This is a genomic window from Actinomadura gamaensis (assembly GCF_042652125.1).
GTDB lineage: Bacteria > Actinomycetota > Actinomycetes > Streptosporangiales > Streptosporangiaceae > Spirillospora > Spirillospora gamaensis.
On sequence record NZ_JBHSIT010000002.1, the window covers coordinates 171,902 to 282,963 of the forward strand.

Annotated in this window: 103 protein-coding genes (2 of these 103 running past the window's edge); 62 read left to right on the top strand and 41 right to left on the bottom strand. The window is 74.9% G+C overall.

Annotation, left to right across the window (positions count from 1 at the left end; all coding sequences use genetic code 11):
- The 6 genes in view from ACFPCY_RS06675 to hemA are tightly spaced (at most 24 nt apart) and all read right to left on the bottom strand, a layout consistent with a single transcriptional unit that may run on beyond the window.
- Positions 1-57 carry the 5' end (the start) of an energy-coupling factor ABC transporter permease gene (locus ACFPCY_RS06675; protein WP_378252735.1) on the bottom strand. Its footprint begins 633 nt before the window's first position, so the window shows 57 of its 690 coding nt (coding positions 1-57); it begins with the start codon at positions 55-57; its stop codon lies beyond the left edge, outside the window.
- A gap of 24 nt (positions 58-81) precedes the next feature.
- Complete coding sequence (locus tag ACFPCY_RS06680) at positions 82-1,773, bottom strand: DHA2 family efflux MFS transporter permease subunit (RefSeq protein ID WP_378252736.1); 1,692 nt, start codon at positions 1,771-1,773, stop codon at positions 82-84.
- The gene (hemG, locus tag ACFPCY_RS06685; RefSeq protein ID WP_378252737.1) at positions 1,766-3,328 is read right to left on the bottom strand and encodes a protoporphyrinogen oxidase; all 1,563 of its coding nucleotides are present in this window, start codon (positions 3,326-3,328) and stop codon (positions 1,766-1,768) included. Before hemG ends, ACFPCY_RS06680 begins: the two co-directional genes overlap by 8 nt.
- The gene (gene hemB / locus ACFPCY_RS06690; protein WP_378252738.1) at positions 3,325-4,338 is read right to left on the bottom strand and encodes a porphobilinogen synthase; all 1,014 of its coding nucleotides are present in this window, start codon (positions 4,336-4,338) and stop codon (positions 3,325-3,327) included. The genes hemG and hemB overlap by 4 nt, the downstream gene beginning before the upstream one ends.
- 20 nt (positions 4,339-4,358) lie before the next feature.
- Positions 4,359-5,417, bottom strand: a complete 1,059-nt coding sequence (hemC, locus tag ACFPCY_RS06695; RefSeq protein ID WP_378252739.1) for a hydroxymethylbilane synthase — start codon at positions 5,415-5,417, stop codon at positions 4,359-4,361.
- Positions 5,414-6,688, bottom strand: a complete 1,275-nt coding sequence (gene hemA, locus ACFPCY_RS06700; RefSeq protein WP_378252740.1) for a glutamyl-tRNA reductase — start codon at positions 6,686-6,688, stop codon at positions 5,414-5,416. The genes hemC and hemA overlap by 4 nt, the downstream gene beginning before the upstream one ends.
- Before the next feature lie 243 nt (positions 6,689-6,931).
- On the opposite strand from hemA, the gene hemE reads away from it, so the two are divergent.
- The 4 genes from hemE (at position 6,932) to ACFPCY_RS06720 (ending at position 13,253) form a co-directional block, all read left to right on the top strand.
- Entirely contained in the window at positions 6,932-7,999 is a 1,068-nt protein-coding gene (gene hemE / locus ACFPCY_RS06705; protein WP_378252741.1) for a uroporphyrinogen decarboxylase, read from the top strand.
- Positions 7,996-8,922, top strand: coding sequence for an oxygen-dependent coproporphyrinogen oxidase (hemF, locus tag ACFPCY_RS06710; RefSeq protein WP_378252742.1), 927 nt, complete (start codon positions 7,996-7,998; stop codon positions 8,920-8,922). Before hemE ends, hemF begins: the two co-directional genes overlap by 4 nt.
- A 119-nt stretch (positions 8,923-9,041) precedes the next feature.
- On the top strand, positions 9,042-11,324 hold the full coding sequence (locus ACFPCY_RS06715) for an MMPL family transporter (protein WP_378252743.1): 2,283 nt from the start codon (positions 9,042-9,044) through the stop codon (positions 11,322-11,324).
- A 72-nt stretch (positions 11,325-11,396) separates the two neighbouring features.
- Positions 11,397-13,253 (top strand): bifunctional metallophosphatase/5'-nucleotidase, encoded by a 1,857-nt coding sequence (locus tag ACFPCY_RS06720; RefSeq protein ID WP_378252744.1) that lies wholly within the window; start codon positions 11,397-11,399, stop codon positions 13,251-13,253.
- A 106-nt stretch (positions 13,254-13,359) separates the two neighbouring features.
- On the opposite strand, the gene ACFPCY_RS06725 is transcribed toward ACFPCY_RS06720, so the two are convergent.
- A complete protein-coding gene (locus tag ACFPCY_RS06725) occupies positions 13,360-13,677 on the bottom strand; it encodes a hypothetical protein (protein ID WP_378252745.1) in 318 nt (105 codons plus the stop codon).
- Positions 13,678-13,747: 70 nt separating this feature from the next.
- On the opposite strand from ACFPCY_RS06725, the gene ACFPCY_RS06730 reads away from it, so the two are divergent.
- On the top strand, positions 13,748-14,680 hold the full coding sequence (locus ACFPCY_RS06730) for a LysR family transcriptional regulator (RefSeq protein ID WP_378252746.1): 933 nt from the start codon (positions 13,748-13,750) through the stop codon (positions 14,678-14,680).
- A 65-nt stretch (positions 14,681-14,745) separates the two neighbouring features.
- Here the strand turns inward: ACFPCY_RS06730 and ACFPCY_RS06735 are convergent, their stop codons facing one another.
- Complete coding sequence (locus tag ACFPCY_RS06735) at positions 14,746-15,930, bottom strand: phosphorylase family protein (protein ID WP_378252747.1); 1,185 nt, start codon at positions 15,928-15,930, stop codon at positions 14,746-14,748.
- A gap of 123 nt (positions 15,931-16,053) precedes the next feature.
- On the opposite strand from ACFPCY_RS06735, the gene ACFPCY_RS06740 reads away from it, so the two are divergent.
- On the top strand, positions 16,054-16,464 hold the full coding sequence (locus ACFPCY_RS06740; protein ID WP_378252748.1) for a hypothetical protein: 411 nt from the start codon (positions 16,054-16,056) through the stop codon (positions 16,462-16,464).
- Between the two features lie 181 nt (positions 16,465-16,645).
- Complete coding sequence (locus tag ACFPCY_RS06745) at positions 16,646-17,008, top strand: hypothetical protein (RefSeq protein ID WP_378252749.1); 363 nt, start codon at positions 16,646-16,648, stop codon at positions 17,006-17,008.
- A gap of 91 nt (positions 17,009-17,099) precedes the next feature.
- Here the strand turns inward: ACFPCY_RS06745 and tsaA are convergent, their stop codons facing one another.
- Positions 17,100-17,504: a tRNA (N6-threonylcarbamoyladenosine(37)-N6)-methyltransferase TrmO gene (tsaA, locus tag ACFPCY_RS06750; RefSeq protein WP_378252750.1), complete on the bottom strand. Its 405-nt coding sequence runs from the start codon at positions 17,502-17,504 to the stop codon at positions 17,100-17,102.
- A 182-nt stretch (positions 17,505-17,686) separates the two neighbouring features.
- On the opposite strand from tsaA, the gene ACFPCY_RS06755 reads away from it, so the two are divergent.
- Entirely contained in the window at positions 17,687-19,153 is a 1,467-nt protein-coding gene (locus tag ACFPCY_RS06755) for an aminotransferase class I/II-fold pyridoxal phosphate-dependent enzyme (RefSeq protein ID WP_378252751.1), read from the top strand.
- Here the strand turns inward: ACFPCY_RS06755 and ACFPCY_RS06760 are convergent.
- Positions 19,122-19,772 (bottom strand): TetR/AcrR family transcriptional regulator, encoded by a 651-nt coding sequence (locus tag ACFPCY_RS06760; RefSeq protein WP_378252752.1) that lies wholly within the window; start codon positions 19,770-19,772, stop codon positions 19,122-19,124. The two genes, ACFPCY_RS06755 and ACFPCY_RS06760, sit on opposite strands and share 32 nt — an antisense overlap.
- An 89-nt stretch (positions 19,773-19,861) precedes the next feature.
- Here ACFPCY_RS06760 and ACFPCY_RS06765 point away from each other — a divergent pair, with 89 nt between their 5' ends.
- Positions 19,862-20,977, top strand: a complete 1,116-nt coding sequence (locus ACFPCY_RS06765) for an ABC transporter permease (RefSeq protein ID WP_378252753.1) — start codon at positions 19,862-19,864, stop codon at positions 20,975-20,977.
- Positions 20,974-21,648 (top strand): ABC transporter ATP-binding protein, encoded by a 675-nt coding sequence (locus ACFPCY_RS06770; protein ID WP_378252754.1) that lies wholly within the window; start codon positions 20,974-20,976, stop codon positions 21,646-21,648. The genes ACFPCY_RS06765 and ACFPCY_RS06770 overlap by 4 nt, the downstream gene beginning before the upstream one ends.
- 46 nt (positions 21,649-21,694) lie before the next feature.
- On the opposite strand, the gene ppk2 is transcribed toward ACFPCY_RS06770, so the two are convergent.
- Together ppk2 and ACFPCY_RS06780 are read right to left on the bottom strand one after the other, a co-directional pair.
- Positions 21,695-22,510 carry a polyphosphate kinase 2 gene (gene ppk2, locus ACFPCY_RS06775; RefSeq protein WP_378252755.1) on the bottom strand — a complete coding sequence of 272 codons (816 nt, stop codon included), beginning with the start codon at positions 22,508-22,510 and terminating at the stop codon, positions 21,695-21,697.
- A gap of 59 nt (positions 22,511-22,569) precedes the next feature.
- The gene (locus ACFPCY_RS06780; protein ID WP_378252756.1) at positions 22,570-23,304 is read right to left on the bottom strand and encodes a 3-keto-5-aminohexanoate cleavage protein; all 735 of its coding nucleotides are present in this window, start codon (positions 23,302-23,304) and stop codon (positions 22,570-22,572) included.
- Between the two features lie 124 nt (positions 23,305-23,428).
- Between ACFPCY_RS06780 and ACFPCY_RS06785 the strand changes: the two genes are divergently transcribed.
- Together ACFPCY_RS06785 and ACFPCY_RS06790 are read left to right on the top strand one after the other, a co-directional pair.
- Positions 23,429-24,319 (top strand): universal stress protein, encoded by an 891-nt coding sequence (locus ACFPCY_RS06785; RefSeq protein ID WP_378252757.1) that lies wholly within the window; start codon positions 23,429-23,431, stop codon positions 24,317-24,319.
- 5 nt (positions 24,320-24,324) lie between these two features.
- Entirely contained in the window at positions 24,325-25,182 is an 858-nt protein-coding gene (locus ACFPCY_RS06790; RefSeq protein ID WP_378252758.1) for a universal stress protein, read from the top strand.
- Between the two features lie 125 nt (positions 25,183-25,307).
- Here the strand turns inward: ACFPCY_RS06790 and ACFPCY_RS06795 are convergent, their stop codons facing one another.
- Positions 25,308-25,979, bottom strand: a complete 672-nt coding sequence (locus tag ACFPCY_RS06795) for a CBS domain-containing protein (protein WP_378252759.1) — start codon at positions 25,977-25,979, stop codon at positions 25,308-25,310.
- A 308-nt stretch (positions 25,980-26,287) separates the two neighbouring features.
- On the opposite strand from ACFPCY_RS06795, the gene ACFPCY_RS06800 reads away from it, so the two are divergent.
- Positions 26,288-26,788 (top strand): flavodoxin domain-containing protein, encoded by a 501-nt coding sequence (locus tag ACFPCY_RS06800; protein ID WP_378252760.1) that lies wholly within the window; start codon positions 26,288-26,290, stop codon positions 26,786-26,788.
- 48 nt (positions 26,789-26,836) lie between these two features.
- Here ACFPCY_RS06800 and ACFPCY_RS06805 read toward each other — a convergent pair whose 3' ends face one another.
- A complete protein-coding gene (locus ACFPCY_RS06805) occupies positions 26,837-27,262 on the bottom strand; it encodes a hypothetical protein (protein WP_378252761.1) in 426 nt (141 codons plus the stop codon).
- A gap of 30 nt (positions 27,263-27,292) precedes the next feature.
- The gene (locus ACFPCY_RS06810) at positions 27,293-27,838 is read right to left on the bottom strand and encodes a DUF2231 domain-containing protein (protein ID WP_378252762.1); all 546 of its coding nucleotides are present in this window, start codon (positions 27,836-27,838) and stop codon (positions 27,293-27,295) included.
- Between the two features lie 118 nt (positions 27,839-27,956).
- On the opposite strand from ACFPCY_RS06810, the gene ACFPCY_RS06815 reads away from it, so the two are divergent.
- From ACFPCY_RS06815 to ACFPCY_RS06825, 3 genes are all read left to right on the top strand, one after another.
- Entirely contained in the window at positions 27,957-28,685 is a 729-nt protein-coding gene (locus ACFPCY_RS06815; RefSeq protein WP_378252763.1) for a helix-turn-helix transcriptional regulator, read from the top strand.
- A gap of 293 nt (positions 28,686-28,978) precedes the next feature.
- Entirely contained in the window at positions 28,979-29,353 is a 375-nt protein-coding gene (locus ACFPCY_RS06820; protein ID WP_378252764.1) for a hypothetical protein, read from the top strand.
- A gap of 66 nt (positions 29,354-29,419) precedes the next feature.
- Positions 29,420-30,487, top strand: a complete 1,068-nt coding sequence (locus ACFPCY_RS06825; RefSeq protein WP_378252765.1) for a C45 family autoproteolytic acyltransferase/hydolase — start codon at positions 29,420-29,422, stop codon at positions 30,485-30,487.
- A 122-nt stretch (positions 30,488-30,609) separates the two neighbouring features.
- Here the strand turns inward: ACFPCY_RS06825 and ACFPCY_RS06830 are convergent, their stop codons facing one another.
- From ACFPCY_RS06830 to ACFPCY_RS06840, 3 genes are all read right to left on the bottom strand, one after another.
- Entirely contained in the window at positions 30,610-31,071 is a 462-nt protein-coding gene (locus ACFPCY_RS06830) for a pyridoxamine 5'-phosphate oxidase family protein (protein ID WP_378252767.1), read from the bottom strand.
- Positions 31,072-31,156: 85 nt separating this feature from the next.
- Positions 31,157-31,573: an Hsp20/alpha crystallin family protein gene (locus tag ACFPCY_RS06835; RefSeq protein WP_378252768.1), complete on the bottom strand. Its 417-nt coding sequence runs from the start codon at positions 31,571-31,573 to the stop codon at positions 31,157-31,159.
- A gap of 103 nt (positions 31,574-31,676) precedes the next feature.
- Positions 31,677-32,297 carry a CBS domain-containing protein gene (locus ACFPCY_RS06840; RefSeq protein ID WP_378252769.1) on the bottom strand — a complete coding sequence of 207 codons (621 nt, stop codon included), beginning with the start codon at positions 32,295-32,297 and terminating at the stop codon, positions 31,677-31,679.
- A 251-nt stretch (positions 32,298-32,548) separates the two neighbouring features.
- Here ACFPCY_RS06840 and ACFPCY_RS06845 point away from each other — a divergent pair, with 251 nt between their 5' ends.
- The 3 genes from ACFPCY_RS06845 to ACFPCY_RS06855 all read left to right on the top strand — a co-directional run bounded on the left by ACFPCY_RS06845 (position 32,549) and on the right by ACFPCY_RS06855 (position 38,098).
- Entirely contained in the window at positions 32,549-35,242 is a 2,694-nt protein-coding gene (locus tag ACFPCY_RS06845; protein ID WP_378252770.1) for a bifunctional acetate--CoA ligase family protein/GNAT family N-acetyltransferase, read from the top strand.
- A 210-nt stretch (positions 35,243-35,452) separates the two neighbouring features.
- Complete coding sequence (locus ACFPCY_RS06850; protein ID WP_378252771.1) at positions 35,453-36,592, top strand: nitroreductase family protein; 1,140 nt, start codon at positions 35,453-35,455, stop codon at positions 36,590-36,592.
- Positions 36,593-36,685: 93 nt separating this feature from the next.
- Positions 36,686-38,098: an amidase gene (locus ACFPCY_RS06855; protein WP_378252772.1), complete on the top strand. Its 1,413-nt coding sequence runs from the start codon at positions 36,686-36,688 to the stop codon at positions 38,096-38,098.
- A 393-nt stretch (positions 38,099-38,491) separates the two neighbouring features.
- Here ACFPCY_RS06855 and ACFPCY_RS06860 read toward each other — a convergent pair whose 3' ends face one another.
- Positions 38,492-38,797, bottom strand: a complete 306-nt coding sequence (locus tag ACFPCY_RS06860; RefSeq protein WP_378252773.1) for a winged helix-turn-helix transcriptional regulator — start codon at positions 38,795-38,797, stop codon at positions 38,492-38,494.
- 148 nt (positions 38,798-38,945) lie between these two features.
- Between ACFPCY_RS06860 and ACFPCY_RS06865 the strand changes: the two genes are divergently transcribed.
- Positions 38,946-39,560, top strand: coding sequence for a carboxymuconolactone decarboxylase family protein (locus tag ACFPCY_RS06865; RefSeq protein WP_378252774.1), 615 nt, complete (start codon positions 38,946-38,948; stop codon positions 39,558-39,560).
- A gap of 660 nt (positions 39,561-40,220) precedes the next feature.
- Here the strand turns inward: ACFPCY_RS06865 and ACFPCY_RS06870 are convergent.
- The gene (locus ACFPCY_RS06870) at positions 40,221-41,057 is read right to left on the bottom strand and encodes a helix-turn-helix domain-containing protein (protein ID WP_378252775.1); all 837 of its coding nucleotides are present in this window, start codon (positions 41,055-41,057) and stop codon (positions 40,221-40,223) included.
- A gap of 77 nt (positions 41,058-41,134) precedes the next feature.
- Positions 41,135-41,539 (bottom strand): hypothetical protein, encoded by a 405-nt coding sequence (locus tag ACFPCY_RS06875; RefSeq protein WP_378252776.1) that lies wholly within the window; start codon positions 41,537-41,539, stop codon positions 41,135-41,137.
- A gap of 377 nt (positions 41,540-41,916) precedes the next feature.
- On the opposite strand from ACFPCY_RS06875, the gene ACFPCY_RS06880 reads away from it, so the two are divergent.
- Entirely contained in the window at positions 41,917-42,441 is a 525-nt protein-coding gene (locus tag ACFPCY_RS06880; protein WP_378252777.1) for a SigE family RNA polymerase sigma factor, read from the top strand.
- The gene (locus tag ACFPCY_RS06885; RefSeq protein WP_378252778.1) at positions 42,438-43,652 is read left to right on the top strand and encodes a WD40 repeat domain-containing protein; all 1,215 of its coding nucleotides are present in this window, start codon (positions 42,438-42,440) and stop codon (positions 43,650-43,652) included. Before ACFPCY_RS06880 ends, ACFPCY_RS06885 begins: the two co-directional genes overlap by 4 nt.
- Positions 43,653-43,717: 65 nt before the next feature.
- On the opposite strand, the gene ACFPCY_RS06890 is transcribed toward ACFPCY_RS06885, so the two are convergent.
- Entirely contained in the window at positions 43,718-44,659 is a 942-nt protein-coding gene (locus tag ACFPCY_RS06890) for an ArsR/SmtB family transcription factor (RefSeq protein ID WP_378252779.1), read from the bottom strand.
- A 102-nt stretch (positions 44,660-44,761) separates the two neighbouring features.
- Between ACFPCY_RS06890 and ACFPCY_RS06895 the strand changes: the two genes are divergently transcribed.
- Complete coding sequence (locus ACFPCY_RS06895) at positions 44,762-46,006, top strand: MFS transporter (RefSeq protein ID WP_378252780.1); 1,245 nt, start codon at positions 44,762-44,764, stop codon at positions 46,004-46,006.
- 43 nt (positions 46,007-46,049) lie between these two features.
- On the opposite strand, the gene ACFPCY_RS06900 is transcribed toward ACFPCY_RS06895, so the two are convergent.
- Positions 46,050-46,997: an amidohydrolase family protein gene (locus tag ACFPCY_RS06900; protein ID WP_378252781.1), complete on the bottom strand. Its 948-nt coding sequence runs from the start codon at positions 46,995-46,997 to the stop codon at positions 46,050-46,052.
- Positions 46,998-47,125: 128 nt separating this feature from the next.
- Here ACFPCY_RS06900 and ACFPCY_RS06905 point away from each other — a divergent pair, with 128 nt between their 5' ends.
- Genes ACFPCY_RS06905 through ACFPCY_RS06915 form a run of 3 tightly spaced genes read left to right on the top strand, consistent with a single transcriptional unit; the run spans position 47,126 to position 51,068 of the window.
- Positions 47,126-48,853 (top strand): MFS transporter, encoded by a 1,728-nt coding sequence (locus ACFPCY_RS06905; RefSeq protein ID WP_378252782.1) that lies wholly within the window; start codon positions 47,126-47,128, stop codon positions 48,851-48,853.
- Between the two features lie 8 nt (positions 48,854-48,861).
- Positions 48,862-50,331, top strand: a complete 1,470-nt coding sequence (locus tag ACFPCY_RS06910; RefSeq protein ID WP_378252783.1) for an MFS transporter — start codon at positions 48,862-48,864, stop codon at positions 50,329-50,331.
- Positions 50,332-50,390: 59 nt separating this feature from the next.
- On the top strand, positions 50,391-51,068 hold the full coding sequence (locus ACFPCY_RS06915; protein ID WP_378252784.1) for a TetR/AcrR family transcriptional regulator: 678 nt from the start codon (positions 50,391-50,393) through the stop codon (positions 51,066-51,068).
- A 29-nt stretch (positions 51,069-51,097) separates the two neighbouring features.
- Here the strand turns inward: ACFPCY_RS06915 and ACFPCY_RS06920 are convergent, their stop codons facing one another.
- Positions 51,098-51,382, bottom strand: coding sequence for a hypothetical protein (locus tag ACFPCY_RS06920; protein ID WP_378252785.1), 285 nt, complete (start codon positions 51,380-51,382; stop codon positions 51,098-51,100).
- A gap of 251 nt (positions 51,383-51,633) precedes the next feature.
- Between ACFPCY_RS06920 and ACFPCY_RS06925 the strand changes: the two genes are divergently transcribed.
- Positions 51,634-52,851 carry an NAD(P)/FAD-dependent oxidoreductase gene (locus ACFPCY_RS06925; protein WP_378252786.1) on the top strand — a complete coding sequence of 406 codons (1,218 nt, stop codon included), beginning with the start codon at positions 51,634-51,636 and terminating at the stop codon, positions 52,849-52,851.
- A 10-nt stretch (positions 52,852-52,861) separates the two neighbouring features.
- Positions 52,862-53,812, top strand: a complete 951-nt coding sequence (locus tag ACFPCY_RS06930; protein WP_378252787.1) for a sigma-70 family RNA polymerase sigma factor — start codon at positions 52,862-52,864, stop codon at positions 53,810-53,812.
- A 334-nt stretch (positions 53,813-54,146) separates the two neighbouring features.
- Here the strand turns inward: ACFPCY_RS06930 and ACFPCY_RS06935 are convergent, their stop codons facing one another.
- Positions 54,147-54,725 carry a TetR/AcrR family transcriptional regulator gene (locus ACFPCY_RS06935; RefSeq protein ID WP_378252788.1) on the bottom strand — a complete coding sequence of 193 codons (579 nt, stop codon included), beginning with the start codon at positions 54,723-54,725 and terminating at the stop codon, positions 54,147-54,149.
- 104 nt (positions 54,726-54,829) lie between these two features.
- Here ACFPCY_RS06935 and ACFPCY_RS06940 point away from each other — a divergent pair, with 104 nt between their 5' ends.
- Positions 54,830-55,378 carry a cupin domain-containing protein gene (locus tag ACFPCY_RS06940; RefSeq protein WP_378252789.1) on the top strand — a complete coding sequence of 183 codons (549 nt, stop codon included), beginning with the start codon at positions 54,830-54,832 and terminating at the stop codon, positions 55,376-55,378.
- Positions 55,379-55,524: 146 nt separating this feature from the next.
- Positions 55,525-56,151 carry an FMN-dependent NADH-azoreductase gene (locus ACFPCY_RS06945; protein ID WP_378252790.1) on the top strand — a complete coding sequence of 209 codons (627 nt, stop codon included), beginning with the start codon at positions 55,525-55,527 and terminating at the stop codon, positions 56,149-56,151.
- Between the two features lie 272 nt (positions 56,152-56,423).
- Here ACFPCY_RS06945 and ACFPCY_RS06950 read toward each other — a convergent pair whose 3' ends face one another.
- On the bottom strand, positions 56,424-57,905 hold the full coding sequence (locus tag ACFPCY_RS06950) for an MFS transporter (RefSeq protein WP_378252791.1): 1,482 nt from the start codon (positions 57,903-57,905) through the stop codon (positions 56,424-56,426).
- Positions 57,906-57,961: 56 nt separating this feature from the next.
- On the opposite strand from ACFPCY_RS06950, the gene ACFPCY_RS06955 reads away from it, so the two are divergent.
- The 4 genes from ACFPCY_RS06955 to ACFPCY_RS06970 all read left to right on the top strand — a co-directional run bounded on the left by ACFPCY_RS06955 (position 57,962) and on the right by ACFPCY_RS06970 (position 61,527).
- Positions 57,962-58,648: a TetR/AcrR family transcriptional regulator gene (locus ACFPCY_RS06955; protein ID WP_378252792.1), complete on the top strand. Its 687-nt coding sequence runs from the start codon at positions 57,962-57,964 to the stop codon at positions 58,646-58,648.
- Positions 58,649-58,782: 134 nt separating this feature from the next.
- Positions 58,783-59,298, top strand: a complete 516-nt coding sequence (locus tag ACFPCY_RS06960; RefSeq protein ID WP_378252793.1) for a MarR family winged helix-turn-helix transcriptional regulator — start codon at positions 58,783-58,785, stop codon at positions 59,296-59,298.
- A gap of 307 nt (positions 59,299-59,605) precedes the next feature.
- Positions 59,606-60,586 carry a zinc-binding dehydrogenase gene (locus ACFPCY_RS06965; RefSeq protein ID WP_378252794.1) on the top strand — a complete coding sequence of 327 codons (981 nt, stop codon included), beginning with the start codon at positions 59,606-59,608 and terminating at the stop codon, positions 60,584-60,586.
- 47 nt (positions 60,587-60,633) lie between these two features.
- Entirely contained in the window at positions 60,634-61,527 is an 894-nt protein-coding gene (locus tag ACFPCY_RS06970) for an NmrA family NAD(P)-binding protein (protein WP_378252795.1), read from the top strand.
- A gap of 72 nt (positions 61,528-61,599) precedes the next feature.
- Here the strand turns inward: ACFPCY_RS06970 and ACFPCY_RS06975 are convergent, their stop codons facing one another.
- Positions 61,600-63,057 carry an MFS transporter gene (locus ACFPCY_RS06975; RefSeq protein WP_378252796.1) on the bottom strand — a complete coding sequence of 486 codons (1,458 nt, stop codon included), beginning with the start codon at positions 63,055-63,057 and terminating at the stop codon, positions 61,600-61,602.
- Positions 63,058-63,174: 117 nt separating this feature from the next.
- Here ACFPCY_RS06975 and ACFPCY_RS06980 point away from each other — a divergent pair, with 117 nt between their 5' ends.
- The gene (locus ACFPCY_RS06980; RefSeq protein ID WP_378252797.1) at positions 63,175-63,501 is read left to right on the top strand and encodes an ArsR/SmtB family transcription factor; all 327 of its coding nucleotides are present in this window, start codon (positions 63,175-63,177) and stop codon (positions 63,499-63,501) included.
- 18 nt (positions 63,502-63,519) lie between these two features.
- Here the strand turns inward: ACFPCY_RS06980 and ACFPCY_RS06985 are convergent, their stop codons facing one another.
- A complete protein-coding gene (locus ACFPCY_RS06985; RefSeq protein ID WP_378252798.1) occupies positions 63,520-64,719 on the bottom strand; it encodes an ROK family transcriptional regulator in 1,200 nt (399 codons plus the stop codon).
- Positions 64,720-64,798: 79 nt separating this feature from the next.
- Between ACFPCY_RS06985 and ACFPCY_RS06990 the strand changes: the two genes are divergently transcribed.
- Positions 64,799-65,968: an epoxide hydrolase family protein gene (locus ACFPCY_RS06990; protein WP_378252799.1), complete on the top strand. Its 1,170-nt coding sequence runs from the start codon at positions 64,799-64,801 to the stop codon at positions 65,966-65,968.
- A gap of 27 nt (positions 65,969-65,995) precedes the next feature.
- Here ACFPCY_RS06990 and ACFPCY_RS06995 read toward each other — a convergent pair whose 3' ends face one another.
- From ACFPCY_RS06995 to ACFPCY_RS07010, 4 genes are all read right to left on the bottom strand, one after another.
- Positions 65,996-67,078, bottom strand: coding sequence for an amidohydrolase family protein (locus ACFPCY_RS06995; protein WP_378252800.1), 1,083 nt, complete (start codon positions 67,076-67,078; stop codon positions 65,996-65,998).
- 326 nt (positions 67,079-67,404) lie between these two features.
- Positions 67,405-68,139 (bottom strand): response regulator transcription factor, encoded by a 735-nt coding sequence (locus ACFPCY_RS07000; protein ID WP_378252801.1) that lies wholly within the window; start codon positions 68,137-68,139, stop codon positions 67,405-67,407.
- Between the two features lie 174 nt (positions 68,140-68,313).
- Positions 68,314-69,240 carry a Gfo/Idh/MocA family protein gene (locus ACFPCY_RS07005; protein ID WP_378252802.1) on the bottom strand — a complete coding sequence of 309 codons (927 nt, stop codon included), beginning with the start codon at positions 69,238-69,240 and terminating at the stop codon, positions 68,314-68,316.
- Between the two features lie 88 nt (positions 69,241-69,328).
- Positions 69,329-69,910 (bottom strand): Rv1733c family protein, encoded by a 582-nt coding sequence (locus ACFPCY_RS07010; RefSeq protein WP_378252803.1) that lies wholly within the window; start codon positions 69,908-69,910, stop codon positions 69,329-69,331.
- 216 nt (positions 69,911-70,126) lie between these two features.
- Here ACFPCY_RS07010 and ACFPCY_RS07015 point away from each other — a divergent pair, with 216 nt between their 5' ends.
- Positions 70,127-70,702: a DoxX family membrane protein gene (locus ACFPCY_RS07015; protein WP_378252804.1), complete on the top strand. Its 576-nt coding sequence runs from the start codon at positions 70,127-70,129 to the stop codon at positions 70,700-70,702.
- A gap of 83 nt (positions 70,703-70,785) precedes the next feature.
- A complete protein-coding gene (locus ACFPCY_RS07020) occupies positions 70,786-72,504 on the top strand; it encodes a sensor histidine kinase (RefSeq protein WP_378252805.1) in 1,719 nt (572 codons plus the stop codon).
- 136 nt (positions 72,505-72,640) lie between these two features.
- Here the strand turns inward: ACFPCY_RS07020 and ACFPCY_RS07025 are convergent, their stop codons facing one another.
- The 5 genes from ACFPCY_RS07025 to ACFPCY_RS07045 form a co-directional block, all read right to left on the bottom strand.
- The gene (locus ACFPCY_RS07025; protein ID WP_378252806.1) at positions 72,641-73,465 is read right to left on the bottom strand and encodes a universal stress protein; all 825 of its coding nucleotides are present in this window, start codon (positions 73,463-73,465) and stop codon (positions 72,641-72,643) included.
- A gap of 22 nt (positions 73,466-73,487) precedes the next feature.
- Complete coding sequence (locus tag ACFPCY_RS07030; protein ID WP_378252807.1) at positions 73,488-74,171, bottom strand: response regulator; 684 nt, start codon at positions 74,169-74,171, stop codon at positions 73,488-73,490.
- A 144-nt stretch (positions 74,172-74,315) separates the two neighbouring features.
- Positions 74,316-74,915 (bottom strand): pyridoxamine 5'-phosphate oxidase family protein, encoded by a 600-nt coding sequence (locus tag ACFPCY_RS07035; RefSeq protein ID WP_378252808.1) that lies wholly within the window; start codon positions 74,913-74,915, stop codon positions 74,316-74,318.
- Positions 74,916-74,990: 75 nt separating this feature from the next.
- The gene (locus ACFPCY_RS07040) at positions 74,991-75,335 is read right to left on the bottom strand and encodes an SHOCT domain-containing protein (RefSeq protein ID WP_378252809.1); all 345 of its coding nucleotides are present in this window, start codon (positions 75,333-75,335) and stop codon (positions 74,991-74,993) included.
- Positions 75,336-75,349: 14 nt separating this feature from the next.
- Complete coding sequence (locus tag ACFPCY_RS07045) at positions 75,350-76,027, bottom strand: CBS domain-containing protein (protein WP_378252810.1); 678 nt, start codon at positions 76,025-76,027, stop codon at positions 75,350-75,352.
- Between the two features lie 597 nt (positions 76,028-76,624).
- Here ACFPCY_RS07045 and ACFPCY_RS07050 point away from each other — a divergent pair.
- The 16 genes from ACFPCY_RS07050 to ACFPCY_RS07125 all read left to right on the top strand — a co-directional run bounded on the left by ACFPCY_RS07050 (position 76,625) and on the right by ACFPCY_RS07125 (position 92,022).
- Entirely contained in the window at positions 76,625-77,512 is an 888-nt protein-coding gene (locus tag ACFPCY_RS07050) for a universal stress protein (protein ID WP_378252811.1), read from the top strand.
- Between the two features lie 158 nt (positions 77,513-77,670).
- Positions 77,671-79,443, top strand: a complete 1,773-nt coding sequence (acsA, locus tag ACFPCY_RS07055; protein WP_378252812.1) for an acetate--CoA ligase — start codon at positions 77,671-77,673, stop codon at positions 79,441-79,443.
- Positions 79,440-80,429 (top strand): pyruvate dehydrogenase (acetyl-transferring) E1 component subunit alpha, encoded by a 990-nt coding sequence (pdhA, locus tag ACFPCY_RS07060; protein ID WP_378252813.1) that lies wholly within the window; start codon positions 79,440-79,442, stop codon positions 80,427-80,429. The genes acsA and pdhA overlap by 4 nt, the downstream gene beginning before the upstream one ends.
- Positions 80,426-81,562: an alpha-ketoacid dehydrogenase subunit beta gene (locus ACFPCY_RS07065; RefSeq protein WP_378252814.1), complete on the top strand. Its 1,137-nt coding sequence runs from the start codon at positions 80,426-80,428 to the stop codon at positions 81,560-81,562. Before pdhA ends, ACFPCY_RS07065 begins: the two co-directional genes overlap by 4 nt.
- On the top strand, positions 81,555-83,132 hold the full coding sequence (locus ACFPCY_RS07070) for a 2-oxo acid dehydrogenase subunit E2 (protein ID WP_378252815.1): 1,578 nt from the start codon (positions 81,555-81,557) through the stop codon (positions 83,130-83,132). The genes ACFPCY_RS07065 and ACFPCY_RS07070 overlap by 8 nt, the downstream gene beginning before the upstream one ends.
- Positions 83,129-83,401 (top strand): acyl carrier protein, encoded by a 273-nt coding sequence (locus ACFPCY_RS07075; RefSeq protein ID WP_378252816.1) that lies wholly within the window; start codon positions 83,129-83,131, stop codon positions 83,399-83,401. Before ACFPCY_RS07070 ends, ACFPCY_RS07075 begins: the two co-directional genes overlap by 4 nt.
- A complete protein-coding gene (locus ACFPCY_RS07080) occupies positions 83,385-83,819 on the top strand; it encodes a hypothetical protein (protein ID WP_378252817.1) in 435 nt (144 codons plus the stop codon). The genes ACFPCY_RS07075 and ACFPCY_RS07080 overlap by 17 nt, the downstream gene beginning before the upstream one ends.
- Before the next feature lie 423 nt (positions 83,820-84,242).
- Complete coding sequence (locus ACFPCY_RS07085) at positions 84,243-85,088, top strand: hypothetical protein (RefSeq protein ID WP_378252818.1); 846 nt, start codon at positions 84,243-84,245, stop codon at positions 85,086-85,088.
- On the top strand, positions 85,075-86,526 hold the full coding sequence (locus ACFPCY_RS07090) for a V-type ATPase 116kDa subunit family protein (protein WP_378252819.1): 1,452 nt from the start codon (positions 85,075-85,077) through the stop codon (positions 86,524-86,526). The genes ACFPCY_RS07085 and ACFPCY_RS07090 overlap by 14 nt, the downstream gene beginning before the upstream one ends.
- Positions 86,516-86,779, top strand: coding sequence for an ATP synthase subunit C (locus tag ACFPCY_RS07095; RefSeq protein ID WP_378252820.1), 264 nt, complete (start codon positions 86,516-86,518; stop codon positions 86,777-86,779). The genes ACFPCY_RS07090 and ACFPCY_RS07095 overlap by 11 nt, the downstream gene beginning before the upstream one ends.
- 4 nt (positions 86,780-86,783) lie before the next feature.
- On the top strand, positions 86,784-87,002 hold the full coding sequence (locus ACFPCY_RS07100; RefSeq protein ID WP_378252821.1) for a hypothetical protein: 219 nt from the start codon (positions 86,784-86,786) through the stop codon (positions 87,000-87,002).
- Complete coding sequence (locus ACFPCY_RS07105) at positions 86,999-87,556, top strand: hypothetical protein (RefSeq protein WP_378252822.1); 558 nt, start codon at positions 86,999-87,001, stop codon at positions 87,554-87,556. The genes ACFPCY_RS07100 and ACFPCY_RS07105 overlap by 4 nt, the downstream gene beginning before the upstream one ends.
- On the top strand, positions 87,553-89,070 hold the full coding sequence (locus ACFPCY_RS07110) for a V-type ATP synthase subunit A (RefSeq protein WP_378252823.1): 1,518 nt from the start codon (positions 87,553-87,555) through the stop codon (positions 89,068-89,070). The genes ACFPCY_RS07105 and ACFPCY_RS07110 overlap by 4 nt, the downstream gene beginning before the upstream one ends.
- Positions 89,070-90,536 carry a V-type ATP synthase subunit B gene (locus ACFPCY_RS07115; protein WP_378252824.1) on the top strand — a complete coding sequence of 489 codons (1,467 nt, stop codon included), beginning with the start codon at positions 89,070-89,072 and terminating at the stop codon, positions 90,534-90,536. The genes ACFPCY_RS07110 and ACFPCY_RS07115 overlap by 1 nt, the downstream gene beginning before the upstream one ends.
- The gene (locus tag ACFPCY_RS07120; RefSeq protein ID WP_378252825.1) at positions 90,533-91,162 is read left to right on the top strand and encodes a V-type ATP synthase subunit D; all 630 of its coding nucleotides are present in this window, start codon (positions 90,533-90,535) and stop codon (positions 91,160-91,162) included. Before ACFPCY_RS07115 ends, ACFPCY_RS07120 begins: the two co-directional genes overlap by 4 nt.
- Positions 91,163-91,164: 2 nt before the next feature.
- Positions 91,165-92,022, top strand: a complete 858-nt coding sequence (locus ACFPCY_RS07125; protein WP_378252826.1) for a universal stress protein — start codon at positions 91,165-91,167, stop codon at positions 92,020-92,022.
- Here ACFPCY_RS07125 and ACFPCY_RS07130 read toward each other — a convergent pair.
- Complete coding sequence (locus ACFPCY_RS07130; RefSeq protein WP_378252827.1) at positions 91,961-94,795, bottom strand: cation-translocating P-type ATPase; 2,835 nt, start codon at positions 94,793-94,795, stop codon at positions 91,961-91,963. The two genes, ACFPCY_RS07125 and ACFPCY_RS07130, sit on opposite strands and share 62 nt — an antisense overlap.
- Positions 94,796-95,068: 273 nt before the next feature.
- Between ACFPCY_RS07130 and ACFPCY_RS07135 the strand changes: the two genes are divergently transcribed.
- Entirely contained in the window at positions 95,069-95,926 is an 858-nt protein-coding gene (locus ACFPCY_RS07135) for a universal stress protein (RefSeq protein WP_378252828.1), read from the top strand.
- A gap of 344 nt (positions 95,927-96,270) precedes the next feature.
- Here ACFPCY_RS07135 and ACFPCY_RS07140 read toward each other — a convergent pair whose 3' ends face one another.
- Positions 96,271-98,931 carry a heavy metal translocating P-type ATPase gene (locus ACFPCY_RS07140; RefSeq protein WP_378252829.1) on the bottom strand — a complete coding sequence of 887 codons (2,661 nt, stop codon included), beginning with the start codon at positions 98,929-98,931 and terminating at the stop codon, positions 96,271-96,273.
- A 249-nt stretch (positions 98,932-99,180) separates the two neighbouring features.
- On the opposite strand from ACFPCY_RS07140, the gene ACFPCY_RS07145 reads away from it, so the two are divergent.
- From ACFPCY_RS07145 to ACFPCY_RS07155, 3 genes are all read left to right on the top strand, one after another.
- The gene (locus ACFPCY_RS07145) at positions 99,181-100,032 is read left to right on the top strand and encodes a universal stress protein (RefSeq protein ID WP_378252830.1); all 852 of its coding nucleotides are present in this window, start codon (positions 99,181-99,183) and stop codon (positions 100,030-100,032) included.
- 243 nt (positions 100,033-100,275) lie between these two features.
- Positions 100,276-103,599, top strand: a complete 3,324-nt coding sequence (locus ACFPCY_RS07150; RefSeq protein ID WP_378252831.1) for a CHAT domain-containing protein — start codon at positions 100,276-100,278, stop codon at positions 103,597-103,599.
- Entirely contained in the window at positions 103,596-104,624 is a 1,029-nt protein-coding gene (locus ACFPCY_RS07155; protein WP_378252832.1) for a hypothetical protein, read from the top strand. Before ACFPCY_RS07150 ends, ACFPCY_RS07155 begins: the two co-directional genes overlap by 4 nt.
- Here ACFPCY_RS07155 and ACFPCY_RS07160 read toward each other — a convergent pair.
- Positions 104,575-105,336 carry an HAD family hydrolase gene (locus ACFPCY_RS07160; protein ID WP_378252833.1) on the bottom strand — a complete coding sequence of 254 codons (762 nt, stop codon included), beginning with the start codon at positions 105,334-105,336 and terminating at the stop codon, positions 104,575-104,577. The two genes, ACFPCY_RS07155 and ACFPCY_RS07160, sit on opposite strands and share 50 nt — an antisense overlap.
- A complete protein-coding gene (locus ACFPCY_RS07165; protein WP_378252834.1) occupies positions 105,321-106,376 on the bottom strand; it encodes a phosphotransferase family protein in 1,056 nt (351 codons plus the stop codon). The genes ACFPCY_RS07160 and ACFPCY_RS07165 overlap by 16 nt, the downstream gene beginning before the upstream one ends.
- 260 nt (positions 106,377-106,636) lie before the next feature.
- Here ACFPCY_RS07165 and ACFPCY_RS07170 point away from each other — a divergent pair, with 260 nt between their 5' ends.
- The 4 genes in view from ACFPCY_RS07170 to ACFPCY_RS07185 are tightly spaced (at most 51 nt apart) and all read left to right on the top strand, a layout consistent with a single transcriptional unit that may run on beyond the window.
- On the top strand, positions 106,637-109,006 hold the full coding sequence (locus ACFPCY_RS07170; RefSeq protein ID WP_378252835.1) for a phosphoketolase family protein: 2,370 nt from the start codon (positions 106,637-106,639) through the stop codon (positions 109,004-109,006).
- Entirely contained in the window at positions 109,006-110,094 is a 1,089-nt protein-coding gene (locus tag ACFPCY_RS07175) for an acetate/propionate family kinase (RefSeq protein ID WP_378252836.1), read from the top strand. The genes ACFPCY_RS07170 and ACFPCY_RS07175 overlap by 1 nt, the downstream gene beginning before the upstream one ends.
- Before the next feature lie 51 nt (positions 110,095-110,145).
- On the top strand, positions 110,146-110,598 hold the full coding sequence (locus tag ACFPCY_RS07180; protein ID WP_378252837.1) for a DUF2267 domain-containing protein: 453 nt from the start codon (positions 110,146-110,148) through the stop codon (positions 110,596-110,598).
- An 18-nt stretch (positions 110,599-110,616) separates the two neighbouring features.
- Positions 110,617-111,062 carry the 5' portion of a universal stress protein gene (locus ACFPCY_RS07185; protein WP_378252838.1) on the top strand. It continues 412 nt past the right edge of the window, so only the first 446 of its 858 coding nucleotides appear in the window; its start codon is at positions 110,617-110,619; the stop codon falls past the right edge of the window.

Below are 111,062 nucleotides of genomic sequence, written 5' to 3' on the forward strand. Positions count from 1 at the left end.
GAACGCACCCGCGGCCAGGCAGGTCGGGGCGTTGATGAAGCCGTCTGGGATGTGCACCGGTGTTCTCCCTCCAAGGGTCGGTCAACCGTCGTCGTGCGGGGCTCGGCGGCGGGGCGCGTCGCGGGGGAGGCGGAGGCTCGCGACGAGGCCGCCGAACATCAGCGCGGCGGTGATCCAGGTGACGTCGCGGGTGGCCTCGGCCAGCGCCGAGCGCGCCGCCGTCCGGGCGGGCGCCGTGGCGGGGGACGCGGCGAGCCGGGGTATGTCCGCGCCGAGGCTGCCCCGCACGGACGCCGCCGCCTGCCGCCTGCCGTCGTGCGAAAGGCCGCTGGCGGCGTCCAGCCGCCGGTCCAGGTGGACGCCGAGCGTGCCCGCGAGGGCCGCGCCGAGCACGGCGATGCCGAGCGCGGAGCCGAGCAGGCGGGTGGTGTTCTGCGCTCCGGCGGCCTGCCCGGAACGCTCGACCGGGACGTCCGCCAGCACGACGTTCGACAGCTGGGCGCTGGCGAGCCCGACGCCCACCCCGTAGCCGAACAGCGGCGGGACGAGCGTCCACGGCGAGATCGCCGGCCCGAGCAGCACGGCGACGGCGGCGATGCCCGCGGTCTCCAGCGCGAGCCCGGCGATGACGACCGCGCGGGCGCCGTACCGGCGGGTGGCCGGACCCGCGACCGGGCCGGCCGCCAGCGAGCCGACGGCGAGCGCGAGGATCACCAGCCCGGCGTGCAGCGCGTCCAGGGACAGCACGGCCTGGAGGTACAGCGGCAGCACGAACACCAGCCCGAACTCGGCCAGCCCCACCACCGCGATCGCGACGTTCCCCACCCGGAAACCGGGGATGGCGAACAGCGTCATGTCCAGCAGCACCGGCCGGCCGCTCCGGCGCCGCCGCTCGGCGGTCACCGCGAACACCGCCAGGCAGCACGCGCCGAGGACGGCGGCCACCGGGATCGGCGAGACGCCCGGCGCGGGCCAGCTCGCGCCGCCGATCCGGAACGTCCGCGACGGCGTCCACCACCCGTACCGCTGGCCCTCGATGAGCGCGAACACCAGCGCCGCGAAACCCGCGGACGCGGCGAGCACGCTGACGGCCCCGGCCCGGAGCGTCGCGCGCGGGTCCCGGCTCTCCGGCAGCCACCGCAGCGCGCCGGCGACGACCAGCGCGCCGAGCGGCACGTTCACCGCGAAGATCCAGCGCCAGGAGTGGGCGGCGGTCAGCCAGCCGCCGAACACCGGGCCGACCGCCACCGTCGCGCCGATGGCCGACCCCCAGACCGCGAACGCGGCGGCCCGGTCGCGTCCCCGGAACGCGGTGTTCAGCACGGACATCGCCGAGGGCAGGATCAGCGCGGCGCCGAGGCCCTGGAGCACGCGCCCCGCCAGCAGCGACGGGCCGCCGCGCGCGAGCCCCGCGAGGACGCTCGCGGCGACGAAGACCGTCACCCCGGCGGCGAGGAACCGGCGGTGCCCCACCACGTCCCCGACGCGTCCGGCGGGGAGCAGGAGCGCGGCGAAGACCAGCATGTACCCGGCGTTCACCCATTCGGCGTCGGTCGAGGTCAGCCCGAGGTCGCCGATCACGGTGGGCAGCGCGACGTTCACGACGGTGCCGTCCACCATGATCAGCGAGACCGCGACGCTGAGCGTGACCAGGCGCAGCCACCGGAGCCGCCGGCGGCGCCCGTCCGGGACGGCCCGCTCGGCCGCCGCCGGACGGGCGCCGCCGGAGCGGGCGCCGGCCGTCCTCGGTTCTCCGGGCACCGGCTCAGCCACCCGCCGGAACGGGCCGCGGGGCGGCGTCACCCGCGGGGACGAGCACGGAGGCGATGTCGCCCGCGACCCGCCGCGCGTCCCGGACGCAGTCGTTGATCCCGACTCCGTGGTAGGTGTTCCCGGCCAGGTGCAGCCCGCCGGACGCCGCCGCCTGCGCGAGCACCGCGTCCATCCGCGCGCGGTGCCCGACCGGGTACTCGGGGATCGCCCGCCGCCACAGGTGGTCGAAGGAGAACACCGGCTCGCCGCGGATGCCGAAGATGTGGACCAGGTCGTGGTGGACCTCCCGGACGGCGTCCTCGCTCGGCAGCGACGAGAACGCCGGGTCCTGCATCCCGCCCGCGAGGGTGCGGATGAGCACCATGTCCTCGGGCGCCTGCTCGGGGAAGATCGTCGAGGTGTGGATGCTGGCCAGGATCCGCGTGCGCTCGGTCGGGATCGTCAGGAACCCGATGCCGGACGGCTCGCGCCGCACGTCCGCCCGCCGGTAGGCGAGGGCGACGACCCGCACGTCCGGGTGCGGGATGGCCGCGAGGGCCTCGGCCGCGTCGGGCAGGTGCGGCGCGATCAGCTCGGCCGCCCGGTACGCCGGGAGCGCGACGACCACGTGGTCGGCGGTGAGCGTCGCGCCGTCCTGCTGGACGACCGTCCAGCGCCGCTTCGCGTCCGGCGTCCGCTCGATCCGGACGGCCCTGCGGCCGAGCCGGACGCGGTCGGCGAGCGACTTCTCCAGCGCGTCCACGAGGCGCTGCATCCCGTGGCCGCGGAAGGTGTGCAGCCGCATCCCGAACTCGCGGAACTTCGGCAGGCGCGGGATGTAGAACCGGCCGGTCTGCGTGCCGCGCAGCTGGGCGCGCAGCGCGCCGAGCAGGACGCTCCGGTGCCGCGCCTCCAGGTACCGGACGTAGGGGAACTTCGCGTCGATGCTCAGCCGCCGCGAGTCCCCGCCGGTGACTCCGAGCACCGCCGGGACGGCCAGCGTGCGCGCCAGCTCCCACCCGAACCGCCGCGCGGTGAACTCGAACACCGACTCCTCGGTGAGGTCCCTGGCGACGAACGGCTCCAGCGCGATGCGCAGCTTGCCCCGCGCCGACAGCAGCGGCGAGCGCAGGAACTCGCGCGGCGTGGTCGGCATCGGGATCAGCTCCTGGTCGTCGCGCAGGAGCAGCAGGTCCTGCGCCTCGTCGGTGGCGAGCATCAGCTCGTCGCCGAGGCCCAGCTCGCGCGCCAGGTCGCCGACCCCGCCGGGGCCGTAGACGACGAAGCCGTGCGGGCCGGTGTCCACGGTGAAGCCCTGCCGGTGGTGCGAGCCGACGATGCCGCCGACCCGCTCGGACGCCTCCAGCACCACGACGGAGCGTCCCGGCGCGCGGGCGACGATCTGGTGGGCGGTGGTGAGCCCGGTGATGCCGCCGCCGATCACGACGACGTCGTGGTCGCCGTTGACGGCCCTGCGTCCGCCCCGGGCGTGGTCTCCCGCGTGGTCTCCCGCGTGGTTCTCGGCGTGGTTCTCCGCGTGGTTCTCGGCGGGCTTGGGTTCCGGTGGCTTGGTCACGACAGCTCCCGTGCGGCCTCGACGGCCCAGTAGGTGAGGATGATCGAGGCGCCCGCGCGGCGGATGGAGGTGAGCGTCTCGGCGATGGCGCGGTCGCGCTCGATCCAGCCGCGCGCGGCGGCGGCCTCGACCATGGCGTACTCGCCCGACACCTGGTAGGCGGCGACGGGCACGTCCACCGCGTCGGCGGTGCGGCGGACGACGTCCAGGTAGGACAGGGCGGGCTTGACCATCACGGCGTCCGCGCCCTCGGCGACGTCGAGGGCGACCTCGCGCAGCGCCTCGGCGCCGTTGGCCGGGTCCATCTGGTAGGTGCGGCGGTCGCCCGTCAGCGACGAGTCGACCGCGTCGCGGAACGGCCCGAAGAAGGCCGAGGCGTACTTGGCGGCGTAGGCGAGGACGCCGACGCCGGTGTGCCCGGCCGCGTCCAGGGCGGTGCGGACCGCGCGGACCTGGCCGTCCATCATGCCGCTCGGCCCGACCAGGTGCGTGCCCGCCTCGGCGAGCGCGACGGCCATGGCGGCGTAGCGGTCGAGGGTCGCGTCGTTGTCCACCGAGCCGTCGGCGGCGAGGACGCCGCAGTGCCCGTGGTCGGTGAACTCGTCCAGGCAGAGGTCGGCCATGACGGTGGTCGCGTCGCCGACCTCCGCGACCAGGTCGGCCACGGCGGTGTTGAGCGCGCCGCCGGGGTCGGTCGCGCCGCTGCCCTCGGCGTCCTTCTGCGCGGGCACGGCGAAGAGCATCAGCCCGCCGACGCCCGCTTCCACGGCCTCGCGCGCGGCCTTGCGCAGCGAGTCGCGGGTGTGCTGCAGGACGCCCGGCATCGACGGCACCGGCGCGGGCTCGGTGAGGCCCTCCTTGACGAACATCGGCAGGACCAGGTCGGCGCCGGACACGCGGGTCTCGGCGACCAGGCGGCGCAGCGCGGGCGTCCTCCGCAACCGCCGCGGCCGGACGGCGGGACGCGGGACGTCGAAAGGCGTTGCGGCCGTTGGGGGATGGTCGGTCATCGCGGAACCTCCGGAACGGGTCAGCCCAGGGCGGGCGTCGTCGGCTGGTGGGGGGCCTGCGCGGGACGGCGGCGGGGGTCGTCCACCGGCGGCTGCGCGGCGAGGAGGTCCCCGCCGCCCGCGTCGAGCAGCATCCGGGCGAGGCGCTCGCCGAGCGCGCGGGCGTGCTCGGTCCGCGTCACCGGCGCGCTCAGGGAGCGGCGCAGCACGGTCGAGCCGTCGGGGGTGGCGACCATGCCGTCCAGGCGCAGCGTCCGGCCGTCCCCCTCCCGGACGGCCAGCGCCGCGACCGGCGAGGTGCAGCCCGCGTCGAGGCCGGCGAGGAACGCGCGCTCGGCGGTGACCGCGCGCCGCGTCTCCGGGTCGTTCACCGCCGCGAGCGCGGCGGCGGTCGCCGGGTCGGCGCCGCGGCACTCGAGGGCCAGCGCGCCTTGCGCGGGCGCGGGCAGCAGCGTCTCGGGCGGCAGCGGCGCGACGACGTCGGCGAGCCGGCCCAGCCGCGCGAGCCCGGCCATCGCCAGCACGACGGCGTCGAGGTCGCCGTCGCTGACGCGCGCGAGCCTGCTGTCGACGTTGCCGCGCAGCGGGACGACCGACACGTGCGGCGCGACGGCCAGGATCTGGGCCGCGCGGCGCGGCGAGCCGGTGCCGACGCGCGTGCCCGGCGGGAACCCGGCGAAGTCCGCCGGGAGGCCCGCCGGTCCGGCGAGCGCGTCGCGCGGGTCCTCCCGCACCGGGACGGCGGCGAGGCGCAGCTCCGGTTCGGGCGCGGTCGGCAGGTCCTTGAAGGAGTGGACGACGAAGTCGACCTTCCCCGCGAGCAGCGCCTCGCGCAGCGCGGTGACGAAGACGCCGGTGGAGCCGAACCGCTCGATCGGCGCGTCGCTCTCGTCCCCCTCGGTGGACAGCGTGACGAGCCGGACGGGCCGTCCGGTCGCCTCGGTGACGCGGTGCGCGGCCCAGGTGGCCTGCGCGACGGCGAGCTTGCTGCGGCGGGTGCCGAGCAGCAGCGGACGCTTCTCCTCGCGCGCGCCGTGCGCGTGCGTGGCGGGGTGGTCGTGATCGCTGTGGGGGCTCATGCGTGGGCCTCGCTCGTGTCCAGGTCGAACAGGTGGAAGAGGGCCTCCAGGTAGAGGCGCCCGTCGGGGGTGCCCGCGAGCTGCTTGGCCCGCGTGATCGGGGTGTGCAGCAGCTTGGCCACGATCCGGTCCACGGCGGCCACGGTCGCCTCCCGGTCGCCGTCCGCCAGGTGCGGCAGCCGCTTGCCGAGCCGGTCGAGCTCGGTGTCCACGACCTCGCGGCTGCGCGCGCGCAGCGCGACGATCAGCGGCCGGACCGAGGACTCCAGCCGGCGGGCGAGGAAGGCGCCGGTCTGCTCGGCGCAGATCTCCGCCGTCCGGGCGAGGTCGGCGGCCGGGCCGCGCCGCGACAGCAGCCGGCCGAGCGCGGCGAGGTCCACCAGGTGGACGCCGTCCACGTCCGCGCACAGCGGGTCCAGGTCGCGCGGCATCGCCAGGTCGAGCGCGACCATCGGCGGGTTGCCGGCGTTCTTGCGGGCCCTGCGCAGCGTGTCGGCGTCCAGCACGTGGCCGTGCGCCCCGGTGGACGAGACGACCAGGTCGCAGCGTTCGAGGACGTCCGCCCACGCGGCCTCGGGCGCCACGGTGCCGCCGACCTCTCCGGCGATCCGCTCGGCGTTGGCCGGGGTGCGGCTCGCGACGTGGAGGGCGCCGGCGTCCGCGTCCCGCAGGAGCCGGGCGGCGAGCGCGCCCATCGTGCCGGTGCCGATGACGAGGGCCGTCCGGCCGGCGAGGCCGCCGAGCGTCTCGGCGGCGGCGTCCAGCCCGGCGTGCACCAGCGAGACGCCCGCCTGGCCGACGCGGGTCTCGCTGCGGGCGGTCTTGCTGGTCCGCAGCGCGTGCTCGGTGACGGCGATCAGCAGCGGCCCGGCCGTGGCCGCCTCCCGCGCCGCGCGCAGCGCGGACCGGAGCTGCGCGACGATCTGCTCCTCGCCGACCGCCATCGACTCCAGGCCGCACGCGACCCGGAGCAGGTGGGCGACCGACTCGGTCTCGCGCCGGATCGCCACCGACTCCCAGACGTCGTGCTCCGGGACGCCCGCCATGGCGGCGAACGTCTCGACGACATGGCAGGTCGCGGCGCTGCGGTGGCCGGTGGACAGGACGGCCTCCAGCCGGTTGCAGGTGGCGAGGACCATCACCTCCCCGACGGCGGGATGGTCCCTGAGCCGCGCCAGCAGCGCGGGCATGCGGTCGGGAGGGACGGCCAGGCGTTCGAGCAGTCCGATCGGGGCGGTCGTGTGGTCGACGCCGACGGTGTGTAGCTGCATCACGGAAAAGGTCACCTTCGTGGCGCGTTCGGGCGGTCTTCGGGGATCGCTGCGGGGATCGCTGCGGGGCGGCACGAACGTAGGCAGCCGAATTCAGCGCGGTCCAGGCAAGTACGGAAGTCTCCGCCCGCTGCCGTACTAGCCGCCGGGAAGTGCGGTAAAGAAACGCGTCCCGTGACGGCCGGGACATGCCGGGCTAATGTCACGGCACGGCCGACCGGCGGCGTCATTCCTGGAGGAAATGTGACCACGACCGAAACGGACGCGGACGGCACCGAGGTCCGCGCACGCACCCTCTTTCTCGACACCGCGCGCGGGCTCGCCGGGGACCGCGCGCCCGTCTGGCTGATGCGCCAGGCGGGCCGCTACCTGCCCGAGTACCGGGCGCTGAAGGAGCGGCACGCGTTCTGGGAGATGTGCCGCACGCCCGAGATCGCGGCGGAGGTGACGCTGCAACCGCTGCGCCGCTTCCCGCTGGACGCGGCGATCATCTTCAGCGACATCATGACGCCGCTGCCGCCGATGGGAGTGCCGGTGGACTTCGCGCCCGGGCCGGTGATCCGCTCCCCGCTGCGCAGCGCCGCCGACGTCGCTCGGCTCGCCACCCCCGGCGGCGATGAGGTGGCGCCGTTCGTGGGCGAGGCGATCCGGCTGGTCCGCGCCGAGGCCGAGGTGCCGGTGATCGGGTTCGCGGGCGCCCCGCTGACCGTCGCCGGGTACGCCGTGCAGGGCGCCGGGTCGTCCGACTACGCCGAGTTCCGCGCCTGGCTGCATCGCGAGCCCCGCGCCGCGCACGACCTGCTGGACAAGCTCGCCGACGTCACCACCGGCTACCTGCGCATGCAGATCGAGGCCGGGGCCGAGGCGGTGCAGCTGTTCGACAGCTGGGCGGGCGTCCACGACCGGCGCGGCTACGCCACCTTCGGCATGCCCTACGCGCGGCGCGTCCTGGACGGCCTGGCCGACACCGGCGTCCCGCGCGTCTACCTCGCGGTCGGCGCCGCCCACCTGTACCCGCAGATCGCCCGGCTGCCCGCCGAGGTGGTCAGCGTGGACTGGCGGCAGCCGCTGGACGCCGTCCGGGCGGCGCTGCCCGGCAAGGTGCTCCAGGGCAACCTCGACCCGGCCGTGCTGCTCGCCGAGCCCGGCGACCTGCTCGCCGCCGCGCGCCGCGTGCTCCGCGAGGGCCAGGGCGGGCCGCACGTGTTCAACCTCGGCCACGGCGTGCTCCAGGGGACGCCGCCGGACAACGTCGCGCGCCTGGTCGATCTCGTCCACGACTTCGTCCGGGAGGAGGGCGAGGGCCGATGAGCCACGCCGAGAAGGTCACCGAACTGCTGCGCGCCCACCAGGACCGCCTCGTGGCGGCGTTCGAGAAGCAGGACGGCGGCACGACGCGGTTCCGGGACGCGCGCTGGCAGCGCCAGGGCCTGGGCGGAGGCCGTGCGCGCATCCTGGAACGCGGCAACGTCTTCGAACGGGCCGGGGTGAACGTGTCGCTGGTCGCGGGGGAGAAGGTCCCCTCGGCCGTCTCGCGGGACCGGCCGCACCTGGCGGACAAACCGTTCGTGGCGACCGGGATCTCGATGGTCCTGCACCCGCTCAACCCCTACACGCCGTCCTTCCACGCGAACTTCCGGTATTTCGAGATCGCCGACGAGGAATGGTGGTTCGGCGGCGGCATGGACCTCACTCCGATGTACGGGTTCGACGCGGACGCCGTCCATTTCCACCGCACGCTCAAGGCGTGGTGCGACCGTCACGAACTGGGCCGCTACGACGAATGGAAGAAGACCTGCGACGAGTATTTCCATATCCGCCACCGGAACGAGATGCGCGGCATCGGCGGGGTCTTCTTCGACCGCGTGGCCGACCCGTCGCCGCATCCGTCGCCGGAACACCTGGCGTTCGTGGACGACGGTCTCCGGGCGATCCTCGACGCCTACCTCCCGATCGTCGCGCGCCGCGCGGACACGCCGTACGGCGAGCGCGAGCGCGAGTGGCAGCTCGCCCGGCGCGGGCGCTACGCCGAGTTCAACCTCGTCTACGACCGGGGCACCCTGTTCGGGCTCCAGACCAACGCGAACATCGAGGCCGTCCTGATGTCGATGCCGCCGGTGGCGCGCTGGGGCTTCGAGATCGTCCCCGAGCCGGGCAGCCCGGAGGCGGACGTGGCCCGCTTCCTGCAGCCCCACGACTGGGCGGGCCGGGACACGCTGGCCCCGGCGGGCTGACCCTCCGCCCGTCCCTCCTCGGCCTCTCCGGGCCGGTTCGCCGGTTCGCTGTACGAACACCTCCGGCACGGTGTAGTACTACGGGTCGTAGTACCAAACTGTCGCTTAGGAGGTGGACGATGCAGGACCGCCTGGGACGCTGGTGCCACCGGCGCCGCCTGACCGTGATCGCCGGCTGGTTGCTCGTCGCGTTCACGCTGGTCAGCGTCGCCGGAATGGCCCGGCCGCACTTCGACTCGGAGTTCGCCCTGCACGGGGCCGACTCCCAGGACGCCTACGACGTGCTCGCCCGGCACTTCCCCGAGCAGTCCAAGGGCATGGGGGAGGTGGTGTTCTCCGCCCCGGCCGGGCTGCGCGACCCGGCGGCGCGCGCACGGGTCGAACGGATCGTCGGCGACGTGCGGCGGGCCGACCCGTCGGTGCGCGACGTGGTCAGCCCCTACGACGCCGCGAACGGCGGCCTGATCAGCGCGGACGGGCGGACCGGCGTCGCGCGGGTCTGGTTCGCCACGTCCCGCACCGACGTGCCGAAGGCCGCCCGCTCCGAGATCAGGTCGGTCGTCCGGCGGGACGGCGGCGACGGCGTCCGCGCCGAGCTGGCCGGGACCATGTTCGCGCCCGTCCCGGACACCGGGCTCAGCGAGACGGTGGGGCTCGCCGCCGCCGTGATCGTCCTGCTGGCCGCCTTCGGCTCGCTGCTGGTCGTCGGCATGCCGCTGCTGACCGCGCTCGTCGGGCTGCTCGGCTCGCTCGGCCTGGTGATGTTCCTCGCCAAGGCGATGGTCGTGCCGGACTTCACGATGTCCGTCGCGACCATGATCGTGCTCGGTGTCGGGGTGGACTACGCGCTGTTCGTCGTCACCCGGCACCGCGCCGCGCTGCGCGCCGGGCGGACGCCCGAAGCGGCGGCGGGCGAGGCCGTCGCCACCGCCGGACGCGCCGTGCTGTTCGCGGGCCTCGTGGTCGTCGTCTCGCTGACGGGCATGCTCTTCATGGGCGTGGGCTTCGTGCGCGGGCTCGCGATCGGCTGCGCGCTCGGTGTGCTGGTCACGCTCGCGGTGGCGGTCACGCTGGTGCCCGCGCTGCTCGCGCTCGTCCCCGAGCGCCGCCTGCGCCGGTGGGCCGAGCGCGGCCCCGGCGCCGGCCTCGGCACTGGCGCTGGAAATGGCACGGGCCTCGGCACTGGCGCGGGCCTCGGCCCTGGCGCCGGAAACGGCACGGAAAACGGCGCGGGAAACGGTACGGGAACCGGCACGGGAAAGGGCGCGGGCTGGACGCGCTGGCACGCCGGGATCACCCGCCGTCCCGCGCTCGTGATCGCCGCCGGGCTCGCCGTCCTGGCCGTCCTCGCGACGCCCGCCTTCGCGCTGCGCCTCGGCAGCAGCGACGCGGGCAACCGGCCCACGTCCGAGACCACCCGCCGCGCCTTCGACCTGGAGACGCGGGCGTTCGGCCCCGGCTCGACCGCCGCGCTCACCCTGGCCGTCGATCTGCGCGGAACGGCGCCGTCCGCGCTCGACGGCCTGGTGAAGCGCGTGGCGTCCACGCCCGGCGTCGCGGCGGCGACGCCCCCGGTGCTCAGCCGCGACCGCGCCGCCGCGATGATCGTCGTCACGCCGCGCACGGACGCCCAGGACCGGGCGACCGGCGACCTGGTGCGCCGCCTCCGCGACGACGTGCTGCCCGACGCGACGTCCGGCACCGCGATGCGCGTGCACGTCGGCGGCGTCACCGCCACCTTCCAGGACCTCGCCGACCGGATGGGCTCCCGGCTCCCGGCCTTCGTGCTGGCCGTGCTCGGCCTGTCGCTGCTCCTGCTGGTCCTGCTGTTCCGCAACCTCGCGGTGCCGGTCACGGCCGTCCTGCTCACCGTCCTGTCCCTGGTGGCCGCGTACGGGGTGCTGGTGGCGGTGTTCCAGTGGGGATGGGCCAAGGAGGCGTTCGGCATCGGACGGACCGGGCCCCTGGAGAGCTACACGCCGATGACGCTCATGGCGCTGCTCTTCGGGCTGAGCATGGACTACGAGATGTTCCTGCTGTCCCGCGTCAAGGAGGCCTTCAGCCGGACGGGCGACGCGTCCGGGGCGGTCGCCGAGGGACTGCGGGCGTCCGGACGGGTCATCCTGTCGGCGGCGCTCATCATGGCGGCCGTGTTCGCGAGCTTCACCCTGTCGTCCGACCGGATCATGAAGCAGTTCGGCCTGGGCCTGTCGGTCGCCGTCCTCGTGCAGGCGCTGCTGGTGCTGACCGTGGCCCCGGCGATCCTCGGTCTCCTCGGCGCCCGGGCCTGGCGTCCGTCCCGCCTCCTGCGCGGCCTTCCCGACCTGCGCGTCGAGGGCACTCCGGCGGAAGCCGGCCCGGTGCGGGAGCGGCCGTCGCCCGAGGGCGCCGCGCACCGCTGACGCCGCCGCCGACGTTCGTCCGGATGGCGCCGCTATTGTGTCGCCTTGCCCCACTAGAGAAGGACGTGAGACATGGCGGATGCGGGTAACGGCACGGGTCCGGCGCCGCGCTGGTGCTCCTGCCGGGTGCCGGACGGCGCGGAGGCGCCGTCGGGCGTGAGCCGCAGGCGGGTGCTCGGCGGGCTGACCGCCGCCGGAGCGCTGGCGGTGGCCGGCTGGCCGGGCTCGGCGCAGGCCGCGGCCCCCGGCCGGGACAAGTCGGTCACCATCACCGTGATGGGGACGTCCGACCTGCACAGCCACGCGGTGAACTGGGACTACTACACCGACGCGGCCTACAGGGACAGCGCCGGGAACGTCGTCGGCCTCGCGCGGGTGTCGAGCCTGGTCGAGCAGATCCGCGCCACGCGCGGGCGCGACCGCACCCTGCTGTTCGACGCGGGCGACACCATCCAGGGCACCCCGCTCGGCTACTACTACGCCACCGTGGAGCCGATCACCAAGACCGGCGACGTCCACCCGATGGCGCGGCTGATGAACGCCATCGGCTACGACGCCGTGGCGCTGGGGAACCACGAGTTCAACTACGGGCTGCCGCTGCTGGAGAAGTGGATCGGCCAGATGGACGCCCCGGTGCTCGCCGCCAACGCCGTCCACGCGGGCACCCGGCGCCCGGCCTTCCGGCCGTACATGATCAAGCGGATGCACGTCCCCGGGCATCCGCCGATCAAGGTCGGGCTGCTCGGCCTCACCAACCCCGGCGTCGCGATCTGGGACAAGGCCAACGTGTCGGGGAAGCTCGACTTCCTCGACCTGGTCGAGACGGCGAAGCGCTGGGTGCCGGTCATCCGCGCCGCGGGCGCCGACGTCGTGGTCGTCAGCGCGCACGCGGGGGACAGCGGGCTGTCGTCCTACGGCGGCGACATCCCGGTCGAGAACGCCTCGGCGATGGTCGCCGAGCAGGTCCCCGGCATCGACGCGATCCTGTTCGGGCACGCGCACCTCGACATCCCCGTCCGGTACGTGACGAACAAGGCCACCGGCCAGAGCGTCGTGATGAGCGAGCCCAAGTGCTGGGGCGAGCGGCTGTCGGTCTTCGACCTCACCCTCACCCGCGACCGGGGCCGCTGGAAGGTCACCGGCAAGTCCGCCACGACGGTGAACACGAACACCGTCGAGGAGGACCAGGCGATCGTCAGGCTGGTCAAGAAGCAGCACGACGCGGTCGTCGGCTACGTGAACCAGAAGGTGGCGACCTCGACGCAGGCGCTGTCGGCGGCGGAGTCCTGCTGGAAGGACACCGCGATCCTGGACTACGTCCAGCTCGTCCAGACGGCGAAGGTCACCGAGGCGGTCGCCGGGACGGAGCATGCGTCCCTGCCGGTGCTGTCGATCGCCGCGCCGTTCAGCCGGGCCGCGACCTTCCCCGCCGGGCAGGTCACCATCCGGGACATCGCCGGGCTCTACATCTACGACAACACGCTCATGGCGAGCGTCCTGACGGGCGCGCAGCTCAAGGACTACCTCGAGTACTCGGCGCAGTACTTCAAGAAGACCGCGCCGGACGCGCCGGTCGACCCGGCGTCCTGGACCAACGAGAACAACCGGCCAGACTACAACTACGACCAGCTCTCGGGCGTCGACTACGACATCGACATCTCCAAGGACGCCGGCTCGCGCATCGCGAACCTGACCTACAAGGGCGCGGCGGTGACCCCGGACCAGAAGTTCGTGGTCGCCGTGAACAACTACCGCCAGTCCGGCGGCGGCGGTTTCCCGCACATCACCACCGCGCCCGTGGTCTACAACGCGCAGCTCGCCATCCGGGAGGCGATCGTCGCCTACGCCTCGGCGTCCGGCACGATCGACCCGGCCGCCTTCCACACCGTGAACTGGCGTCTCACCCGGAACGGCACGCCGGTCTTCTGACCTCCGCGAGCCGCATCACCGAGACGGCGTGATCGCCTCCTGCCGGGCGCTCACGCCGTCGCGCTTATGCCGTCGCGCTTATGCCGTTTCGCTCACGCCGTTTCGCTCATGCCAGGGGCTCGTGGTTCGCCCAGGCGACCCGGTACGGGTGCCGCGCCTGCCACCGGTCGATGACCTCGTGGACGCCGGGCGCCGCGAACGCCGCGGCCAGCGCCTCCATGTCGGCCACCGCGACCTGGACGAGCGCGGTCGCGATCATCGCCGGGATGGCCTCCTCGCCGGGGACGGGCAGGTGCCGCCGGGCGGCGAACGACCGGACCAGACCGGTGTCGCGCATGGCGCGTTCGATATCCGCGAGATATTGATCGAGTTCGTTGTCGGGCAGAGGACGCTCGAACGAGACGAGCATTGTGTGCTGAACCATGTGTCGATTCTCGGCGACGGCCGGCGCCGGAGTCCAAGACACGTTCGTTCTTCAGCGATAACCTGGAGGCATGGCCGAGCTGGAGACCCGCGAGATCGAGTACTTCATGGCGGTCGCCGACGAGCTGCACTTCGGACGGGCGGCCGTCCGGCTGTCGATCGCCCAGCCCGCGCTGTCGAAGGCGATCCGGCGGGTCGAGGCGCGGCTCGGCGTCCCGCTGTTCGTCCGGTCCAGCCGCCACGTGGAGCTCACCCCGGCCGGACGGGCGCTCCAGGAGCACGGGCGGCACGCGCTCAACGCGGTCGGCGCCGCCGTCCGGAACGCCCGCCGCGCCGGTGACCCCCACGCCCAGCTTCGGCTCGTGCTCAAGCCGGGAGGCGACGCGGGCCTGCTGTCGGGGATCCTCGCCGAGTACTCGCACCGGCCCGACGCCCGGCGGGTGGACATCCTGTTCAGCGGGCCCGCCGACCGCACCGACTTCCTGCGCGACGGCCGCGCCGACGTCGGCCTCCTCTACGCGCCGTTCGACGACCTGGACGGCCTGGCCCACGAGACGCTGCACACCGAGGAGCGCGTCGTCATCGTCCCGTCCGGGCACCGGCTGGCCGGGCGCGCCTCGGTGCGGATGCCCGACCTGGACGGCGAGACGCTGCCGAGCTGGAAGGGCGTCCCCGGCGGCGACGGCACCGGCCCGGCGGTCGCCGACGCCGTCCAGCTGCTCCAGATGATCACGGTCGGGCGGATGGTCGGGGTGCTGCCCCGGTCGCTGGCCGAGCCCCTCCCGCCCGGCCTGACCTGCGTCCCGGTGGCCGACGCGCCGCTCAGCCGCCTCGTCCTCGCCTGGAACGAGCACGACCGCCGTCCGCTGGTGACGTCGTTCGTGGAGGCTGCCCTCAGAGCGTCCGGACGCGAACCCGGGCTACACGACGAACCCCGGCTACACGACGAACCCCGGCAAGACGAGGAACCCCGGCCGGACGACGAATCCCGGTCGCACGACTAGGACGAGCCGGGGTCGCCGCCGATCCCGTCCGCGGCCGTCGGCGGGGCTCGCTGGCGGCGCGCGGGCTACTTGCCGCTGAGGAGGGGCTCGTCGTGGGCGCGGATGTCCTGGTTCGGGAGGCCGCCGGGGTAGTTGCGGCGGACCCGGTCCAGGCAGCTCAGGGCGATGTCGAGGTGCTGGCGCTTGCTGGCCTCGTAGAACGTGGCGGCCTCGCCGGACAGTTTCGGCTCGGCGTGGAGCGGCTTGTCGGAGACGCACAAAAGCGTGGCGTTCGGGATGCGGTAGCGGAACCCGTTCGCCGCGATCGTGGCGGACTCCATGTCGACCGCGACGCAGCGCGCCGCGCGCATCGTGGCCAGCGGCTGCCGCTGGTTGAGCTCCCAGTTCCGGTTGTCGGTGGTGTAGACGGTGCCGAGCCGGTACTGGACGTCGCGGACGTCGAGCTCGTCCAGCAGGTACATGTTGAGGCGCTGTGTCGGGATCACCGGGACGGTCGTCGGGAGCACCTCGTCCAGGACGTGGTCGGCGCGCAGGTACGCGGTGGCGAGCACGAAGTCGCCGATCCGCTGGTGGTTCCGCAGGCCGCCGCAGTGGCCGATCATCAGCATCGTGTCCGGACGCAGCACCGCGAGGTGGTCGGTGGCCGTCTTGGCGTTGGCCGGCCCGACCCCGATGTTGACGATGCTCACGCCGCCGCCGTCCTCGGCCCGGTGGTGCCAGGCGGGCATCTGGACGCCCTCCCGGGCCGGCCCCTCCGCGTCGGGGAACCGCTCCCGGAACGCCTCGACGTGCATCGCGTAGTTGGTGAAGAGCACGTAGCGCTGGAACGACTCGGCCGGCGTGCCGCAGTAGTGGGACAGGCGGTCCAGGGACAGCGCCATCCGCTCCGGGCCGAAGAGGAACAGCTTCTTGGCCCGCACGTCGAACCGTTCCTCGTCGAGCGCCTTGAAGAACTCGGGGTCGTCGAACGCGAGCCGCCGGCGCGACGGCCGGACGGTGACGTCCGCGCCCCTGGACAGCAGGGTGCTCAGCTCCCGCCGCAGGTACCAGCGGATCGCGCCCGGACGGGCGAACTCGCCCACGAGCGTCGGATTGTGCTTCGACCAGGGCCGCGAGACCTCCAGCGCCGCGTACCACCCGCCGCGGTCGACCTCCTCCAGCGCGTCGAGGAGCACGCCCACCGCGTCCTCGACCCCGCCGGGTTCCAGGCCCGACCCCTCCACCGAAACCTCGGCCAGCTCTGCCACCATGAGCTCCACCGTAACCACCGCGACCATGTCCGTCGGCCCCGAGGTCGCCGCTGACAAATGTCATGGACGGTTCGTGGAGGGACTCACTGGGCCGGGCGGGGGCGCCGCGAGCACGATGAAGCCATGACGAACACCGCAGTGAACAGCCCGAACGTCCTCGACGCCTCCGCCGCCGTCCGCCGGGTCACGATGCTGGCCGGCTCCTACGCCGCCGTCAGCGTCACCACCGTCACCGCCCTGGCCGCCGCCGGCGCCTCGGCCGCCCAGCCCGTCTGGATCCGCCTGGGCATCGTCGCGGTCAGCTCGCTGGTCCTGGTCGCCCTCACCCTGCGCGCCGCCCGCGGCTCGTCCGGCGCCTACCGGCGAGTGCGGATCGTCTCCACCGTCATGCTCGCCGCCACGGTCGTCATCGTCGCCCTGCCCGGCATGTTCCCCGTCTGGATGCGCCTTGAGCAGGCCGCATGCGCGCTCCTGCTGGCCGGCGTCGCCCTGATCGCGCACGGCCGCACCCTGCGCACCCACTTCGCCAAGTGACCCCTCCGAACGAGAGGCGGGCCGCCACCAGGCGGCCCGCCTCTCACGCGCTTGACGCCCGCTTTCCCCCGCCATGGCGGCGAACTGGTCCGAAATTCGGATTTCGGACCAGTTCCCAGGCATAAGACCCTGGTCGCGGGCACGGGCCAGGAAGAGCGACGGACGACGAAAGGAGCCGATCATGTCCGCAGCCGGCCGCCCGGTCCAGGGCGAGCACCAGTACCAGCAGCACGTGACCTCGCCGGACGAGCACGAGGAACGCCCCGGCCGCAGCCTGGTCACGACCGACCACGACACGATCATGAACTGGGCCCGGGAGCGCGGCGCGGAACCCGCGACCGTCCCCGGCAGCGAGTACGACGGGCGCCCGGGCCGCCTGCTCATGGACTTCCCCGGCTACGGCGGCGAGAGCCTGGAGCACATCTCCTGGGACGACTGGTTCCGCACCTTCGACGAACGCAAGCTGAACTTCATCTACCAGGAGCACAAGAAGGACGGCGCCCAGAGCAACTTCTTCCGCCTGGAGAACCCCGACAGCACCTGACCGGACCCGTCCCGCGACCGCCGGCCACCGGTCGGGCGGGCGCGCCGCCGCGGCTGCGCCCGCCGTCCCGGTGATCGGCGGTCGGGAGTGGTCAGCGGTCGGGGGTGAGGAGGGGTTTGAGGTCGAGGATCGGGGTGGCGTTCAGGGCTTCGAGGTTGCGGACGTGGACGCGGGGTCCCGCGATGGCGAGGATGTGGATCTCGTGCAGGCCGATCGGGTTCGGGCGGTCGGGGCTGCGGGTGGCGAAGACGCCGGCGCGGGGGCGCGCGGTGTGGCCGCGGGGGTGGACGGTCAGGGTGTCGCGGTCGGCGCGGTCGAGCCAGGTGAGCAGGAGGGCGTCGGTGCCCGGCGAAAGGCCGTCCAGGGCGGGCGCGTAGTGGTCGTCGAAGACGAGCCAGGCGTCGGGGGCGCCCTCGTCCGGCTGGCGCGGGGCCGCCGCCCGGTCGGTCAGGGACGACTCGACGCGTCCGATCACGCGGAGCCTGTCGTCGGTCAAGGGCTCGGTCCTTCCTGGAGTGCCGGGCGCGATTCGTCCCGGGAGCGCCGGGCGCGATTCGTCCGCAAAGTACCGCAAGCGTGGTGGGTCGGACGGGTGTATGGCGGGACGTAGCTGTTTGGGCAGGTCGAAGGCGCCTTCGCGGGACGTTAAAAGGGGCTTTTGCGGGGAACTCACGCCTCATGGATCACTCGAAGGCTCCCGTGCTCGAAGCGCTGGCCGCCTACCACCGGCGCGGCGACGTCCCGTTCACCCCTCCCGGCCACAAGCAGGGCCGGGGCGCCGATCCACGCGCGCGGGAGGTGCTGGGCGACGCGGTCTACCGGTCGGACGTCCTGGCGATCTCCGGGTTGGACGACCGCCGCTCGACGCACGGGATCCTGGCGGAGGCCCAGAAGCTGATGGCCGACGCCGTGCACGCCGATCACACGTTCTTCTCCACGTGCGGGAGTTCCCTGTCGGTCAAGAGCGCGATGCTGTCGGTCGCCGGGCCGGGGGAGAAGCTGCTGGTCGGACGGGACGCGCACAAGTCGGTGGTGTCCGGGCTGATCCTCAGCGGCGTCCGCCCGATCTGGGTGGAGCCGCAGTGGGACCCGGAGCTGAGCCTGGCGCACCCGCCGTCCGCCGAGTCGTTCGCCCGGCGCTTCGAGGAGCACCCGGACGCGCGCGGCGCGCTTGTCACCAGCCCCACCCCGTACGGGACGTGCGCGAACCTGGCGGCGATCGCCGAGGTCTGCCACCGGCACGGCAAGCCGCTGATCGTGGACGAGGCGTGGGGCGCCCACCTGCCGTTCCATCCCGACCTGCCCGCCTGGGCGATGGACGCGGGCGCGGACGTGTGCGTGACGTCGGTGCACAAGATGGGCGCGGGGCTGGAGCAGGGCTCGGTCTTCCACCTCCAGGGCGACCTGGTGGATCCGCACGTGCTGAGCGCGCGCGAGGACCTGCTCGGCACCACCAGCCCGTCCGTGCTGATCTACGCGGGCCTGGACGGCTGGCGGCGGCAGATGGTCGAGCACGGCGAGCAGCTCCTCGGGGACGCGCTCAAGCTCGCCGGACGCGTCCGCGAGGCGGTCGAGGGCATCCCGGGCATGCACGTCAACGGCGACGAGTTCGTCGGCCCGGACCGCGCGTTCGACCGCGACCCGCTCCAGGTGATCATCGACATCGCCGGGATGGACGGCGTCAGCGGCTACCGCGCCGCCGACTGGGTCCGCGAGCACCACCACGTCAACCTGCACCTTTCGGACCACCGCCGGATCAGCGCGCAGCTCACCTTCGCCGACGACGACGCCACGGCCGACGCCCTGCTGGCGGCGCTGCAGGACGTCGCGGACCACGCGGACGAGCTGCGCGGCGCGCCCCCGACCCTCGTGCCGGCGCCGGAGGACCTGCGCCTCGAACTGGTCGTCCTGCCGCGCGACGCGTTCTTCGGCCCGGCCGAGCAGGTGCCGCTGGACGAGGCGGACGGACGCGTCGCCGCCGAGATGCTCACCCCGTACCCGCCCGGCATCCCGGCGGCCATGCCGGGCGAGCGCCTCACCCGTCCGGTGCTGGACTACCTCCGGACGGGCGTGGAGGCGGGCATGGTCGTCCCGGATGCCGCCGACACCGACCTCACGTCCGTCCGCGTCCTGATCGAGGACTGACCGCGCCCCCGCCGGGCGGCGCGGTCGGCGCGCCGCCGGGGAGCGCGGTCAGCGCGGCGCGGATCAGGGCCTCGGTCCGGGCGCTGAGGGCGTCGTGGTCCGCTCCGGCCTCCAGGGCGAGCGTCGCCGCGTTGACCATGCCCTGGAACAGGGCCGCGGTCTGCTCGGGCGCGTCGTCGCCGAGTTCGGCGAGGGCGGTGACGAGCGGCTGGAGGATGTCGCCGTGGGCGCGGGCGGCGTCCTGGCGCAGCGCGGCGCGGTCGCGTCCGGCGGCCAGGGCGCGCGCGATGCGGTGCTCGCCGTCGCGGACGAGGTCGAGCTGGGCCAGGGCGTGCGCGGCGATGCGGTCGGCGGGGGTCGTCGCGGCGTCCATGCGGGCGGCGATGCGGGCCGTCCAGCGGGGCGTCGCGTCGGCGACGACGGCGGCGAACAGGGCGGTGCGGTCGGGAAAGTACCGGTAAACGCTGTTGCGGGCGAGGCCGGCGCGCTCGGCCACCGCGCCGAACGTCACCCGTTCGGCGTCGCCGCTCTCCTCCAGCAGCTCGCGGGCCGCCCGGACGAGCGCCCGGCGCTGCTGCTCCCGGTGGTCGGCGACCGTCGCGGCGGAGATCTTCGGCACGGTCCCCATGCTACGGCCCCCACTTGGCGACACCGCGTCCCCATCCGCTAGGTTGGCGACACACCGTCCCTAAGTTCACGGGGGTCCCCTTGTTCCTCGCCCTGCGCGAGATCCGCGCCGCCCGCGGCCGCTTCCTGCTGATGGGCCTGGTGGTGATGCTGGTCGCCGCGCTCGTCGGGATCGTCTCCGGCTTCACCACCGGCCTCGGGAACGACACCGTGTCGGCGCTGCGCGCGCTTCCCGCGACCCACGTCGCCTTCGCGACCGGCGCCCGGTCCGACCAGTTCAACCGCAGCCTCGTGGACGACGCGACGGTCGCCCGCTGGCGGCAGCGTCCCGGCGTCGAGGCCGCCCCGCTCGGCGTCACCATCACGCGCGGCACGACCGACCGCGGCGCGGAGATCGACATGGCCGCGTTCGGCGTCGAGCCCGGCACCTTCCTGGCGCCCGCCGTCCGGCACGGCACCGGCCTGGACGCCGCGCGCCCCGGGCTCGTGATCTCCAAGAAGCTCGCCGACGACGGCGTCCGGATCGGCGACACCGTCACGGTCGACCGGCTGGGACTCGCGCTGCCGGTCACGGGCGTCACCGACGGCCTGTCGTTCGGCCACGTCCCCGCGGTGTACCTGCCGCTGGAGAGCTGGCGGACCATCCGGTTCGGCGTGCCCGGAGCGCGTACCGCGCCCGCCCGGCTGCCCCGGGACGCGTCGGGCGTGGCGCTGCGCGCGAAGCCGGGCGCGGACCTCGCCGCCGCCGACCGCGCGCTCGGCACCTCCACTCTGCCCATGGGCAAGGTGCTGGAGGCCGCTCCCGGCTACCGGGGCGAGCACGTCACGATGACGTCGATCCAGGTGTTCCTGTACCTGATCGCGCCGCTGGTGGTCGGGGCGTTCTTCGCGGTCTGGACCGTCCAGCGCGCCCCCGAGCTGGCGCTGCTGCGCGCGATCGGCGCGTCCCGCCGCCGCCTGCTGTCCTACACGCTGACGCAGGCGGCGCTGGTCGTCCTCGCCGGGACGCTCGCCGGCGGGGCGCTCGCGTCGGCGACCGGCCTGCTCCTCGGCGCGGCCGTGCCGTTCAGCCTGCCGCCCGGGACGCTCCTCGCCACCCTCGCCGCGGTCGCGCTCGTCGGGCTGGCGGGCGCCTGCCTGACCCTCCGCCGCGTCACCACCCCCGACCCGCTCACCATGCTCGGAGCAGCCCGATGACCCTGTCCCTCTCCGCCGTCACCGTCACGCGCGGGCACGGCGGCACGCGCACCGCCGTCCTCCGCGACGTCACCGCCCGGTTCGCGCCCGGCGAGGTGAGCGCGCTGGTCGGCCCGTCCGGCTCCGGCAAGTCCACCCTGCTGGCGGTCGCGGGCGCGCTGCTCGTCCCCGACTCCGGCGCCGTCACGCTGGACGGCGACGACATCACCCGCCTCGGCGACGCCGAGCGCGCCCGCCTGCGCCGCGACCGGATCGGCTACATGTTCCAGACCGGCAACCTGCTCAGCGCCCTGACCGCGACCGAGCAACTGCTGGCCGCCGCCCACGTCGCGGGGAAGCGCACCCGCCGGCACCGCGCGCGGGCGACCGCCGCCCTCGCGGAGGTCGGCCTGGAAGACCGCCTGAAGCACCGTCCCGACCAGCTCTCCGGAGGCGAGCGCCAGCGCGTCGCGCTGGCCCGCGCCCTGTTCCTCGGCCCGCACCTCCTCCTCGTGGACGAGCCGACCGCCGCCGTCGACCGCACCCAGGCGGACGCCATCGCCCGCCTCATCATCGACCGCACCCGCGCGCACGGCTGCGTCACCGTCGTCGCGACCCACGACCCGGCGGTCATCTCCGCCGCCGACACCGTCCTCGACATGGACTCCGCCGCCGGGACCGGCGCCGCGTGATCCCGCCGGCCGGCTCCGGACCGCCCGGCGCCTCTGGGCGGCGGGTTCACTCGGGACGGTCGGGGAGGAGCGTGGCGGCGTGGTCGGGGACGTGGGTCTGCATGCTCATCGGCGTCCGCTCGTAGCCCGTGGGCGGCGGACGGTGGGGAAGGCGCACCGGCGGGCGCGCCACCTCGCGGTAGGGGATCGTGGACAGCAGGTGCGCGATCATGTTGATCCGGGCGCGGCGCTTGTCGTCGGCCTCCACGACGTACCAGGGGGCCTCGGGAATGTCGGTGTGCAGGAACATCTCGTCCTTGGCGCGGGAGTAGTCCTCCCAGCGCAGCAGGGACTCGACGTCCATCGGTGAGAGCTTCCAGCGGCGCATCGGGTCCTTGGTGCGCTGCCGGAAGCGGCGGTGCTGCTCGGCGTCGCTGACGGAGAACCAGTACTTGCGCAGCAGGATGCCGTCCTCGACCAGCAGCCGCTCGAAGATCGGGCACTGGTGCAGGAACCGCAGGTGCTCGCGGCGCGAGCAGAACCCCATCACCCGCTCGACGCCCGCCCGGTTGTACCAGGACCGGTCGAACAGCACGATCTCCCCGGCGGCCGGCAGGTGCTCGACGTAGCGCTGGAAGTACCACTGCCCGCGCTGGCGTTCGGTCGGCGCGGGAAGGGCGACGATCCGCGCGACGCGGGGGTTGAGGTATTCGGCGACGCGCTTGATGGCGCTGCCCTTGCCCGCGGCGTCGCGTCCCTCGAACACCACGGCGATGCGGACGCCCTCCGTCCGCACCCACTCCTGGAGCACCACGAGCTGAGCTTGGAGCTTGAGCAGTTCACGCTCGTACGACGCGCGCGGAAGTCGCTGGACCCGGCCCATGCCACCAGCCTGGCCGCCCGGCGCGTCCGGATCACGGGCCGAAGGTCCCGGTCCGGCGGTCAGGACGCCTGCCGGACGACCTCCAGCGCGGCCCGGACGAGCGCCGCGTTGCCTTCGGCCGAGGTGCCGTCGGGGAGGCGCAGGACGTCCTCCAGCCCGATGCGGGTGGCGAGCCGGCGGGCGGCGGCCAGGCGGAGGACGGGCCAGGCACCTCCGTCCTCGCCGTGCAGGAGGATCGGCGCGGCCGTGACCTCGCGGAGGTCGTCGAGGAGGTCGTCGAGGAGGTCGGCGGCGGTCCGCGCGGCCGTGGCCGGGTCCGTGTCGGTGACCTCGGCCAGCACCCGCAGGACGCGGTGGGCGTGCGGCCAGGCGCGGAACCGCTCGGCCGCCGGCGTCCCGGAGTAGATCCCGGCTTCGACGCCGACGCCTCGTTCGAGCAGGGCGCTCGCGACGTCGGCGGCGCCGTCCTCGTGCCAGTTCACCGAGGCGTGGTCGGGGAGCACCGTCCAGGCGCGGACCTGTGCGGCGCGCGCGGCGGGGTCCGGCGTCGCCCACGCGCCGGTGGTGACACCGACGGTGACGCCCGGCACGGCCTCCCGCACGGCCGTGAGGACCGCCGCGACGGCCGCGGGTTCCAGGGTGTCCCCGCCGCCGGCGTCCTTGGGGTGGACGTGGACGTCCCGCGCCCCGGCGGCCACGGCCTCGCGCGCCGCCGCGGCCAGCTCTCGCGGGCTCACCGGCAGGTGGGCGCATTCGGCACGGCTCCGGGCTCCGTTCAGACACACCTGCACCATGCCGACGATCTTCCCAGACCCGCCCGCGGGGCGGGCTGAAGGTCCTGCACGGGGCGGACTCACGGCCCTGTTCCGGCGGGCGGACGGCGCGGAGAGTGAAGGTACCGCGACCAGGAGGCTGGAGATGGGTGTGCGGGAGGGTGCCGAGAGCGTGGTCGTCGGGGTGGACGGGTCGCTCGCCGCCGACACGGCGGTGCGCTGGGCGGCGGACGAGGCGCGCCTGCGCGGCGTGCCGCTGCTCGTCTGCCACGCCTGGCAGTGGCCCTACCCGGACGCCGACGCGAACGAGTCCACGCGGCGGGTCGTCGCGGGCATGGGGGCGCTGACGCTGGACGAGGCCGTCCGGCAGGCGCGCGCGTACGCCGAGGACGTCAAGGTCGAGCAGGCGCTCGTGCGCGGCTCGCCCGGCGGCGTGCTCGTCGAGGCGGCGCGGATGGCGGCGCTGGTGGTCGTGGGCGACCGCGGCGGCGGCGGGTTCGACGGCCTGGCCGCCGGGTCCACGGCCGTGCAGGTGCCCGCCCACACCGACCGCCCGGTCGTGGTCGTCCCGGCCGGGTCCGCGCCGCGCGCCCGGTCGCCGCGGCGGATCGTCGCGGGCGTGGACGGCTCGGCCGACGGCACCGCCGCGCTGCGCTTCGCCTTCCGGGAGGCCCGGCTGCGCGACGCGGTCCTGCTCGTGATGTGCGTCTGGGAGGACGCGGCGCAGCGGCCCGGCGTCCGCTGGCTGCCGTTCACCCTGCCGGACGCGATGAAGCGCGGCGCGCGGATGCGGTTCGAAACGTTCGTGACGCGCATGCGCGCCGACTTCGCCGACGTGGTGACGGAGACCCGGTTCGTCCTCGGCCACCCGCCGCGCGTCCTCGCCGACGAGGCCGCCGACGCCGACCTGCTGGTGCTGGGGGCGCGCGGCCTCGGCGCCGCGCCCGGCGCGCTGCTCGGCCCGGTGACGCAGAACGTCGTGTCCCTCGGAACCTGCCCGGTGGCGATCGTCCACCGGCACACGGACGGGAGTTGATCGCCATGACCGAGAACCCCATCGTCGTCGGCGTCGACGGCTCACCGGACGGCGCGCGGGCGCTGCTGTGGGCGGCCGACGAGGCCGCGCGGCGCGGGCGCCCGCTGCGGCTCGCGCACGCGGTCGAGTCCTGGCCCACCAAGGCGCCGCTGTTCGCGCCGCCGCAGCGGGCCGAGGCCGTCGCCACCGCCGGACGCGCCGTGCTCGCGGACGCCGAGAAGACCGTCCGCGCCCGGCACCCCGGCCTGGAGGTCGTCGGCATGCTGGCCCCCGAAGCCCCCGGCGTGCTGCTCCGCGCCGAGTCGGCGAAGGCCTTCGAGACGGTCGTCGGGCACCGCGGGCACGGCGGCTTCACCGGCCTGCTGCTCGGCTCGACCGGACGGTACCTGGCCGAGCGCGCCTCGGGGCCGGTCATCGTCGTCCGCGACGATCCCGACCCCGGCCGCAACGAGGTCTTCCTCGGCGTCGACCTGGCCGACGACCGGGAGGAGACGCTGAGGTACGCGTTCGAGACCGCCGAGCTGCGCGGCGCGCGGCTGTGGGTGGTGCACGTCTGGGAGGCGTTCGCGGGCTACGGCGAGTACGGCTACACGGTGGACGAGGCGGAGGTGAAGGCGCGGCTCCGCGAGCGCCTCGACGCGAGGCTCGCCCCCTGGCGCGCCGCGCACCCCGGCGTCGAGCTCGTGCCGGCCGTGGAGATCGGGCACCCGGTCGCGGCGCTCGCGCACGCCTCCCGCGCCGCCGACCTGCTCGTCGTCGCCCCGCACGGCCGGCTGATCGCCGGCGTGCCGCGCCTCGGCTCGGTGACGCACGGCCTGATCCACCACGCGCGCTGCCCGGTCGCCATCGTCCGGCCCCGCTGATCACGTCCTTCCGCGCGCCCCGCTTCGCCCGCCGGCCGGTTCGCCGGATCAGCGGGCGAAGCGGTCAGCGGGGGAGGCGCGGGAGGCGCGTCAGCGGGAGAAGCAGCGGAAGGCGGGGGAAGCGGTCAGCGGGGGAAGCGGAGGGCCTGCGGGTTGATGCGCTCGTGGACGTCGTCGCGCACGTAGGTGAGCTCGTTGCGCACGTCCGTCACCCCCTGGACGGAGCGCGTGAGCTCCTCCGCGAGCGGGACGAGGCTGGCGAGGTCGAGGCGTCCGCGCAGGGTGACCACGCCGTTGCGGACCTCGACCGTGACGTGCGCCGGATCCTGCCACAGGCTGCGGGCGACGACCTCGTCCAGCACCTCCGTGCGGATCTGCTCGTCCGGCTTGAGGAAGACGCGCAGCAGGTCGGCGCGGCTGACGACGCCGGCGATGACGCCCTCGGCGTCCACCACCGGGAGGCGGTTGACGCGGTGCCGCGCGAGCAGCCGGGCGGCCTCGACCGCGCTCGTGCCGGGCGTGACCGTCAGCGCGGGGGAGCTCATCACCTCGGCGGCGGTCCCGCCGCGCTCGCGGGCCTGCGCGAGGCGGCGTCCGCGCCCTCCCGGCCCGTCCGCCGCGCCGCCCGGCGGCGTCCCGGCGGCCTCGCGGGGCAGCAGGTCGGTCTCGGAGACGACGCCGAGCACGTGCCCGTCCTCGTCGATCACGGGCATGCCGCCGATGCGGTGCCCTTCGAGCCGCTCGACCAGCTCGCGGAAGGTCGTCGCGGGGTTGGCCGCGACGACGTCGGTGGTCATGACGTCCCCTACCGTTGCGCGTCTCATCTCGTCTCCCGGCTCTGTCGCGTCCCGGCTCGTCGTCCCGGCTCGTCGTCCCGGGTCAGCAGTCTGCGCCGGGGCCGCGGGCGCCGCCACGGTCCGCGGGCCCCGTCCGGACGGGCCGATCGGCCCTCCGCGGCCGGGACGTTCGCCCCTCGATCGGCGCGGGCGCGCGGGAGAGCCTCGGAGAAGGGCGGGTGAACGGCGGCGGAGGAGTCGACCCCCTCCCCTCGGTGCTCCCTCCGCCGCTCACCCGCCGACCCGACCACCGGCCCGAAGGAGCGGACATGACCGACGTCCTGGTCGCTTTCGGATCCAAGCGCGGCGGCACCGCCGAGATCGCCCGCTGGATCGGCGACGAGCTGACCGAGCGGGGGGTGAACGCCCGCGTCCGGCCCGCCGGCGGCGTGCGCGACCTGCGCGGCTGCGACGCCGTGGTGCTCGGCGGCGCGCTGTACGCCAACCGCTGGCACCGCGACGCCCGCCGGTTCGCCCGCCGCTTCCGCGCCGAGCTGCGGGATCGCCCGGTCTGGCTGTTCAGCAGCGGCCCGCTCGACGAGGCGGTCGAGAAGACCCAGCCGCGCGTGCCCCCGTCCGTCGAGAGGATCGCGGCCCGGACGAACGCCCGCGACCACGTCACCTTCGGCGGACGCATCGCCCCGGACGCGCGCGGCTTCGTCGCGTCCCGGATCGCCCGCTCGCGCTCCGGCGACTTCCGCGACCGCGAGCGGATCCGCGCCTGGGCCCAGTCCATCGCCGACGACCTCGCCAAGGACCCGCCGGCCTGACCGGACGGCGAGCAGGTGGCGTCGAGGCGGTCCCGGGCGCGGGGGACGTCAGCTCGCGCCGACGCCCAGGGCGGCCAGCAGCACCAGCACGACGGTCACCACGGCGAAGACGCCGTGGCCGATGACGGCCGCCATGGGGATGGAGCGCTCGGCCGGGCCGGCCGTCGTCCCGCCGGACGGCGCGGCGCGGTGGACGGGCAGCCAGCGCAGGAACATCACCAGGCCCAGCAGGGCTACCGGGACGAGCAGCGCGAACGCGATCCACGCCAAGGCCCTGGTGTCGGCGAACAGGTAGATGATCCAGAGGACGAGCCCGGCCGCGGCGAGCAGGAAGTGCCCGAAGACGACGGGCGCGGGCAGCCGGGTCGAGCCGTCCCGCTGCTGCCGGACCCCGCCCCGGGAGATCCAGACGCCGAGCATGTAGAAGCCGCCGACGGCGGTGACGAGCCAGGTGACGAGTGCGGCGATGTCCATCGCGGTCCTGCTTTCGCGAGAGCTTTGCGGTCAGTTTCCGGTGCGCCGGCGTGCGGTGGTGAAACCGCGCGCCTGGGTGTCCTCGTCCGCGACGCGGACGCCGTAGTGGTAGGCGAGCTTGCCGCCCAGATAGCCCGACACCGCGAGCGCGGCGAGGCACACCACCGACAGCGCGATCGGCCCGGGCCCGACGGACGACGCGTGGTGGTGCCGGTCCGCCAGGCGCCAGCCGAACCCGGCCGCGTACCCGGCGGTGACCGCCAGGTTGAGCGCCATGTGCACCAGGCCGGTGCGGAACGCCGACGTGCCGGGCGGGATGGCGAACAGGTCCAGGAACCCCACCGAGGCGGCGACCAGCGCGCCGATCACCCCGACGGCGACCAGCCACTGCGACCCGCGCACCAGGAAGTCGCCCCGGGCCACCACGTGGGAGGCGATGTCGAAGACCAGGCTGGCCGCCCACGCCCCGATCGGCACCGTGACGAAGATCGGGTGCACCGGGTGACCGTACGGTCCGGCCAGCACGGTCACCGGCTCCTTGGCCCGCTCCGGGGCCCGCTCCGGCGCCTCGTCCATGACCCACCTCCTATTTCACCAACAAGTCTTGGCGAAACCCACGGCCGCCGTCAACCACAGGGAAATACGGGCGTGTCTTTTCCTAATTGGGAAGTTTTGTAGGCGTTATGGTGGACGAGTGACCTGGGACGCCACCGATCTCGCCGCCGTCGCGGCCCTCAGCGACGAGCTGCGCCGCTCGCTGTACGACTACGTCCGCCGCGCCGGACGCGCCGTCACCCGCGACGAGGCCGCGCAGAGCGCCGGCATCTCCCGCAAGCTGGCGGCCTTCCACCTGGACAAGCTCGTCGACGCCGGGCTGCTGTCCACCCGCTACGCCCATCCCGCCGGGCTGCGCCGGGTCGGCCGCACCCCGAAGGTCTACGAGCCGTCCGCGCTGGACGTCCAGGTCGCCATCCCCGGACGCGAGCACGGCCTGCTCGCCGAGCTCCTGGTGGACGCCGTGCTGTCCGAGGGACCGGACGAGACGGCCGAGCAGGCGGCCCGCCGCCTGGCCGCCGAGCGCGGCCGGGAGCTCGGCCGGGCCGAGCGCGGCGCCCCGCGCGGCGGCAGGCTCGGCCCCGAACGCGCCCTGACCTGCGCGCAGCATGCCCTGGAGCGGCACGGCTTCGAACCGTTCCGCGACCGCCCGACCCGCGTCCGGCTGCGCAACTGCCCGTTCCATCCGCTGGCGGCCAGGGCCCCCGAGCTGGTCTGCGGCATCAACCACGCCTTCCTGTCCGGCCTGCTCGCCGGGCTGGACGCCCCCGCCGTGCGCGCCACGCTCGCGCCCGCCCCCGGCCGCTGCTGCGTCGAACTCGACGCCGGAGACGACGCCCCTCGGGCCACGGCCGCCGAGCCGAGCTGACCGCCGAGCCGGCTCGAACGACCGTCGAGCTGAGCCGCGAGACCGTCGAGACGGGGCCGGGGTCGTTGAGGCCGGGGCCGAGAGGCCGCCGAGACGGGCCGAGGGGCCGCCAGAAGGGCCGCCGAAACAGGGCCGAGGGGTCGCCGAGATGGCCGAGGTCGAGGCCGGTCGCGGGGGCGGATCGGCCCGGGGTTTATCGTGCTGACATGGGCGATCTTCCTGTTCCGTCGCCGGAGAGGGTGCGCGCCGCGCGTGCGCATCTGGTGTGCAGGTTCGGAAGGGGAGTCGAGACCATGCTGTGGGAGGCCCACCGGTTCCCCCTCCCGGACGTGGAGGCGATCGCGAGGACGATCGCGGCGGTGCGCGCCGCCGGGCCGTCCGGCGTCCCGCCCGATCCGGCCGACCTGGGCGCGGCGCTGACGGTCCTGCGGGCGGCGCGGCTCGACATGGGACGGCTGGAGGTGGAGCTGCTCGGCACGGTGCACGAGGCGGGCCTGTCCTGGCTTCAGGTCGCCGCGCTGCTGGGGCTCGCCGACGCGGCCGCCGCCGAGGAGCGCTACGCCAAGCTGCGTCCGCTCCTGGACGCACCGGTCGACCAGGTCAAATCTCCCGTACTGGGGCATATCGCCGAGAAGTCCGTCCGGCGCGACGGACACCGCTCCGAGTAGGCGCCCCGACCGGCTGCCTTACACTCGGGGCACACCGGACTCGCCGAGGCCGCCCGCGGAGCGCTCATGAGCATCACCGTCTTCGCCTCGCCCCCGCTCACCGGCGCGGCGCGAGGAGCCCACCTCGGCAGGTCGCTGGGTCCGGAGGTCCGGGCCACCTGGGACGCCTACGCCCGGCTGTTCTCCGACCTCGGGCTGGCGGACGGGCTCGTCCGCGACGTCGGCGCCCGCGCTCTCGACGCGGTGGCCGCCTGGGCGCCCGGACTCGCCGAGGAGATCCTCGGCATCGCCGAGGGCGCCGCGCTCGAACCCTGGCAGGCCGCCGCGCTCAACGCACGCTCCGAAGTGCTCGGGCACGTCCGGCAGCCGCTGCCCGGCGAATGCTCGACCGCCGCCTACAGCCCGCCGGACGGCACGGCGCCCCGGACCGTCCAGACGTGGGACTGGTACGAGTCGATGGACGGCGTGAAGCTGATCTGGCAGTACTCGCCCGCGCCCGGCCGCACCGTCAAGACGTTCACCGAGTACGGGATCCTCGCCAAGATCGGCGTCAGCGACGCGGGCCTCGGCGTGCACTTCAACCTGCTCCAGCACGAGCGGGACGGCGGGACGGGCGGCGTCCCGGTCCACCTGGTCGCCCGGCGCGTCCTGGACGAGGCCGCCACCCTGGACGAGGCGGAGGAGATCGCCCGCTCCGCGACCGTGACCGCCTCGGTGGCCCTGACGGTCGTGACCCGCCAGGGCGCCCGCTGCCTGGAGCTGTCCCCGGCGGGCCTCGCGGTCGTCCCGGCCCGTCCGGACGGCCTCTCCTTGCACACCAACCACTTCCTCGACGCGACCCTGGCGCGAGGTGAGCGCCTGGGCCCGACCGATCCCGACACCTATGCCCGCCACGCGGCGCTGACCGACCGAGCCGAGGCGCTGAAGAGCCAGACCGCCACCATCCGGGCGGTGGCTCTCCTCCAACACCGTGAACAGGGCGCGGCGCTCTGCTGCCATCCCGTCCCGGACGCCCCGGACGAACCTCGCTGGCAGACCCTCATCACCATCACCTTGGACCCGGCCCGAGGCGCTCTCGCGTTCCATGACGGCACGCCCTGCACCGTCACGCCGCACTCCTGGACCCGCGTCTAGCGAACCGCGTCGAAGCGCTCGCACCCAAGGCCGAACTCCTGCTACGAGCGGCTCCAGTCCCGCCACCCCGGCCTGGCGCGTGATCGGAGGTGGCGACCGCGGCGGGGGAGGGAGCACTTCGGTCAGGGTTCCGGGGAACGCCAGGGGCCCTGGTGCACGACGGTCACTCCGCCGAGATGCAGGGGGAGGCGGCGTCCGGTGACCTCGGACGGGACGATCCGGACCAAGGACGCGCCGGGCAGGGCCAGCCAGGACGCGGGGGCGCGGTGCGCCAGGCGGGCGATCTCGCCGGGTTCGGTGACGACCTCGGCGGAGCCGTGGATCAGCACGCTCCAGCCGGTGCGCAGCGCGGGTTCGGCGTCGTCGGCCTCGAAGGTGAGCTCGCCGGCCGTGCGCGTCGCCTCCAGCTTGCCGCCGGGGGCCGAGCGGAACACGATCGCGTCGCCGTCCAGGAAGAAGTTCACCGGCAGCACGACGGGGCGCCCGTCGCCGCCGGTCCAGGCGACCCGTCCGACCACGACGGTCTCCAGCAGCCGCAGGCAGGCGGCCCGGTCGAGGACGTCGGGGGTTCCCGGTCCGGTCATGTTCGCATCCCTGAGAGTCGATGGACGCCCGCGGGTGCGGGGCGTCGCGCCGGGTGGAGCGGCGCCCCGCGAGCGGGCGCCGGGGTCACTTCTGGATCGTGATCCGCCGCGTCTCCTGCTTGGCGGTCTCGGGCAGCGGCATCCGGACGGTCAGGATGCCCTTGTCGTAGCGGGCCTTGATGTCCTCGCTCTTGACGCCCGCCGGGATCGGCATGGCGCGGGAGAACGAGCCGTAGCGGAACTCGCTGCGATGCGCCTCCCGCTCCTCGGTCTGCCGCTCGCCGCGGATGCGGAGCATGCCGTGCGAGACGGTGATCTCCAGGTCCTTGTCGGGGTCCATGCCGGGCAGCTCGGCCCGGACGACGTAGGAGTCGCCCTCGGTGTAGCTCTCGATCCGCACGACCGGGGACGTCCCGGGGCGGAGCATGCCGAACGGCGACTCGAACAGGTCGTACAGCTCGGGCATCAGGCTCCGCGGTTCCCACCGCTCCATCCTGCTCATCTCGACCTCCCGTGACGGGGTTCCTGACACCTCCATCCCACCGGTCGCCGGGGCGCGCCCGAAGAGCCGAAGGGCGGCGGTCCGCCGGGACCTTCGTCCGTCCCTAACCGGACTCCTCCGGCGCGCCGGGCGCGGCCGGGACGGTCACGCGGACGACGCCGGGGACGGTCCGGGCCAGGATCTCCACGACGCGGCGGTCGGCCGTGCCGAGGTCGCCGTCCACGGTCACCTCGCCGTCGTGCACGCGGACCTTCCAGCCGGAGCCGGTCAGGTAGGCGGCGAGCTCGGTCCGCACGTCCGCGCGGATCCGCTCGTCGTCGCGCACCTGCAGCGCGACCAGGTCGCTGCGGCTGATGACGCCGACGACGCGGTGGCCGTCCAGGACCGGAACGCTCTTGACGCGCGTCCGGAGCATCATCTCGGCCAGGCCCGCGACGTCGGAGTTCGGGCCGGTCGTCAGCACCTTGCGGGTCATCACCGCGCCGACGGTGCGCGGCGGCGGCCCGGTCCGGGCTTCCGCCGGGCGGACGGACGCGCGCGGGTCGGGTTCGAACTCGCCGCGCAGCAGGTCCATCTCGCTGACGACGCCGACCAGCCGGTCCTCGTCGTCCACCACGGGCAGCGCCGTCACCGCGTGGTCGCGCAGCAGCCGCAGCGCGCTCCGGGCCGGGGTGCCCGGGCGGACCGTGACGGCCGGCCGGGTCATCGCCTCGCGCACCAGCATGGACCTCTCCTCACCGATGGACGTTCGGGCTCGTCGCGTCCAGGATCGGCGGGCCGGGGCGGCGGCCCCAGAGTCCTTGGTCCCCTCGGTGCCCGGGCGCGGGGATCGACGGCCGCGCGGTGCCGCGTTCGACTACCGCGTTCGGCCACCGGATTAGGCTGCCGCGTCCGGCTACCGCGTCCGGCCAAGGTCCCGGCGTCCGGGGACCTCCGGCCCCTGCGCGGCGAGCGCACGCGATCAACGCTGGGGCCATGACGATTCCGCCGCTGCCCGGGTCCGCCTTCGCGCTGCTCACCGACGGCACGCAGATCGAGATCAGACCGGTGACGCCCGCCGACGAGGACGCCGTCCGGCGGCTGTACCGGGGGCTGTCCGACGAGAGCCTGTACTACCGCTTCTTCGGCCTCAACCGGGCACTGGCGGACGAGAACGCCGTGCGGCTCTGCCGGGAGTCCGGCCCCGGCCACGCCGCCATGGGCGCCTGGCTGCGCGGGGAGCTGGTCGGCGTCGCCCAGTACGAGGCGACCGGCACGGCGGGGGAGGCCGAGGTCGCGATGGCCGTCGCCGACGCCGTCCACCACCAGGGGGTCGGGACGCTGCTGCTGGAGCACCTGGGCTCGTGCGCGCGCGAGCGCGGCGTCCGGGCCCTGCGCGCCGAGACGCTGGCCGACAACACCGCGATGCTGCGGCTGTTCGCCGACGCCGGGATGCCCGCGCGGCGCCGCTTCGTCTCCGGGGTGGTCGAGCTGGTCATCCCGCTGACCGTGGACGACCGGTACCTGGACGCCGTCGCCGAGCGGGAGCGCCGCGCCGACGTGGCGAGCCTGACGCGCCTGTTCCGTCCGGAGGCGGTCGCGGTGGTGGGGGCGGGCCGCCGTCCGGACTCGATCGGCGCGGCGGTGCTCCGCGCCGTCCTGGACGGCGGCTTTCCCGGTCCGGTGTACGCGGTCAACCCGCACGCGTCGGGCAAGCTGCACGGCGCCCCCTGCGTCGCGACGGTGGCCGACCTGCCCGTCCGGCCCGACCTGGCGGTGCTGACCGTCCCCGCGGCGGCGGTGCCGCAGGTCGCCGCGCAGTGCGGGCGCCGCGGCGTCCGCGCGCTGGTGGTGATCACCTCGGGCCTGGACGCGGCCCGGGCGCGGGAGCTGCGCGCGGCCTGCCACCGGCACGGGATGCGGCTGGTCGGCCCGAACTGCCTGGGCGTCGCCGACACCGCCGCCGCGCTGGACGCCACCTTCGCGCCCCGGCACCCGGCGCGCGGCGCCGCCGGGGTGGCGGTGCAGTCCGGCGGGGTCGGCATCGCGCTGGTCGAGCACCTGTCCCGGCTGGGCATCGGGGTCTCCTCGTTCGCCTCGCTCGGCGACAAGCACGACGTCAGCGCCAACGACCTGCTGCTGTGGTGGGAGTCGGACGAGGCGACCAGGCTCGGCGTCGTGCACGTCGAGTCGTTCGGCAACCCGCGCAAGTTCGCCCGCACCGCCCGCCGCGTCGGGCGGACGATGCCGCTGCTGACGGTGCTCGCCGGACGGTCGGCGGCGGGCGGGCGCGCCGCCGCCTCGCACACCGCCGCCGCGGCCACCCCCGACCTGACCAGGCGCGCGCTGTTCCGGCAGGCGGGGATCGTGGCGACCGACGGGCTCGGCGAGCTGGTGGACGCCGCCGCGCTGCTGGCCGTCCAGCCGCCGCCGGACGGCCCGGCGGTGGCGGTCGTGGCCAACGCGGGCGGGGCCGGCGTCCTCGCCGCCGACGCCTGCGCCGACGCCGGACTGACCGTGCCGCGCTTCGCCGCCGCGCTGCGCGACGACCTGGCGGGCCTGCTGCCCGCCGGGGCCGCGACGGCGAACCCGGTGGACACCACGGCCGCCGTGCCCGCGGCGTCCCTCGCAGCGGCCGTCCGGCGCGTCACCGCGGACCCGTCGGTGGACGCCGTGCTCGTGGTGACCGTCCCGACGGCGCTCGGCGACCCGGCCGCCGAGATCCTCACGGCGCCGCCGTCCGGGGACCCCGCCTCCGCCGCGGAGGACGGCGCTCGACGGGAGAAGCCGCTGGTGGTCGTCGCGCTCGGCCAGGCGGAGAGCGTCCGGATCACCGGGACGGGTGTTCCGGTCTACGCCGAACCCGAGCAGGCCGCCCGCGCGCTCGGGCACGCCCGCACCTACGCGCGGTCGCGCGCGCGGCCGGTCGCGCCGCCGCCCGAACTGCCCGGCCTCCACCCCGACCGCGCGGCGGAGATCATCTCCGGGTTGCTGAGCGCCCGTCCGGACGGCGGCTGGCTCGCTCCCGCCGACGCCTTCGACCTGCTGGACGCCTACGCGATCCCGTCCGCGCCGCGCCGCTGGGCGCGCACCGCCGACGAGGCCGTCGCCGCCGCGGCCGAGCTCGGGCGCGCCGTCGCGCTCAAGGCCGACGCCGCCGGGGCGCTGCACAAGACCGCCGCCGGCGCGGTCCGGCTGGGCCTGGTCGGACGGGAGGCCGTCCGCCGCGCGTTCACCGACCTCGCCGACCGGTTCGGCGGGGAGCTGCGCGGGGTGCTGGTCCAGGCGATGGTGGACCGGAGCGTCGAGACGCTGTGCGGCGTGGTCTCCGACGAGATCTTCGGACCCGTGATCGTGTTCGGCAGCGGCGGCGTGGACGCGGACGCCCTGGCCGACCGCTCGGCCCGGCTGGCGCCGCTCAGCGCCGGCGAGGCCGACGAGCTGGTCGCCGAGACGCGGATCGGACGCCTGCTCGCGGGCGGTCCGGGCCGTCCGCCCGGGGACGCCGCCGCGCTGCGCGACCTGCTGCTCCGGCTGTCCCGGCTGGCCGCCGACCACCCGCGGATCAGCGAGCTGGACCTCAATCCCACCCTCGTCCGCGCGGACGGCGTGCTCACCGTGGACGTCCGGGTCCGCATCGCCCCGATCCGTGTCTGGGACCCCTACCTGCGCCGTCTCCGGACGACCTGAACGGCGTCGCGGACGCGGGCCCGGGCGGACGGTGGTGCGCGGACGGTGGTGCGCGGACGGTGGTGCGCGGACGGTGGCGCGCGGACGGTGGCGCGCGGACGGAGGCGGGCGGCGGGCCGCCGGTGGTCCCGGACGGGAGGGACCTGCGGCCCTGCCCGTCCGTCCGTCCGGGTGATGCGCTGGAGAGGCGACAAGAGGGAGGGGTGCGTCATGAAGGCCACCGGCAACACCGTCGCCGAGCAGGCGATCGAGGCCGCGATCTGGGCGCCGTCGGTGCACAACACCCAGCCGTGGCGGTTCGGCGTCGAGGACGGCCTGATCGCGCTGCGCGCCGACGCCGACCGGCGGATCACCGTCGCCGATCCCGACGGCCGCGAGATGCTGATCAGCTGCGGCGCCGCGCTGTACACGCTGCGGGTCGCGCTGCGGCACCTGGGACACGAGCCGGACGTGCGGCTGCTGCCCGACCCGGACCGCCCGCACCTGCTCGCCCTGGTCCGCATCGGCCCGCCCACCGAACCGAAGGACGCCCGCTCCGAAACGGACGCCGCCGGCGCCGAAACGGCCGGCGCCCGCGAGGAAGCGGAGGCCGGGTCCTACGAAACGGACGGCGGGTTCTACGAAACGGACGGCGAATCCGGGCACGACCGTGATCGGATGTACGAGGAGATCTTCCGGCGGCGCACGCACCGCGGCGCGTTCCACCCCGACCCGGTCGCCGCGCCGGTGCTGGCGGCGCTGCGCTGGGACGCCGAGGCGGAGGGCGCCCGGATCGTCCTGGCGGCGGAGTCGCACGTCAAGGCCGCGCTGGCCGGGCTGACCCAGGCCGCCGACCATCTGGAGCGCCGCACCCCCGCCTACCTGCGGGAGATCGCCCGCTGGGCGCCGCGTCCGGGCAGCACGCGCCGGGACGGCGTGCACGCCGCCGCCTACCGCCGCGACGACGTCCGGACCGAGCCGCACTTCCCGGCCCGCGACTTCGCGCGCGGCCAGGGCTGGGGGATCGACGACCCCGCCGAGCCGTCCGGCACCGTCGACGACCTGCTCACCGGCGTGGTGATGCTGCTGGTGACCGGCGACGACACGCCGATGGACTGGCTGTGCGCGGGCCAGGCGCTGCAACGTATCCTGCTGCGGGCCGGGGCGATGGACGACCTGTCGGCGGCCTTCCACACCCAGGCGCTGGAGATCCCCGAGCTGCGCGCCTTCATCCGCGACCGGTTCTGCTCCGGAGCCCACCCGCAGATCCTTCTGCGTCTGGGCGTCCCCGCCGGGAAGCGCCTGACCTCCGTCCGCCGACCCGCCCGGGCCGTCACCAGGCAGGAGTCGCACGGACCCGGGAAGCCGTGAACGCCGCTCCGAAGGCCTTGCCGGGCCTGAGCGGCGACGGCCCGGTCGACGCGGGAGGCGCGCATGGGCTCGATCGCTGAGGAAACGCGCTGGATGGACGCGACGGAGCAGGCCGGACTGGTCGCCTCCGGCCAGGTGACCGCCGCCGAGCTGCTCGACGCCGCGATCGAGCGGATCACCGACCTCGACCCGGCGCTGAACGCCGTGGTGATGCGGTGGTTCGACGGTGCGCGCGCCCTCGCGTCCGGTCCGCCGCCCGGCGGGCCGTTCCGCGGTGTGCCCTTCCTGCTCAAGGACTTCCTCGTCTCGTACGCGGGCCGCCCGCTGAGCGACGGCAACGTGCGGCTGAAGGAGAAGGCGGCGCCGGCGAGCGTGGACGCCGCCGTCGTCACGCGCTTCCGCGCGGCCGGCCTGGTCACGGCGGGACGGACGAACAGCGCGGAGTTCGGCAGCCTGCCGACGACCGAGCCGCTGGCCTGGGGCCCGACCCGCAACCCCTGGCATCTCGACCGCTCGGCCGGCGGTTCGAGCGGCGGGTCCGCGGCGGCGGTCGCGTCCGGCATGGTCGCGGTCGCGCACGCCAGCGACGGCGGCGGATCGATCCGGATCCCCGCGTCCTGGTGCGGGCTGGTCGGCCTCAAACCGACGCAGGGACGCGTCTCGCTCGGGCCGTACGGCGACGAGAGCGGGCCGGGCGTGCACTTCTGCCATGCTCGGTCCGTCCGGGACGTCGCCGCGATGCTCGACGCCGTGTCCGGACCCGGCGTCGGCGACACGGTGATCGCGCCGCCGCCGGCGCGTCCGTACATGCGGGAGCTCGCCGCCGATCCCGGCCCGCTGCGGATCGGGCTGCTCGACCACTACCCGTGGGGCGAGGCCGTCCACGAGGACTGCGCGACGGCGGCGCGTGCCGCCGGACGGCTGCTCGAAGCGCTCGGGCACCGCGTGGAGCACGGCTTCCCCGCCGCGCTCGCCGACCGCACGCTCGGACGGGACATGGGCGTCCTGCGCGCGGTCGGCATCGGCGTCATGGCGGACCGGCTCGCCGAGGCGCTGGGACGCTCCTTGACGCCCGCCGACCTGGAACCGGTCAACTGGGCACTGGTCGAACAGGCCCGAGACGTCGGCGCGGTCCGCTACGCGCGGGCGCTGGAAAGCCGGACCCTGCTCCGCCGCGCCGTCCAGCAGTGGTGGGCGGACGGCTTCGACCTGCTGCTGACCCCCACCACGGGCGAACCACCGGCCGAGCTGGGCACGTTCGCCGGGAACTCCACCGACCTGACGGCCCTGGCGACACGCTCGCGCCGTTGCGTGGCCTTCACCCAGCCCTTCAACGTCAGCGGCCAACCGGCGATCAGCCTGCCGCTGCACTGGTCCCCGGACGCCCTGCCGATCGGTGTCCAACTGGCCGCCGCCTACGGCCGCGAAGACCTCCTTCTCCGCGTGGCGCACCAACTCGAACAACTCCACCCCTGGACCCCCCACCACCCCACCGCCACGTCCTGACCGCGTCCTAACGACCGGGTCCACCCCGCCGGACGCAAACCAGCGGCGCGGGGATGCCCGACCTGCCGTCCGCCTCCAGAGGCCGACGCGACTACGGAGAATGCTGCTGAAGAATTCGCGTGAGCTGTTCGATCTGCTCGGACACCGGACCTCCTCCGGACTCGTCCCCAGCATCCACCAGGCCATCGCCCACGACCACTCCGACGTTCGGCCGAATCGTCAGGTCGTTGGCGGTATGCCTTGATCGCGCCGTCCAGGTCACCGCGAGCCTCCAACAGCCCGGCCGCCTCCTCGTCGCGACCCGCCGCGTGGGCGGCTTCGGCCCACGCCTCAGCCGCGAGCCAGTCGTCGATGTGCGGGAGCAGCAGGTCGAACCCCTCGTCGGCGCGTCCGTTACGGCTCTGCGGCGGGGCGGGCGGAGGGGTGGCGGTCGAGTTCGGTCGCCCAGCGGTCGGCCCAGCTCACCAGGCCCCGGAGTTCGGCATGGGCGTCGCGGCCCAGTGCGGTGAGCCGGTAGGCGCCGTTCACGTCGCGTTCGACCAGCAGGGTCTCCTGCAACTCGGTGAGGCGTTGCTGCAGGACGCTGGAGGACATGCCGTCGCATCGCTGCTGCAGGGGCCGGAAACCGAGCGGCCCGTCGCGTAGCTCCCACAGGATGCGCAGGTTCCACCGCCGGCCGAACAGGTCGAGCGCGGCCATGAGCGGACGGCCCGTGGTGGAACCTCGGACGGGTCGGCGCGGGCGAGGTGTCGGCGTCATCGGGGATGCCGTCCTTCGGTACGGGTGGGGTGGCGCTTCGGAAAGAGAAACACTACTCTCCGGAGAGCGCTTCGAAAATCGAAGCATCATGCTGGAGGAACCCGACGCCATGGCCACCCGGATCCCACCGCTGTCGGCCCCCTACCCGGAGCAGGCCGCCGCGGTACTGCGGCGCATGATGCCCGGCGGGGAGGAGCCGATCGCGCTCTTCCGCACCTACGCCCGCAACGTTCCGCTCGCCGAGGCGCTGCACGGCTGGGGCTCCTACCAGCTCAGCCGCCGGCTCAGCCTCGGCCTGCGGGACCGGGAGATCCTCATCGACCGCACCTGCGCCCGGTGCGGCTGCGAGTACGAGTGGGGCGTCCACATCGCGCGTTTCGCCGGCCGTGCCGCGCTGACGTCCCAGCAGATCTCGTCCCTGACCCATGGATCCAGCGCCGACCCGTGCTGGACCGACGAGCGCGACCGGCTGCTCCTCGACGCCGCCGACGCCCTGCACGACGACCGCGACATCGGCGACGCGCTGTGGGCCCGGCTCAGCGGCCACTTCGGCCCCGAACAGATCCTCGACCTGCTGATGCTGTGCGGCTGGTACCACGCCATCAGCATCACCGCCCGCGCCACCAGGCTCGCCCCCGAGCCGGGGGCGCCGCGTTTCGATGCGTTCCGCACGTCCGCCGCGCAGGTGGCGGACGACGCGTGAGCACGGCTTGCCTGGTGCCACGGTCGGCAGTTCGTCGACCAGGCCGGGCGAAGGGCGGAGACGCCTGCGGCGCAGCCGGCGGCGTTGGAATGCGAGGCCGCTGCCGCGGAGGGACGGCCGTGTGGCCACCCTCCGCGGCTACGCACAGTTACCGGCGACGGCGCCGAGGGCGGGGATCCCGACCTCAGACGCTTTCGACGAGTTGGATGATCGCAGCCAGGACGCTGCCCATCCCGCTGCTCACGTGGGCGCTGTGGACCGTCGGGAGCGCCCGGGCGACCCGCGCTTGGTGAGGCGGGCCGCTGAGAGCGGCGAAAATGAGACCGGCTGCGGCCGCGGTGACCGCCAGGACGTCGAACGTGCGGGCCGCGGTGTGGAGACGCGGGCGGGGGGCGGACATGAGCTACTCCGGTTACGGTGAGTGTTTGTTCAGCTACTCTATGCCCTCCCGAGCGGGATTGATGCGCCCTTGGACGAACCCTGGCCCACCTTTGAAAAGGGCGTTCTCCGCCCCGCGGCCGGTGATGATCCGCTCCCCCTCAGCACCCCGCCGCGACCGGACGCGGGCCGGGGGCGGTGGGCCGAGCCCGGTGGTCGTGCCGTCCAGGCCGAGGGCGAACGCCGCGGTGAGGCTGGGCGCGTGGGGGTGGGAGCCCTCGGTCATGGACGAGGTTTGAGCACCGTCCCGTTGCAGCAGGAGTACGCGACGAGCGACGACCCGCGGCGGACGAGTTCAGGCGGCACGGGGTGGAGCTTCTGGTCGTCGGCGAGCGGTTCCCCGACTCCGCTGCCGCCGACTCCGTCGAACAGCTTGACGGTGCAGTCGGCGCGGTCCAGGCGGTAGGCGGTCGCGCGGTGCTGGACCGAGATGGGCAGGTCGTAGGTGAGCCGGTACTCGTCCGCGTTCCCGCAGCGGGAGTTGAACGACCAGATGGCAGTGGCCGCGGCCCCGCCCGTCTGCTCCATGAGCGTCACGGAGAAGTGAGGCCCTCGGACCGCCGAGCCGGACGGATGCGCATTCCACCCTTCCACCACTGTGACCACCTGGGACCCGGCGACTCCCAGCAGCACGCCGGCCGCGACGAGGAGCAGGGCCTGCCCGCGTCGCCATCTCGAAACCGCGGCCGGCGGGACCGCGGTCGAGGCGGCGGACACCTCTGGCTCTTCATCGATCCCCGGCGGCTCTCCGCGCTGTCGGGCCCGCCGCGCCGCCTCCCAGAGCGGCCGCAACCCATCGGGGTCCTCGTCGGCCGCCCTGCACAGCGCTTCCACCACCTGCCACGGCGGCACCGTCTTCCCGGACAGGTAGCGCGACAGCGAGGAGTCACTGGCGTGGGTCTCGGCCTCCAGATCCTTGAGGCTGCGGCCGGACACTTCCCGAAGCCGCCGCAGCCGCTTCGCCAGTCGCGTCCGGGCGTCGCTCGTGGCCGGCTCCGATGTGACCACCCCCTCAGGACGTTCCTCACCTACGGCATTTCCTCGCATGAGTGCCTGCAACGTCCCGGGAGGTGACCCGAAGCGGCCAGAGGGGTCCCGGCCGGGTGACCCGCGCGGCCGCCCGGCCGGGACCTCGGTCAGTAGTCGACGACGCCCCTCCACTGGCCGGGACCGCTGCCGGCCACGGCGATCTGGAACTGGGTGCCGGCCGGAACCCGCGAGCAGATGACCTTGTCCCAGTCGCGCTGGGCGCCGGGGGTGAGCCGGACGCCCGGGCAGATGCCGTGGTGCGTGCCCTTGTAGACCAGCTCCATGACCATGTCGCAACTGTCGAAGCTGCACGGCGCACTGTAGAGGCGGTGCACCCTGAAGGCCCCGGTGGAGGTCTTGTGCCGGACGTAGCTGTCGACCTTGAACTCGCCGAACCCGACCGGCCCGCTCGCGTTGTTGAGATTCGCCGACGCGTCCGGCGCGAACGTCGCGGTCACCGCGAACGCGGTCGCGGTCGCCACCAGCGCCAGCGCCTGCCGTTTACCTTTCACGCACTTCTCCTCTCGGCCCGCCCGACGGCGGTGCCCAGAAGCCTGCGAGTCCGCTCCCCGCCGCCGCAAGCGGCGTCCTCCACTGCGGGACGCATGCGGGACGTCCCGGCCCCGGTCCAAGCTGACGAGCTCGAAAGCGGGACGTCCCGCAAACGTCCCACAACACCCGTGACACCCCGCAACAGCAAAGTCCGGAGATCCTCGGACGCGTTGCAGCGGCAGCACGCCGACGTCCGCCGTGACCCGACTCGGCGGCGGATGAGAGGTCGCCGGGAGGGGCGAGGGCGGGTGGGGACGCGCGGGCGGAGAATGCGCTCGCCGGGTGCCAACCTCTGCCGCCCGTGCGGTGTGTGTAACGGGCGACAAGGAGGCAGATAGTGCGATACGACGGATTGCCCGAGTTCGTCGCGGCCCGGGGACCGGCGCTGCTGCGGTCGGCGTTCCTGCTCACCGGTGACCGGCATCTCGCCGAGGACCTGGTGCAGACCGCGCTGGTCAAGGTCGCCCCTCGCTGGCGGCGGGTGGCGGACGACGGCGACCCCGAGCCCTACGTGCGCAAGATCCTCTACCACGAGCACCTGAACTGGTGGAGGCGCCGGGGCAGGCACGTCTACCCGAGCGCGGCGCCGCCGGAGCCCGCGGGGCATCCCGACATCGCCGACGGCGCCGTCCGGTCGATGCTCCTCGGCCAGGCCCTCGGGAAGCTGACGGCCAGGCAGCGCGCGATGATCGTGCTGCGCTTCTACGAGGACCGCTCGGAGAGCGAGACCGCGCAGCTGCTCGGCTGCTCGGTCGGCACCGTGAAGAGCCAGACCCACCGCGCGCTCGCCCGCCTGCGCGTCCTCGAACCGGGCCTCGCCGACCTCCTGACCGACGTCGAGATCCCGGAGGTGGCACGATGAAGTCCCAGCTGCACGACGCGCTGCACGAACTCGCCGAGGGGGCGCCGTCCCGGGTGAGCCTCGACGGGGTGCTGGCCGGGGCGCGCCGCCGCAAGCGCATCCGTCTGGTCGCCGTCCCGTCCGTGGCCGCGGTCGCCGCCGCCGCCGTCCTCATGGGCGCGGTGCTCGTCGGGGGCGGCACCGAGCCGGCCGGGCCCGCCGAACAGCCCGACCGGCCTCTGGTCACCGGACCCGGCAAGCTCCTCAACCCTCCGGGTGTGCTGCCCGGACCGCTCCCGAAGGGCGAGGTCGAGCCGATCGTGCTCGGCTTCCTCGACCATTGCGGGAAGAAGGGAAGGGCGGCGACGAGCGCCGCGGGCGACTGCGCGCAGTGGCGCCTGGTCGGCCGGTCCGGGAGGCAGTGGCGGCTCGCGGACGGGATCGGCTCCACGACGGGGAAGCCCGGTGACTACATGAACAGCGACGCGGAGATGGCGATCAGCCCGGACGGCCTGCGCCTGGCCTACTACCGGGCGGCGGACCGGCGCCTGGTGGCCCGCGACCTGTCCACGGGGAAGGTGACCGTGATCGGGGAGGGCTCGGCCGGCGCGCAGCTGCCCGGGTCCTTCGGCAGCCTGATGTTCTGCAACGACGGAACGCGGCTCGCGATCACCTGGGGCGAGCCCGGCCAGCGCAGGACGCTGCTGGCCGACGTCCGCACCGGCGCCCTCACCGCGCTTCCCCCGGGCGACCTGATCGGCTTCAGCGAGGACGCCTCGACGATCGTGCTCGGCAACGTCTGGAACTCGAAGGAGCCCCTGACGGTCGCCGGCCCGGACGGCGCCGTGCGCGCCCGGGTCACCCTCGATCCCAAGGCCAGGCTGAACGGTTCCAGCGGCAGCCTGCTCTCGCCCGACGGCCGCACTCTGGTCGTCCCCTCGCTCAGGTTGGACAAGGCCATGCTCGTGGACGTGCGCACGGGGAAGATCACTTCGGTGCGTCCGGTGCGCGGCGGAGTCGGAATCCCGCGGGGCTGGACGGGGCCGAGCACGTACTTCCGCCCGATGAGTCCGCCCATGTCCGATGTGCCGCGCGGCGATGATGCGGGTGCGACCGACGACATGCGCGGCACCCTCGTCGACCTGACCACCGGCAAGTTCACCTATACCGGTCCCAATTTCAGGATCCGGGCGTGGCGGTCCGCTGTGATCTTCGGAGGCTTCCTCTCCTGACCGGACGAGAGGCCCTCGCCACCGTCAAGGTGGCGAGGGCCTCGTCTCGGTCGATCCGGGCGGGGTCATGGCGGGGGAGCGAGGAGGGCTTCGGCGATCTCGGTGCGGGCGTACAGGACGTAGCGGCCCGTGCGGTGGGCCGAGACCAGACCGGCGTCGCGCAGGGCCGTGAGGTGCTGGGACGTTCCGCCCGGTGAGAGGCCGGTGCGGACGGCCAGGGCGGCGGTCGAGGCCGGTTCGTCCAGCAGCGCCAGGAGGCGGGCCCGGGAGCGGCCGAGGATCCTGGCGAGCGCCTCGGGGGCGTCGCGCTCGGTGCGTTCCCACAGGGTGCCCACGCCGCGGGCGGGGTAGCGGAGCAGGGGCTGCCAGCCGGGGGCGGTGAGCGAGAAGAGCTTGGGCCAGACGAACGCGGACGGCACGAGCAGCAGGCCCCGTCCGTCCAGGGCCAGGGCGCCGGGCCGGCTGCGGGGGACGCGCAGGTGGTCGCCCATCCAGGTGACGCCGGGGCTGAGGTCGGCGAACAGGCGGTGCGCTCCGCCGGACGCCAGCAGCCGCGCGCGGTACAGGATGTCGCCGTCCAGGAGGGTCCGGACGCGCGGCCAGTACGGCGCGAGGGCGACGTCCCAGAACTCGGCGACGGTGTCGGCGAGCCGGTCGAGGTCCGCCTGCGGATCGGACGAGGGCGGCAGGCCGAGCGCCGCGCGGTCGTCGGCCACCCGGCCGTGCGGCTGGCGGCGCAGGGCGGCCAGTTCGAGCGCCAGGTCGGGAGCGGGCGAGGTCGGCGGCGGGCAGGCGAACGCGGCGATCAGGCGGGGGCCGATCAGTTCCAGGAGCGGGTCCAGGCGCGTCCCGGCGAGGCGGGGACGGACGGCCTCGACCCACCGGCGGTGCAGCGGATGCTCGGCCGGGTACTTCACGACGCGCGCCGCCGCGACCGCCTCCCACAGCGGTGAGAAGGCGAAGCGGGTGTAGGCCAGGTCGTCGGCCGAGAAGGTCAGTTCGAGCACGCGTCGCCCCCCTCCGGATTTCGAGCACGCGTCGCCCCCTCCGGATTCGGTCCAGACTAAATCCGTCGAGCCGCGTCCCGGACGTCGGCGAGGGTGCGCGGCATGACCTCCCTCATCGACGACGTCCGGCGGCCGGTGCTGGCCGACCGCGACTTCCGCCTGCTGTTCACCGCCGACACCGCGTCCAAGATCAGCACTCAGCTCGGCGCGCTCGCCGTTCCGGTGCTCGCCCAGACCGTCCTGCACGCCGGACCCGGACGGGTCGGGCTGCTGGCGGCGCTCGGCACCGTCGCGTTCCTGCTGGTCGGCCTCCCGGCCGGGGCGTGGGTGGACCGCATGCGCAAGCGGCGCGTGCTGGTCGCCGCCGACCTGGTCCGCGCAGGGCTCGTCGGGTCGGTGCCGCTGGCCTGGGCGTTCGGTCTGCTGACGCTCAAGCAGCTCTACGCGGTCACGCTGCTCACCGGCGTCGCGACGGTGCTGTTCGACGTCGCGCACCTCAGCCTGGTGCCGGCGCTGGTCGGCCGCGACCGGCTGATCGCGGCCAACTCCGCGCTCGCCGGGCTGTCCACCGTCGCGGACGTGTCGGGAAGCGGCCTCGGCGGCTTCGTCGTGCAAGGTCTCGGCGCGCCCTGCGCCATCCTCACCGACGCGCTCGGCTACCTGTGGTCGGCGTGCTTCCTGCGCAGGCTCCGGGCGGTCGAACCCGCGCGTCCGGCCCGACGGCGCGGCTTCGGTGAGGGACTGCGGTTCGTCCTGGGGCATCCGGTGCTGCGTCCGGTGGTGCTGGAGGGCGCGCTGACCAACCTCGGCATCCAGATCTGCCAGGTCGAGCTGCTGGTGCTGTTCACCAGCGGGCTGCGGCTGCCCGCCGGGGTGCTGGGACTCTTCCTGGCGGCGGGCGGCCTCGGCGCGTTCCTCGGCACGGCCGCCGCGCCCGTCCTGGCCCGGCGGCTCGGCCTGGGCCGCGCCCTCTGGCTGGTGGGCGTCGCGATCGCGCCGGTCGCGCCGGTCGTCGCGCTGGTCCAGCGCGGCCCCCTGCTGTGGACGGCCGGCCTCGCCTGGACGATCAGCCTGTTCAAGGTCGGCGTCGACAACGTCCTGCTGGTCAGCTACCGGCAGCACGTCACCCCGGACGACCTGCTCGGCCAGATGAACGCGACGTTCCGCCTCCTGCTCACCGGAGCGCTCGCGGTCGGCGGCGTCCTCGGCGGCCTCGTCGGCGAGTACGCGACCGTCCGCGCGGGACTCTGGCTCGGCGCCGCCGTGCTGGCGCTGCGCTGGATGATCGTGTTCTTCTCCCCGGTCCGCCGCCTCGCCACCCTGAGCGCGGCCGGCCGGACCCGCTGACGGGTCGCGCCGCGCCGCCCGCTCGGGGCGTCCACGGCGCTGGTCACTTCCCGAGGGTGGGGAAGAGGGCGGACGCGTTGTGGTCGAGGACGGCCGCGGCGTCGGCGGCGGGCAGGGCGTCCTGGACGTAGGTGACGGCGCGGCGGAACAGGTCGTCGGCCTGATAGGGGAAGTCGGTGCCGAGGACGAGCCGGTCGGCGCCGAACGTCTCGGCGGCGGCGCGGATCGCGGGCAGGTGCCCGTGGCCGACGGTGTCGTACCACATGCGGCGGGCGGCGACGCTCGGCTTCTCCGGGGTGCCGGGCGACTCCCACGGCTGCTGGTTGTCCACCCGCTGGAGCAGCATCGGCAGCGCGCCGCCGAAGTGCGAGTTGATGATCCGCACGTTCGGGTAGCGGCTCGGCACGCCCGCGAGGATCAGGTGCAGCGCCGCGATGGTGTCCTCGATCGGCGCGCCCGCCGACCAGCGCATGTCGAAGTTCTCGACGAGCGGCGAGTGCGCCGCGCGTCCGGACGGGTGGACGTAGAGGACGGCGCCGCGCCGGTCGAGCTCCTCCCACAGCGGCGCCAGCGACGGAGCGGCCAGGGACGTGCCGAGCACGTCGGTGGTGACCGCCGCGCCGACCATGCCCAGCTCGTCCAGGCCGCGGGCGAGTTCGGTGAGCGCGGCGTCCACGTGCGGGAGGGGGAGCGCGGCGAACGCCGAGAAGCGGCTCGGGAACCGGGCCGTCAGCTCGGCGTACATGTCGTTGGCGTACCGGGCGGCGGTGACCGCATGGTCCGCGTCGGCGAAGTGCGGGACCTGCGGGCTGATCGACAGCACCTGGTGGTCGATCCCGGCCGAGTCCATCAGCTCGAAGCGGGCCGCGAGCTCCGCCTCGCCGGCGCCGGCTCCGAGGCCGCGGTGGACGGCGGTGTTCGGGCTGCCGAACGACTCCATCAGGTCCAGGAACCCGTCGGTCCACACGTGGGCGTGCACGTCGATGCGCATGGTGATCACTTCCGTTCGGAGCGGCGCCGCGGTGGTGCGGCATGAGCAAACTAAACCGTATCGTTAATTTGTGCAACTACACGGTTCAGTATTGACGGTTAACTGAACGGTGTAGTTAGCTCTGCGGCATGTCGCCTACCTCGGCGGTCCGCTCCGCCACCCCTCGCGTCCACAACCCGCAACCGGCCCAAGCCACCCGGTCCGCCCAGGCCGACCAGGCCCCGCGGTCCGCGCGGTTCGACCAGGCCATGCGGACCGCGCAGTTCGACCAGGCCCCGCGGTCCGCGCGGCGCGCTGGAGTCGCCTATGCGGCGCTGGCGCTACCCACCTCGCTCGGCGTGTCCGCGGTGAGTCTGCTGCTGCCGTCCACCGCCACCGCGCTGGGCGTCCCTCTCGCGGCCGTGACCTGGCTGCTCACCGCGTACGGCACGGGCCTGGCGGTCGGCATGCCGCTGATGGCCGCGCTCACCGCGCATTTGGGCCGGCGCGCCGCCGCCGTCATCGGCGCGGTGCTGCTGGCCGCCGGCGCGGTGGTGACGGCGACCGCGCCGTCCCTGCCGCTCATGGCCCTCGGACGCGCGGTCCTGGCGCTCGGCGCGGGGGAGATGGTCATCCTCGCGCTCGGCCTGGCCCGCGACCTGCGCCCGCCGCGCGCCGCCCGGCGCGTCACCCAGCTCGTCACCGCGGCCATCGGCGTCTCCGGCGCGGCCGGCCCGCTGGTCGGCGCGCAGGTCGCCGAGGTGATGTCGTGGCGGGCCGCGCTGGTCCTGCCCGTGCTGAGCCTGCCGGTCCTGCCCTTCGTGGTGCGCGCCCTCCCGCGCGCCGTCCAGCCCCGCACCGCCACACCCACACCCACACTGGCAACCGCGCCCGCACCCCCGTCGGCGCCCGCGCCCGCACCCGCATCCGCGCCTGCGTCCGCGTCCGCGCCTGCGTCCGCGTCCGCGCCCGCGTCCGCGTCCGCGCCCGCGCCCGCGCCCGCGCCCGCGCCCGCGCCCGCGCCGGCGTTCGCACTGGCAACCGCGTCCGCGCCTGCGTCCGCGCCCGCGCCCGCGCCCGCGCCCGCACTGGCGCCTGCCTCCGCGACCGTGCCGGCGTCCTCGTCGCGGAGCCGGAGCGGGTTCGATGTCGCCGGAGCCGTGCTGCTCAGCTCGGTGGTGACGGCCGGCGTGATCGCCTTGCAGGGGCCGGCGGGCGGCCTGTCCGTCCCGCCGCTCGCCGCGGCCGTGACCGTCGCGGTCGTCGCGGCCGCCGTCCTGGCCCGCCGGGTGCGGACGCGGCCGGACGGCTTCCTGCCCGCCGCGGTGATCGGCGCCCGGCACTTCCTGGCGCCGTCGCTGCTGGCGTTCGGCCTCGCCACCGTCAACTTCACGCTGCTGTTCGCCGCGCCGCAGCTCCTCATGGACCGGACGGGCTGGACGCGCGTCCACGTCGGGGTCGTCCTGGCGCCCGCCGCGCTCGCCGGGGCCGCGCTGTCGTGGACGATGGCCGCGATCGCGCCCCGCCTCGGATACCGCCGCTCGATCCTGCTGCAGGCCGCCGTCGCGGCCGGCTCCGCCGCCGTCGCCGGGCTCGCGCCCGGATCCGCGGCGGTGCTGCTCGGCGCGGCCGGCGCGACGTTCGCCTCGGCCGCCGGTCAGGGGATGCTGGTCGGCGTCGCGGGCTCCGCCGTCCCCGGCCGCGTCCAGACCGCGGCGATCGGGCTGTTCAACCTCGTCTTCCAGTTCGGCTCGGCCCTCGCGCCGGCCCTGGCCGTCACCCTCCGCCCGGCGGTCGGCCTCTCCGCCGCCACCGCCGCCGTCGCCCTGTTCCCCCTGCTCACCGTCGTCTTCGCCGCCACGACCGGCGAGAAATGAGGTCCGGTATGCCGACCGCCGCCGCGAGCAAACGGCTGACGCTGGCCCTGCTGGCCTTCGCGCAGCTCATCATCTCCATCGACTACAACATCGTCTACGTCGCGCTGCCCCGGATCGGCGACGACCTCGGCTTCTCCGCGCACACCCTCCAGTGGGTCATCAGCGCCTACGTCGTCGCGTACGGCGGGTTCCTGCTGCTGGGCGGACGCGCCTCCGACCTGCTCGGCCGCCGCCGGATGTTCGTCCTCGGGCTCGTCCTCTACGCGGTGTCCTCCCTGGTCGGCGGGCTCGCGACCGCGCCCGGCCCGTTGGTGGCGGCGCGCGCCGTGCAGGGGCTCGGCGGGGCGCTGCTGTTCCCCGCCACCCTGTCGCTGGTCAACACCACCTTCGCGGAGGGACGCGAACGCAACCGCGCGCTGTCGGTGTGGGCGGGCGCCGGAGCGGGCGGCCTCGTCCTCGGCTCGCTGCTGGGCGGCGTGCTGACCCAGGCGCTCGGCTGGGCGTCGGTCTTCTACGTGAACGTGCCGCTCGCCGCCGTCGCCGTCCTGGCCGCGTTCCCGCTGCTCCCCGCGGACCCGCCCGCCGCCGGCCGCCGCCGCTTCGACCTGCCCGGCGCGTTCACCTCCACAGCCGGGACCACGCTCGTCGTGTTCGCCCTGGTGCAGGGGCCCGAGTCCGGCTGGGACGCGCCCGCGGTCCTCGCCGCCGCCGTCGCCGGGATCGTCCTGCTCGCCGCGTTCGTGGTCGTCGAGGCGCGCGGCGCCGACCCGCTGATGCCGCTGCGGCTGTTCGGCAACCGCAACCTGAGCACCGGCGTGGCCATCACGTTCCTGTTCACCGCCGCTTTCGGCTCGGTGACCTATTTCGTGACCCAGTACCTGCACGCCGTGCGCGGGTTCAGCGCGCTGGGCATCGGCATCGCGTTCCTCCCGCCCTGCGTGGCGGTGTTCGCCGGCTCGGCCGCCGGCGGACGCCTGCTGACCCGGCTCGGCGCCCGCTCCACCCTGCTGGTCAGCCTGCCGCTGGGGGTGGTCGGCACGGCCTGGCTCGGGCTCGCCATGACGCCGGACGCCTCCTACCTCGCGCTGCTGCCGGGCCTGCTCATCCTGAGCGTCGGCCAGGGCATCACCTTCACCACGATGTTCGCGGCGGCGGCCACCGGTGTCCCGGCGCGGCAGCAGGGCGTCGCGTCCGGCATGGCCTCCACCGGACAGCAGGCCGGGACGGCGGTCGGCCTGGCGGTGCTCGTCGCGATCGCCGACTCCGGCCTCGCCGGACGCAGCGGGGAGGCGCTGCGCATCGCCACCTCCGACGGAGCGCGGACGGCGGTCCTGCTCGCCGCGGGCATCCTCGCCGTCATGATCGCCGTGGCGCTCAACTTCCGGCGGGAAGATCGGAGCGCGCCCGTCCCGGTCGTGGTCGAGAGCGCGCCCGAGCCGGCGACGACCGAGAACGCCGGCGAGCCGGCCGGCTCATGAAACCAAACGGTTCAGTTTATGATGGGGCCGGACCGTCCCGCCGACCCCGGAGAGCCACCGTGCCAGAGACCGACCTCGACGAGCTCGGCATCCCGATCATCGCGGTGCCGGTCAGCTCGTCCGAGCGCAAGCGCCGGGCGATCGAGGAGGCCGCGGTCGCCGAGTTCGTCCGCGAGGGCTACGCGGGCGCCTCGGTCGACTCGATCGCCACCCGCGCCAAGGTCTCCAAGCCGACCGTCTACAAGCATTTCGGCAACAAGGAGCGGCTCTTCCTGGCCGTGATCGGCGGCTACCTGCGCACCGGCTACACCGGCCTGGCGCCGCTCGCCGCGCGGATCACCGAGGCGCCCGACCCGCGCGCCGCGCTTGTGGAGTACCTGGACGCCTGGGTCCGGATCGTCCTGCGCGAGGACATCATGACGCTGCGCCGCCTGGTGATCGGCGAGGTCGAGCGGTTCCCGCAGCTCGGCGCGGTGTGGGCGGAGATCAACTCGCACAACGACGCGGACCTGACGACCGCCCTCACCACGCTGACCGAACGGGGCGTGCTGGACGTCCCCGACCCGCGCCCGGCCGTCCGCCAGCTCATCGCCATGACGGTCGGCGCGGCCCAGCTCATCAGGACCTTCCGGCCCTCCTACGAGTTCGCGGACGGCGAGCTGGAGAACCTCGTGTCCTCCGGCGTCGACGTCTTCCTCTCCCACTACCGCGCCGCCGGCCGACCTCCCGGCCGGTGACTCCGGACTTCAGCGACCGTGCGCCCGTCCTAGACGCGCCGGCAGCCCTCCCCGTGCACCGTTCCCGGCGATGAGATGTGGCCGATCGTGCACCGGTAGGTGTGGTCGGAGGCCTCCTTCTTCCAGATGCGGAACTGCCACAGGGGAGCCATGATGCGCGGTTCGCAGCCGATGCCCTCCACGGTGTCGCCGCTGACGTGGAGGCGGTCGCATTCGAAGTCGCTTCCGCGCGCGGCCTGCGCGGTGCCGGGAAGGACGATCAGCGCCGCGGCCGTGGCGGCGAGGGCTGCGGTACCGGTGAGGATCCTGAGCACGTGCGGTCTCCGTTCATTCGAGTCGAACACCCTCCGACGGATGCTCTGTGTCGCAATCAATATACGGAGAGTAGCGACGGGAGTCGGCGCAGGCCCCGTTCAGGCGCTGTGTCCGCGTCGTCCGGATGCTGGGTGCGTGGTCGGGAGGCGTTGCCGGCGCATGTGAGCTGGACCATACGGAGTTCCCGTCAGCAATCGGGGTGCTGTTCCGCTCAAGTCACCGAAAGCGATCGGACCGACAGGAGCATCACATGAAGCACCGCATCGTCGTCCTCGGCGCCGGTTACGCCGGGGCGTACGCGGCCGGCAACCTGGCCCGGCGGCTGTCCCCGGCGGACGCCGAGATCACGGTGGTCAACGCCGTGCCGGACTTCGTCCAGCGGCTGCGGCTGCACCAGTTGGCGGCCGGCCGGGAGATCGCGGCTCCGAGGCTCGCCGACGTCTTCGCGGGGACGGGGATACGGCTGCGCGTGGCCCGCGTCACCGCCGTCGACCCCGAGCGTCGGGTCGTCGCCGTGGCCGACGCCGGCGGGGGCGGCGAGCTCGGCTACGACACTCTTCTGTACGCACTCGGCAGCCGCGGCGCCGTCGGCGGCGTTCCGGGCGCGGCCGAGCACGCCTTCGACGTCGCCGCCAGGCCCTCGGCGCTGCGCCTGCGCGATCGCCTGGACGGCCTGCCTCAAGGCGGACGTGTGGTGATGGTCGGCGACGGGCTGACCGGCATCGAGACCGCCACCGAGATCGCCGAAGCCCGGCCCGGTCTGGCGGTGACGCTCGTCGCCCGCGGCGAGCTGGGCGCCCGGCTGTCCGCCGGTGCCCGCGATCACCTGCGGCGGGCCTGCGACCGGCTGGGCGTCACCGTCCTGGAGCACACCGGCGTGCGAGCCGTCGAAGCGACGCGGGTGCTGTGCGACGACGGCACCGCCCTGGCGTCGGAGGCGACCGTGTGGACGGGTGGGTTCGCGGTCGACCCCATCGCCGCCACCGGCGGGCTGGACGTCGCGGAGAACGGGCGGATCGTCGTCGATCGCGCGATGCGCTCGGTCTCGCATCCGGACGTCCACGCCATCGGGGACAGCGCTCACGCCATCGGGGACAACGGCCGGCCAATGCCGATGTCCTGCGCTTCGGCCGGCTCCACCGGACGGCAGGCCGTCGAGGCGATCGTGGGACGCCTGACCGGGCGGAAGGCCGCCGACGCCAAGCTGGCCTACTCCTTCCACCACATCAGCCTCGGACGGCGGGACGCGATCCTGCAGACGGTCGACGACCAGGGGCGGGCGAAACCGGTGTTCATCGGCGGACGCAAAGCCGCGCGGATCAAGGCCGGCATCGTCACCATGTCGCTGTGGGGCACGTCCCATCCGACCTTCGGCCTGCCCAAGCGCAAGCACCGCGTGACCACAGCACCGGACGCGACCGCCGGGAAGACGGCCGCCCACCCGGAAGGCGGTCACGTTGCCGCCTAGGGTGGTCCGCGTGGACGGCATCGTCCCCGATCGCTTCGACGCCGCGCGGTTCGAGGCCGGCCGGAGCCGGCTGGCCTCGCTGGCCTACCGGCTGCTGGGCTCCGCCACCGACGCCGAGGACGCCGTCCAGGACGCCTTCTTGCAGTGGCAGGCGGCGGACCGGAAGCGGATCCAGGTACCGGAGGCCTGGCTGACCAAGGTCGTCACCAACCTGTGCCTCGACCGGCTCCGCTCGGCACGGGCCCGCCGCGAACGCGCCGCCGGCGCCTGGCTGCCCGAACCCGTCCTGGACGGCGACCCGATGCTCGGCCCGGCCGACACCTTCGAGCAGCGCGAATCGGTCTCCCTGGCCGTGCTGACGCTCATGGAGCGCCTGTCTCCCGTGGAGCGCGCGGTCTACGTCCTGCGCGAAGCCTTCTCCTACAGCCACGCCGAAGTCGCCGAGATCCTCGACCTCACCGAGTCCGCGAGCCAGCAGCACCTCCACCGGGCCCGGCGCCGCATCGCCGCCGCCCGCCGCGGCGGCGATGTCGATCCGGTGTCCGCTCGCAGGGTCGTCGAGGAGTTCCTCGCCGCCGCCTCCTCGGGCCGTACCGAACGGCTGGTGGCGCTGCTCACCGACGACGCGACCGCGATCTCCGACGGCGCCGGCCTGACCGAGTCCCTGCTGCGGTACGACACTCCGCAACGCATCGCCGCCGTCGCGCGAGCCGGATTCACTCCGACGCCCGCGAAACGGCGCTTCGCAGGAGGCACGCCCGCCGTCCACTACGCGTCCGTCAACCGCGCGCCCGCCCTCCTGTTCGTGGTCGGCGATCAGATCATCGGGGCCGTGACGTTCGACCTCGCAGGCGGCAGGATCGCGACCGTGCGCGGTATCGCCGCCCCCGGCCGGCTCCTCCGCCTCACCGAAGCCTGGCGGCGGCACGGATCCGACGCGCTGCTCATCGAGCAGTGGTGACCCGTCCTCGACCGCAGCCACAACCTGCCTGGGAAACAGGCCTCGCTGCACCCATGAGGGCGAGGAGGTGGACGCGCTCGGCGTAGTAGGGCTGGTCGGACATCTGCGGCAGAAGCACGTGCGGCGTCCCGGCCGCGGCGGGCCGGGCCAGGGTGCCAGGACGGCGTCGGCCGCAGGCCACGGACGGTCGGTGAGCAGAGGAGACCGGACGTCCGTGACGGGCTTGAGGCCGAGCCGTGCGCGCTGGGGTTCAGCGGTTCCCGCCACCCCGATGTGTTCGCGCGGCAGCGCTTCGCTGAACCGCGCGCTGCTCGCCGCCGGCCTGGTCGATCCGTTAGGCGGACTGGGGCGGCGAGGCGGGCAGGAAGATGGCGATCGCCTCCTCGGCGAGCGCGGCGGAGTTGGGGGCGTCCGGGTTGGTCCGCGCCAGGTGCACCAGGCCGAGGATGGCGGCGTAGGCGACGCGGGCCCGCAGCTCCGCCCGGTCCGGCGGGAGGCCGAGTTCGCGGTAGGTGCGGGTCAGGAACTCCAGGCGGGCCCGGTTCACCTGGCCCACCGCGTCCCTGACCCGGGGGTCGTTGCGGTCGCCGAGCAGGCTCAGGTGCACCGACGGCGCCAGCGGGTGGACGGCCTGCACGACGATCGTGAGCAGTTCGCGCAACCGCCGCTCCGGGTCGGCGATGCCGGCGAGTTCGGCGAGCCCCTCGTCGCCGTGGGTCCGCGCCCATTCCGAAAGGGCCGCCGAGATCAGCTCGTCGCGGTTCCGGTAGTGGGCGTAGAAGCTGCCCTTGGTCACGCCGAGCGTCCGGGCCAGGGGCTCGACCGCGACCGCGGCGAGGCCGCCGTCCGCCAGCGCTTTCAGCGCGGCCCGCGCCCAGTCCCGGGCCGACAGCCGGGTCGACTCGTTCACCACGTCAGAAGGATACGCCGTCGTATTGTCCCGCCCGGCCGCGCAGGATACGATGGCGTATCCATACGGCACCGTATTAATACGGATGAGTATCAAGGAGCGGTCGGATGGAGTTCACGCGAGTACGCCGGGTGGTCACCGGACATGACGCCGAGGGCAGGTCGCGCGTGGTGGACGACCGGGAGGTCGAGCCCATCACCTCGGAGCTGATGCCCGGCTGCGCGTTCTTCCGGTTGTGGGGCCGGGACGAGCGCCCCGCCTTCCCGGACGACGGCACGCCGCGTCCGGCCGAGGCGTGGTACCCGCCGCGCGACGGCTCGCGCTTCATGATCAATACGGTGCCGCCGGGTGAGCTCGTCCCGGCTCCGGGGGTGGACAAGGCCGCGGCGCTGGACGAGCTGGAGCGGCGGATGCCGGGCGCGATGGCCGCCGGCGAGCCCGGTGCGCCGGGGATGCACACCACCGACAGCCTCGACTACGTCCTGGTCGTCTCGGGCGAGGTCGTCCTGGAACTCGACGACGGCGAGGAGGCGGTGCTGCGGGCGGGCGACGTGGTCGTCCAGAACGGCACCCGGCACGCCTGGCACAACCGGGGCGCCGAGCCCTGCACGATCGTCGGCGTCGCCATCGGGGCGGAACGCGTCCGGCCCGCCTAGAGCCGCCGGCCGGTCCCGGAACGGGATGTCTCCGGGTTCGCGCAACGGGCCTCCGGGCTCGCGCCCTTGCTAAGTGGACTGCGGTCCGCTAGCGTCCCTCGCAGAGTCATTCGGACTGTAGTCCGTTTTTCTGAAGGGATCAGGCCATGAGCCGTTTGCTGCACGTTTCCGCTTCGCCGCGCGGAGAGTCCTCGGAGTCGCTGGCGCTCGCCGCCGCGTTCCTCGACGCCTACCGCGAGACCCACCCGGACGACACGGTCGAGCACCACGACCTCTGGGACGGCACGCTCCCCGAGTTCGGCCCCGCCGGAGCCGGAGCGAAGATGACGGTCTTCGGGGGCGCCGACCCGTCCGGTGCGCAGGAGCGCGCCTGGGCGGCGGCCCGCGCCGTCTTCGAGCGCTTCGACTCCTACGACCGCTACCTGTTCAGCGTCCCGATGTGGAACTCGGGCGTTCCGTACATCCTGAAGCAGTTCATCGACGTGGTCTCGCAGCCCGGCTGGGTGTTCGGCTTCGACGCCGAGCAGGGCTACACCGGCCTGCTGCAGGGCAAGAAGGCGGCCGTCGTCTACACCAGCGCCGTCTACGGCGACGGCCGCGGACCGGCCTTCGGCGCCGACTTCCAGAGCACCTTCTTCGAGGACTGGCTGCGCTGGACGGGGATCACGGACATCACCACCGTCCAGTTCCGCCCCAACCTCGCCACCGCCGACGCCGAGACGGGACGCCGCGAAGCCCACGCCCGGGCCCGGGAAGAGGGCAAGCGTTTCTGAGGCGGCGCCGGTAGCCCGGGGGACGGCGAGCGAGCCTTCCCCCGGGACAGCGACCCACGCGCGCACACCGCGGGCACCGCACGACCCGCGCGCACCGCACGACCCGCGCGCACCGCGCGCGCACCGCACGCGCGCACCGCGGGCACCGCGCGCGCACCGCGGGCACCGCGCACACCGCGCGACCCGCGCGTGAACCGCGCGACCCGCGCGCACCGCACGCGCGCACCGCACGCGCGCACCGCATGACCCGTGCGGAGTGCGCGGGGAGCGGGTCAGGCCGGCTTCGCGGGGGCCTCGGGGCGCAGCCGACGCGCGAGAAGCATGCCCGCCACCGCGAGTAGCCCGGTGAGGACGAAGACCCCCAGCAGGGTGGCCCGCATCGAGGAGTCGTGATCGCGTCCGAAGGCGATCGCGGCTCCGCCCACCCCAGCGATCACGGCCGTGGCGAAGGTCTGGGCGAGCTGGAGCGCGCCGCTCGCCTCGCCCTGCCGCTCCGCGGGAACCTGCTGGAGCGTCTGGGTGGTGGAGGCGTTGAACCCGACGCCCATCCCCAGCCCCCCGATCGACCATCCCAGCAGGGCCGTCCAGGACGGAAGCGCGCTCGACAACGTGGTCACGGCGATCAGCGCGACCCCGAGGGCGAGGACGGCGAAGCCGGTGGCGGTCGCGGCGACGCGTCCGGTGCCGCGGGCGTCCCTGCGGGCTTGCAGCGCCGAACCGGCGACCCACGTGATCGCGCCCGCCGAGAGTCCGAGACCGGACGCGGTGGCGCTCATGCCCCGCAGCTCCTGGAGGCCGAGCGGGAGGAACGCCTCGGTGCCGAAGTAGGCCCCGCACAGCAGGGCGCGAACGGCGACGCCCGCGCCGAGGCCGCGACGGGCGCTCAGCGTGCCCGGGGGAGTGGCCCATCGCAACGCCGGAACCGTGACAAGAAGGCCGACGGCACCGAGAAGAACCAAGGCGGCGACGTCGGTGAGCAGCAGTGCCTCCAACAGGACGCCCGTCCCCACGGTGAGCAGCACGGCGCTGCCCAGCGGACGCTTCCACCACGGCAGCGCAGAACGGACGCTGCTCTCGGTGCCCCCGGACCGTCGCAGCGCGCGCAACGCGGGCAGAGTGAGGACGGCGGCGACGCCCACGATCGGCAGGATGAGCAGGAACACCGACCGCCACGTCGTCCGCTCGGCGAGGAACCCGGTGGTGGCCGGGCCGACCAGCGACGGGACGGTCCAGGCCGACGACAGTAGCGCGTACATCCGGGCGCGCAGGCGCTCGGGGTAGGCCAGCCCGATCACGGTGTAGGCCATGGCCATCACCGCGCCCACGCCGAGCCCCTGGCAGAAGCGGCCGACCAGGAACAGCGGCCAGGTCGGCGCGGCTCCGGCCACAGCGCAGCCGAGCGCCAGCGTCAGCATCCCCCAGCCCATCGGACGCAGCGGACCGTGCTGGTCGCCGGACCTTCCGGCGACGACGGTGCCGATGACGTTGGCCAGCATGAGGGCCGACAGGCCCCAGCCGTAGGCGCCCAGGCCGTCGAGATCCGCGGCGATGCGGGGCAGGACGGTGGCCACTCCGAGGGACTCCAGGGCGACGAGTCCCACCGACAGCAGGATTCCCCACGTCAGCGCGCGATGGGCGGCGCCGAACACGCCGTCGCCGGCGTCCCTGTCCTCGGGTGGCGGTGGTCCGGGCTCGTCCACGCCGGTGCGGCGATCGGGAGACCCGGTGGCCGGGTCGCCGGCAGTGCGGTCCATGGCAGCCTCCAGTTACGTTTCGATCCGGAACGGAACATATCCCTTATACTGCTCGCATGGCCACGCCGACAAGCCGCTCCTCCGCCGATTCCGGCCCCGCTCGTTCCACTCCGCGGGACTCCGCCGCCACCCGGCCCGCTTCCGCCGCCGGGGGGCGTCCTCGCGACGCGCGCATCGACGACGCGGTCCGGCGGGCGGTCGTCGAGATCCTCGGCGAGGTCGGTTACAGCGGCCTGACGATGGAGGCGGCGGCGGCGCGCGCCGGTACGACCAAGCCCGCCATCCGCCGCCGCTGGCGCTCCCGCCAGCACCTCGTCATCGACGCCCTGGCGAGCGCCGTCGGCACCGCGCCCACGCCGGACACCGGCTGCACCCACTGCGACCTCGTCGCCGGGATCGGCACGCTCAGCGCGGCCTTCGGCAGCACCCTCGGCCGCAGGGCGCTGCCCGCGCTCGTCGCCGACCTCGCGGGCGATCCCGATCTCGAACGGCACTTCTTCGAGCTGTTCTTCCATCCGCGCCGGGCGACCACCGCCGCCGCGCTCCGCCGCGGCATCGACCGGGGCGACCTGCGGCCCGGCATCGACGTCGACCTCCTGCTGGACATGCTCGCCTCGACGACCTACTACCGGGTGCTCTTCGGGCACCTGCCCGTCACGCCCGAACTCGCCGAGGACGTCGTGAACGTGATCCTCTCCGGCGTCGCCACCGACCGATGGCGTGACCGCCACCAGGACGGATGAGCCGGAGAGTCTTGGGCGCGCCGCATTCCTGAACATCGCCGTCCGCTGCAACGGTCACATCCCCCTTGCGGGCGCGGAGGCGGGCGGATATGGTTGGTTGCATCAAACCAACTAATACGGGAGCGTGACGGGCGATGGGGGATGCCGCCGACCGCGAAGGCCGCGAAGGCCGCGAAGACCCGGCGCGCCGGGGCGACCGGCCGGACGGCCGCGAGGCCGCCGACCGCGTGGCGGCGGCGCTGGCCACGGTCGGCAACTGGATGTTCGCCCCGGCCACCCGGCGGCGGATCATGGCGGCCTCGGGGCTGGAGATGTCGCTGGGGGACTACACGCTGCTCGCCCAGGTCTCGCTGCACGGGCCGGTGCGGCTCTCGGTGCTCGCCGGGCTGATGGAGGTGGACAAGTCCACGCTCTCACCGCCCGCCAAGCGCCTGGAGTCGCGCGGGTTCATCGAGCGGCGGCCCGACCCGGCGGACGCCAGGGCGCAGCTGGTGAGCGTCACGCGGGACGGCAGGCTCGCCATCCGCGAACTCTGGAAGGCCCGCGCGGAGGCCGTCGCCGCGCTCATGTCCGACTGGGAGCCCTCCGACATCGAGCACCTCGCCGAGGGGCTCGGTGCCTTCGCCGAAGCCATCAAGAAGAACTCCTGACCGACATCTGATCGCGCGCTGACGGTCGTCACCGCGCTCACTTTCCCCGGCGCTCACCGCGCCGTCCCGCGCTGCGCTGCGCCCCCGCCAGGTGCCGCGTCTCGCTGGGTTCGCCGCGCTGCGACTTGCCGCTGCGACTTGCCGCGCTGCGACTTGGTGCGCTGCGTCTTGCCGCGCTTTTCGCGCTGCGTTCCACCCGCTTCCCATGACGCGTGTCCCGGTCATGGGCGGGTTTCCCCTGCCCGTCTGCTCTCGACAGGACGCCGGCTCTCTCCGGCGTCCCCTGATCCACGGAGTGAGAGGTCACATGCGTGCTGTCGTGCTGCCCGAATTCGGTCCACCGGACCGGTTGCGCGTCGCGGAGACGCCCGAACCGCGGCCGGGTCCCGGCGAGGTCACCGTGCGCGTGGCCGCCGCGGGCGTCCAGTTCCTGGAGACGCAGATCCGCTCGGGGGCGATGCGCGGGGCGCTGGGCGGCGCGGCGCTCCCGGTCGTCCTCGGCAAGGAGGTCGCGGGCCGGGTGGCCTCGGTCGGCCCGGACGGCGACGCCGGTCTCGTCGGCACCCGGGTCCTGGCGAGCACCACGGGCACGGGCGGTTACGCCGAGGTCGCCACCGTTCCCGCCGACTCGCTCGTCCCGGTGCCGGACGTCCTCGACCTGCATGACGCGGTCGCGCTCTACCGGTACGGGGCGACGGCTCAAGGGCTGGTGCGGGCGGCCCGCGTCTCCGCCGGGGACCGCGTGCTCGTGCAGGCCGCCGCGGGCGCGGTCGGCACCATCCTCGTGCAGCTCCTCGTACGGGCCGGTGCCACGGTCGTCGGAGCCGCGCGCGGAGAGGACAAGCTCGCGCTGGTCCGGAGCCTGGGCGCGCACCACGCCGTCGACTACTCGCTGCCCGGCTGGACGGACCGCGTGCGCGACGCCGTCGGCGGCTCCGTCGAAGTGGTCTTCGACCATGTCGGCGGCGACCTGAGCCGCGAGTCGTTCGGGCTGCTCGCGCCGGGCTCCGGCCGGCAGGTCGTGTTCGGGTTCTCCGGCGGGACGCCGCTGGACGTCCGGCCCGTGGAACTCGTCGGCCGGGGCCTGACCCTCACCGGCTTCAGCGCCGGACTCATCTGGAGCCGTCCCGCCCACGCCCGCGACCTGGTCACCGAGGTGCTCGACCTGGCCGTCGCCGGGTCCCTCAGACCGGTGGTCGGCCGGCGGTTCCCGCTGGAGAGGGCGGCCGACGCGCACGCCGCCGTCGAGGCGCGCGCCACCGTCGGCAAGACCCTGCTCATCCCCTGAACGTCCGGGAACAGATTCCCGGCACCGCACATCTAGGAGAGAACAGCATGTCATCGAAGGTTTTCGTGGCCGGTGCGTCCGGCCTGCTCGGCGGGCGCATCGTCAGCGCGCTCCTCGACCGGGGCGCGTCCGTCCGGGCCCTGGTGCGGCCCGGCGCGGACGGCGAGAAGAAGGCGGCGATCAGCGCGCTCCAGGCCCGCGGCCTGGAGGTCGTCGAGGGTGACCTGACCGACCCGGTGGGGCGGCTGGCCGACGCGGTCGGCGACGCCACGACGGTGGTCTCGGCCGTCCAGGGCGGCCCCGAGGTGATCGTGGACGGCCAGCTCAACCTCGTGCGCGCCGCCGAGAAGGCCGGTGCCGCGCGTTTCCTCCCGTCCGACTTCGCCGTCGACGTGACCAAGCTGGACGACGGCGACAACTTCATGATCGATTGGCGTCGCCGGGCCGCCGCCGGGTACCGCGACGCCGGCATCGCCGTGGCGTCCGTCCTGAGCGGGGCGTTCTACGAGGTCATGCTCGGTTTCCTGGGCATCGTGGACTGGGAGCGCGGAACCGTGTCGCACTGGGGCGATCCGGACCAGCCGCTCGATCTGACCTCGGTGGCGGACACGGCCGCCTACACCGCCGCCGTCGCGCTCGATCCCAGTGCGACCGGCACGCTCCGCTTCGCCGGTGAGGTCGTCACGTTCCGGCAGTTCCACGAGGCCGTCGAGCGCGGTTCCGGCCGGCGGCTGGAGCTGCGCAACCTCGGCACCGCCGACGAGCTGCGCGCCGAGATCGAGCGCCGGGCCGCGCTCACGGACGACCCGTTCGACTACGTGGCGCTCCAGTACCAGTGGTGCATGGTGAGCGGGAAGGCGAAGTTCGACACCTTGGACAACGACCGGTACCCGGAGGTCACGCCCGTGTCGGTGGCCGACTTCGTCCGCGCGTCGGCCTGACCGGAACGAGTCGGACGCCCCGCCCCGTCCGAGAACCGGACGAGGGCGGGGCGTACTCGACCCCGGGTGTGCTCAGCTCGTGGTGACGTGTGCCGGGTCGGGCGCCTCCGCGGGAACCGGGGACGGTGCGGAGGCGCGGGGCAGGACGAGGCAGACCAGCAGTCCGGCGACCATTCCGGCCGCGGTCAGCAGGACCACGACGAGTTCGCCGTGGGCGGTGGCCGAGCGCAGGGCCTCGCCGGTCCGGCCCTCCGTGCCGATGTCGGCGAGGGCGGTGAACACCGCCAGGCCGATGGCGTTGCCGATGTTGAGGGTCGTGGAGGCGATGCCGTTGGCGACGCCCTGCTCGTGGTGGGCGGTGCCGGTGGCGGCGGCGATCCACATCGCCGTCCAGACGATGCCCTGGCCGACGCCGGAGACGATCAGTCCGGGGAGCAGGAGGCCGTAGCCGGCGTCCGCGTCGAAGCCGAGCGCCAGGACGGCCGTGCCGGCGGCGCCGATCGCGAAACCGATCAGCAGGGTCGTGCGCAGGCCGATCCGGGTGGTCAGCCGCTCGCCGAGCTGCGTGCCGGTCGCGATCGCCAGCGACGGGACCAGGAACGCCATCCCGGTCTGCAGGGCGCTGTAGCCGTGGACGCTCTGCATGAGGACGGTCAGGAAGTAGGGCAGCACGCCGAAGGTCGCCATGTAGATGAACGTGACGCTCATGCCGATGGTCAGGCTGCGGTTGCGGAACAACCGGAACGGCATGAGCGGGTCGGCGCTGCGGCGTTCGATGACGGCGAACGCCGCGAGGAGAACGGCGGCCAGCAGGAACGCGCCGATCACCAGAGGGCTGCTCCAGCCCTCCTCCGGCCCTTCCACCAGGGCGAACACCAGCAGCGTCGCGCCCCCGGTGACGGTCAGGGAGCCGGGCAGGTCGAAGCGCCGCCGCTGCCCCGCGGCCGGGTCGGGCGGGATCACCGCGAGCGCGGCCAGCGCCACGAGCGCGGCCAGCGGAACGTTCACGTAGAACACGGCGGGCCAGCCGAAGTTCTCGGTGAGCACGCCGCCGAGCAATGCGCCGATGGTCAGGCCGCTGGCGCCCGCGCCGCCCCAGACCGCCAGCGCCCGGTTGCGCTGCGGGCCCTCGGCGAACAGCGTGTTGATCAGCGACAGGGTGGACGGCAGCAGCAGCGCGCCGCCGATCCCCTGCACCGCCCGCGCCACGACGATCGTCGCGGGCGACGGCGCGAGCCCGCCGGCCAGCGACGAGACGGCGTAGAGGGCCAAGGCGGACACGAAGACGCGGCGGCGGCCGAGCAGGTCGGCGGCGCGCCCGCCGAACAGCAGGAACCCGCCGGCGAACACCACGTAGGCGCTCACCACGAGCTGCTGGGTCTGGCCGGGGAAGCCCAGGTCCGCGCCGATCTCCGGGAGCGCGACGAAGACGATGTTGAGGTCCAAGGCGTAGATCAGTTGCGCGAGCGCCAGCAGGGCCAGCGTCCAGCCCAGCCGCCGTCCGGCGGGCTGCCTTGCGAGTGCGGACATGCCAGAGGACACCCTTCGGGTCCGGGGAAGTACGACTGTACGAATGATTACGTACGATCGAACGGTTCGGCAAGGCGGCGGCGGACGATTGTTCGACTATCGCGGTACAGTCGGATCATGAGGTACCGTCACCCGGACCGCGACCAGATCCGCGTCGACGGCGTGCTGTCGGCGCTGGGCCACCCGGTGCGGCTGGCCGCCGTCCGCGTCCTGGACGCCGGCGGGGAGCACAACTGCGGCAGCGTCCTCGCCGAACTGGGGATCACGGCCAAGTCGTCGATGACCCACCACTGGCGCGTGCTGCGCGAGAGCGGCGTCATCCTCCAGGAACCGTCCGGCCGGGAGAACCTGCTCACCCTGCGCCGCGACGACCTGGACGCCCGCTACCCGGGCCTGCTGGACGCCGTCCTCGCGGGCGCCCGCACCGACGAGGCCGATTCCTGACCCCGCCGCGTCCCCGGATCACGACCGGGAGCGGAGGTCCGCCCAGGCGGTGAGGCCGTCCTCGGTGAGGAAGTGGTCGAGCGCGGTCACCGCCGCGCCGTGCAGCGCCCCGTCGCCGCCGAGGGCGGCGGCGAGGACGGGAGGCGGGTCCGCGCGTCGGAAGCGCATCAGGCCGTCGGCGAAAGCGGCGGCGAATTCCGGTTCGGCGGCGGCTCGCAGCGGTTCCGCGAGGCCGCCGAGGGTGACGACGGCGGGATCCATCGCGTTGACGAGCCCGGCGAGGCCGCGGGCCAGCGCCGTCGCCGCACGGCCGACGGCGGCCTGGACGGACGCGTCCGCCGAGGCGCGCGCGAGGGCGCGCTCCGCGTACGTGCGGGGATCGCGGGGCGGAGGTTCGCCGAGGTGCCGGGCGATGGCGCGGCCGTCGACCATGAGGTCCCAGCAGCCCTGCGCACCGCACGGGCAGCGCAGGGCCGGGTCGCCGAACGGGAGGTGACCGAACTCCCCGCCGGCGCCGGTCGCTCCCTCCGCCGGACCGCCGTCGACGACCAGGGCGCCCCCCACGCCCACCTCCACCGTGACGTGCAGGACGGTCCCGGCACCGGCGGCGACGCCCCGCCGGGCCTCGGCGAGACCGGCGAAGGTCGCGTCGTTGCCGAGCAGCAGCGGCACGCGCGGATCCACCGCCAGGGGCGTCAGGTCCACGGCGTCCCAGCCGAGCGCGGAGGACTGGACGACCTTCCCGCCCTGCACGGTCGCGGCGATCGCCACCGACACCGCCCGGACGCGGTCGCCGTACCGCCGGTGGAGACGCCGCACCGCCCCCGCGACCGCCTCGATCACGTGCTCCGGTTCGCGGCTCCCGTGCGCCCCGGCCTCCGCGACGGCGGGCTCTCCGTCGAGCGCGGCGACCGCGCACCGCCAGTCCTCCTGCCGGACGTCCACCGCGATCACGACCGGGCCGTCCGGATGCGGGGCGAGCACGGTCGTCGGACGGCCCCGTCCGGCCGTCGCGGCCGGCGTCTCGGCGAGCAGGGCGAGGTCGCGCAGCCGGGCGGTGATCTCGGTGGCCGAGCCGGTGCCGAGGCCGAGGCGGCGCGCGACGGCCGCCCTGGTCACCCCCGGCTCCCGGCGCATCTCGTCGAGGACGGCGAGCGCCCCGCGCCAGCGGGCGTCCCTCGCACGCGCGGATCGCGACCGGTTCCGGGGGCTTGCCATGCGCACCTTCCCCTCGTTTATGCTCGTTCTACGAGTTTATTCGCCGGGGCGCCCCGCGGCGCCAAGGGGGGAGGACGGCATGACCGGCGAGGTGACACCGTTCGCACTCGACGTCCCGGAGTCCGCGCTGGCCGATCTCCGCGACCGGCTGAGGCGCACCCGCTGGCCCGAGGACGCCACGGTCGGCGACTGGTCGCAGGGCGTCCCGCCGGGCTACCTGCGCGAGCTGTGCCGGTACTGGGCCGAGGAGTACGACTGGCGCGCCACCGAGCGGCGCCTGAACGCCCTGCCGCAGTTCCGGACGTCGATCGACGGCCTCGGGATCCACTTCCTGCACGTCCGGTCGCCGCACGACGACGCGCTGCCGCTCGTCCTGACGCACGGCTGGCCGGGCTCCGTCGTGGAGTTCCTCAAGGTGATCGGCCCGCTCACCGACCCGACCGCTCACGGCGGCGACGCGCGCGACGCGTTCCACGTCGTCTGCCCGTCGCTGCCCGGCTACGGATGGAGCGACAAGCCCGCCCGGCCCGGCTGGGGCGTCGAGCGGATCGCCGAGGCGTGGATCCGGCTGATGGCGCGCCTCGGCTACCGGCGGTACGGCGCGCAGGGCTCGGACTGGGGCACCACCATCACCGCGCTGATCGGCCAGAAGGCCCCGGACCGCGTGGCCGGCATCCACCTCGTGCCGCCCCTCGCGGCACCGGACCCGGCGACGTTCGGCGACCTCACCGGCGCCGAGCGCGCCGCGCTGTCCGCGCTGGAACGGGCGCGGGAGTGGGAGGACGGGTACTCACTGGAACAGTCCACCCGCCCGCAGACCATCGGGTACGGGCTCGTCGACTCCCCGGCGCTGCTGTGCGCCTGGATCATCGAGAAGTTCCACTCCTGGACCGACTGCGACGGCCACCCGGAGAACGCGCTCACCCGCGACGAACTCCTGGACAACCTCATGTTCTACTGGCTGCCCGGGACCGGCGCGTCCGCCGCCCGGCTCTACTGGGAGAGCTTCAAGCAGGTGCAGCGGCTCTTCACCGCCGGGACGTCCGGCCGGGCGGACCTGGTGACCGTCCCGACCGGATGCTCGGTCTTCCCCAAGGAGAACCCCCGCCCCTCCCGGCGGTGGGCCGAGAGGCGCTTCACCGACATCCGCCACTGGAACGAGCCCGGCAAGGGCGGCCACTTCGCCGCGTTCGAGCAGCCCGACCTCTTCGTCGACGAGCTCCGCACGTTCTTCCGGCTCGTCCGCTGACCCGTCCGGTGACCGGCTCCGCCGCTGTCAGGGCGCCGGTGCTTTCAGCGCCGTCTTTTTCGCGAGGCGGGGGAGCAGGCGCAGCGCGTTGTCGCGGGCGATGGCCTGGTGCGCGCGGCCGTCCAGCCCGGGGTCGCGGTCGAGGTCGGCGGTGTTGAGGGCCACCTCGCGGGCGGAGTTGGCCGGCCAGTCGGTGCCGAACAGCACGCGCTCGGCACCGACCGCGCCGAGCAGCGTCGGGGTGGCGTACGGCGACATCGGCAGCGCCGTGTCGTAGTAGAAGCGCCGCAGCGCCCGCCGGACCTTCGCCGGCGCGGGACCGTCGTCCTCCCGGCCCCACCGCTCGGCGCGTCCGGCCATGTACGGCAGGAACCCGCCGGCATGGGACAGGATGACCGACAGCCGGCGGTAACGGTCCAGCGCCCCGGTCGCGATCAGGCTCAGCGCGGTGCGGGTGGTGTCGAGCAGGAAGTCGCCGAGCCAGTCGCCCACCCCGGGCACCTCCACGATCCCCTTGGGCGAGGACGGATGGGTGAACACGACGGCGCCGCGCCGGTCGAGCTCGGCCAGCAGCGGGTCGAACGCGCGGTCGCCGAGGTAGCGTCCGGCGGCCGAGGTGTTGAGCAGCACGCCGTCCGCGCCCAGCTCGTCCAGCGCGTACGCGATCTGCTCGAGCGCCAGGTCCGGATGGAGCATCGCCACGTTGGCGAAGAACCCGAACCGGGTCGGATGGTCGCGCACCAGCTCGGCCAGCGACTCGTTGCACTCGCGCACGCCCGACCCGGCGACCTCGCGGTCCGCGAACACCTCGGCCGGCACGGGCGCGGACGCCACCCCGATCGCGATGTCGTTGGCGTCCATGGTCGCCAGGGTGCCCTCCAGCGTCCACCGGGCCCAGGACGGCCCGCCGGTCGGCGGGAGGATGCCCTGATCGATCGCCCACTGCCGCATCCGGGGCGGCAGCGCGTGGTGGTGAGTGTCGACCCGTCCGCGGGAGGGCCGGCGGGTGCTCGCGAAGGCACCGGACGCCGCCAGCGGCACGGGCGCGGCGGCGGCCACCGCCGCGACGCCGGTCATCTTGAGGGTGTTCCGGCGGGACAGCTCGGGCATGGACGTCTCCTCGTCGGTCGAGAGATGTGCACCGGACTCCTGGCCCGGCCCCCGGCAGCGCCGCACGTTCCGGCGGCTCCTGCGTCAGGGCGGCACTGCCACCCACCACTCCCCGCACACTGCGCCCCCCTGCGAGCGGCGGATTCGGCCGGGCCATGTCCTGCACGGTCCCTCACCCGCAACCCGAGACGCATCGGGTAACACCCCTGACCCGCCCCGGAAAAACACCCCCTAAGGGTGCAAGCGCACCAAGAGCCGCCCCTGCCGTCGGAGGGAGATCGTCCACCTGGACCGCCGTAGGCCCGCCATGGCCCACTCGACCGCGTTCACGTGAGGACGCCGAGCCGCCGGGCTTGGGTCACGGCTTGGAGCCGGTCGTTGCAGCCGAGCTTGCGGTAGAGGTGTTCGAGGTGCTTGTTGACCGTGCGCACGCTGATCCTGCACGCCGTGGCGATCTGCCGGGCGGTGAGGCCTTGCCGGAGCAGGGTGAGGACCTGGAGTTCCCGGGCGGTCAGCCCGACCTCCTCGCGGGCGAGTTCCTGGTCCACTCCCGGGACGCCGGTGTAGAGCTTGTCGAGCACGGAGAGCACGGGCAGCAGGGCGCTTGCGAGGGCCACATCGGCTGCGGAGAAATCGGTGCCGGCCCGATTGAGGAACCAGCCGGCGCCGCAGGCCGCCGTCCGGGGGACGAGGGCCATCGACAGTTGGTAGGGGAGGCCCAGCGGCCGGTAGTGCTCGGCGTACGCCCTGCTGGACCGCCATTCCCGATCCGACACCACGTCGCTCGTCCGGCAGGGCCTCCATGAGGCCGGGTTCCGCCGGTAGTGGCGGACCGTGGGGCAGTCGGCCATGTTGCGGAGGAAGGTCTGCCGTTCCCACCGCCCCACGGGCGGGTCCCCCCAGATCTCCGCCGACCGGGTCGTCAGGTCGATGGCCGTCCAGGAGACGCGGTCGCAGCCGATCACCTCGCCCAGGCTCGCACCGGCCGCGGTCAGGTAGGTCGCCCGATCCGGCAGATCACTGAGCAGGTGGCTCAGTTCCATCGCGGGGAGTCGCCGCATCCAGGCCCTCCAGGGACGGGGTCGGGTCCGCAGGAAGCATCAATCGCCATGTTCCTCGTACGCGGGCGGCTTGTCCCCTCCAACCGCTGTCCACCACGGGACACTCGGTGCTTCGAGGCCAGGCGGCTCTGGCCCTTCCTCGCACGGTTCCAGATGCGGCTCGCAGCGGTTGGGTCACTGAGCTGGGAAGAGGTCAGGTGGGGTTACGGCTACGGTCGCGCCTTGGTCCATTGAGCGCTGGGTGGCTTCCAGGACGGCGTTGACTTTCGCGGCGAAGGTGGCGTCGCAGGGGTCGGGGCGGGAGCCGGAGGCGCTCTGGGCCAGCCTGCCGATCGCTCGGGTCAGGGCGTTCACGGCGAGGATCTCGCCGACCGGGACGGTCAGGACGCCGTCGTCCCCGACGAAGCCGAGCCGGGCGCCGTTGGCCGCGGGGGGCGCGTCCAGGCTCAGGGTCATGGTGGAGACGGCGCCGCTTTCGTGGCGCAGGAGCGCGTGCGAGGTGCTGTGGGGGCCGCTCATGGCCGTGACCTCGGTGACCTCGCCCAGGACGGGGAGGAACACCGACAGGATGTGCGGTCCCAGGTCCCACAGGGCTCCGCGGGTGCGGCGCCATTCCGAGGACGCGTAGGGGCTGCCGGGCTCGAAGATCGAGGCGAGGACGTCGGCACGTCCGCCGTCCCATCCGCCCTTCGCCGCGGCGTCCTCGAGGATGCGCTCGACCGCGGGGACGAAGCGGTAGGTGAAGAAGACCACCGAGGCGACGCCGGCCGCGGACGCCTCGCGGGCCACCGCCGCCGCGTCGGCGGCGGACAGGCCGACCGGCTTCTCCAGCAGAAGGTGCCTGCCCGCGGCGGCGGCGCGCAGCGCCAGCGGTTGCTGGACCTCGGGCGGCAGGGAGATCGCCACGGCGTCGACGTCGGCGAGCAGTTCGTCGACGTCCCGGTAGGCGCGGACGCCGTGCTCGCGGGCGAGGGCTTCGGCCCGGTCCGGGTTGCGGCCCCAGACTCCGGCGAGGACCGCGTCCGGCGCCGCCGCGAGGGCGGGCGCGTGCGTCTCGGTCGCCCAGTGGCCCGAGCCGAGGAGTCCGAATCTCAATGCCATGCGTGGAGTCTAGGGAGCGGGTCGCGTTCGCGCGCGTCCTCACCGCGTGTCGCCGGATGCGCGGCGGGTGGATCGCGCGGAGCGTCGCTCAGGGGGTGGGGTGGCGGTCGAAGCGGGCCCAGGCGGCGTCCCACAGGCGGGAGCGCAGGCGGTCGCAGCGGCGGCGGGTCACGAGGTGGACCAGCGCGAGGGGCGCGGCGACGACCAGGGTGGACGCGGCGACGGCGACGACGGTGTCGGTGATCGTCCTGGCGTGGCGGCGCGGCGGGGTGTCGGTCAGGCGGGAGGGGGTCGCCCAGAGGGACACGTGGTCGCCGACGACGGTCGCGCGGGAGGTGGTGTAGGAGCCGGTCAGGCGGTGGCCGTCGGCGGCGGTGCCGAGGACGTCCACCCGGTAGCCGCGCTTGCGCTCGGTCACGCGGGTCACGTCGGCCGACACCGGACGCCATGCCGTGGCCTCGACGCGTTCGGTCCGCACCCCCTTGGCGTAGTAGGCCTCGCCGACGCGCAGGCCCATGACCGGGGCGAAGACCAGGAACAGCAGGACCAGGACGAGTCCGGTCAGCCATTGGAAGCGGTCCACGTCGCGGCGCAGGGGGTTGGAGTCGAAACCGAAGCGGTGGCGGAGGACGGCCGCACGGGACGGCCCGGGTCGGTGGGTGCGGCTCATCGTCGGCTCCTCGGTAGTCGTGGTCCACACGCTAGGAACGGGACCGGGCGCCGACCCAGGGGCGAGCGACCCGGCGGGCGCGGACGTTGGCCTCGCCGTTCGGCGCGGAACCGGGGACCAACGTCCCGAAGATCAACGGTCTTAAGCGCCTGACCCCGCGGCGGCCCGCGGGGGTGAATGGAGGCGACGACGACGAAGTGAGGAAGTGAGAACGCGATGACGGTCTCCGAACAGGGGCGCGCCCAGCACGCCCACCGCGTCCACCTGCCCGATCTCCACGCCCTGACGCCCGGGAGGGTCGTCGAGTCGACCTCGGCCCGGTACGTGTGGGCCCTCGCGCGGCTCTCGCTGGGCTGGGTGTTCCTGTGGGCGTTCCTTGACAAGACCTTCGGTCTCGGCCACGAGACCAAGCACGCGCAAGCGTGGATCCACGGCGGCAGCCCCACCAAGGCGTTCCTGAAGTTCGGCGCCAAGGGGCCGTTCAAGGGCTTCTACCACGACATCGCGGGCGCGGCCTGGGCCGACTGGCTGTTCATGATCGGCCTCGCGGCGATCGGTGTCGCACTGATCCTGGGCGTGTGCATCCGTATCGCGGCGGTCGCCGGCGCGGTGCTGCTGGTGATGATGTGGTCGGTCGTGCTGCCCCCGGCCAACAACCCGTTCATGGACGACCACCTGATCTACGCCATCCTGCTGATCGGTCTGGCCTTCGTGTCGGCGGGCGACGCGGTCGGACTGGGCCGCTGGTGGGGGAGCACGCCTCTGGTCCGGAAACTGCCCGTGCTCAAGTGATCCGTCTGAGGACGGCGCGGTCAACCCCTGCGGCGGGGCGTTCCGGACGGGACGCCCCGCCGTTCACGGTGTTTACTGAGCGCGTGAGCGACGAGGACCCGGCCCGTCCCCTGGGCGCGCGGATGAACCTGCCGCAGCTGCGGCTGGACGACCTGCTGAACGAGCTGCAGGCGCGGCTGGCCGCGGCCCGCGCCACCCGCGACCGCGTGCACGCGCTGCTGGAGGCGGTGGTCTCCATCGGCAGCGACCTGGACCTGGAGACCGTCCTGCGGCGGCTGGTGGAGGCGGCGACCACGCTGGCGGACGCCCGCTACGGCGCGCTGGGGGTGATCTCCGAGGACCGGGAGCGGCTGGTCCAGTTCATCACCGTCGGCGTCGGCGAGGAGGAGATCGCCGCGATCGGGCACTGGCCGGAGGGCCACGGCATCCTCGGGCTGCTCATCAAGCAGCCGCGCCCGCTGCGGCTGGCCGACCTCGGCGCGCATCCCGAGTCCTACGGCTTCCCGGCGAACCATCCGCCGATGCGCGCGTTCCTGGGCGTCCCGATCCGGGTGCGGGACGAGGTGTTCGGCAACCTGTACCTGACCGAGAAGCGCGACGGCCGCGAGTTCGAGGAGGAGGACGAGGTCGTGGTGTCGGCGCTGGCCACGGCGGCGGGCGTGGCGATCGAGAACGCGCGGCTGTACGACCTGGCGCGGCGGCGCGAGGGCTGGCTCGGGGCGTCCGCGGAGATCTCCACCGCGCTGCTGTCGGGCGGCGAGATCGGCCCGGTGACCGAGCTGGTCGCGCGGCGGGTGCGCGAGGTCGCCGACGGGAAGCTCGCCGCGGTGGTGCTGGCCGACGCGGGCGGCGAGGAGTTCGCGGTCGTGTCGGCCGACGGCGCGGACGCGGGGAAGCTGACCGGGTCGCGGTTCGCCCCGGCCGGCGTCCCGCGCGAGGTGTTCCGGGACGGTCGCGCCACCCGCCTGGAGGACGGCCGCACCGCGTTCGCCGGGATCGACGCGTTCAGCGACGTCGCGGTCGGCCCGCTGCTGATCGTGCCGCTCGGCACCGGCAGCGCGGCCCGGGGCGTCATCGCGGTGGCGCGCGAGCCGCAGGGCCCGGCGTTCGACGACGGGACGCAGCGGTTGCTGGAGGCGTTCGCCGGGCAGGCCGCGGTGGCGCTGGAACTGGCCGACCGGCGCCGCGACGACGAGCGGATCGCGCTGCTGGAGGACCGCGACCGCATCGCCCGCGACCTGCACGACACGGTCATCCAGCGGCTGTTCGCGACGGCCATGACGCTGATGGCCGCGATCAAGATGACCCAGAAGCGGGAGGTCGCGGTGCGGGTGCAGCGGGCGGTGGACGACCTGGACGCCACCGTCCGGCAGATCCGCTCCACCATCTTCGCGCTGCAGAGCACGCCCGGCGAGAGCAGCCTGCGCAGCCGGATCCACGCGCTGGTGGACGGCGTCACCGAGCAGCTCGGCTTCGCGCCGTCGGTGCGGCTGGACGGCCTGCTCGACACGGTCGTCCCCGACGACGTCGCCGACCACCTGGTCGCGGTCGTGCGCGAGGCGCTCTCCAACGTCGCCCGGCACGCCCGGGCGAGCCGCGCCGAGATGTCGGTCGACGTCGGCGACGACGACCTGGTGCTGAGGGTGGCCGACGACGGCGTCGGCATGCACCCCGGCGAGCACCGGGGCGGACTGAACAACATGCTCCGCCGCGCCGAGGAACTGGGCGGCGAGCTGCAGATCGACGACGGCCCCGACGGCGGGACCGTCCTGACCTGGCGCGTTCCGCTACCACCGGCCTGACCGTCCGCGTCGTCCGCGCCGTCCGCGTCGTCCGCGCCGGGCGGGGCGCTGAGCCCGCGCCGTGCGCGAGTCGACGCGTGTGCGAGGCCATGCCGGGGCGGGCTATCGCGGGGGGCGGGCCGGCGCCGGAGGCGGGTCAGCGCCGGACCACCGCCAGAGGACAGGGGGCGGTGTGGACGAGCTGCTCGCTGACCGAGCCGAAACGCCGTGCCAGGGTCAGGTGGACGCCGCCGATCCCGTGCGATCCGACCACCAGCAGCCCGGCGTGCGCGCCGAGCGCCGCGAGCTCCTGCGCGGGGGAGCCCCAGAGGGCCTCTTCGGCGACGTCCACCCGCGGGTCGGCGAGCGCCCGGCTCGTGAGGACGGCGCTCGACAACCGGCGGACGTGGTCGGGCACCCGCAGGTCGGTGTCCGGCACCGAACCGGCGCGCGCCCGCACGACGTGGATCAGCCGCAGCGGGACGTGCCGCTCCCGGGCCGCGTCGAACGCGAACCGCAGGGCGACGGCGGCCTCCCTCGACCCGTCCACTCCGACGACGACCGGGCCCCGCATGTGCGCGGTGCCCTCGGGGACGACCACGACCGGGCACCGGATCCGGCCCGCGACCTCGTAGGCCGTCGATCCCGTGCGGGCGCGCGCCCCGAGCCGGTCGCCGTGCCGGCCGAGCACGCCGAACCCGACCTGCTCGGTCTCGCGCAGCAGGACGTGGCCGGGATCGCCGTGCAGCAGGAGCGTGCGCGGCGGGGAGTCGGGGAAGGCCTCCTCGATCGCCTGGGCGGCGTCGATGAGGGCGTCGCGCCCGCGGTCCTCGGCCTTCGCTCGTTCGGCGTCCGGGACGGGCGGGACGACGTGCAGCAGTTGCAGCCTCAGCCGCCGCGTCCGCGCCTCGGCGGCGGCCCACAGCGCCGCGTCGAGGGCGCAGTGCGAACCGTCGATCCCCGCCAGGATGCCCTCGAACATCGCAGACCTCCCGCCGCCGGTGTCAGGATTCGTCGCGGTAGTCGGTGTCGCCCGCCTTGAGCTGGGCGGAGTAGGCGGCGGCCTGGGTGCGCCGGCTCATCCCGAGCTTGCCGAACAGGTTGGAGACGTAGTTCTTGACGGTCTTCTCCGCCAGGTGCATCCGCTCGCCGATCTGCCGGTTGGTCAGGCCCTCGCCGATCAGGTCGAGGATCTGGCGCTCCTGGTCGGTGAGGGCCGCCAGCGGGTCGCGGCGCTCCTGCCGGTGGCGGATGCGGGCGAGCATCCGGGCGGTGCTCTGCGGGTCGAGCAGCGACTGCCCGGACGCGACCGTCCGGACGGCCCCGACGAGGTCCGAACCGTGGATCTGCTTGAGCACGTAGCCCGCGGCACCGGCCATCACCGCGTCCATGAGCGCCTGGTCGTCGTCGAACGAGGTCAGCATGAGGCACGCCAGCCCCGGCATCCGGGAGCGGACCTCCCGGCAGACGGTGACGCCGTCGCCGTCCGGGAGCCGCACGTCCAGCACGGCCACGTCGGGGCGGACGGTCGGGATCCGGGCGATCGCGCTCTCCGCGGTGCCGGCCTCGCCGACGATCTCCAGGTCCGGCTCGGCCGACAGCAGCGCCGCCACGCCCCGGCGGACCACTTCGTGGTCGTCCACCAGGAACACCCGGATCGTGTGCGGGGTCTGCCGAGTGCCGGCCATCGACTCTCCTCGAACTCTGATCGGTAAGACTTTCCGACGCTAACCGGACATATGGCGAGTAGGAAGATGCGGCGGTGCCTGAGGATCAGGACCAAAGCCCCTTGCCGCGCGGACGGCTCCCGCTCGTCCTGCGGGAGCGCGCGCTCACGCGTGCGGAACGCGCGGCGCGGGCGGCGGGGGCGGCGCGGGCGGCGCGGGCGGCGGGGGCGGTGCGGGCGGGGCGATGGGGAAGCGGCGGCCGGTGAGCCGGTCGCAGTCCACGCGGACGACGCGTTCGAGCACGCCGTTCGCCCGCCGCGCGGGGAGCAGCCGCTCCAGCCGCGCCAGGTCGGCCGGATCGCGGACGGCCCGGACCCGCCCGACGGCGGTGACCGTCCACCCCCGCGGCCCCGCGCCGCCTCCGCCCTCGCTGCCTCCGCCTCCGCAGCCTCCGCCTCCGCCGCCCGCGCCGTCCCCGCTCGCCCCGCGGTCGCTCGCACGCGATCCCGGTGCGGAGGCGCGGGGCGGGACGGGCTCGAAGGCGTCGGTCTCGAACGCGACGACCGCGCCACCGCGCAGCGCCGCGTCCAGCCTCGTGCCGACGGTCGTGCGGAACACCACGCTCTGCCCGTCCAGCGCGAACGCGGCGGGCCAGACCGCGGGCAGCGCCTGCTCGGTGAACACCACCCTGCCGACGGGCACCGAGCCCATCAGCGCCAAACATTCGGCCCGTCCGAGCGCGTCTCGTTCGTCGTTCGCCAGCATGTCCCGGTCTCCGCCTCGTCCCGCCCCTGGGTTCCCTCCGGCCCGTGCCGCGCCGACGGCACGGGCCGCCGCGCCTCAGCCGAGTTTGGCCAGGCGCTCCTCGTACTCCTCGCCGTCGATCTCGCCGCGCGCGTAGCGCTCGGCGAGGATCTCGCGGGCGCGGGTCCTGCCGTCCGGGTCGGACGCGCGCGCACCACCGTCGTCCGGGCCACCGCCCGAACCACTGCCGGGACCGCCGCCCGAGCCGCGCCCCCGGCCGGCTCCCGCCCGCAGGACGGCCCAGACGGCCACGCCGATCACCAGCAGCCACAGAGTCATCATGATGGCCATCCAGAACCACGCCCATCCGGAGTCGTCGTATCCCATGTGTCCCCAGCGGCCACCGGGATCGGTGAGCAGCAGGGTCGTGAGCATCCTCATCGGGGCCTCCTCGGTCACCAGTTGAGCGGCGCGGCCGGGTAGCGGTCGTCGGCCGAGTGGAGCGAGCGCGCGTCCACCCGGACCACGCCCGCGACCTCCTCCACCGCGCGGACGAGCCGCTCGGCCGCCGCCCGGGAGGGCGCCGTGCCGCGCAGCATCACCACGCCCTGCTCGACCTGGACCCGGACGCCGGGCAGGTCGGCCAGCAGCTCGCGCGCGATCTGGTGGTGGAGGTCGGTGTCGGGCCGGGCGAACACGCGCAGCAGGTCCGAGCGGGTGACGATGCCGATCATGCGGCCGTCCGACGCCCGCACCACCGGCAGCTGGTTCACCCGGTACCGGCGCATCAGGTCGGCGGCCTCGCCGACCGTCTGCTCGGCGTGGACGGTGCGCGCCGGGGCGGTCATCAGCTCGGCCGCGGTCCCGGCGACCGCCCGGCGGTGCTCGTGGCCGTGCCGGCCGATCCCGACGCCCAGGACGGGCCGGGCGCGCAGGCCGGGAATCTCCTTCAGCACCAGGTCGGCGGACGACACCATGCCGCGCACGGCCCCGGCGGCGTCCACGACGGGCATCGCGTTGACGCGGTTCATCCGCATGGCCAGCAGCACCGTCTTGTAGGGGGTGTCGAGCGCCACCGCGACGACCCGCCGCGTCATGACGTCCTCGACCAGCGTCTTCGCAGGGTGTCCCATGACGACCTCCTTCGGCCGGTGCGGGGTCCCGTCCGGCGGGCGGTTCCCCGCCGCGCGGCCCGAGCGCCCACCTCCAGACTCGCCGCCCGGCCTCCCCTCCTCACGTGCCGAAAGTCCCCGGGCCGGCGGTCGCACGCGCTCGGAACCGACCCGAACGTCCCACCGCGCGCCTCCCCGGACGAACCCGAAGATTCCGCGGCCCGCGTCCCCGGACGAACCGGAAGATTCCGCGGCACGCGTCCCCGCGCGAATCCGGAGATTCTGCGGCACGCGTTCCCGAGCGAATTCGGAGATTCCGCGGCACGCGTCCCCGGACGGACCCGGAGATTCCGCGGCACGCGTTCCCGAGCGAAACCGGAGATTCGCTGCCGGAGGGCGCCGGTCGAACGCCGGGAAGTCCGGGACTTTGGTCGGTGGTCCGCGCGCCGGCGCTGACGAGACTGGAGGCAGAGGGGTCCGGCGCTGAGGAACGGACTCCCGGCAGGCGATGGGAGCCGACCACAGAGCGGCTAGCCCGGCCGGACCCCTCGTCCAGCGCCCCGGTGCTCCCTCCGCGCGGCGCCCCTCCCGAGATCCGCGCCGGAAAGGCGGCCAGCCATGAACACCCCGGACCACCGGCCCGTCCTCGTCGGGGTGGACGGTTCGCCGTCCGCCGACCGCGCGCTGGCCTGGGCGGCCGACGACGCCGAACGCCGAGGACGGCCGCTGCTCGTCGTCCACGCCCTCGAAGTGCCGCCCTACGACCTGCCTTTGCAGGCCCTGCCCGGCTTCGCCGGCTCGTTGCGCGAGGCGGCGACGCGGACGCTCGCGGAGGCGGAGCGCGCCGTGCGCGCGCGGACGCCGAAGGTCGAGGTGTCCACCGCGCTGGTGGAGGAGCACACGGTCCGCGCCCTGTGCGACCAAGCGGCGGACGCCCTGGAAGTCGTGGTCGGGCATCGCGGGCGGGGCGGGTTCGCCGGGATGATGCTGGGCTCGGCGAGCCTGCGCACCGCCGAACGGTCCCCGGCGCCGGTCGTGGTCGTCCGGGGCCCCGAAGGGGAGCACGATGTCGCGGACGGCGCCGAGCCCGGACGCCACGGTGAGGTCGTGGTCGGGCTGGCGCTGGACGGCGACGCCGCCCCGCTGGAGTTCGCGTTCGCCGAGGCCGCCGCGCGCGGCGCGCCGGTGCGGACCGTGCACGTCTCCGTCCCGCCCCGGCTCGCGGTGGACGCCATGCGGCAGACGGCCGACGACGAGCGGCTGCGGTGGGCGATGCTCGAAGCGCACGCGCCGCTGCGCAAGCGCTTCCCGGACGTGCGGGTCGACGAGACCGTCGTCTGGGACGACCCGGTGACCGCCCTGGTGGAGGCGTCCCGGACGGCGGGCCTGGTGGTCGTCGGACGCCGTCACCGCCCCGGCCCGACGTGGCGGGGGCTCGGCTCGGTCGGCCACGGCGTCCTGCACCACGCCGCCTGCCCGGTCGCGATCGTCCCGGCGCGAGCGTGACGAACCTCGTCCGGCCCGCCGGGGGAATCGCCCGCGGGCCGGCGGAGGACCAATGGCCGCCGGCTGAGGACGGACGGCCCGCTGACCGGCCGCGCCACCGGACGTAGACCGGACACAGACCCGCAAGCAGGCACCGTGCCCACTCCTGGACGGTTCGCATGGCAGAGGAAGAAGCGCGCGGAAGCGGATTCCGCGCCGGAACCCCGGACCCGACCTCCTACGACCGCGAGCGCGCCGCGTTCTCCTGGCGCCGGGCCCGCAAGGCGCTGGACGGCCTGCCCGGCGGGCGCGGCCTGAACATCGCGCACGAGGCGGTCGACCGGCACGCGTCCGGCCCCCGGGCGGACGTGACGGCACTCCGGTGCCTGCCGAAGAACGGCCCGCCCGTGGAACTCACCTACGCCGGCCTGCGGGAGCGGACCGGCCGGTTCGCCAACGTCCTTCGGGGACTGGGCGTGGGCCGGGGCGAGTCCGTCTTCTCCCTGCTCGGCCGCGAGCCCGCGCTGTACGTGAGCGCGCTCGGCACCCTGAAGAACACGAGCGTCTTCTGCCCGCTGTTCTCCGCGTTCGGGCCGGAGCCGATCCGCGAGCGGATGCGGCTCGGCGACGCGCGGGTGCTGGTGACCAGCGGCGAGCTGTACCGGCGGAAGGTCGCGCCGATCCGGGACGCCCTGCCGGGGCTGCGGCACGTCCTGGTCACCGGCCCGGACGAACCGCCCGGCACCGTCCGGCTGGACGCGCTCATGGACGCCGCCGACCCCGTGTTCGAGATCCCGCCGACCGACCCGGAGGAGATGGCGCTGCTGCACTTCACCAGCGGCACCACGGGCCGTCCCAAGGGCGCGGTCCACGTGCACGCCGCCGTGGTCGCGCACCGGGCCACCGCCGCCCACGCGCTGGACCTGCGGGAGAGCGACGTGTTCTGGTGCACCGCCGATCCCGGCTGGGTCACCGGCACCTCCTACGGGATCGTCGCGCCGCTCGTCCTGGGCGCGACCGTGGTCGCCGACGCGGCCGAGTTCGACCCGCGCCGCTGGTACCGGACGCTCGCCGAGCAGGGCGTGACCGTCTGGTACACCGCGCCGACCGCGCTGCGGATGCTGATGCGGCACGGCGTCGCGCTCGCCCGCGAGCACGACCTGTCGGCGCTGCGGTTCGTCGCCAGCGTCGGCGAGCCGCTCAACCCCGAGGTGGTGACCTGGGGCGCCGAGGCGTTCGGCACGCCGGTGCACGACAACTGGTGGCAGACCGAGACCGGCGCGATCATGATCTCCAACACCGCGGCGGCGCGGGTGCGGCCCGGCTCCATGGGCCGACCGCTGCCCGGGATCGAGGCGGCGCTGCTGGAGCGCGGCCCGGACGGCAGGGCGCTGGTGGACGCGCACGGCGGCGTCCGCGAGCTGGACGGCGCGGACGCCGAGGGCGAGCTGGCGCTGCGTCCCGGCTGGCCGTCGATGTTCCGCGGCTACCTGCACGACGACGCCCGCTACGCGGCCTGCTTCGCGGGCGGCTGGTACCTCAGCGGCGACATCGCCCGGCGCGACGCCGACGGCTACTACTGGTTCGTGGCGCGCGCCGACGACGTCATCAAGTCGGCCGGGCACCTGATCGGGCCGTTCGAGGTCGAGAGCGCGCTGATGGAGCATCCGGCGGTGGCCGAGGCGGGGGTGATCGGCAAGCCGGACCCGGTCGCGGGCGAGGTGGTCAAGGCGTTCGTGACGCTGCGGCCCGGCTACGCCCCGTCGGACGAGCTGCGCCGCGAGCTGGTCGGGTTCGCCCGCAAGCGGCTGGCCGCGCTCGCCCCCAAGGAGATCGACTTCGACCAGGACCTGCCGCACACCCGCAGCGGGAAGGTGATGCGCCGCCTGCTCAAGGCGCGCGAGCTGGGCCTCCCCGAGGGCGACGTGTCGACCGTGGAGGGACGGTCATGACCGCGGCACCCGAGCCCGTCCTCGACCGGATGCGCCGCCTGCACCGCGAGATGCTCCGCATCCGCCGCTTCGAGGAACGCTGCGTCGAGCTGTACAGCGCGGCCGAGATCCGCGGCTTCATGCACCTCGGCATCGGCGAGGAGGCGGTGGCCGTCGGCGTGACGGCCGTCCTCACCTCCGACGACGCGGTGGTGTCGACCTACCGCGAGCACGCGCACGCGCTGGCCCGCGGCATCCCGGCCACCGCGATCATGGCGGAGATGTTCGGCCGGGCCACCGGCTGCAGCCGGGGCCGGGGCGGCTCGATGCACCTGTTCGACGCGTCCGCCCGCTTCTACGGCGGCAACGCCATCGTCGGCGGCGGGCTGCCCGTCGCGGTCGGGCTGGCGCTGGCCGACCGGATGCGCGGCCTGGCCCGCGTCACCGCCTGCTTCTTCGGGGACGGCGCGGTCGCCGAGGGCGAGTTCCACGAGTGCCTGAACCTCGCCGCGCTGTGGCACCTGCCGGTGCTGTTCGTGTGCGAGAACAACCGGTACGCGATGGGGACGGCGCTGGAACGCGAGCACGCCCAGACCGACCTCGCGCTGCGCGCCGCGTCCTACGGGCTGGCCGCCTGGGCGGTGGACGGCATGGACGCCCCCGCCGTCGAGCAGGCGGCGGGCCGCGCGGCCGAGGCGATCCGCGCGGGCGGCGGGCCGTACTTCCTGGAGGCCCGCACCTACCGCTTCCGCGCCCACTCGATGTACGACCCGGACCGGTACCGGGACAAGGCGGAGATCGCGGACTGGAAGCGCCACGACCCCGTGGCGGCGCTCGCGGCCCGGCTCCGCGCCCTGGACGCCCTCGCCGGCGAGGACGAGGCGGACCTGGACAAGCGGATCGCGGCCGAGATCGACGAGGCCGTCGCCCGCGCGTCCGGGGCGCCGCTGGAGCCGGTCGAGGACCTGACCCGGTTCGTCTACTCGGAGGAGGCGGCACGCCCATGACGTCCAGCGGCTCCAGGACCCGTGACAAGAAGCCCGCCACGGCGAGGTCCGGCGAAGCGGCGGGCGGCGCCGGACCCGGCCGTCCGAGCGCGGACGGATCCGGACCGGCGCGTGCGAAGAGCGCGCAACGGACGGCCGGCGCCGCGCCCGGTGCGCGGACCAGCTACCGGGAGGCGATGCGCGCCGCGCTCCGCGAGGCGCTCGCCGCCGACGACCGCGTCTTCCTGATGGGCGAGGACGTCGGCCGCTACGGCGGGTGCTTCGCCGTCAGCCTCGGGCTGCTGGAGGAGTTCGGGCCCGAGCGCGTCCGCGACACCCCGCTGTCGGAGTCGGCGTTCGTCGGCGCGGGCATCGGCGCGGCGCTCGGCGGGCTCCGCCCGATCGTCGAGATCATGACGGTCAACTTCAGCCTGCTCGCGCTCGACCAGATCCTCAACAACGCCGCGACGCTGCTGCACATGTCGGGCGGCCAGCTCAACGTCCCGCTGGTGATCCGGATGACCACCGGCGCGGGCCGGCAGCTCGCCGCGCAGCACTCGCACAGCCTGGAGGGCTGGTACGCGCACATCCCCGGGCTGCGGATCCTCGCGCCCGCGACCGTCGCCGACGCGCGCGGCATGCTCGCCCCCGCGCTCGCCGACCCCGACCCGGTGCTGATCTTCGAGCACGGCGCGCTGTACAACGCCGAGGACGTCCTGCCCGCCGAGCCCGCGCCGGTCGGCATCGACCGCGCCGCCGTCCGGCGGCCCGGCGCCGACGTCACCCTGGTCACCTACGGCGGGATGCTGCCCCGCACGCTGGCCGCCGCCGACCGGCTCGCCGCCGGCGGCGTGGACGCCGAGGTGATCGACCTGCGCGTGCTGCGCCCGCTGGACGACGCGACGGTGACGGCGTCGGTGGCGCGCACGCACCGGGCCGTCCTGGTGGACGAGGCGTGGCGGTCGGGCAGCCTGTCCGCCGAGATCAGCGCCCGGATCACCGAGCAGGTGTTCTACGAGCTGGACGCGCCGGTCGGCCGGGTCTGCGGCGCGGAGGTCCCCACCCCCTACGCGCGGCACCTGGAGGAGGCCGCGCTGCCGTCCCCGGAGGCGATCGCGGAGGCGGCGCGCAGGGCGGTGCGCGGCGATGCCTGAGTTCCGGATGCCCTCGCTCGGCGCGGACATGGACGAGGGCACCCTGACGCAGTGGCTCGTCCACCCCGGAGACGAGGTCCACAGGGGCGACGTCGTGGCCGTGGTGGAGACCGCCAAGGCCGACATCGAGGTCGAGTGCTTCGCCGACGGGACGGTGGACCGGCTGCTGGTCGAACCGGGCGCCACCGTCCCGGTCGGGACGCCGCTGGCGGTCATCGGCGCGGGCGGGCGCACGGCGCCTCCGGAACCCGCGGCGGCCCCGGCGGAACCGGCCCGTCCGGCCGTCCCGGAACCAGCGCAGGCGCCGGCACCGGAGCCGGCACCGCAGCCGACACCGGAGCCGGCACCGCAGCCGGTGCACGTGCCGTCTGCGCCGGTGGCGACGCCGCTCGTCCGGCGTCTCGCCACCGATCTCGGCGTCGATCTGGCCGCGGTCAAGGGCAGCGGTCACGACGGGCGGGTCGTCCGGGCGGATGTGGAGCGGGCCGCCCGGCGGACGCGTCCCGCCGGACGTCCGGCTGCGCGTCCGGTCGCAGCGGTGCCCGAACGCCCAGCCGAGCATCCAGCCGAGCATCCCGCCGGGCGCCCTGCCGAGCATCCCGCCGGGCGGCCTGCCGGGCGGCCCGGCCGCAGGCGGGTCACGCCGCTCGCGCGGCGGCTCGCCGGGGAGCGGGGGATCGACCTCGCCACCGTCGTCGGCACCGGGGCGCACGACACCGTCCTCGCCGCCGACGTCCGCCACGCGGCGGCCCCGGCGGCCGAGGCGTCCGCGCCGTCCGGGAAGGCGTCCGCGCCGTCCGGGAAGGCGTCCGCGCCGGTGGGGAAGCCCTCGGCGCTGTCCGGGAAGGCGTCCGCGCCGACCGCCGGGCCGTCCGCAACGGTCGCCGGAGGGCGCGGTCCGGACCGCAAGGCCGCGATGCGGCTGGCCATCGGACGGTCGATGGCCAGGTCGAAGCGGGAGATCCCGCACTACTACCTCAGCACGACCATCGACATGGGGCCCGCGCTGGACTGGCTGCGCGAGCACAACCGCGGCGTGCCGGTGTCGCGGCGGCTGGTGCCCGCCGCGCTGCTGCTGTGCGCGTCTGCCCGCGCCGCGCGCGAGGTGCCGGAGCTGAACGGCCACTGGATCGACGACGCGTTCGTCCCGGGCGAAGGGGTGCACCTGGGCGTCACGGTGGCGCTGCGCGAGGGAGGGCTGACCACGCCCGTGCTGCGCGACGCCGCCGGCCTGCCGCCCGAGGACGTCATGTCCCGGCTCAAGGACCTGGTCCGGCGTGCCCGCACCGGGCGGCTGCGCGGCTCGGAGATGGACGGCGCGACCCTCACCGTCACCGACCTCGGCGACCAGGGCGTGGAGTCGGTGACCGGCGTGATCCACCCGCCGCAGGTCGCCCTGCTCGGGTTCGGCGCCGTCCGGGAGCGGCCGTGGGCGGTGGACGGCCTGCTCGGCGTGCGGCCCCTGGTCACCGCGACGCTCTCGGGCGACCACCGCGCCAGTGACGGACGGACCGGGGCGCGCCTCCTGACGGCGCTGGACCGGCTGCTGCGACACCCGGAGGAACTGTGAACGAGAACCAGGCGCGCGCCCTCGTGCTGGACGCGCTGGCGAAGGTCGCGCCCGACGTCGACACGGCCGACGTGTCCGGCGGGGCGGACCTGCGCGACGACCTCGGACTGGACTCGATGGACTTCCTCGCCTTCGTCGAGCTCGTCAGCGAGTCCGGCGGCTGCGCCATCGACGAGGACGACTACCCCGCGGTCTCCACCGTGGACGGCTGCGTCGACCACCTGGTGGCCGTGTCCGGGGGAGGGGGACGCGATGCCGACGGTGGCTGACCTGCTGGAACGGTTCCGGCCGTCCGCCGCGCCGGGAGCGCCCGCCGCGGCCGTCCCCGCCGACCGCCGGACGCTGCTGGCCGCCGAGCTCGAACCGGTCTTCGCCCTGCTCGCGCCCGCCGAATCCGAGTGCGCGCGCGTCCTGGCGGCGGCCGAGCGGGACGCGGCGGACCTGCGCGCGAACGCGCGCCGCGAGGCGGACGGCATCGTCGCCGGGGCCCGCGCGCGTGAGAGCGCCGAACGGGATGCGGGGGCCGCGCACGCGCGCGACTCCGCCCGCGCCGACTCCGAGCGCGTTCTCGCCGCGGCGAACGCGGAGGCCGAGCGGATCCGGCGAACCGCCGCCCGGCGAACTCCCGTCCTGGCCACCCGCGCCGCGGCGGCCGTCCGCGCCCTCGCCGAGGCCGGCCACGCATGAACTCCCGCCCCGAAGGAGCACGACCATGACCCCCGCCCGGGCACGCCCCCTCGCCCGAGCCCACCCCCACCCCCCGCCCCGCCCAGGCCCCTCGCAACCGCCCGAGCAGCCACATGACACCCCGCGAGGCGCTAGCGGGACGCGCGGAGGTTGCGAGACGCGCGGCGGTAGCAGGACGCGAGGTGATCGCGGGTTGCGCGGCGTTTCCAGGACGCGCGGCAGTTGCGGGTTGTGGGGCGTTTGCGGGTTGCGCGGAGGTAGCGGGATGCGCGGCGGTTGCGGGGTGCGCGGCAGTTGCGGGTTGTGGGGCGTTTGCGGGTGGCGGGGCGGTTGCGGGGGGCGGGTGTGAGGGCTTCTTGGGTTGGGGGGAGCGTGCGGGCGCGGGGGTTGGCGCGGCGGGCGTTGGGGGCGGGACGGGCCCGGATGCTCGCCGGTTCCGCGTCGTCGGCCGAGGCGCTCGCGGGGCTGGCGGCGACCTCGTACGGTGCGCGGGTCGCGCGGGCCGGGGATCTGGCGGATGCGCAGCACGCCGTCTCGGCCACGCTGGTGTGGCATCTGCGGGTGCTGGCGGGCTGGCTGCCCGAGCCGGGGGTGCGGCTGCTGCGGGCGCTGGCGGCGGAGTTCGAGCTCGCCAACCTCGACGGCCTGATGGAACGCGCGGACGGGCGGCCCGCCGAGCCGGAGTTCGTCCTCGGTTCGCTGGAGACGGCGTGGCGGCGGCTGCGCGACGCGTCCGGCCGGGCGGGGCTGCGCGAGCGGCTGGCCGCCTCGGCGTGGGGTGATCCCGGCTCGGACGATCCGTACGCGATCCGGCTGTTCCTGCGGCTCCGTGCGGCCGAACGGCTGGCGGCGCGGTCGGCGCAAGCCCGCCCATGGGCGCTGGGCACGGCGGCGGTGCTGGTCGCGGGGGAACGCTTCGGGACGGGGCGTCCGCTGCCGTCCGGGGCGGGGGAGCGGGCGGCGGTGCTGCTGGGGCGCGGCTGCCCGACCGCGAGCGACCTGCCGCGGCTGATCGAGCGGCTGCCACGCGCGGCGCGCTGGCCACTGGCCGGCCTGGAGGACCCGGCGGAGCTCTGGCGGGCGCGAACCCGCTGGTGGCGGCGCGTCGACCGGGACGCGCGGAGCCTCGCCGCGTCGTCCGCGGCGGACGCCAGGCCGGTCCTCGGGGCGGCGGCGCTGCTGCTCGTCGACGCCCACCGCGTCCGCGCGGCCCTGGAGACGGCGGCGCGCGGCGGCGGGGACCTGGAGGCCTACGATGCGCTGGTCTGACCGGCTCGTCCCGGTGCGGATGACGCGGGTCGCGGTCGTCGCCCCCGCCGTCCGGCTGCGGGACGTGCTGGCCGAGACGGCCGCGTCCGGCCTGGTGGAGCCGGACGAACCGGACGAACCGGACGCCGGCCCCGGCGAGCCGCCCGCGCCCGGCGCGGCGGCGGCGCTGCTCCGCGCGCTCGGCGGCTCGGGTGGAGCCGTCCCGGCGCTCGGCGCCGGCGCCGAGGAACCCGAGGAGCTGGCGCGGCGCGGACGGCTGGATCTGCTGGCGGGCGAGGCCCAGCTCGAAGGCCGCGCGTCGGCCGCCTTCCGCCGCGGTGACGTGGCCGCGGTGGTGGGGTGGGTGCCGGAGCCGGACCGTCCCGCGCTCGCGGCCCGCCTCGCCCGGGTCGGCGGCGGGGCGGTGCCGCTGCCGTCCCCGCGCGGCCTGGAACCGCCCACCCTGCTCCCGCGCCCGACCGGCGCGGACGGGCGGACCGGGATGCGCGCCTCGCTGGCGCCGCTCGTGGAGACCTACGGCACCGTGCCGTACCGGGACCTGGACCCGACGGTCCCGGCGGCCGTCGCCTACGTCCTGATGTTCGGGGCGATGTTCGGCGACGCCGGGCACGGCCTGATGCTCGTCGCCGCCGGAGCGCTGCTGCTGGCCGGACGGCCCCGCAGGGCGGCCGGGCTCCGGCGGGCCTGGCCGTTCCTGATCGGGGCGGGCGCCGCCGCGACGTTGTTCGGCTTCCTGTACGGGGAGTTCTTCGGGCCGACCGGCGTCGTGCCGCGCCTGTGGCTGGATCCGGTGGACGAGCCCGTCCCGCTGCTGCTGGCGGCGACCGGCGCCGGGGCCGTGCTGCTGGCCGGGGCCTACGCGGTCGGCGTGGCCGACCGGCTGCGCGAGGGCGGCTGGCCGCTGGTGCTGTACCAGCCGTCCGGGCTGGCCGGGGCGGCGGCGTTCCTCGGTCTGGGCGCGCTCGCGGCCGGCATCTACCTGGGGATCGCGGTGCCGGCCGTCCTCGGCGCGGTGGCCGCGCTGGCCGGGCTGGGACTGGCGTTCGCGGGTTTCCGCGCGTCCTCCGGCGGCGGGGGCACCGGCTGGGCGCAGGCGGCCGTCGAGCTGTTCGACCTGGTCACGCGGCTCGGCGCGAACCTGCTGTCGTTCGCGCGGCTGGCGGCCTTCGGGCTCACCCACGCCGCGCTGGCCGCCGTGGTGTGGAGCGGAACGGTCGCGCTGTGGACGCGCGGCGGCCTCGGCCCGGTCGCGGCCGCCGCTCTGTTCGCCGCCGGGACCGCGCTGACGTTCTCGCTGGAGGCGCTGGTCGCCGGGGTCCAGGCGCTGCGGCTGGAGTACTACGAGCTCTTCTCCCGGATCTTCCTGACCCAGGGACGGCCCTTCCGGCCCTGGCACATCCCTCTCGCACGACAGGAGGTGGACGTCGGTGTCCACTGAGGTCCGCGCCGCCACGGCCGTGGTCGAGGCGGCGGCGAAGCACGACTGGGCCCCGATGATCGGGGCCGGCATCGCGGTCGGGGCGGCGTCCATCGCCGCCGGGATCGCGGTGGCCTACACCGGCGCGGCGGCGCTCGCCGCGCTCAGCGAGCGGCCCGAGCTGTTCGGCCGGGCGATGGTCATCGTCGGGCTGGCCGAGGGCATCGCCATCTACGGCCTGATCATGGGCATCATCCTCGTCGGGAAGGCGTGACGGGATGCCGGTCGTCGCCGTGCTCGGGGAACGGGTCCGGATCGAGGGTTACGGCCTGGCGGGCGCGCTGGTGCTGCCCGCCGAGGACGCGGCGGCCGTCACCGCGGCCTGGGACGCCCTGCCCGGCGAAGCCGCCATCGTGATCCTCACCGCGCGCGCCGCGGCGGCGTTGGGGCCGCGGCGGACGGCCCGTCCGGGCGTCCTGACGGCGGTGCTGCCGTGAGAGCGCGGGCCGCGGACCGCGCGGTCGAAAGGACGCTGCCGAAGGGCGGGCCGGCGGCTATGCAGGCGGCGGCCCGCCCGGTCGCGGAGGCGCTGCTGGACGAGGCGCGACGGCGGGCGGCGGAGACCGTCGCCCGGGCGCGCGCCGAGGCCGACGCCGCGGTCGCCGCCGCGCACCGGCGGGCCGAGACGATCCTCGACCGGGCGCGCGCCGCCGGACGCGCCGAGGGAGCGGCCCTTGCCGGGGCCGACCGCGCGGACGCCCGGGACCGCGCCCGCCGCCTCGTCCTGGAGGCCCGGCGGCGCGTGTACGACGAGCTCGCCGCGCGCGTCCGCGAAGAGATGGGCGACCCGGCGCTGCGACCCGTCCTGGACGCAGTGGTCCGGCACCGGCTCGGCCCGGGCGCCGAGATCGTCCCGGCCCCGGGCGGCGGCGTCACCGGACGGGCCGGCGGCCGGGAGCTCGACCTGTCCGCGGCCGCGCTCGCCGAGGCGGCGCTGGCCGCGCTGGGAACGGAGACGGAGGAGCTGTGGAGCCCACGGTCCGGCGCGTGAACGGGCCCTTGGTGGAGGTCGCCGGGACGCGCGGAGCGGCCATGCGCGCGCTGGTCGAGCTCGGCGCGGACCGGCTGCCCGGCGAGGTGGTGGCCCGCGACGGCGACACCGCCACCGTCCAGGCCTACGAGTACACCGGCGGTCTCGCGCCGGGCGCCCCGGCCGGGCTGGTCGGCCGGCCGCTGTCGGTGCGGCTGGGCGAGCACCTCCTCGGCGGCGTCTACGACGGGCTGCTGCGGCCTTTGACGTCCGCCGGGATCTGGCTGGACCCGGCGCGGAGGGCGTCCGCCGCCGGCGCCTCCGCGTCCTCCGGCCCGGGCGATGACGGCGCGGGGGAGTGGTGGCCGGTGCGCACGCCGCGCCCGCACGCCGGACGGCTCGACCTGGCCGTCCCGCTGCGCACCGGGCAGCGCGTGCTGGACCTGCTGTTCCCCGTCCCCCGCGGCGGCGCGGTCGCCGTCCCCGGCGGCTTCGGCACCGGCAAGACCGTCCTGCTCCAGCAGATCGCCAAGTGGTGCGACGCCGACGTGATCGTCTACGTGGGCTGCGGCGAGCGCGGCAACGAGATGGCCGAGGTGCTGGCCCGGCTCGGCGAGCTCACCGATCCGCGCACCGGCGGGCGGCTCGCCGACCGCACCGTCGTGATCGCCAACACGTCCAACATGCCGATGATGGCGCGCGAGGCGAGCGTGCACAGCGGCGTCGCCGTCGCCGAGTACTTCCGCGACCTCGGCCGGGACGCGGTGGTGATCGCGGACTCGACCTCGCGCTGGGCCGAGGCGCTGCGCGAGTTCGCCTCGCGCGGCGGCGACCTGCCGGCCGAGGAGGGCTATCCCGCCGCGCTGCCGTCCCAGCTCGCCGCCTTCTACGAACGCGCCGGGCGGGTCCGCACCCGCGCGGGCGGCGAGGGGTCGGTGACCATCGTCGGCGCGGTGTCCCCGCCCGGCGGCGACCTCACCGAGCCGGTCACCGCCTACACGCGGCGCTTCGTCCGCGCGGTGTGGGGGCTGGACCGGTCGCTCGCCTACTCGCGGCACTACCCGGCGGTGTCCTGGGCCGAGTCGTTCGCCCGCGACACCGGCGCGGTCGCGCGCTGGCACGCCGCGCACGGCGACCCCGCCTGGGCGGGCCGCCGCGCCCGGCTCGTCGGGCTGCTGGCCGAGGCCGACCGGCTCGCGGCGCTCGCCGAGCTGGTCGGGCGCACCGGCCTGCCGCCGCGCGAACGCGGCGTCCTGCTGGCCGGACGGCTCGTCCGCGAGGGCGTGCTGCAACAGAGCGCCCTCAGCGAGACCGACGCGAGCTGCTCGGCCGACCGGGCGGCGGCCCTCGCCGACGCGGTGCTCGACGTCGCCGACCTGGTCCTCGACCTGATGAGCGGGGGGACACCGCCGGAGGCCGTCGAGGGAGTCGACCTGTCCCCGCTCGCGCGCGCCCGCGAGGAGGCCGCCGCCGTCGCCGACGTGCGGCTGCGCCGCGACCGGACGCTCGCGGCGCTGAAGGAGGCGGCGACCTGATGGCCGGGCCGAGCGACGGAACCGCACTGGGCCGGACGGCGTTCACGGGCGCGAGCGAGCTGCGCGGACCGCTGCTCGTGCTGCGCGGCGCGGGCGGGATCGGCTGGGACGAGTTCGCCGACATCTCCACCGGCGCCGGCCGCAGGCACGGCCTGGTCCTCGACACCTCGGCCGACCGGGTGGTGCTCCAGGTGCTGGAGGGCACCGCCGGGATGAGCCCGGAGGACACCGCCGTCGCCTTCACCGGCGGGCCGCTGCGGGTGCCGGTCGGGACCGCCTGGCTCGGCCGGACCTGCGACGGTCTCGGCCGTCCTCTCGACGGCGGGCCGCCGGTGCTCGCGGACGCCACCGCGCCCGTGGCCGGACGCCCCCTCAACCCGGTGCACCGCGCCACGCCCGCCGAGCCCGTCCTGACCGGGATCTCGGCCGTGGACGCCTTCACGACCCTCGCCCGCGGCCAGAAGCTGCCGATCTTCTCCGTCGCCGGGCTGCCGCATCTGGAGCTCGCCGCGCAGATCGCCGCGCAGGCCGGCACCGGCGGCGCCGCCGGCACCGGCGACGGCGCGGAGGGCTTCTGCGTGGTGTTCGCCGCGATGGGGCTCGGCCACGCCGACGCCGAGGCCGTCCGGCGCGCGCTGGCGGACCGGGCCGCGGCGGACGAGCTGGTCATGGTGCTCAACCTCGCCGACGCGCCCGTGATCGAGCGCGTCCTCACCCCGCGCGTGGCGCTGACCGTCGCCGAGGACCTCGCCTTCCGCGCCGGACGGCACGTCCTGGTCGTGATGGGGGACATGACGTCCTACTGCGAGGCGCTGCGCGAGGTCTCGTCGGCGCGCGGCGAGATCCCCGCCCGCCGCGCCTACCCCGGCTACCTCTACAGCGACCTGGCCTCCCTCTACGAGCGGTGCGGACGGATCGGGGGCCGTCCGGGCTCGGTCACGCTGCTGCCGTTCCTGACGATGCCCGCCGGGGACATCACCCACCCGGTGCCCGACCTGACCGGTTACATCACCGAAGGGCAGATCGTGCTGTCGCCGGAGCTGTACGCGCGCGGCGTGGATCCGCCCGTGGACGCGCTCGGCTCGCTGTCGCGGCTGATGCGCGAGGCCGCCGGGCCCGGCCGGACCAGGACCGACCATCTGGACGTGGCGGCCCAGGCCATCGGGGCGCTCGCCCGCGCCCGCCAGGTGCGCGACCTGGCCGAACTCGTCGGGGAGACCGCGCTCACCGGCACCGACCGCGCCTACCTGGCGTTCGAGCGCGCCTGCGAGGAGACCCTCGTCTCCCAGGGCCGCGCCGAGCACCGCGGCCTGCCGGACACGCTCGACCGCGCCTGGCGAGCCCTCGGCGAACTGCCGCGCCGGGAACTGACGATGCTCCCGCAGGCGGCCCTGGACGCGTACTACCGGCCTGCCGACGCCGAGACGGCTTCGTCCGAGGCGCCCCTCGAAGGGGGGACGCCGTGACGCCGGTCCCGCCGGGCCGGGCCGGACGGCTCTGGTTGCGGCAGCGCATCGGCACCGCCGAACGGGCCGTCGGCCTGCTGCGGCAGAAGCTCGCCGCGCTGACGGCCGAGCGGGACGCCCGCCGCCGCGCCCTTCAGGCGGCCGAGCAGGCCTGGCGGGAACGGGCGGACGAGGCGGACCGCTCGATGCTGCGCGCGGCGCTCCTCGACGGACGCCGGACGCTGGCGCTGGCCGCGCGGGACCCGGTTCCGGTCACCGTCGAGCACGGCATGCTGCTCGGGGTCGTCCTGCCCGCGCGGGCCGTCCTGGGGCCGGAGCCGGACGTGCCGTCCCGCGTGCCGGACGGCGCGGCGCTCGAACCGGCCCGCCGGAGCGCGCGGGCCGCGATGGAGGCGGGCGCCGCCCGGGCCGTCGCGGACGGCGCGCTCGCGGCCCTGGACGCCGAGATCGAGGCCACCCGGTGGCGGCTGCGCGCGATCGAGCACCGCCGCCTGCCCGAGCTCCGCGCCGCGCTCGCGCGGGTCGAGCTGACCCTGGAGGAGCGCGAACGCGAGGACGGCGCGAGGCTGCGCCGCGCCACGGCCGAGCCGGAACGATCCATCGATGCGAGAGGTGAGCATTCGTGAACATGCCCGACGACCGCCCGGTGACGGTCGGCGTGGACGCCTCGCCGGCCGCCGAGCAGGCGCTGGCCTGGGCCGCCGCCGACGCCGAGCTCCAGGGAAGGACGCTCCACGTCGTCCACGCGGTGGAGAACTGGCCCTTCGACATCCCCTTGCAGCCGCCGCCCGGGTTCACCGAGTCGCTGCGCCAGTCCGGGGCGGAGGTCCTCGCCAAGGCCGAGCGGCTCGCCCGCACGCGCGCGAAGACCGTGGACGTCACCACCGAACTGGTCGCCGAGACGCCGGCGCGGGCGCTGTGCGACCGGTCGGCGCGGGCCCGGGAGATCGTGGTGGGGAGCCGCGGGCTCGGCGGCTTCACCGGCTTGGTGCTCGGTTCGGTGAGCCTTCGCGTCGCCGAGCGCTCGACCGCGCCGGTGGTGGTGGTCCGGGAGAGCGGCGCGCCGGGACGGGCCGAGGGCGAGATCGTCGCGGGCCTCGGGCTCGCCGACGACGACGCCGTCCTCGAGTACGCCTTCCGGCAGGCGCGGGCGCACGGCGCGCGCCTGCGGGTGCTGCACGCCTGGTCCGTTCCGGACGGCCGCGCCGACGCGCTGCGCCGCGCCGAGGACGACGAGCGGCTGCGGTGGGCGCAGGTGAGGGCGCACGCGCCCTGGCGGAAGCGGTTCGCCGACGTCGCCGTCACCGAGGAGGTGGCCCGGCGGCACCCCGTGGCGGCCCTCGTGGACGCCGCGGCGGGCGCCGACCTGCTGGTGGTCGGCCGGCGGCGGCGTCCGGGGCCGGTGTGGCGGGGGCTCGGCTCGGTCAGCCACGGCGTCCTGCACCACGCCCGCTGCCCGGTGGCCGTCGTCCCGCAGCCCCGCTGACCGGGGCGGACGCTCCGGCCGCCCCGGCCCGGCGGGCGGCGACGCGCCGGACGACCAGGCGGCGCAGCTCGTCCGATCCCCACACGATCACGGGGAACGTCGCCAGCAGCGCCAGGACGTCGGGCGGCAGCGCCGCCGTGCCGACGAGCCGCTGGAGCGGCGGCGCGTAGACGAGCAGGGCGGTGAAGACCAGCTCGAACCCGATGCCCGCCAGCAGCAGCGGGTTGGTGAACAGGCCGATCCGGCGGAGCGAGGCGTGGTCGGTGCGGGCGGCCATGGCGGTGCCGACCTGGCAGGCCACGATCCCCGCGAACGTCGCGGTGGTCGCCGTCAGGTACGCGTGATGCAGCGGGCTGCCCGGTCCGGTGGGATCGCCCGGATGCCATCCGGCCGTCCCCAGCACGTACCAGAACGCGCCCATGACCAGGGCGGCCGACAGGAGCCCGAGGAAACCCCAGGCGCGGACGAGCATGCCCCGCGTGATCACGCCCTCGGACGCGGGCCGCGGCGGCCGGTCCATCACGCCCGGCTCGGCGGGCTCGCGGCCGAGCGCCAGCGCGGGCAGCGTGTCGGTGCCGAGGTCGATGGCCAGGATCTGCAGCACGGTCAGCGGCGGCGGGACGCGCCCGGTGCTGAGCGCGAACGCCAGGAACGGCACGATCTCCGGCACGGCGTGCGTGAAGATGTACAGCACGAACTTGCGGACGTCGTCGAACGCACGGCGGCCCGCCTCGACCGCGGTGACGATGGTGGCGAAGTCGTCGTCGGTGAGCACCATCGTGGCGGCCTCGCGCGCGACGTCGGTGCCGGAGCGGCCCATCGCGACGCCGATGTGCGCTCGGTGCAGCGCCGGGGCGTCGTTCACGCCGTCGCCGGTCATGGCGACGACCTGCCCGCGGGCGCGCAGCGCGTCGGCGATGCGCAGCTTGGTCTCGGGCGACGACCGGGCGAACACGATCTCGGTGTCGGCGTCCAGGAGCCGGTCCAGGTCCCGGTCGGTCAGGGACTCGGAGTCGGGGACGGTCCGCAGGTCCGGCACGCCGATGCCGACCTCGCGGGCCACGGCCGCGGCGGTCGCCCCGTTGTCGCCGGTGACGACGTGGACGCGGAGCCCGGCGCGGTGGCAGCGCGCGACGGCGTCCGGGACCTCGGCGCGCGGCGGGTCGTGCAGCCCGGCCAGGCCGAGCGGGCGGAGACCGGTCTCGGCGTCCTCGCGGTGCTGCGGGACGGCGGCGTCCGGCGGCAGTTCCCGGACGGCCACCGCCAGCACCCGCAGGCCGCGCCCGGCGAGATCGGCCGCCGCGGCGAGCAGCGCGTCGCGGTCGGCGCCCGGGGCCAGCCGGGCCGCGACCGCCTCGGGCGCGCCCTTGACGGTCACCACCAGCCGCCCGTCCCGGTCCGACACCGTGGACATCAGCCGCAGTCTCGGGTCGAACCGGAACATCGCCCGCCGGCGGGCGTCCCGCGCCGCCGGGTCGGCGGCGACCCCGGCGGCGGACGCTCCCTCGACCAGCGCCACCTCGGTCGGGTCGCCCACCAGCGCGCCGTCCTCGTCCCTGGTCACGGTGGTGCACTCGGCCATCGCCTCGGCGAGCGGAACCGTCCCGGGACCGGGTTCCCGCTCACCGTCCGGCGTCCACGGTCCGGGCCGGGCCCGGCCGTCCGGTGCCGGCGGGGCGGGACCGGGGGCGCCGTCCGGGGCCCAGAGGGCGCGCAGGCGCATGCGGTTCTCGGTGAGGGTGCCGGTCTTGTCGGTGCAGACGACGTTGGTCGAGCCGAGCGTCTCCACGGCGCTGAGCCGCTTGACGACCGCGCCGCGCCGGGCGAGCACCCGCACGCCGACGGCCAGCGCGAGGGTGATGGTCGGCAGCAGCCCCTCGGGGACGTTGGCGACCAGCAGCCCGATCGCGAAGGTCAGCGCGTCCCGCGGCGGCAGGCCCGCCGCCGCGCCGACGACGAGGAACGCCGCGCCCATCCCGACCGCGACCGCCGCGATCAGCCACGCGACGCGCTTCACCTGGCGCTCCAGCGGGCTCGGTTCGCGCCGGGTGCGCTGGCTGAGCGCCGCGATCCGGCCGAGCTCGGTCCGGGCGCCGGTGGCGAACACGACGGCGGTCGCCTCGCCGCCGACGCAGGTGGTGCCGCTGAACACGAGGTTGGGTTCGCGCAGCGGGAGGACGCCGTCCAGGGCGGGCCCGGCCAGCCGCTCCACGGGCGCGGACTCGCCGGTCAGCATCGACAGGTCGACCTCCAGCGCGCCGTCGGTGAGCCGCGCGTCGGCGGGGATCCGGTCGCCCTCCGCCAGCGCGACGAGGTCACCCGGCACCAGGTCGCGCACCTCGACGGCGCGGAGCGTCCCGTCCCGCACGACGCGGGCCCGGTCGGGCAGGTAGCGGGCCAGGGCCTCCACCGCCCGCTCGGCCTGCCGCTCCTGGACGAGCGCGAACGCGGCGTTCAGCACGATCACCGCCAGGATCGCCCAGCCCAGGGTGGGGGTGCCCGCGACGAACGCCAGCGCCCCCGCGCCCCACAGCAGCAGCGCCAGCGGATGCACGAGCTGCCGTCCCAGCTCCCGCGGGAGCGAGGAGGTCTCCCGGCGGCGGACCTCGTTCGGCCCGTACACCGCGACGCGCCGTTCGGCCTCCCGCTGCGACAGCCCGCCCGGTCCGGTCCCGAGCTCCCGGCGCAGTAGCGGCAGCGGCTCCTCCGGGTCGACCGTCGCGGCCGGACTCACGGTGGCGGTCGGGGCGGCGTCGCCCGTCCGATGATCCATGGATCTCACGCTCTGCGACCCCCGCACGCGCCGGGAGGGCCGCTCGGCCGCCCATCCCGTGCCGAAGGTCCCGAACGGACCGCCGTCCTCCTTCGAGTCCGGCTTCAAGCTTCGGGCCCGGCTTCGGGGCCGGCTTCGGGTCCGGTTCGCCGCGGGAGCCGCGTCCCCGGGTGCGGCAAGTGCGAAAGTCCTGGCCCGGCGGGGCCTTCCGCCTCTACGGACGGAGCGGGCGCGAGGCGTGTGATGGAAGGGAGCGAACGGAAGGACGACGCGATGAGCTGGGGTTCCCACATCCTCGTCGGCTACGACGGCACGACCGACGGCGAGCGCGCACTGCGCTGGGCCGCGACCGAGGCGAAGATCCGGAAGCTGCCGCTGAGCGTCTGCCACGCCTGGCGCTGGCCCTATCCGATCGCCTACATCGACCACGAGGGCGCGGTCATCGTCCGCAAGATGGGCCGCCACGTGCTCGACCACGGGGTGGCGCGCGCCCGGGAGATCGCGCCGACGGTCACCGTCAAGGGGCATCTGGCGGACGGCCCGGCGGACTCGGCGCTGCTGCACCTGGCCGAATCCGCCGAGATGATCGTGGTCGGGGCGCACGAGCGGACGGAGATGCCGCTCGGCTCGACCGCGCTCCGGCTGCCCGCCCGCGCCGACCGTCCGGTCGTGGTGGTCCGGCCGGACCACCACGGGCACCGGAGCGTCGTGGCCGGGTTCGACGGGTCGGCCGGGGCGGAGGCGGCGCTGGCCTTCGCGTTCGAGGAGGCGGCCGTCCGCCGCTGGAGTCTGCACGTGGTGTCCGGCTGCTGGGAGCCGAACGCCGCCGCCCCCGAAGACCTCGGCCTGTACGCCGACGAGCAGCGGCTGCGCCGGGTGCGCGGCGCGCGGCTGGAGCAGTCGGTCGCGCCGTGGTGCACCAAGTACCCGCAGGTGGAGACGCGGACGTCGCTGCTGGTCACCTCACCGCGCGAGGCGCTGCTGGAGGCCGCGCGCACCGCCGACCTGATCGTGGTCGGACGGCGCGGCGCCGGCGGCCGGGACGGCCTCCGCGTCGGCGCCACCACCAGCGCCATGCTCCAGCAGTCCCCCTGCGCGGTCGCCGTCGTCCCACCCCGCGCCGGCCTCTGACCCGCGCTATCCTCCGACTCCCCGGCCCGGGCGTCCACGCCGGACCGCCGCTCAGGGGCGATCCGTCCGACGCCCGGGCCGGGCCATGGAACTCTTCGGCCGCACGCCCGGGACGTGCGGCCGACGCCGAGGCCGAACGCAGGGGCGTGCGGCCGACGCCACGGCCGAGCGCAGGGGCGTGCGGCCGATGCCGAGGCGGACGCGCGGGGCGTGCGGTCCACGCCGCGGCGGTCGCGCAGGGGCGTGCGGTCCACGCCGAGGCCGAGCGCAGGGGCGTGCGGTCGGCGCCGAGGCGGACGCGCGGGGCGTGCCGCCGGCGCCGGACGGGCCGGGAGCACGTCGGGCTACGCCTCGGGACAACGGCCGGGCCGGGGCGGGGCGGCGTCGGCGGGGCCGGAGGTGGCGCCGGGCTGGTCCGGGGCGTCGGCGAGGACGAAGTAGTTCTCCTCCTCCTGCGCGAAGTGCAGGCGCAGCACGGCGCGCAGGTCCTCGATCGCGCGCCGCAGCTCGTCGCGCACGCCCGGACGGTCCGGATCCTCGTCCAGCTCGGCCCGCAGCAGGCCGATGCGGCGGGACAGGTCGGCGATCTCGGTGTGGGCGCGGCTCATCGCGCCGGTCGGGTCCGTCCCGCCGAGCGCGGCGGCGACGGCGGGATACAGGAGCCGCTCGTCCCGGCGCTCGTGCTCGGCCAGGTCGCGCAGGAACCCGGCCAGCTCGGTACCGGCGGACCGGCGGACGTCCGGGTCGGGGCCGGTCAGGGCGTCCGCGAGGGCGGGCAGGCGCTCGATGCGCGGCCACAGCGCCCGGTGCTCCTGGTCCAGGCGGCGGACGAGCTCGGCGTCGTCGCCGCGGAGCCGGGGCCAGCGGTCGCGGCCGGGGCCGAGCGCGCGCAGAGCGCCGAGGATGGCGGCCAGGTCGATCGCCTCCTGCACCACCGCGCCGACGGCCGGGGTGAGCAGCCCGAACGCCGCGACGCCCATCGCCGCCATCGACAGGCCCATCCCGGCCAGGACGCTCTGCCGCGCGATCCGCTGGGTGCGCCGCGCGATGGCGAGGGTCTCGGCGAGCCGTTCCAGCCGGTCGACGGTGACCACCACGTCGGCGGCCTCGGACGACGCGGTCACCCCCCGCGCCCCGAGCGCGACGCCCACCCCGGCGGCGGCCAGCGCGGGCGCGTCGTTGACGCCGTCGCCCACCATCACCGTCGCGGCGCGCCCGCTCTCGGCGCGGACGGCGGCGACCTTGCCCGCCGGGGACTGGTCCGCGCGGACCTCGTCGGCCCCGACCAGGTCCGCCACCGGGAGCGCGACGGCCTCCCGGTCGCCGGTCACCATGACGGTCCGGTCGATCCCGGCGTGCCGGAGCATCCGGAACGTCCGCGCGGCGTCGGGACGGATCCGGTCGCGCAGCAGCAGGGTCCCGGCCAGGCGGCCGTCCAGCCCGACGAACACGGTGATCGCCCCCCGCGCCGCCGCCCGGGCCCGAACCCGCGCGGCCCAGGCCCCACCCTCACCGCCCGCGCCGTCCCCGTCGCGCCCTCCGGCATCACCGTCCCCTGCGGCGCCCCCGTCGCGGACCGCGCCGGGAGCCGAGAACGCCGCGCCGCCGGCGGGCGAGGCCGCCCCGCCGGCGGGGAACGCTGCCCCGCCGGCGGGCGACGCCGTGCTGCCAGCGGGGAACGCTGCGCCGTCGGCGGGCGACGCCGTGCTGCCGGCGGGGGAGGCCGCGTCGGCCTCCGGGAAGGCCGCGCTGGTGGCTGGGGACGCCGCGTCGGTGGTGGGGGCGGCCGCCCAGTCGGCTTTGCCCACGGCTACGGTCCGGTCGCCGACCCGGCCGCGCACGCCGCGGCCGGGCTGCTCGACGACCCCGGTGGGCAGCCGCAGCGGCAGGCCGCGCTCGCGGGCGCCGCGCACGATCGCGGTGGCCAGCACGTGCGGCGACACCTGGTCCAGGGACGCGGCGGCACCCAGCAGCGCGTCGGCGTCGGCGTCGCCGCCGTCGCGGACGGCGACGTCGACCAGTTCGGGCCGTCCGGTGGTCACGGTGCCGGTCTTGTCGAACAGCAGGACGCGGGCGCGCGCGAGCCGCTCCAGCGCGCCGCCGCCCTTGACCACGACGCCGCGCCGGGCGCACCGCGACAGCCCGGACACGTAGGCGATCGGCGCGGCGAGGATCAGCGGGCAGGGGGTGGCGACGACCAGCACCGCCACCGCCCGGACCGGGGTGCCCGCCGCGGCCCACGCCACTCCGGCCAGGGCGAGCGTCGCCGGCAGGAACAGCGCGGCGTACCGGTCGGCGAGCCGGACGAACGGCGCGGACTCGGCGGCCGCGTCGCGCGCGAGCCGCACGATCCCGGCGTAGGTGCTGGTCGCCGCGTCGGTGGTGGCGCGCAGCGGGAACGGGCCGCCGGCGTTGACGGTGCCGCCGCGCGCCTCCTCGCCCGTCCGCCGCTCGACCGGGAGCGGCTCGCCGGTGAGGGTCGACTCGTCCAGGACGGCCGGACCCGCCTCGACCCGCCCGTCCACCGGGACGATCTCCCCGGCGCGCACCTGGAGCCGGTCGCCCGGCCGGACCTCGGCGACGTCGACGGTCGTGACGGTTCCGCCGTCCTCGCGGTGCGCCACGCGCGGCGCCAGCGACAGGAGGGCGCCGAGGTCGCGGCGGGCGCGGCGTCCGGCGCGGCGCTCCAGCACCCGGCCGCCGGTGACCATCACCCCGATGACCGCGCCCGCCAGGTACTCGCCGACGGCGAGCGTCCCGGCGAGGGCGAGCACGGCGATGAGGTCGCTGCCGATGCGGCGGTGCCGCAGCCCGTCCACGACCCACCACGCGGCGGGGACCAGCGCCAGCAGCGTCACCGCCGTCCAGGCGGCGTCCCCCGCCTCCGGGGCGCCGAGCCACCGGGCCGCGCCTCCCGCCGCCAGCCCGCCCAGCGCCGCGGCCAGCAGCGCCTCGTCGCGCAGGTCCCACAGCCGGTGCGCCGCGGAACGCGGTGATGCACCCATGGAACGCGGTGATGCACCCATGGAACGTCCCCTCTCCCGGACGACCCGTCCGTTCCGCGAACCATGCTTCCGGGGCGCGGGCGCACCCCGTAGGGACGAAGGTCCCCTCGGCCGGGTGCCGTCCGGACGCGTTCCGCCACGTCGGACGCGCGGGCCGAAGGTCCCGCCGACGCCCGACGCCCGTCCCTGCCCGGCCCGGTCCCTCCGGCCGACAGTGGAGGGAGGAAGGACGCGAAGGGAGCGGATGTGATGGACACCGGAACGCACCTTCTCGTCGGGTTCGACGGCACCTTCGAGGCGGACCGTGCGCTGCGCTGGGCCGTCCGCGAGGCCGGGCTGCGGCGCCTGCCGCTGACGCTCTGCCACGCCTGGCGCTGGCCCTACCCGGCCACCTACATCGACCACAACGCGGCGGCGATCGTGCGCCGGATGGGCGAGCACCTGCTCGACCACGGGGTGCGGCGGGCGCGCGAGCTCGATCCCGGCCTCACCGTGCGCAAGCGGCTGATGTCCGGCCCCGCCTACAGCGCGCTGCTGCACCTGTCCGGCGACGCCGAGCTGATCGTCGTCGGCTCGCGTCCGCCGGACGAGGTGCCGCCCGGCTCGACCGCCCTGCGCGTCCCGGCGAAGGCCGTCCGTCCCACGATCGTGGTGCGCGCCGCGCACGTCCGGCACCGCCGCGTGGTGGCGGGGTTCGACGGGTCGGCGGCGGGGGACGCGGCGCTGGAGTTCGCCGTCCGCGAGGCGGTGCTGCGGGGCGCGCGCCTGTGCGTCGTGCAGGGCTGCTGGGAGCCCGGCGGCGCCGAGACCGGCGACCTCGCGCTGTACGCCGACGAGGACAAGCTGCGCCGGGTGTTCGGCGAGCGCCTCGAGCGCGCGGTGGCCCCCTGGCGGGAGCGGTACCCGGCCGTGCGGGTCGAGACCGCGCTGCTGCTGGAGCCGCCGCGCCGCGCGCTGTTCGCCGCCGCCGACTCCGCCGACCTGGTCGTCGTCGGCGACCGCGGCATCGGCGGCACGCGCCCCGACGGCCTCGGCCTGATCGCCGCCGCCGTCCTCCAGCACGCCCCCTGCACGGTAGCGGTCGTCCCCGCCGCCGCCTGAGCCGCATGCAGAAGGCTTCGCCTCACGCGAATCTCCTCACCGGCCGGCTATCGCCTCGTCGGGAACGAGCGGTGCTCGTGACACGGGAAGGCCACGGTGAAGGACTGCGCACTGTGACGGGTTCGGGACCTTTGGTAGGCCGCCGCGGCACGTGGGTCCCTGCCGCGCCGAGGCGGATGCGGATAGACGTGAAGGGAGAGCGGGTCGACCGGCGGCCCGCACGGCCCCACGGAGGCCGGCAGCATGGCCGAGGCGACACGGCTGACCTTTCGAGATCTCGATTTGATGATCCGGGAGGACGCGTACGGGGACTGCTGGGTCGAGGCCGTGGGAGCACCGGGTGCGCGAAGCGAACCGGTCCGGCTCACGCTGGACGATCCCCAGATCATCACCTGGGTACGGCGGTTCCGGAACGGCGAGGCGGACGCCGAGACCGCCAAGGCGCTGGGCAGGGCCCTGTGGACCGCGGTGTTCTCGGACCAGATCGCGATGCTGTGGGATCGGATGCGCGGGACTCTGGGGCGCCAGACCGCTCTGCGGGTGCGCCTCGACATCAGGAAGGCGTTCCTCGCGAACCTGCCCTGGGAGCTGATGAGGCCGGACGCGGCCGTCGAGGATGAGATCGCCCTGGCCTTCTCACCGCGTAGGCTCATCACCCGCTGCGCCTATGATCTCGGCCCGCGCAGCGGGTTCGGCGCTCCCGACCAGCTGAGAATCCTCGTCGCCGTCGCGACGCCGGACGACCAGGAGCGGTTCGACTGGGAAGCGGTCGTTCACGCCGTCGAGCGCTCCCTCGCCCGTGAGGTGTCCGCGGGCCGCGCGGTGGTGGACGTGGTGTCCAGGACGACCAAAGGCGCTCTCGACGACGCCCTCCTGGAGGGCTGCGACGTCCTCCACTTCGTCGGCCACGGCCGGTTCGCGCACGAGGAGAGCTGTCTTCTGCTGGAGACGCGCGAGCACGGGTCGAGACCGCTGGACGCCCGGGAACTCGGCCGTATGCTGGCCGGCACCGGTGTCCGGCTCTTCGTCGCCACCGCCTGCAACCTGGCCGCCGCCTCCCTGCTGGATCCCCGGCTGGGGATCGCCGACGCCGCGCTGCACGCCGACGTCCCGGCCGTCGTCGCGATGCAGGGTTACTTCTCCGACCGCGAGTCGGCGGCCTTCTCCCAGGGTTTCTACACCGCGCTCATCAACGGTGAGCCGCTCGAGACCTGCGTGACCGAGGGGCGCGCCCGCATTTTCAGCGACGTCAACGGATGGCGTTCGAACTGGGCCGCGCCGGTGCTCTACACCAACGTCCAGGACGGGCTGCTCTTCGACCACTTCGCGACGCCGGACGGCCGAGGCGATGCGCCGGCCCAACCACGGCGGACGCTCGTGGAGAGCCTGCCGACGCCGTGGTACGAGGTGCTCTGGCACCGGGACGACGAGCTGCGGCGGATCATCGACGCCATCACCGCCGAGCGGCCGCAACGCGTGGTCGTCATCGAGGGTGAGCCCGGCACCGGAAGTTCGAGCCTCGCCCTGGAGGCCGCCCGCCGATGCCTGGACGCGTCGCGGAACAGGCCGCCTTCCCGGCAGACCTTCGCCGGCGCGATCTGGGTGTCGGGACGGAGGCCGCCGCTTCAGGCACCGCCACCCGTCCGGCGGACCATGGGATGGAGCATTGAGGACCTCTACCGTCGGCTGGACGAGGCCCTTCCGACGCCGGGCCTCGCCGAGGCGGGGCCGGACGAGCGGTGGGACCTGTTGCGCGCCGCGCTCCGGCAGGAACGCTATCTGATCGTCATCGACGACTTCGACGAGCTGCGCGGGCTCAACCTGGAGCAGCTCGTCGATCGGGTGCCCGAGCCGACCGTACTGCTGGTCACCACCCACGAACCGCTGGTCACCACCCACGAACTGCAGGCCGCCGGAGGTCTCCGGATATCGGCGGGGCACTTCGCGGCCGGGGACGCGGCGGACCTGTTCCGCCGCATGGCCCGGTCCCTGGATGTGGCGGGGAACCTGGGCGCGCTGTCGGAGCGGATCGGAAGGGCGTCGGGCAACACGCTCGTGCTCCGCCTGCTCGCGGGACGTTTGACGGCGGGACTCGGCGTCCGCCTGCCCGCACCCCCGGAGCATCCGTCCGCCGCACCCGACACCGAGCTCCTGAGGCGGCTGATCTCGGACTGCCTGGACGGCTGTTCCGAAGGCGAACGATCGCTCCTGGAGACCATCGCGATCTTCCCCGAGCCGATCGGTCTCACGGACCTGGCCGAGCTGACGCGACGCCCGGCCCCGGAGCTCGTGACCATGCTCGGCCGGCTGGGCCGGTTGGGTCTGGCCCAGTTCGACGACGGCGCGACCGTCCAGATGGCGCGGCGGATCAGGCTCGAAGTACTGCGCGATCTCACCGACGAGGGGGCCGAGGCGCGGATCACCGAGGCCGTCGAGGACATGCTCGAAATCCTCGACGGCGCGAGCGCGAAGCCGGGCGGTGTGCAGCCGCGGCGGACGCGCGCGCAGGTGGGCAACGCGCTGTGGGCCGCCTCCCAGGCGCACGCGCTGCACGACTGGAAGGGGGTCCTGAGCTACCGCGACCGGCTGCACGAGTCCCTCTTCCGGCAGGGCATGTGGAGGGCGGGGGTCAGGCTCGGGAAGTGGGCCTACGATGCCGCCGACCGGATCGACGACGACGAGAGCCAGGCGTGGTGCGCTCTGTACCCGCTGGCCAGGCACTGCTTCTACCGGAAGGACTACGACCAGGCTCGGCTGTGGAGCGAGCGCGCCCTCGACAAGTTCACCCGGTTGGGTCAGGGACACGGCATCGCGTGTGCCAAGCGCTACCTCGGCCGGGTCATGGCCGTGACGGGCCGGCCGACCGACGCCCTGCGCCTTTACCGCGAAGGCCTCGGCGAGCAGGACGTCCACGCGGACATGCGGGGTCATCTCATCACCGCGATCGCGGAGCACGACCAGCGCCGAGGTGAGCTCGAGGCGGCGAGGGACGGCTACGAGAAGGCTCGTGCGATCTATTCCGCTCTCCAGGACGACATCGGCATGGGAACCGCCGAACACCACCTGGGAGAGATCGCCCTCGCCTTCGACCAGTTCGAGGAGGCCAGGGAGCACATGAACCGCGCGCTGCGCCTGTTCGAGCGCAACGACTGGCTCGAGCGCTGCGGCCAGGCCCTGAAGAGCCTCGCCGAACTCGAGCAGCGCGCCGGGGACGAGGACAGGGCGCGCGGCTATCTCCGGCACGCCGAGCATGCGCTCAAGCAGCACGGTGCATGGGCCGAACTCGCCGGAGTCGGTGCGCGACTGGCGGGACTGGGATTCCACGATCCGGCGCAGGGTGTCCCGCTCGGCGCTCTCGGGGCGGCAGACCTCGCCCGGCTGGTGGGTGACACCGACTGGATGCGTTGTCTCTGGCGCAACCCGGTCGGAGCCTTCGCCCTGCAATGCCCGGTCGCGGGCTGTCCCGAACGCCGGATCGTTCACGACCGGTGGGAGGAGAACTGGCCGCACTGCCTTCACCATCATGAGCGGCTCGTCCAGATCGTCGCCGATGGAGCGGTCGGATGACCTGGCAGGCGCTCTTCCGGGCGGGAGGATCATTCGGAGCTCGGTTCAACCTGGTCAGTGCCGTCCCGACGGCCTTCCTCGCCGGGTTCGTGATCGCCCTCGCCTGGAGCGGCGCTCCGGGCACCGAGCCGTCATGGCAGCACCTACTGCGGACGGCCCGGAATCTCACGCTCGGCGAGGCGGTGCTGCTGGTTCTCCTCGTTCTGTTCGCATCGCTTTTCGGCCAGCCCCTGCAGCGCCCGCTCGTGCGGTTGCTCGAGGGGTACTGGGCCGAGCGGCCCGGGCTCCCCGTGGTGCTGTGGAGAGCGGCGAGGCACTGCCAGTACCGCCGTTTCGTCCAACTGGAGCGCATCGCGTCGCCGAAGGCGGACCAGGAGCCACGTCCTACGGGGGTCGACCGCGCCTACCTCCACCACCTTCGGCGCAACGGCCAGGACGATGCCGAGGCCGCGTGGTTCATCAAGGAATGGAAAGCCGTCGGCGAAGAGCGCGCCTTCAGGGCCGCCGGATGGAAACGAAGCCGTTTCCCCCGCCCGGAACGTCTGCTGCCGACCGCGTTGGGTAACGCGTTGCGTGCGGCCGAGGACTCGGCGGCGCAGCGATACGGCCTGGACACGGTGACGATGTGGCCCGCGTTGCACGCGGTTCTGGCGCCGCAGGTGCGTGAGGCCGTGGACGACCAGCGCGACCAGCTGGACTTCGCGGCGCGGCTCTGCGCGGTGCTCGTCCTCTGCGCGCTGGTCGCGGTCTGCCTGCTCTGGGGTTACTGGCTCGACCTGGGCGTTCTGACGGGCCTGGCGCTGGGGGCCGCCCGGGTCGCCTACCGGGCCGCAGTACTCGCGGCGGAGGGGTACGGCGTCATGATCCGCATGGCCTTCGACCTGCAGCGTTTCGACCTGCTCACCGCCCTTCACCTGCCGCTTCCGGACGACTCGGCGGAAGAGTGGGAAGCCAACCGGCTGCTCACGGCGCGGCTCACCCTCGACCCCCAGCTCCTGCTCCGGTACCGGCACCCGGCGGGATGAGCCAGTCACAGAGTGCGTCCAGACTCCTCACGATACGGTCCGGCGGGCAGTCCGGCAGGCCCGCGCCCAGATCACCGCCGCGGTCGAGCAGCACCGGCCGCACTCCCGCTGCGCGCGCTCCGCGCATGTCACGATCCGGCGAATCCCCCACGTACACCGCCTGCTCCGGAGGAACGCCCAGCCGTCGCAGGGCCATCGCGAACAGCCGCGGGTCGGGTTTGTGGAAGCCGTGCTCGCCCGAGGCGATCGCGACGCGGAACAGGGGGGCGAGCCCGGTCGCGGCCAGCTCCGGACGGAAGAACGCCCGCTGAGCGTCGCTGATGACGGCGAGTTCGAAACGGGGGCGCAGGCGTCCGAGGGCGGGGAGCACGTCGGGAAAGAGCTCGAACCTCACGATGCTCAACGTGCGGAAGGCTCCCGCGGTCGCCGCGGCCAGGCCGGAGGGATCGGCGTGGCCCGCCTCGGTGAGGATGTCCTGGAACGCGAGGGTCACATCGACCTCGCCGTAGGGTTCCCGACTCTCCCGGAGCTGTCTCGCCAAGCCGGCGAAGAACCCGGCGGACAGGTCCCCGGGCGAGATCCTCACGTCCTGGTAGGACAGGAAGCCGGCGAGGCCGCGCCACACCCGCTCGTGCCGCTCGTTCGTCCAGATGTCGATGAGCGTCCGGTAGAGGTCGAAGAGCACGGCACGGACGTTCAACGCGTCAGACACCGCATGGCCTCCCTGGTGAGCCAGCGCCGGTGACCGATCTCCTCCCACGGGTTGCGGGCGATGCGCAGTTCGGAACAGCCCATGTGGAAACGCGCTCGCTCCGTGAGGCTTCCGAAATCACCGGCCTCGGGCACCGCCGCCCGGTGGTACTCCCGGTAGAAGCTCTGGATGTGCGGCTCGCTCGCCCACGCGTCCTCGGTGGAACGGGCGAACAGATGCTTCAGTTCGCCCGCCAGCCGGCCGATGTCGGCGGCCCGGTCAGCGTGGTGCAGCTTCTCGAAGTCGATGACCACGAGTCCGTCGTCCCCGAAGAGGAACTGCGTCGGAGTCGCGTCCCCGTGCACCAGGACCTCGGGCGCGCCGGTGAGGACCCCGTCGGCGCGCCAGGTGCGCTGGAGGCGGCGCAGATCCTCGGCCTGCGAGAGAGTGATCACTCGCCAGGCGAGCAACTGCCGGGTGATCTTCTCCAGGTACGCGACGGGTTCTCGCCCATCGTCCGGCGGACCGGTGGGCGAGCGATCGTGCAGCATCGCGAGGAACCGCGCGACGGCGGCCAGCGCGCCGTCGAGCTCGGCGTGCGCGCCCTCCAGCGCCGCGTCGCGGATGGCCGCGTACAGGTCGTCGCCGGAAACGAACTCCTCCACGAGCAGGCAGCCGAGTTCCGAGTTCACGGCGAGCGGGCGGACGGCGCGCAGCGGGGGCCGGTCCAGTCCCAGCCGGCGTACGAGCCGGATGCCCTGGAACTCCTGCCGCATCAGTCGGGCCCGCAACGCGTGGCGGTCCCCGGCCCCCTGGCGGCCGTCGATCCATTTCAGGCCGTAGGACTTCAGCGCGAGTGAGAGGCCGGTGCGCGCCTCGTCGCAGCGCAGGACCGCGCTGTCGCCGATCCGCGTCAGCTGAAACCGCGGCCGTGGGCACTCCACGCCGAGGCGGTCCCGCAGGATCTCGTCGGCGAGGAACGACGCCAAGGGGCTTCCAGCGGCCACGGGACCGGAGGAGAACAGGGAGGAGCCGCCGGTGGACGGCTCGGGGACGGTCATGCCGGTCGCCTGCGCTTCGATGGCCGGGTGCGTGCTCGACGACCCCAGCCTTCGCGGGGCCGGCCGCCGACCGCCATGGTCCAACGACTCGTCCGGCGAGGGCTTTGGTCCCGTTCGCGGGAGCGGCGGTGCGGGGAGAAGGGCGGAGGCGGTCTGGCGTGGTGTCGCGTGGCGATGGTCATCCGCGTGATGTGACCTTCGGCCCTGCCGGTGCGGTGGGGCGGGTGGTGCGCTGGAGATCGCCGACCCCTGGAGGAACCGTGCAGTTGACCGATGCCGAGCTGGACCGGATGGACGCCTGGTGGCGGGCCGCCAACTACCTGGCGGTCGGGCAGATCTACCTGATGGCCAACCCGCTGCTGCGCGAACCGCTGCGGCCCGAGCACGTCAAGCCGCGGCTGCTCGGCCACTGGGGGACGTCACCCGGGCTGAACTTCTGCTACGTCCACCTCAACCGCGCGATCCGGACGCGCGACCTCGACATGATCTACATCATGGGGCCGGGCCACGGCGGTCCGGCGGCGGTCGCGAACGCCTGGCTGGAGGGGACCTACTCCGAGGTCTATCCGCACGTCTCGCAGGACGCGGGGGGCATGGCACGGCTGTTCCGGCAGTTCTCCTTCCCCGGCGGCGTGCCGAGCCACGTCGCGCCGGAGACGCCCGGGTCGATCCACGAGGGCGGCGAGCTCGGGTACTCGCTCGCGCACGCCTACGGCGCCGCGTTCGACAACCCGGACCTCGTCGTCGCGTGCGTCGTCGGCGACGGCGAGGCCGAGACCGGGCCGCTCGCGACGAGCTGGCACTCGACCAAGTTCGTCGATCCGGTGCACGACGGCGCGGTGCTGCCGATCCTGCACCTGAACGGCTACAAGATCGCCAATCCGGCGGTGCTGGCCCGCGTCCCCGAGGACGAGCTGCTGAGCCTGTTCGAGGGCTACGGGTACGCGCCGGTGATCGTGTCCGGGGACGACCCGGCGAAGGCGCACCGCGACATGGCCGCCGCGCTCGACGACGCCCTGGACGAGATCGCCCGCATCCAGCGCGCCGCCCGCGAGCCCGGAGCGGCCGGAACCGCCGGGGACGCGGGCGGGCGGCCGCGGTGGCCGATGATCGTCCTGCGCACGCCCAAGGGCTGGACCGGCCCGAAGGAGGTGGACGGCGTGCCGGTCGAGGGCACGTGGCGGGCCCACCAGGTGCCGCTGAGCGGCGTCCGCGAGAAGCCGCGGCACCTCGCGCAGCTGGAGGAGTGGCTGCGGTCCTACCGCCCGGACGAGCTGTTCGACCGGGGCGGACGCCCCGTCGCGGCGCTGCGCGAGATCGCCCCCGTCCAGGAACGCCGGATGAGCGCCAACCCGCACGCCAACGGCGGCCTGCTGCTGCGCCCGCTCGAACTGCCCGATCCCCGGACGCACGCCGTGCCGGTGGACAAGCACGGCACCGCGACCGCCGAGGCCACCCGCGTCCTCGGCGAGTACCTGCGCGACGTGGTGGCCGCCAACCCGTCCGACTTCCGGATCATGGGCCCGGACGAGACCGCCTCCAACCGGCTCGGCGCGGTGTTCGAGGTGACCGACCGGGTGTTCGCGGGCGAGCGGCGCGGCACCGACGAGCACCAGGCCGCGTCCGGGCGGGTCATGGAGGTGCTGAGCGAGCACCTGTGCCAGGGCTGGCTGGAGGGCTACCTGCTCACCGGGCGGCACGGGCTGTTCAACACCTACGAGGCGTTCACGCACATCGTGGACGCGATGTTCAACCAGCACGCCAAGTGGCTGAAGGTCAGCCGGCACCTGCCCTGGCGGCGGCCGGTCGCCTCGCTGAACTACCTGCTGTCCTCGCACGTGTGGCGGCAGGACCACAACGGCTTCACCCACCAGGACCCCGGCTTCCTGGACGTCGTCCTCAACAAGAAGGCCGAGATCACCCGCGTCTACCTTCCGCCGGACGCCAACACCCTGCTGTCGGTGGCCGACCACTGCCTCCGCTCCCGCGACTACGTGAACGTGATCGTCGCGGGCAAGCAGCCCGCGCCGGTGTGGCTGCCGATGGACGAGGCGGCCCGGCACTGCGAGCGCGGGATCGGCATCTGGGAGTGGGCGAGCACCGACGGCGGCGCCGACCCCGACGTCGTCCTGGCCTGCGCCGGGGACGTCCCGACCCTGGAGACGCTCGCCGCCGTGGACCTGCTGCGGCAGTACTTCCCCGCGCTGCGGATCCGGGTCGTGAACGTCGTGGACCTGATGAGGCTGCAACCCGCGGGCGAGCATCCGCACGGGCTGACCGACGCCGAGTACGACGCGCTGTTCACCACCGACCGGCCGGTCATCTTCGCCTTCCACGGCTACCCGTACCTGATCCACCGGCTGGCCTACCGCCGCGCCGGGCACCACCACCTGCACGTGCGCGGGTACAAGGAGGAGGGCACGACGACCACCCCGTTCGACATGGTGATGCTCAACGACCTGGACCGGTTCCACCTGGTCATGGACGTCATCGACCGCGTCCCGTCCCTCGGCGGGCGGGTCGGGCACGTCCGGCAGCGCATGGCCGACCAGCGGCTGCGGGCCCGCGCCCACACCCGCGAGCACGGCGAGGACGCGCCGGAGGTCCGCGACTGGAGGTGGCCGTACTGATGCGCGTGCTGACCGTCAACCCCGGCTCCAGCAGCGTCAAGCTGGCCCTGCTGGACGGCGCGGACAACGTCCTGCACCACGCCGACCTGCCCACCGGCGGCGCGGACCGGGAGGCCGAGCGGTTCCTGGCCGCGGTGTCCCGCACGCCCGCCCCGGACGCGGTCGGGATCCGGTTCGTCCACGGCGGCCGCGACTTCACGCATCCCGCGGTCGTGGACGACGAGGTCGCCAAGCGGCTGCACGCGCTCGCCGACCTGGCGCCGCTGCACCAGCCGCTGTCGCTGTACGCGCTCGGCGAGGCGCGCCGCGCGCTGCCCGGCGTCCCGGTGGTGGCGTGCTTCGACACCGCCTTCCACGCCGGGATGCCCGAGGCCGCCGCGACCTACGCGCTGCCCGCCGAGTGGCGGGAGCGGTTCGCGATCCGCCGCTACGGCTTCCACGGCCTGTCGCACGCCCACGCCGCGGGTCGCGCGCCCGGACTGCTGGGGCCCTCGCGCCGGACCGTGGTGTGCCACCTCGGCTCCGGCGCGTCCCTGGCGGCGGTCGCCGACGGCCGGTCGGTCGACACCACCATGGGCTTCACGCCGCTGGAGGGCCTGGTCATGGCCACCCGCGCGGGCAACGTCGATCCGGGCGTCCCGCTGTGGCTGCTCAAGCACGGCGTCCCCGCAGGAGAGATCGACGACGCGCTGGAGCACCGGTCCGGCCTGCGCGCGCTGGCCGGGACGGGCGACATGCGGGAACTGCGCGCCCGCGAGGCCGGCGGCGACGAGACGGCGTCCGCGGCGCTGGCGGTCTACCACCATCGGCTGCGCGCCTGCGCCGCCGCGATGGTCGCCTCCCTCGGCGGTCTGGACGCCCTGGTCTTCACCGGCGGCGTCGGCGAGCACGATCCCGAGACCCGCCGCCGCCTCGTCGCCGACCTGGCCTTCCTCGGGCTGCGCCTGGACGAGGCCGCCAACGGCGCCGCGCGCGGCGACGCCGTCCTGACCGGTCCCGGCTCGTCCGCCGGGATCGCGGTCGTCACCGCACGCGAGGACGTCCAGATCGCCGCCGGCACCCGCGCGGCCCTGCGTCCGGACAGCTGAACAGCGCGGGGCGCGAGCGGCGCGCCCGCACCGTCGAACGGAGGTACCGGCATGCCGAGCACCGGAGTCCGCGGCCTCGACCGCGACGTCGAGGTCACCCGCCAATGGATCACCGTGGTCGCCGCGGCCTTCGGGACCACCGACCGCGAGTTCGCCCACCGGGCGCTGCGCGGCTGGCTGCGCACCGTCCGCGACCGGCTGCCGGCCGAGGTGGCGGCGCATTTCGCCGCCGAGCTGCCGGCCCTGCTGCGCGGCGTCTTCTACGACGGCTGGCGGCCGGGCCGCGTCCCGCGCAAGGACGACCTGGACGCCTTCACCGAGCACTTCGCGGCCGACGCCGGGATCGGACGCGCCGACGTGCCCCGCACCGCGGCGCTGGTCACCGAGGCGCTCGCCGCGCGGCTCCCGTCCGGTGCCCTGACGCACGTGCTGGACGACCTTCCCCGCGACCTGCGGCGGCTGCTGCACCCCAGCGCCGCGCCCGAGCACGGCACACCGATCTGAGACACCCGGGGAGTGAACATGAAGGCTGTGGTGGTGGGGGTCGACACCTCCCCGGGCGCGCGCCGGGCGGCGTCCTGGGCGGCGGCCGAGGCGGCGGCGCACGGCGCGCCGCTGCTGGTGGTGCACACGGTCCCGGCCTGGGCCGACGACCTGCTCGCCCGCCCGCCGGGCGCCGGCCCCGACCCGTGGGCGCGCGCGGTCGGGCGGCGCGTCCTGCGGGACGTCGTGGACGAGCTCTGCGAGCGGTTCCCCGACATGCCGGTGGCCTGCGAGCTGGAGACGGGCGAGACCGTCACCCGGCTGCTGGCCCGCGCCCGGACGGCCCGGCTGCTCGTCGTCGGCGCGCGCGGGGCGGGCGGCTTCCGTCCGCCGCTGGTCGGGCCGGTCGGGCTGAAGCTGGCGGCCCACGCGCGCTGCCCGGTGGTGGTCGTCCGCGCGAACGCGCTCTCCTACGGGCGGATCGT

Bases quoted from the DNA above. Each gene is read 5' to 3' on its own strand.
- ACFPCY_RS07070 (WP_378252815.1), top strand. From the start codon at position 81,555: ATGCCTGAGTTCCGGATGCCCTCGCTCGGCGCGGACATGGACGAGGGC.
- ACFPCY_RS06810 (WP_378252762.1), bottom strand. From the start codon at position 27,838: ATGGACGAGGCGCCGGAGCGGGCCCCGGAGCGGGCCAAGGAGCCGGTG.
- ACFPCY_RS07145 (WP_378252830.1), top strand. From the start codon at position 99,181: ATGGACACCGGAACGCACCTTCTCGTCGGGTTCGACGGCACCTTCGAG.
- ACFPCY_RS07125 (WP_378252826.1), top strand. From the start codon at position 91,165: ATGCCCGACGACCGCCCGGTGACGGTCGGCGTGGACGCCTCGCCGGCC.
- ACFPCY_RS07085 (WP_378252818.1), top strand. From the start codon at position 84,243: ATGCTCGCCGGTTCCGCGTCGTCGGCCGAGGCGCTCGCGGGGCTGGCG.
- ACFPCY_RS07050 (WP_378252811.1), top strand. From the start codon at position 76,625: ATGAACACCCCGGACCACCGGCCCGTCCTCGTCGGGGTGGACGGTTCG.
- ACFPCY_RS06980 (WP_378252797.1), top strand. From the start codon at position 63,175: ATGAGGTACCGTCACCCGGACCGCGACCAGATCCGCGTCGACGGCGTG.
- ACFPCY_RS06960 (WP_378252793.1), top strand. From the start codon at position 58,783: ATGGGGGATGCCGCCGACCGCGAAGGCCGCGAAGGCCGCGAAGACCCG.
- ACFPCY_RS07040 (WP_378252809.1), bottom strand. From the start codon at position 75,335: ATGAGGATGCTCACGACCCTGCTGCTCACCGATCCCGGTGGCCGCTGG.
- ACFPCY_RS06985 (WP_378252798.1), bottom strand. From the start codon at position 64,719: ATGGCAAGCCCCCGGAACCGGTCGCGATCCGCGCGTGCGAGGGACGCC.
- ACFPCY_RS06830 (WP_378252767.1), bottom strand. From the start codon at position 31,071: ATGACCGGACCGGGAACCCCCGACGTCCTCGACCGGGCCGCCTGCCTG.
- ACFPCY_RS07140 (WP_378252829.1), bottom strand. From the start codon at position 98,931: ATGGGTGCATCACCGCGTTCCGCGGCGCACCGGCTGTGGGACCTGCGC.
- ACFPCY_RS07000 (WP_378252801.1), bottom strand. From the start codon at position 68,139: ATGCGGCGACTCCCCGCGATGGAACTGAGCCACCTGCTCAGTGATCTG.
- ACFPCY_RS06780 (WP_378252756.1), bottom strand. From the start codon at position 23,304: ATGGTGCAGGTGTGTCTGAACGGAGCCCGGAGCCGTGCCGAATGCGCC.
- ACFPCY_RS07025 (WP_378252806.1), bottom strand. From the start codon at position 73,465: ATGTTCGAGGGCATCCTGGCGGGGATCGACGGTTCGCACTGCGCCCTC.
- ACFPCY_RS06730 (WP_378252746.1), top strand. From the start codon at position 13,748: ATGGCCGAGCTGGAGACCCGCGAGATCGAGTACTTCATGGCGGTCGCC.
- ACFPCY_RS06770 (WP_378252754.1), top strand. From the start codon at position 20,974: ATGACCCTGTCCCTCTCCGCCGTCACCGTCACGCGCGGGCACGGCGGC.
- ACFPCY_RS06965 (WP_378252794.1), top strand. From the start codon at position 59,606: ATGCGTGCTGTCGTGCTGCCCGAATTCGGTCCACCGGACCGGTTGCGC.
- ACFPCY_RS06845 (WP_378252770.1), top strand. From the start codon at position 32,549: ATGACGATTCCGCCGCTGCCCGGGTCCGCCTTCGCGCTGCTCACCGAC.
- ACFPCY_RS06885 (WP_378252778.1), top strand. From the start codon at position 42,438: ATGAAGTCCCAGCTGCACGACGCGCTGCACGAACTCGCCGAGGGGGCG.
- ppk2 (WP_378252755.1), bottom strand. From the start codon at position 22,510: ATGGGCCGGGTCCAGCGACTTCCGCGCGCGTCGTACGAGCGTGAACTG.
- ACFPCY_RS06725 (WP_378252745.1), bottom strand. From the start codon at position 13,677: ATGGTTCAGCACACAATGCTCGTCTCGTTCGAGCGTCCTCTGCCCGAC.
- ACFPCY_RS06950 (WP_378252791.1), bottom strand. From the start codon at position 57,905: ATGGACCGCACTGCCGGCGACCCGGCCACCGGGTCTCCCGATCGCCGC.
- ACFPCY_RS07115 (WP_378252824.1), top strand. From the start codon at position 89,070: ATGGCCGGGCCGAGCGACGGAACCGCACTGGGCCGGACGGCGTTCACG.
- ACFPCY_RS06865 (WP_378252774.1), top strand. From the start codon at position 38,946: ATGCTGGAGGAACCCGACGCCATGGCCACCCGGATCCCACCGCTGTCG.
- ACFPCY_RS07005 (WP_378252802.1), bottom strand. From the start codon at position 69,240: ATGGCATTGAGATTCGGACTCCTCGGCTCGGGCCACTGGGCGACCGAG.
- ACFPCY_RS06925 (WP_378252786.1), top strand. From the start codon at position 51,634: ATGAAGCACCGCATCGTCGTCCTCGGCGCCGGTTACGCCGGGGCGTAC.
- ACFPCY_RS06795 (WP_378252759.1), bottom strand. From the start codon at position 25,979: ATGACCACCGACGTCGTCGCGGCCAACCCCGCGACGACCTTCCGCGAG.
- ACFPCY_RS07080 (WP_378252817.1), top strand. From the start codon at position 83,385: ATGCCGACGGTGGCTGACCTGCTGGAACGGTTCCGGCCGTCCGCCGCG.
- ACFPCY_RS06860 (WP_378252773.1), bottom strand. From the start codon at position 38,797: ATGGCCGCGCTCGACCTGTTCGGCCGGCGGTGGAACCTGCGCATCCTG.
- ACFPCY_RS06825 (WP_378252765.1), top strand. From the start codon at position 29,420: ATGAGCATCACCGTCTTCGCCTCGCCCCCGCTCACCGGCGCGGCGCGA.
- pdhA (WP_378252813.1), top strand. From the start codon at position 79,440: ATGACCGCGGCACCCGAGCCCGTCCTCGACCGGATGCGCCGCCTGCAC.
- ACFPCY_RS06940 (WP_378252789.1), top strand. From the start codon at position 54,830: ATGGAGTTCACGCGAGTACGCCGGGTGGTCACCGGACATGACGCCGAG.
- acsA (WP_378252812.1), top strand. From the start codon at position 77,671: ATGGCAGAGGAAGAAGCGCGCGGAAGCGGATTCCGCGCCGGAACCCCG.
- ACFPCY_RS06715 (WP_378252743.1), top strand. From the start codon at position 9,042: ATGCAGGACCGCCTGGGACGCTGGTGCCACCGGCGCCGCCTGACCGTG.
- ACFPCY_RS07175 (WP_378252836.1), top strand. From the start codon at position 109,006: ATGCGCGTGCTGACCGTCAACCCCGGCTCCAGCAGCGTCAAGCTGGCC.
- ACFPCY_RS07165 (WP_378252834.1), bottom strand. From the start codon at position 106,376: ATGACCGTCCCCGAGCCGTCCACCGGCGGCTCCTCCCTGTTCTCCTCC.
- ACFPCY_RS06835 (WP_378252768.1), bottom strand. From the start codon at position 31,573: ATGAGCAGGATGGAGCGGTGGGAACCGCGGAGCCTGATGCCCGAGCTG.
- ACFPCY_RS06970 (WP_378252795.1), top strand. From the start codon at position 60,634: ATGTCATCGAAGGTTTTCGTGGCCGGTGCGTCCGGCCTGCTCGGCGGG.
- ACFPCY_RS07135 (WP_378252828.1), top strand. From the start codon at position 95,069: ATGAGCTGGGGTTCCCACATCCTCGTCGGCTACGACGGCACGACCGAC.
- ACFPCY_RS07100 (WP_378252821.1), top strand. From the start codon at position 86,784: ATGCCGGTCGTCGCCGTGCTCGGGGAACGGGTCCGGATCGAGGGTTAC.
- ACFPCY_RS07010 (WP_378252803.1), bottom strand. From the start codon at position 69,910: ATGAGCCGCACCCACCGACCCGGGCCGTCCCGTGCGGCCGTCCTCCGC.
- ACFPCY_RS07035 (WP_378252808.1), bottom strand. From the start codon at position 74,915: ATGCTGGCGAACGACGAACGAGACGCGCTCGGACGGGCCGAATGTTTG.
- ACFPCY_RS07150 (WP_378252831.1), top strand. From the start codon at position 100,276: ATGGCCGAGGCGACACGGCTGACCTTTCGAGATCTCGATTTGATGATC.
- ACFPCY_RS06740 (WP_378252748.1), top strand. From the start codon at position 16,054: ATGACGAACACCGCAGTGAACAGCCCGAACGTCCTCGACGCCTCCGCC.
- ACFPCY_RS06945 (WP_378252790.1), top strand. From the start codon at position 55,525: ATGAGCCGTTTGCTGCACGTTTCCGCTTCGCCGCGCGGAGAGTCCTCG.
- ACFPCY_RS07045 (WP_378252810.1), bottom strand. From the start codon at position 76,027: ATGGGACACCCTGCGAAGACGCTGGTCGAGGACGTCATGACGCGGCGG.
- ACFPCY_RS06805 (WP_378252761.1), bottom strand. From the start codon at position 27,262: ATGGACATCGCCGCACTCGTCACCTGGCTCGTCACCGCCGTCGGCGGC.
- ACFPCY_RS07130 (WP_378252827.1), bottom strand. From the start codon at position 94,795: ATGGATCATCGGACGGGCGACGCCGCCCCGACCGCCACCGTGAGTCCG.
- hemC (WP_378252739.1), bottom strand. From the start codon at position 5,417: ATGAGCCCCCACAGCGATCACGACCACCCCGCCACGCACGCGCACGGC.
- hemB (WP_378252738.1), bottom strand. From the start codon at position 4,338: ATGACCGACCATCCCCCAACGGCCGCAACGCCTTTCGACGTCCCGCGT.
- ACFPCY_RS06855 (WP_378252772.1), top strand. From the start codon at position 36,686: ATGGACGCGACGGAGCAGGCCGGACTGGTCGCCTCCGGCCAGGTGACC.
- ACFPCY_RS06990 (WP_378252799.1), top strand. From the start codon at position 64,799: ATGACCGGCGAGGTGACACCGTTCGCACTCGACGTCCCGGAGTCCGCG.
- ACFPCY_RS06895 (WP_378252780.1), top strand. From the start codon at position 44,762: ATGACCTCCCTCATCGACGACGTCCGGCGGCCGGTGCTGGCCGACCGC.
- hemF (WP_378252742.1), top strand. From the start codon at position 7,996: ATGAGCCACGCCGAGAAGGTCACCGAACTGCTGCGCGCCCACCAGGAC.
- ACFPCY_RS07180 (WP_378252837.1), top strand. From the start codon at position 110,146: ATGCCGAGCACCGGAGTCCGCGGCCTCGACCGCGACGTCGAGGTCACC.
- ACFPCY_RS06850 (WP_378252771.1), top strand. From the start codon at position 35,453: ATGAAGGCCACCGGCAACACCGTCGCCGAGCAGGCGATCGAGGCCGCG.
- ACFPCY_RS07030 (WP_378252807.1), bottom strand. From the start codon at position 74,171: ATGGCCGGCACTCGGCAGACCCCGCACACGATCCGGGTGTTCCTGGTG.
- ACFPCY_RS06905 (WP_378252782.1), top strand. From the start codon at position 47,126: ATGTCGCCTACCTCGGCGGTCCGCTCCGCCACCCCTCGCGTCCACAAC.
- ACFPCY_RS06820 (WP_378252764.1), top strand. From the start codon at position 28,979: ATGCTGTGGGAGGCCCACCGGTTCCCCCTCCCGGACGTGGAGGCGATC.
- ACFPCY_RS06790 (WP_378252758.1), top strand. From the start codon at position 24,325: ATGACCGAGAACCCCATCGTCGTCGGCGTCGACGGCTCACCGGACGGC.
- ACFPCY_RS06800 (WP_378252760.1), top strand. From the start codon at position 26,288: ATGACCGACGTCCTGGTCGCTTTCGGATCCAAGCGCGGCGGCACCGCC.
- ACFPCY_RS06840 (WP_378252769.1), bottom strand. From the start codon at position 32,297: ATGCTGGTGCGCGAGGCGATGACCCGGCCGGCCGTCACGGTCCGCCCG.
- ACFPCY_RS07015 (WP_378252804.1), top strand. From the start codon at position 70,127: ATGACGGTCTCCGAACAGGGGCGCGCCCAGCACGCCCACCGCGTCCAC.
- ACFPCY_RS07155 (WP_378252832.1), top strand. From the start codon at position 103,596: ATGACCTGGCAGGCGCTCTTCCGGGCGGGAGGATCATTCGGAGCTCGG.
- ACFPCY_RS06720 (WP_378252744.1), top strand. From the start codon at position 11,397: ATGGCGGATGCGGGTAACGGCACGGGTCCGGCGCCGCGCTGGTGCTCC.
- ACFPCY_RS06975 (WP_378252796.1), bottom strand. From the start codon at position 63,057: ATGTCCGCACTCGCAAGGCAGCCCGCCGGACGGCGGCTGGGCTGGACG.
- ACFPCY_RS06995 (WP_378252800.1), bottom strand. From the start codon at position 67,078: ATGCCCGAGCTGTCCCGCCGGAACACCCTCAAGATGACCGGCGTCGCG.
- ACFPCY_RS06755 (WP_378252751.1), top strand. From the start codon at position 17,687: ATGGATCACTCGAAGGCTCCCGTGCTCGAAGCGCTGGCCGCCTACCAC.
- ACFPCY_RS06785 (WP_378252757.1), top strand. From the start codon at position 23,429: ATGGGTGTGCGGGAGGGTGCCGAGAGCGTGGTCGTCGGGGTGGACGGG.
- ACFPCY_RS06900 (WP_378252781.1), bottom strand. From the start codon at position 46,997: ATGCGCATCGACGTGCACGCCCACGTGTGGACCGACGGGTTCCTGGAC.
- ACFPCY_RS06745 (WP_378252749.1), top strand. From the start codon at position 16,646: ATGTCCGCAGCCGGCCGCCCGGTCCAGGGCGAGCACCAGTACCAGCAG.
- ACFPCY_RS07090 (WP_378252819.1), top strand. From the start codon at position 85,075: ATGCGCTGGTCTGACCGGCTCGTCCCGGTGCGGATGACGCGGGTCGCG.
- ACFPCY_RS06910 (WP_378252783.1), top strand. From the start codon at position 48,862: ATGCCGACCGCCGCCGCGAGCAAACGGCTGACGCTGGCCCTGCTGGCC.
- ACFPCY_RS06735 (WP_378252747.1), bottom strand. From the start codon at position 15,930: ATGGTGGCAGAGCTGGCCGAGGTTTCGGTGGAGGGGTCGGGCCTGGAA.
- ACFPCY_RS06955 (WP_378252792.1), top strand. From the start codon at position 57,962: ATGGCCACGCCGACAAGCCGCTCCTCCGCCGATTCCGGCCCCGCTCGT.
- ACFPCY_RS07065 (WP_378252814.1), top strand. From the start codon at position 80,426: ATGACGTCCAGCGGCTCCAGGACCCGTGACAAGAAGCCCGCCACGGCG.
- hemA (WP_378252740.1), bottom strand. From the start codon at position 6,688: ATGCAGCTACACACCGTCGGCGTCGACCACACGACCGCCCCGATCGGA.